The following is a 115,343-nucleotide window of genomic DNA, read 5'->3' as shown; positions in this document are numbered from 1 at the left end:
GCAGCTGGCATCGCACCTGGCTAACATTGGCGACGCCCGTACCCTGATTCTGCACCCCGCGTCGACCACCCACCAGCAGCTGACCGCTGAGCAGCTGGCAGCCGGTGGCGTGGGCGAAGACCTGATTCGTATTTCGGTGGGTCTGGAAGATGCCGTCGATATTATCTGGGACCTCGACCAGGCCCTGACCATCGCTTCTGGCCGCAACCACGCCGGTGAGGTCGTTGGTGTTGCTAGCGCTGATGAGCTTGTGGCCCGCCGCGAGGCTGCCGAAGCTGAGGCAGCTGCCCAGAAGCAGACGCTAGAGGCGGACGCCGCCGCACACGCTGCCGAGCGCGCAGCGCGTGAGGGGGCTGGGGCGTCCGCACCAACGTCCGCGCCTGCCAGCGAAATTCCCGCACCCAAGAAGGAGGCCTAAGCCGTGACTGAGATCCGTACCTGGGAAGGCCCCAGCGCGCCGGAGCGACTGAAGATTTTGCACGAGACCAAGTCCATTGCGATTGTGGGTATGTCTGACAAGATTTCGCGGTCTTCGTATTTTGTGGCGACGTATTTGCAGTCGTCGAGCCCCTACACCCTGTATTTTGTGAACCCGATTTTAGCGGCGAAGGGTAAAGAGGTGCTGGGGCAGAAAGTGTATGCGTCGCTGGCTGATCTGCCGGAGGCCCCTGATCTGGTGGAGATTTTCCGCCGCAACGAGGACCTGCCGGGTGTGGTGCAGGAGGCCATTGAGGTTGGCGCGAAGACGGTGTGGATGCAGCTGGGCTCCTGGAATGAGGAGGCTGCGCGCCTGGGTGAGGACGCCGGGCTGAACGTGGTGATGGACCGGTGCGTGAAGATTGAGCACGCCCGCTTCCACGGCGGCCTGCACCTGGCCGGGTTCGTGACGGGCGTGATTTCATCAAAGCGGCAGGTGCTGGCCTAGGGGCTTATTCATTAGGGGTTCCGCAGGCTCGCGCTCGCAGCCGACCCTCTCGCCTGGTTCGCTGGCTGGCTCGCAGGCTCACCAGATTCACACCGAGATTTATTTTCCTCGCGCGCTCGGAATCTCGGTGCTCATCACTAGCGATTCACGCCCCGCCTTGCGGCGGATTCCGTTCGCTCCTATGTGCTGACGCACCCGCTCACTTCATCCGAGCCAGCAGCTTCGCTGCGAGCCTGCTTCACCCCCTATGAACAAGCTTCTATGTACCATCTAAATCAGAAATGACCACCTACTAGGTGGTCATTTCTGCAGGAGTGGCGGGGCCTCAACCGTAATAAATGGTGCAGAAAAGTGGCTGAAATTGGACATATGCACAATTTCAGCAACCGATATGGTATGCATTACCCGCCTGTGTTTATATTGGGGGTAATACAATCATTACAAGGACTCCGGAGGCAGCTTTGGCCGAAGAATCAGTTAAATACCGTATTGGAATTGATGTGGGGGATCGCTCCGTTGGTCTAGCCGCTTTCGAATTTGATGACGCTGGCTTCCCGCTTCGCAAGCTAGCTATGGTGACCTACCGGCATGATGGCGGTCTTGACCCTACCCAGAACAAGAGCCCTAAGTCTCGTAAAGAAACTGCTGGCGTGGCTCGTCGTGTTCGGCGTATGCGTAGGCGACGCAAAGAGCGCTTGAAGAAGCTAGATACTATATTGCAGGTGTTGGGCTATCCTGTGCCTTCTGCAGAAGAACCCCAGACCTATGAGGCGTGGAAGTCTCGTGCCTTACTGACCACTGAAAAGATTGAGAATAGGGAAGAGCTGGCCAAACACCTTGTAAGAGCATTGAGGCATATTGCGCGCCATCGTGGCTGGCGTAATCCCTGGTGGCAGTTTGGTCAGCTCGACGCTGCTCCTGTTCCTTCTAAAACTATGCAGGAGAATTTGGAGCATGCTCGTCTGCTGTGGCCCGGCCAGGTAGATGATGACACGACAGTTGGTGAGCTTGGTGCGCTGGCTTCGGCTAAGGATGTTCTGCTCCGCCCCCGTACGAACAAGCGGGAAAACGGCCTTCACAAGCAGGCTGGAGTGAGGGCTGTCCTAGATAGCAAGGTGCGGCAGGAAGACTTGCTGGCTGAGGTCAAGAAAATGTGGAAGGTGCAGGAGCTCCCGCAAGAGCATTATTCTGAGCTTGCACATGCCCTCTTTGACCAGACTCGCCCCTATGTCCCTGCGGAAAATGTGGGTCGTGATCCTCTGCCAGGGCGGAACCATCTGCCGCGTGCACCTCGTGCATCGCTTGAGTTTACAGAGTTCAGAATCCGTCAGGCAGTTGCTAACCTGCGTGTTCGCGGTAAGGGCGGCAGCGTTGCACTAACGAGTGGTCAGCACATAGCTGCTGTTAATTACCTGATGAACTACGCAGAGTCAGAGCCTCCGACATGGGGAGATGTCGCGGATAAAATCGGGGTTGAGGCTACTCGTCTCATTGCTCCGGTGATTGATGACGTTCGACTGAACAAAGCGCCCTATAACCGCTCTACCTACGTGTTCACAAAGGCCCTGCCGAAGAGTTCTGAGGCAATGAAGTGGTGGAATACCGCTGATGTGTCTCTGCGCTCTCTGCTCATTATGTTCCTGAGCGACCCAACGGACGAGGCAACAGAAGCAGCTGATGCCTGCGGCCTGAGTGCAATTTTTGAGGGCTGGCCCGAAAAGGAACGTGAGAAGCTAGAGGGGCTTGATTTTGAGTCAGGTCGTGCAGCCTACAGCGTGCGCTCTCTCATTGACTTGAACGAGTACATGGAAGAGCACCAATCGGACCTCCATACTGCCCGTAAAGCGGTGTTTGGTGTTGATGATTCCTGGCAGCCTCCGCGTGAGAATTTACATGAGCCTACTGGGCAGCCTGCGGTTGACCGTGTGCTGACGATTGTTCGCCGTTTTGCGATGGCCTGTGAACGTAAGTGGGGTAGGCCAGACCGTATAGTTATCGAGCATGCCCGTACTGGCATGATGGGCCCAACCCAACGCTCTGAAGTGCTGCGCGAGATCCAGCGGAACCGCAATGAGAACGAGCGGATTAGAGGCGAGTTGCGTGCTGATAATATGAAAACTCCCACCCGTTTTGACGTCCGCCGCCACCGGATAGTGCAGAATCAGGGCTGCAAGTGCCTCTACTGTGGAGCAATGGTTACGACAGAGACAGCAGAGCTGGATCATATTGTCCCCCGCGCCGGTGGTGGTTCTTCCCGTGTTGACAACCTTGTTGCCGTTTGCCGCGGCTGTAATGCCGATAAGGGACGCACTCCTTTTGCAGTTTGGGCGTCTCAGACAAGCCGCTCAAATGTTTCTCTAGAGGGCGCTCTGGGCCGTTTATGGGAATTCGATAAGGTCGGGGTCTATAAAGGTGTCTCTGGTAGCAGACTAAAAAGACAGATCGAACGCCGTCTTCGTCAGTCAGAAGCAGATGAACCGATTGACGAACGTTCACTAGAATCAACAGCGTATTCTGCGGTTTCTATTCGGCACCGTCTTGAAGCCTACTTCAACACCAGCCAGGGTATAACCAGGGAGGACGACGGGTTTACACACGTAGACGTCTATAGTGGTTCACTGACCAGGGAGTCTCGTCGTGCAGGTGAAATTGATGAGCAGATTCTACTGCGTGGACAGCAAGATAAAAACCGCTTCGACGTTCGCCATCACGCTGTAGATGCTGCAGTGATGACTCTTCTGAACCCCTCTGTTGCTCGCACCTTGGCTCAGAGACAACTGCTCTATACCGAGTCGCGTTTGGGAAGTCGAGATACCGGTTGGAAGGAGTTTACTGGCCTTGAAGGTAAGTCTCGAGAACGTTTTGCTCTCTGGAAGAAACAGTGCATAGTTCTCGCTGATCTAATTGGTGAGGCTATTTCTGAAGATTCAATCCCCGTTATTAATCCCCTGCGCTTAACTCCCAAGAATGGGTCGGTACATAAGGACACCCTTGCGGCTCTCCACAGCAAGCTCTTGGGCGAGGCCTGGACAGCGGATGAAATTAACCGTGTTGTCGACCCTAACCTTTACCTTGAGCTGAACAAGCTACTGGGCAAGGGCAAGGAACTTGAAGAAGATACCCACCGCAGCCTTGAAGTAGATGGGCATCATCTGGGTGCTCAATCGGAAGTTAAGCTGTTCCCCGAGAAAGCTGCTTCAATTGTGGCTGGTACCGGTGCAGTAAAAATTGGTGATTCGCTACACCATGCTCGCTTATATGCCTGGCCCACAAAGAAAGGCTACGAGGTGGGTATGCTCCGTGTCTTTGGTGCTGAATTCCCCTGGCTTTTCAAGGAATACGGCACAACCGATGCTTTGACAGTTCCGATTCACCCTGGGTCTCAGTCGTATAGGGATATGAAGGATACTCTGCGGAAGAAAATCGAATCTGGTGACGCTAAGGAAATCGGCTGGATTACGCAAGGCGATGAGATTGAAATTCAGTTTGATTCTTACGCACATGAGCACGATGAGTTAGGTCGTTTTATTAACCTAATCCCAGAAACCCGTTGGCGTGTAGATGGCTTTTACGACAACGGACGGTTACGTCTACGTCCGATACTGCTTTCGTACGAGGAAATCCCTAGCGACTATTCTGTGGATGTTATTGGCACTGAAGCATCTCAGCTGATTCAGAAGGTACTTGAAAAAGGTGCCATCGTAACGGCTGGAAAGGTTCTTAGTGCTGAAGGTAGTAAAGTTCTGCGTCGAAATCACCTAGGTTCCCCCGTTTGGAAGAGCCGTGGGCAACAACCTAAGTCCTTAGATATTGAGCGACTAATTGCTGAGAAATTAGGGAGCTAAATTATGGACAGCAAGTGGCGCATTCTCGACTTGACTGGCTTTGAGGGTTTTCTCTCCTATGAGAGGGGGCGTATCAAGGTTGGCGAGCAGAGTGTGCCGCTTGCTGAGGTTGATTTCATCCTGGTGGGGCAGTCTTGCACGTGGGGATACGGTCTTGTTGCAGGTCTAGAGCGGTTTGATGTTGCCATGGCAGTGTGTGATTGGCGGAATCAGCCAATCTCGGTGCTCTATCACTGGTCTGAAAATACTAGAGTATTTGCTCGTCATGAGGCGCAGGCTCAACTAAGTTTGCCCAGACGGAAAAATGCCTGGATGCGCCTTATCAAGGCGAAAATTCAGGGGCAGGCCAATACGATTCGAGGTCATGCTCCAGAGGCAGCTTCTCGGCTAGATACTTTGGCGAAGAAAGTGCGTTCGGGTGACCCTTCTAATATTGAGGCGCAGGCAGCCCGTATTTACTGGGAGAGCTATCTTCCAGCTGCCAGGTTCTACCGTGATCCAAACGCCGATGATGTTGTAAACGGTTTACTGAACTATGGCTACACCATTCTCCGGGGCCGAGTCGTAACTCGAATTGTTGCTACCGGTCTATCGCCGACACTTTCACTCTTCCACCGCAATAGGAGTAACGTTTTTGCGCTCGCTGATGACTTAGTAGAGCCTTTTCGCCCGGTGGTTGATTGCATTGTTTTAGAGTTACTGGATGCGGGTGCTGCGGAGGTTGGGCGCCCTGAAAAAGCTAGGTTGGCCGCTGTGCTTGACGAAGTGAGCGATGGCGGGCAGATAACAGTTAGGACGTCGCTTGAGAGGCTGTGCCAGAACTTTGCGCTCTATGTAGAGGGCGAGCGGGAGAGCCTGCTTGTTCCTGTTTGGGGCATTAATCCGGTAGTAGTTGGGGCAGAGGATGGCTAAACCCGTGTGGCTGTTAGTGATGTTTGATTTACCGGTAAAAACGAAAGAACAAATGCGGCTTGCGAGCCAGTATCGGAATCTTCTAAAGGACCGGGGCTTTGACCGTATTCAGTTGAGTGTTTACTGCAAATATTATTTGAACGGTAATTCTACGGAGAAGGACTTGGGCATACTGAAGATGAACGTGCCTGCGGGTGGCCAAGTACGAGTTTTGAAGGTTTCGGATATGCAGTGGGCTTCGACCATCATGTTCTTGGGGCCGAAGAAGAAAAAGGTGGAGGCTCCGCCTGAGCAGCTGATGATTTTTTAGGAGTTAAAAACGTAGCCGCCATACCCTGGGGTATGGCGGCTGATAAATCGAACTTGTATTGCTACAAGTCTTGTTAGGAATTTTCACCTCTGAATCCTTAACTGTTACCTAGAGTAACAGAATTTTTGGCTGTCTACTAGAGATTTTCCCTAGTGGGGGTGTCTAGTGTTTTTGGTTTTTCTGCTGAAAAATCCAGAAATTTTCTGCTCTGACGTGGGTCTCTATACAGTTATTTAAGTCTAGCTGGGTTCAGAGGTGAAGGTTCCCAACCGGCACTTGGAGGGGCTAAGAGCATTCATAAGTCTAGCTGGGTTCAGAGGTGAAGGTTCCCAACTTTTACGCCTCCTACTACTACCGGGCAATAAGTCTAGCTGGGTTCAGAGGTGAAGGTTCCCAACAAGTCTTCACCGTATTCGACACCAACTGTAAGTCTAGCTGGGTTCAGAGGTGAAGGTTCCCAACAGGAGTGTGAGCATGGCAAAGATGCCTGTAAGTCTAGCTGGGTTCAGAGGTGAAGGTTCCCAACGGTAGACGATGTGTTTCATTTGTTGCCCTAAGTCTAGCTGGGTTCAGAGGTGAAGGTTCCCAACCTACAGCCTGGGATAACGTGGTGACCTTTAAGTCTAGCTGGGTTCAGAGGTGAAGGTTCCCAACTGGCAGATAGGTTTCCGGTAGGTGTGATGTAAGTCTAGCTGGGTTCAGAGGTGAAGTTTCCCAACATATACCAAGTTCACAGGTGTTGGTAAGTAAGTCTAGCTGGAGTTGAATCAATCTCCCGAATCCTTGAGGGTCTAGGGCAGTGTTTATTGGGAAGTTTGTGGCAACACAAGTGAAGTTAATCTATTATGGGTGTATATACCAAGTAAAAATATCTCAAATATTGCTATGATCAACTGAGAAACTCTCGTGCTGTTGAGAGGGACAGCAAAGGAGGATAGGCACATGGGCAAGAACAAAGGTGTCGACATGGCTCGTGAAGTTCGAAAGCTACTAGGAGCAATCTCGAAACTCATACGGGCTATTGCCGAGTTTCGGAACAACTAACTGCCTGAGGCGCATACGCCGGCCCACCTCCGTCCGCCCCGGCGTATACTAAACCCATGAAACTTATTGAGCCTCGCCCCGTGCCCCTCGGCGGGTTGCGGTCTATGACCGTGCGCCGCCTGCTGCCATCCCGCGACCGCCGCATGGTGGGCGCCTGGTGCTTCATCGACCACTACGGCCCCGACGACGTCGCCGTCACCGGCGGCATGCGTGTGGCTCCCCACCCTCACACCGGCCTGCAAACCGCCAGCTGGATCTTTACCGGCACCATCGAACACCGCGATTCCCTCGGCACCGTCGCCGACGTCCGCCCCGGCGAACTCAACCTCATGACCGCCGGCTACGGCATCAACCACTCCGAATACTCCACGCCAGACACCACCGTGTTGCATGGCATCCAACTCTGGATCGCCCTGCCCCACCAAGACATGAACACCGCCCCCGCCTTCGAAAACTTCGTGCCCGAGGCCCTCACCTTCGGCGGGCAGAGAGATGGGCAGGACGCGTCCGCCCCGGCTCCGGTGCAAGCCCGCGTCTTCCTGGGGGAGTTGGGCGTGACCGTCGACGGGCAGAGCCTCACTGGCTCGTCGCCCGTGACCACCTTCTCGCCCCTGCTGGGCGCTGAAATTATGGTGGGTGCTCCCGGATCTACCCCCGAGGCAGACAAGAACCCGGCAGATGACGCCCCGCGCCGCACCATCACCCTGACCCTCAACCCCGAGTACGAGCACGGTTTTGTGGTCGACACCGGCGCCCTCCTTATTAAGGGCCAGCAGGTATCCGCCGACGAAATGCTCTTTATCGAGCCCGGCACCACCGAACTCACCATCGAGGCAATCGGTGACACCCGCCTGATTCTGCTCGGTGGAGCCCCCTTCGGCGAGAAAATCGCTATCTGGTGGAACTTCATCGGCCGCTCCCACGAAGATATCGTCGAAGCCCGTGCCGCCTGGAATGCCCAGGCTGAGAGCTTCGAGGCCGTCACTGCTCCGGCGGGTGCGTCGGGCACCGAGATAGTCACCGGCGGGTCGCTTGCAGCGGGTCAGGACGCCGGCTCCGGCTATCCCCGCTTTGGCGGGGTGGTGCTGCTGCCCGGGGAATATGAAGAGAAGCCCCGCACATCGGTGGTTCCTGCTCCCGAGCTGCCCAATGCGCGTTTGAAGTTGCGCGGTGACTAAAAACCCTGATTCAGGGGTGCGGCCGGGTCATAGTTTCGTCATGAAACCGTGACCCGGCCGCTATCGTGTCGCACTTTATTTCGGTGGGTTCTGACAGCTCAGGTTACTCGCGGGTAACCCAAGGTGACCAGTATTAACAGGTGATTCTCGGGGTATTCTGGGTGTCTGTAGAGACGTGATATAGAGCAGAAAAATCAATTTTTTATAACGATTCGGTATACATCGTTACCAAATCGTTATAGGCTATTCAGAGTCCAATCAGCTTCCGAGGGAAGCAGGGGAGCCCACAAACCCCACGTACGGGCCACCCAGCAGTAGCAGCAACCCGGCTGCGAAATCTCAAGAAGAGACGAAAGGTACAACATTGCGTCGTTCACTCTCAGTAGGTGCGGTAGGCGTCATCCTGTCCGGCGCTGTTCTCGCAGCAGCAAACGCAGCCGTCAACGAAGCCCCGCAGACCACCCTAGACAACGGTGCAGCTGTTTCAGCCCCCCTGCTCAAGGCATTCGCCGTTGCAGGTGAGGGCAAGGTCGTAAGCTGGGGCGTTCCCGCTTACATCGTAGCTCCCGAAAAGCCCGTCGAGGCAACCCCCGTCATCGAAGAAGCTCCCGTTGAGGAAGCCCCCGTCGTTGAAGAGGCACCCGTAGAAGAAGCTCCGGTTGTTGAAGAAGCCCCCGTCGAAGCTCCTGCCGAAGAAGCTACCGTTGCTGTTCAGTCCGAGACCGTTGAGGTTGTAGAGGCAACTCCCGCTCCCGCACCTGTTGAAACCGTAGCTCCTGTAGCGACCCCGGCACCCGCAGCAACTACCGCCGCTCCCGCAGCAACCCCCACTCTTTCCACCGCCACCAACCAGGCTAAGCGCGACGCTGTTGTAGCAGCCGCCCTGGCCGCCGCAGCCGTCAACGCTCAGACCGACTGCACCATGCTGGCAACCAACTCCCTGCGCGCCGCAGGCATCAACTTCCACGGCTGGCCCATGGACTACATGTCATTGGGTACCGTAACCTCCAGCCCCCAGCCCGGCGACCTGGTTCTCTACCAGTCCAACGGTTTCGGCCAGCAGCACATCGCTGTTTACATTGGTAACGGCCAGGCTGTACACGGCGGCTGGAACGGCATGGGCACCTCCATCTTCTCGGTAAACCTGCCCACCGCGTCCGCACCGATCTTCGTATCACCCGCTGGCTACAACAGCTAAGCAGACCGCATTAGGCGTCTTTTCTTGAGAAAAGTCCCGCTCCCTCACCAGGGAGCGGGACTTTTTCAGTTCCTGGGGCTCTACGCTACAGAGTTCTAGCCCCGCATAGCCGCCCGGTAGAAGGAGGCCTTGAGCTCGCGCACGGCGGTCACCGACCAGATAGCGCTGGTAGAGCCAGCCCGGGCCTGCTGCAGGTAGGGCAGGTCGGCGGCGAGGGCCTGGTCAAACTGGGCTCGTAGGTCGTCGAGGGAGGCGATGGTCTGACCGCGGTGGGTGAAGGGGAAGACCCCGGACGCCCCTGCCCGCTCAAGCCCCTGGCGGTAGCGGGCCGCGCGGTCGGCGGCATAGTTGGCAATGCCGATCTGCCCCATAATGAAGCTATCCGAGAGCGCCCCACCTGCGGCGGCCTTGTACTGGTTGGAGATGTAGGGGACCATGCCCTCGTCGTAGCCCTTGTAGGCCAGCAGGTCGAAGGCCTGACGGCGGACGGTAATATCGCCGGGTGCCCCGGTAGAGGGGGTGTAGGCGCCGTAGGCGGGGTCGAAGAGGGGGATGGTGTAGTAGCTGTTGGCCGGTGCGGTGCCGATGGTGCTGATGCCGCGCCACTGGTAGCGGGATACCACCAGGCCCTGGGCGGTGAAGTCTTCCACCGTTGAGAGGGAGGCAGCTTCGTCCACGGTGATGGTGCTAAAGGTGTCGTCGGTGTGGCCGGTGGTGCCGCGCGGGGTCTGGCTCAGGCGGTTGAGTAGGACGGCGCGCTCTTCGGCCGGGCGGCGCAGGATAGCTTCTGCTTCGAGGGCATCGAGCAGGTAGAGGGTGTCGAGCTGCTGGCGCATGTAGGCAGAGAGGTCCTGCTTGGTGGCGAACTGCTCGGGACTGCCGTTGTGCAGGCGGTCGGCGACCGACGTCCAGTCGAAGTACTGGTTGAAGCCAACGATAGCTGAGGTGGGGCTGTCGGGGCCTTCGAAGATACCGCGGGCGATTGTTTCGGGGCCAAAGCCGTCGCGCAGGCCACCGCTGTTGGTGAGCAGGGTGTCGTCGATCAGGTGGGTCATCTCGTGGCCGTAGGTGGTCACACCGTTGGCAGAGATAGCCTTGCCTATGAAGTAGCGCATGCCGGTGCCCTCGGCCTGGGCGCTTGCCTGAGTGTAGGGTGCCCAGAGGTTGAGGGGCGCGAAGAAGTCGCTAATGGCCCCGGGACTGGTCTTGGGCAGCCAGGAGGCTGAGATGTTCTGGGGCTTGTAGCCCTGGAAGGTGTCAATCGCCAGGCGGTTGCCGGTGAGCTCGCCGGCGTGGGCGGGAGCCAGGCGGGTCCAGAGTTCCACAAAGGCGTTCTGCTCGGTTGCCCGGCGGTTGAGTTCGTCGATGAAGGCGGTCTTCTCAGCGGTGCTACTACCGGCGGTGGCGGGGTCTACATAGGTGTAGGTGTGACCGAAGGTAATAGAGGCCGGGGTGGTTGCAACATAGACCCCGTCGCTCTCCTGGGAGAGCAGGGGCAGAATAAAGCGCTGGGTGGCAGGGTTTGCCGCCAGCTCGCTGTAGAGCGGGGCGGCGGCGTCCGCAATGATGGCCCCGCTCTGCTCGCGCATCCAGGCGTCCAGGTCGCTGGTGCCCACCCGGTCGGCAATGAAGCTGGTGAGCTCCGGCAGGCGCACCACGGTGCGGTGGGCGGTGGGGGAGTTGTTGAAGGCCAGTACACTAGCCCGCCGGGAGCCGATATTGAGAATGTAGTCAATCGGGTCAACCCCGGTGATGCCGAACTGCTCAGGGTTGGCAATGAGGGCCTCGGCCACGTTCACGCCGCCCAGTTCGAAGGAGTAGAGCGACCGCAGGTAGGCTAGGCCCAGCAGGAACTGCTCCTTGCGCCCGCTGACCTTATTAGTAATCAGGGCTTCGCGCTCTTGGGGCGAAAGATGGGTGTAGAGGGGGTTTGCGGCAATCGCGGTGAGGGTGTTTTGGGCCAGGAGCTTTGAGACGTTGAACTGCTTCTCAAGGCCGGTAGCTTTGAGCACCTCGGGGCGTAGCTCGGCGCGGGCCTCTGCCTCGGTCACGGAGTTGAAAGGACGCCCGGTGCGGCGGGAAATCTCCAGCCGCTTGTTGGTGATGTCGGTAAAGCGAATAGTGGGTGAGAGTGAGTCGTAGACGGTCTGTGACTCGGTGAAGGAGATACTGCCCAGTTCTGCTGCCAGGGTGGCAAAAAGGTCGGTGGACGGCGTTGAGACGGCGTAGACGGGCACCACCGAGCTGGCAATGATGGTGGGGGCAGACCAGGCTGCACCGTGAATGAGGGTACGGCGATGGATGGGGGAGGAGGGCATAGAGAACTCTTTATGTGGTGTAGGGGGATGTGCGCGAGGTGAAAACGGCCCTGAGCGACAGCGGACGATCGGGCACAGGGTTCGCACCTCTTCTTTTTCTTTAAGAATACCGGTTGGCGGTGGCTAGGAGCAGGGGAGGTGTGCCGATGAGGCCCGTGGACAGGCGCGGATGTGCCCTTGGCTATATCTCTTATGTTTGCTCAAGAGTAACGTCATAAATACGTAACATTAATTCGCTGCCTTGCAGACTGCCGGTATAGGCTCTACGGACGCGCTTTTTCTTGATGTCGAAAGGAATCACCGTGGCAGGCTTTACCACTCGCGCCATTCACTCCGTGCACTCTAACGAAAAGCATGCCGTCGTACCCCCGATTTACACCGCCTCCACCTTCGGCCAGCCCACCGACGGCACAGAAGGCCCCTTCGAATACCAGCGCGGCGGTAACCCCACCCGCTCCAAGGCAGAAACCACTCTTGCCGCCCTTGAGGGTGCCGAGCACGCTTTCCTCTACGCCTCCGGCATGAGCGCCACCGCCGCAGCTATGGGAATTCTGGAACACGGCCAGACCCTGATCATGGGTATGCCTGTCTACGGCGGCAACTACCGCTTCGCTACCATCGAGCTCCCCAAGCGCGGCGTCACCCACGAACTGGTCTACGACCTCTCCACCCTCTCCGACGCCCACTTCGAGGGCAAGAACGTTGGCATGGTCTTTATTGAGACGCCCTCCAACCCCACCCTGCGCGTCACCGACATCAAGAAGGTCGCCGAGCTGACCCACCGCCACGGTGCTCTACTGGTCGTCGATAACACCGTCATGACCCCCTACCTGCAGAAGCCCCTCGACCTGGGTGCAGATATCGTGGTGCAGTCAGCCACCAAGTACCTGGCCGGCCACGGTGACCTGCTCGCGGGCGTCGCCACCACCAACGACGCAGAGTTGGCCGACAAGCTCTTCAAGGCCCAGCTGATCTCCGGCGGCGTGCTCTCACCCATCGACTCCTACCGTCTGCTGCAGAACGTCAAGACCCTAGCCCTGCGCATGGAGCGCCAGCAGGCCAACGCCGACGTCCTCATCGAGGCCGTCGCCGCCCACCCCGCCGTTGATACAGTTTACTTCCCCGGCTCCTACAGCGCCGAAGAAGCCAAGATCCAGACCGAACAGGCCACCGGTAGGGGCGCCCTCTTCTCCTTTATCATCAAAGAAGGCCACGACATCAAGGCCTTCCTCGACTCCCTCAAGGTCTTCACTTTCGCCGTCTCTCTCGGCGGTATCGAGTCTCTGGTCTGCCTGCCCACCACCATGACCCAGGGCGCCTACTCCCAAGAAGACCGCGACGACGCCGGCCTCACCACCCGCCTGGTGCGCGTAGCTGTCGGTATTGAAGATATTGATGACCTGCTGGAGGATATGACCTCTGCCCTGGATGCTGCCTAGGGCGGGGTAAAGATATGAAGGGTGGGCTTCTAGGATAGAAGCCCACCCTTCTGTGTAAGGGGTCAGCTTAGCGGTTTAGCGGCGAACCCTCGGGGTATCATCTTGATTGAGGTTTTCTCAGCTAGACCGTCGACTTGAACGCGGTCAAGTTCTTGCCCATTTGAGCGGTCGTAACGAATCATCTGGATTTCTTCGTCTTGGTTGTAAGAGAAGACGACGATATCGTCTTCCCTGAAAACAACCTGTGAGTTGGACAGTCCTTGTTTAGTTGCGGAGATGTCGAAGAGTTCTTTGGTGACGCCGGTGGCAACATCAGTCTCATAGATGGTATTCCCCAGGTACCAGGACAGTTTGCCATCTTTGATAGCTTCATTATCTATAGCTTGAGCATGTGCTACTCCAGTGCCGTCTTCATGGGTAAGAGGTAGGGGGTCCCCTTCTTCATCCGTCACAGGGACCGCTAAGAACTCTCTTGTTTCAAGGTCGAAGGTGAGCACATCGCCGTACTGGTAGCTACCGTATTCATTCTCTTCAGGCAGTGTACCCAGGGTAAATACTTTTCCGTCCCGGCAGTGCAAGTCGTTTGCAGGGGTATGGTAGTTAGGAAAATTAAGAACTAGTTTTTCTTTTTCTTCCTTCTCATCAATTGTGACAAGAATTTTTTCTTCAACTCCGTCATTTTTATAATGTCCAGTGGTCGGAGAAATCCCTACGATTGTTCCATCTGGGCAAATTCCTGAATCATAGTATGAACCCTCGGTTGGAAAGGAGATGACATCATCTCCCTTTCGCTGAATAATCTGAGTTGTATACCCCTGATTTTCCTGGGAACCAAAGCTGTAGAGACCTACGGTAGAGCCGTCGGGATGAAGATTGTAGCCGTACATCAAGTCAGATTTTTCAAGAGACCATTTTTCGAGTTTTTCATCGGTCAGCAGATAGTCTGCGGATTTATCAGCAAAGTGGATTCCTTCTTCTGTCCAGAAAACGCCACCGTTATCTAGCCCGTCCATCCTTATGCTTTCATAGGATCCATCAGCTTTAATGAGAGCAAGATAGCTGCGGTTAACGGGGGTCGAACCAACCACTTGGGGGCTGAGGTAGAGCGCGTATTCAACGTCCTCTAAATTATTCCCGGCAAGCTTTGCTTCAGGCCATCCGTCTAAAGTTGGGGGAGGGGTGCAGGCAGTAAGGAGGAAGGTAGCTGTGAGTGCGATAGGGCCTCTTTTTTTCATGGTAATCTCCTTACTTAGCACTTAGCGAGGGCTGAGAAGCTACCCAATTTATTGACAGCAAAGTTTGAGTTATAGGGGCGACCTAGTAAGTTCTCATTCGCCCAATCTGCGACAGAATTCTTGGTAGCCTGGTCAATTTTCACATTGAGCAAAACTGAGCCAGATGGTGCTGATACGCTATTTCGGTTGATTTTATGGCTCTGAGTATGTTCCCCCTTTTTTGCCGGGGGCTTCAATGATTTCTTCGGCTGAGAAGTACAGGCCGGTATGACCGTGGTCAAAACCGAGGGTACTTCCTGTGCAACAGCGTGCACGGTGGTGTTGTTAGCTTCTGCATAGGCAGAAAGGTCAGCCTGCATCTGTGTATAGGAGGTGCCGGGGTTCAGCTCTACAAGCTCGGCGATGGGATCGTCGCTGCTCGCTGAAGCGGTGGTAATCCCTGCGAAGGCCAGAGCGAGGGTTGCGGCAGTGGTGGTCGTCGTCTTGCCAAAGATAAACATATGAAACACCTCTCTTATAAGTATGCTTTGGTTTAGCCGGTGGTTCTAAATTTAGTAGTCCACTTCCTTTGGGACAAGGGCATTTGCTTGTTAAATGAGGCCACTTTGCTTTAGTGCAGTCCTGCTCAAAAGTGTTTTTCCCCTTATTTCTACTAGTGGGAGTGGATGCCTAAGCGGCGTTTCATTCCATCTCCAACCTCCCCTGAAAAATTTTCGTAATACTCGCGTAACAATAATTCTTTGTGGGGGCTTCACCTGTTATAAGCTCGCGTAGTTACCCAAAGTGTCACCACCGAAAGACAGGTACCATGACAGCAATCAATCGTCGTTCCGCTCTCGCCCTCACCGGCGCGTCCGCCCTCGCCCTGGCCCTGGCCGCCTGCGGCTCCTCATCCTCCACCACCTCCGGCTCATCCGCAGCTGCCGACAAGCTGCAGGCCATCAAGGACGCCGGCAAAATCCGCATCGGCTTCGAGGGCACCTTCGCCCCCTGGAACTACCACAACGAAGCTGGCGAACTTGTCGGTATGGAAAAGGAAATCGGCGACCTCATCGCCGCCGATCTGGGCGTCACCGCCGAATACACCGAAACCCCCTGGGATTCCCTGATCGCCGGTGTCGATGCTGACCGCTACGACATCGTCATCAACAACGTCTCACCCACCGAAGAGCGCAAGCAGAAGTACGACTTCTCCAACCCCTACGTCGCCTCAGAGGGCAAGGTCGCCGTCCTGCAAAACTCAGAACTGCAGACCATCGAAGACCTTGCAGGCGCCACCGCAGCCTCATCAGAGACCTCTAACTTCCGCACCCTGCTCGAAGAAGCAGGCGCCCAGATGACCATCGTTACCGGCTTCGACGAAGCCATCGAACAGGTACTCACCGGCCGCGTGGACGCCTGCGGTAACGACGCCGTCACCTTCGCCTACTACCAGGAGCAGCACCCCGACGCCCCCATCCGCCTGCTCGACGGTGTGCTCGGCGACGCCTCCGAATCAGCAATCCTGATGCCCAAGGGCGCCACCACCCTGCAGACCGCCATCAACGACTCCATCGCCAAGCACCTGGAGAACGGCGACTTCAAGGCCATCTACGAAAAGTACGTTGGCATCGACCTGAGCCCCAAGGCCTAACCCGGCCCCGGCAAGCCGAACCCCGGCGTCCGAACCGAAAGTAACCCGTAGAACACTATGGACCGCTACCTAGAACTCTGGGCACAATCCCTGCCCTCCCTGCTGCTGGCCACCGTGCAGGTGACCATCCCGCTGACCCTCATCTCCTTCGTCCTCGCGCTGGTGCTGGGTCTGCTGGCCACCGCCGCCCGCAACCTCAGCCGCTACAACCCGCTCAACTGGCTAGCCACAGCCTTCGTGTGGTTCTTCCGCGGCACCCCGCTTCTAGTGCAGCTCTTCCTGGTGTTCTACGGGCTACCCCGCGTCGGCATCACCCTCGACACCTGGCCCGCCGCCATCATCGCGCTGAGCCTCAACACCGGCGCCTACGTGGCCGAAACCTTCCGCTCAGCCTACGCCTCAATACCGCGCGGCCAGTTCGAGGCCGCCCGCACCCTCAACTTCACCAAGATGCAGACCCTGCGCCACGTCGTCATCCCGCAGGCTACCCGCATCGCCCTACCCCCGCTGGGTAACGACCTGATTGACCTGGTCAAGGGCACCTCCCTGGTATCGGTCATCTCTATGGTTGACCTTTTCCAGTCCGGCAAGCAGGTCGCCGCCCGCACCTTCGAGCCGCTGGCCATGTACCTTGAAGTAGCCGCCATCTACCTGGTCATCTTCACCCTTCTCTCCATCGCCCAGCGCGCCCTAGAGAAGCGCACCAGCCGTTACATAAGGACAGTCAATGCTTAGCCTGAAGAACCTCACCAAAAGCTTCGGCGAGAACACCATTCTGCGCGACATCTCCCTCGACCTCGACAACGGCGAAACCACGGTTATTCTCGGGCCCTCCGGTTCGGGTAAATCCACCCTGCTGCGCTGCCTGAACCTGCTCGAAACCCCCGAGTCCGGCGTCCTGACCATTGAGGGTGACTTGGTGGACTTCACCGCCGGGCTGACCGACGAGCAGGTACGAACCATCCGCAAGCACTCGGCCATGGTCTTCCAGAACTTCAACCTCTTCCCCCACTACACCGCCGAGCAGAACGTGGCCCTGGCCCCGGTGCTCAACGGCAAGATGGGTAAGGACGCCGCAGCCCAGCTCGCACGCGAACTCCTGGAGAAGGTGGGTTTGGGGCATAAGGCAGATGCCTACCCCGATAACCTCTCGGGCGGCCAGCAGCAGCGCGTCGCCATCGCCCGCGCCCTGGCTGTTGCCCCCGATTACTTACTCTTTGACGAGCCCACCTCTGCCCTTGACCCCGAGCTTGAAGCCGAGGTTATTCGAGTGCTCATCGACCTGGCCCGCGAAAAGCGCTCCCTGGTGGTTGTTACCCACAATATGGCCTTCGCCCGCCGGGTTGCCGACCGTATCGTCTTCCTCGACGGCGGCAGCGTTCTCTACAACGGCGCCCCCGAAGCCTTCTTCGACTCCGACAACGAACGCATCCAGCGCTTCCTGCAGATCTTCGAGATGACGGACTACCGCATCTAAGGAGCCGGGGCGCTAGAGGCGGCCCGCGCCGCGGAGCCGTCCGGCGCGCCGCAGAGCCGACTTCACCCCGTCCCTTCTCTCTTCGCCCCGAGATAATCACTAGGGTGAAGAGAAAAAGGGCGGGGTAATTTTTTAATACCAGAGGAGCTTAGAAGACTATCGGTAAATTGTTGAACGGTGACCAACATCGAGAGCAATAACTTGCATCTGCTGATCTTCAAATTTTACGAGTACTCGAAAATTTCCTACACGATAACGCCACAGGCCAACCTTGTCAGCTGTCAGCGCTTTTCCCCGGTCCCTCGGATTATCTAACTGAACTACCTGGTCAAGGTAAGTCTTAATTCTACGAATATCCGGCTTATCGAGCTTTCTAATCGATCGTTCAAACTCTTTTGCCAGTACTAATTGCCAGGCCACATTCAGACCCCGAGCTCATCCCACAATTCCTGGGCGGGGCGGGTCTCACGGCCGTCTGCCTCGAAGCGCACCAACGCCTGCTGTGCCCATACCTGTTCTTCCTGCTGTTCAAGATAATCAAGTACAGCAGAACGTACTAGCTCTTCGGTGCTCGTACCAAGAGCGGAGGAAAGACTCTGTAGCTGTGCCTCTTCAGTAGCTGTAAACTCAACATGCACGGTCATAGGTTTTCTCCTTACTGTGCTTTCCAGTATGGCAAACGGCTGTACTTTCAACAATAGGATATTGTTCTGGGCTTGCTTTCTGTGATGAAGAAGCTGGGAGTATTTTCAGGGATAAGCGCACGGTAAAGTTTTGCCCATGAACACCGCTTTTACTTTTTCAGTAGGTCTGGTACCTAGCCAGCAGGAACTGGTAGATCTCTATACCTCTGTTGGGTGGAGTGCTTACACCGACCACCCTGAAAACCTGGTGCCCATGTGCACCGGTAGTCTTTACCTGGCGGTGGCTCGTGAGGACGCTACGGGTCGACTTGCCGGGCTGGTACGGGCCGTCGGCGATGGGGTCAGCACTAGCTATATTCAAGACCTACTCATTAACCCGGACTCTCAGAAGTACGCCCTAGGCCCGCCCCTTACAATGGGCTCGGGCTGTTTCTTCGTCGATAACCCGCATTTCCTGGGTCAGCGGGGCGCCGGACACCCACCGGTCGCGTGAAGCCGGGCGGCGGCGTCCTAACCGCAAGCGAGGTCGGGGCACCTTGAGCTGAACCGGCTTCGGCAGCTGCCAGCGGCGCCACCGCGCCAAAATGCCCACGACCAGGCAGGTCACAATAGAAAGAGCCATGCCCAGCACCTGCCGGTCCCACAGCACCACGCACAAGGGCAACCTCACAAGCCCCCACAAAAGCCACCGTGGCATAGAGCGGGCTCCCGCCCAAAATTGCCGGAATACGGTTGACCATAATGCCGCGCAGAGCCCCACCGCCCAACAGACCGTTGGTGACAATAGTGGCAACATCAATCACGCGGAACCAGGTCTCTGGCTCAAAATTAAAAGGGGGTATTTACTCGGTCCACTCGCCGCCGGACACCAGGGGGTAGCGCTCGCGCAGCTGCGCCTGCTTGCTCACCGGTGGAATGTAGACCCAGGCGGTGACCTGCTCACCGGCGTCCGTTACCACCTCGGCCAGCACCCGGTTGTAGAGGTTGTCATCGTGCACAGGACGCGCGGGGTCGGTTCCCTCAAGCTCATCGAGGGACGCGGCAACGGCCTCCCAGTCGGCGGGGTCTACGAAAACCAGGGTGCCGCGCACTACCGGGGCGTCTTGCCCGGCGGCGTCGCTGCCGACCGGTGCGGACGCCGGGAGCAGGTAGGGGTAGGAGCCGTTCGTGACCAGCTCGTAGCCGGTAATAGTCGCGTCAGTGCGGTTAGAATCAGCCCCGCGGAACCAGCGATTATTACTCATGCCGGGGCGCAGGGTGCCGTAAACAAAAACGGGGTGGTGGGCTATCATGCCTCTATCGTACCCATGAGGTGCACTCAGAAAGTTAGGTGGCGCAGGCTCACAGCGAGCGCGAGCCTGCTTCACCTATTCGCTTACTTGAGCACCGTCGGCACGAACCGGCAGTAACCGTCGGTAATTGCCCCGTCTGATTCGCGCACGCCGAAGCCTACGGAGCGTCCGCCCACCACCCAGGCCCCGATGATGGGGTAGTTGGGTTCGCCGGCGTCCCCGGTGAAGTTGGGCGGCTGAACGTACTGCTGGTAGATGTACTCGTGGTCGGCGGCGGTTTCGGTCATGTAGCCGTCGGTGTGGGCAACCTGTACCCCGTGGGTTGGGGCGTTCACCACGATACCGTCGCCCTCTCGCCCAAAGATGGGTTTCTTGACCCAGTTGGTGAAGCCATGGTCGGGTGATAAGGACGCCGGCAGCAGCAGCGGGTGCCCTGGAAAGAGCTCCCAGAGGGCCACCATCAGTACCTTGTTGGAGAGGAACATCTTCCAGGCCGGTTCAAACCAGTTCTCCATGGCAGCGTAGCCGCCGTTGAAGAGGACCTGCCCGTAGGCGTCCTCAACCATGTCTTCCCAGGGGTAGAGCTTGAAGAGGTTGTGCACCTGCCGGTCGTGGTGATCGAGCCAGATGCGGCGGTCGGCGTCCCAGTAGAGGTCGTCGATGCGCATGATGTGGGTTTCCCAGCCTGCCATGTGCGCGGCGTGGGCTACGACCTTGAGGTTTTCAAGGTCCTCGCCGAGCTCGTCGATGTCTTCGTTCACGCAGGCCAGGTGCAGAACCGGGTGCTTGATGCGCTGGCGGATCTGGGCCCAGCGGGCAACGAAGGCGTTACCGAGGTCGTTCCACTCTTTGAAGCCGCGCAAATCCAGGCGCTGGTCGTTGAACCAGGTGGATTGGCTGACCGCCGCCTCCACCAGGCCGGTGGGGGTATCGGCGTTGTATTCCAGGATTTTGAGCGCGTGAGTCTCGGGGTTGTAGACAAAATCAAAGCGGCCGTAGAAGTCGTATTCGTGCCAGCGCCAGGAATCAATTGCCAGCTTCAGCGCAGCGTCACTCAGCCCCAGCTTGTACTTGAGGGGGCCGGCAATGATGTGGTCGATGGCCGCAACGCACATGCGGTGGGCTTCTTCGACCTGCTCCTGCAGCCAGAGGGCCTCGGCCACGGTGAACTCGTAGGCAGCAAACTCGTTCCAGTAGTGGTCGGTGTCGTCAGGGCCTTCGAGCGAATAGACCAGCCCCTCAGTGGCAATGGTCTGCTCCCAGTTATGGCGCCCCAGGGGGAAGGACAGTCGTCTCATCGGCCTTAGCCTCCCTTGATTCCGCCGCCGGTCTTCGACCCGCCGCCAAAGCCGCCACGACTCTTCTTGGTGGTGGTGTCTTTGTTAGCGTCCCGATTAAAACCGCCGTAGGAGTCCCCACTCTGGCTCGACTTCACCTGCGAGTTCTCCACAGTGTACGAGCTCTTAGACTCCCGGAAAGACTCCGCAAACCCGCCACCTTGCGAGGGCAGGTTACGGAAGATCGTGCCGTCAGACGGGCGGCTCTCCGAACCGCCTGCCACCTTCTCACCAACCTTGGGCAGGGTCGATGACGAAGAATAGGGTACCCAGTACGACCGTCCGGTCCCGCCTCCGCCGCCACTGCTGCTGGAACCTGCGCCGCTGCCGTCCTCACACTCGGAGTTCTCCAGGCGCTGCCCTGTGCCGGGGTCGTAGCAAATCTCGGCGTACTCCTTGGAGCTGCCACTGATTTGGGAACTGGTGGAGGAACGTCCGCCCTGCTTCTGCGACGACGAGGACGAACCACCCACCAGGGGCGCCACACGGGCAGGGGTAGCGTGGTTGGTGGCGCCAATACCGATAATGGCTGCCCCGCCCGCAAGCAGGGCAAGCACGGTCTTGGTCGTGCGTGAGAACCTGGGCATAGAATCTCCCGATGGTAGGTGAGTGCGTTCCCTCCCATTTTATGTCGGGTAGGCGCTCACCTGCGCAGGGGGGCGGGGCGGGCAGGCGGACGCGGACGCGCGAGGCATCTCAGGTGCCTTTAGCGGGTTGCCAGCACCTGGGCGATAGCTTCGAGAGCTTCCTCGTTCTGCAGGGATGAGGTATCGCCCAGGGCCCGGCCCTGGTAGAGCTCCCCGAGTAGGCGGCGGGTGATCTTGCCGGAGCGGGTCTTAGGAATATCAGCTACCGCGATGACGTCCTTGGGCTTTGCAATCGGCCCAATCTCGTGGCGGATATACTCGGTCAGCGCTTTCTTGAGCTCTTCGGCGCTTAGGGCGCGGCCGGCCTCAGAGAGGGTCACATAGGCAACCGCCTGGTGGCCGGTCAGCTCGTCCTCCACCGGGCAGACCCCGGCCTCTACCACAGCCTCATGGGTGACCAGGGCAGACTCAATCTCAATGGTCGACAGGCGGTGGCCCGAAATGTTAATAACATCGTCTATGCGGCCCAGAATGTAGACATCACCCTCCTCATCGACCTTGGCGCCGTCACCGGCCAGGAACCAGCCGCGCTCGCCGTAGTGGCGCCAGTAGGAATCGAGGTAGCGCTGGGGGTTGCCCCAGACCGTGCGGGCCATGGACGGGCCAATCTTATCGACCACAATGAAGCCCTGCAGGCCGGGCTCAACCTCGGCCCCGTGCTCATCGACCACGCGGGTTGAGATCCCCGGAACCGCCCGTGTCGCACAGCCGGGCTTGGACGCCGTGTGGGGGGTGCCGTCCGCGAAGGTGCCAGCGGGCGCGAACTGGGGGTCGTGCGGACGCGGTGAGCACACGGTCGAGCCGGTTTCGGACTGCCACCAGGTATCGATAAAGGACGCGGTGCCCCCGCCCACATGCGTGCGCAGCCACCGCCAGGCCTCAGGGTTGATGGACTCACCCACAGACCCCAGCAGGCGCACCGACGAGAGGTCGTACTTGCCGGCGGGCGGGCCGTCGGGGAAGGCACCCATGAGGGAACGAATCAGGGTGGGGGCGGTGTAATAGTTGGTGACCCCGTAGCGTTCAATCACCTCGAAGTGGCGCTCGAAGGTAGGGGTGTTGGGGGTGCCCTCGTAGATCACCTCGGTGACGCCGTTGAGCAGCGGCCCGTAGATTTCGTAGGTGTGGGCGGTCACCCAGGCCAGGTCGGCGGTACACCAGTGAACGGTGTTCTCGACCTTGGCGGGGTCGTTGACGGTAGCTAGCTCGTCCACGCGGCGCTGGCCCTGCTCGTCCTCAACCTCGGGGAGCAGGTCAAAGAGCAGGGCGTGGGTGTAGGCAACCTGGGTCAGGTAGCCCGCGGACGTGTGCACCAGGCCCTTGGGCTTACCCGTGGTGCCGGAGGTGTAGATGATAAAGAGCGGGGTTTCAGCGTCAAAGAGCTGGTAATCGTGGGTGTCGGGCAGGTCGTCGACCAGGTCGTGGTACCAGACGTCGCGGCCCTCGGTCCAGGGCACAGTGGCGTGGGCTTCGGGGGTGCCCGCGGTGCGGTCAACCACAATAACGTGCTCGATATTGTTCTCACCCGAGCAGGCTTCGTCGGCGGTGGCCTTAACCGGGACCACGGTGCCGCGGCGGTTCTGCCCGTCAGTGGTAATGAGCACCTTAGCGCCGGTATCTTCCACGCGAAACTTCAGGGCCTCAGCCGAGAAACCGCCGAAGACCAGGGAATGAATCGCGCCAATGCGGGCGCAGGCTAGGGTGAAGATGATGGTTTCGGGAATCACCGGCAGGTAAATGACCACGCGGTCGCCCTTGCCGATGCCCAGCTTCTCCAGGCCGTGGGCTGCCTTAGCGATCCGGCGCTGCAGCTCGGTATAGGTAATGGCCTCGCGGTCACCGGGTTCACCCTCAAAGTAGAGGGCCACCTTATCGCCCTTACCCGCTTCAACGTGCCGGTCTACGCAGTTGTAGGCAACGTTCAGCTCGCCGCCCTCGAACCACTTAATCTCGGGCACAGTGAACTGCTCGATACCCTCATCATCGAGGCCCAGGCTCTGCGGCTTGGCGAAGGTGTGAGGGTTAGCTTCGTCGAAGAGCTCACCCCAGGTCAGGCGGGCCTTGGCCTGGTCAGTCCAGAACCGGATTCGGGCCTCATCTGTGATGAGCGCCGGGTTGGGTGTGGGGTTGAAAGGGTCGGTGTACACAAAGTCGGCAGGTGCGCCCAAGGGTATCTCCCATCGGTAGCTGGCTGTAGCACCGGCGCCGAACTCGAATCAGTAACCCTTCGATTAACAGTCGAATGAAATTGAGCCTGCGACCCCTTGACCCCCAGTCAAGTGCCCCTACCCCTTCGGGGCGGGTAGCTGATGCGTCAGTAGGTTCAGGTTGTCGGCGTGGTTGCTGCGATCGTCGTAGAGCCAGGTCTCTCGTATCGCTCGTGATGGACAAAATCTCTTTCAGGGTAAGCACCTGCGGGCTGCTGTTACTAAACCGTGACGCCCCTTAACGTTTATGACGCCGCGTGACGCGCGTCCGTCCGCCTGCGTCCGCCGCCCCCGAATGTAACCGAAACCTTTATCTGCGCGTTCAAAGAACATGCATATGAAGGTTTTGACGACATTCGCCAAGAGCACGCCACATTACCGAACCCCGGCATTGACTAAAAGAACGCGTAAATTTTCCGGGTGATGCACGATGTCCTCCCACTGCACCCTAATGACCCGGTACCCGAGTTTCTCAAGGTCACGGTGGCGTCTTTTCTCAGCGCGGATAGCTGCCCCAGGGTCGCCGTAGGTGCCATCATATTTAACGTAACCGTCGACTTCTAAGATGAGTTTGAGCTCTTCCCACAGAAAGTCGGGGCGGTAGTAAGAACTCCCCATCCAAATGGTGGCCTGTTCCTTGGGCGGGGTGAACCCCCACATCGCAATTCGATAGCGGGTCACCGTTTCTGCAGGCGATTCTGAGCGTTCGCTCATGAGACGACTGACCTCACGCGCGTTTCTGACCCCTTTGCAACGTAAACCCGTGATGCTACTGGTGAAATCAGAGGCTGCGATGAGCCCTTGGTTGAGAAAAAAGTCCACGATACACAGGGCATCAAGTATGGGCAGAGTCAGCGCACAGTCGACTGCTGTTTGTAGGGGAGGAGTGACAAAAGCTCCTTGATGGAAGACAGCAGATGAGCACTCTGTCTCTCGGGCACGGCTGACATGGACTTTTCGGGTAGAGCGGACGGTCTCCGTTGGATGGCTGACCCAAATCTTGCGGGGGAGCCGCAGCAGAGGCGCTGCCCACCAGAGTGCTGCAGATACATGACTGAGCACGAAGTCTGATCTGGTTTTGAGAAACCCTACGTGTTGGGCGATGCAGCGGGCGCGGGCGTCCCAGCTGTTCCAGGTGGAGGTCTTGATGTAGGCTCCGTGGCAGATGCGACGAAGGGTTCCGCCCTGGCAGGCCCTGGTGATGCTTGATGATGATTGCCCAAGGTGGCGGAGCTCAGCGGAGGTTTTTACGTCGGTAAAGAATTGTTCCATGCCATGAATGTCTCGGAAGATTTCGTCCATGACAAGGGGCTATACATAAATTGTGGATAACTCGGGGTATTTTGTGCGGGTCTGTGCCTTTATGGGTGTGTATGACGTCGGAGCGGCTGTTTTCCACAGGGGAGCTTCACCAGTGCTGTAGGTAGCCAAAAGCTTCATCTGCGCGTTCAAAGAACATGCAGATGAAGCTTTCGGTTACATTCGAGGACGGGGCGTGCCTGAACTTCAGCCCGGCGCGTCCGCCCGCCCTTTCTTCTAGTTGCTGGGGAACCGGGCCTTGACCCAGCGTTCGAACACACCCAGCAGGGCGTTGGTGATTTTACCCAGGATAGCCAGCAGGACGATGGCCAGCAGTAGGCGGTCGGTGCGGCCGTTGTTCTGGGAGTCGGTGAGCAGGAAGCCCAGGCCCATCGAAGCACCGAGCAGTTCGGCGGCGACCAGGAAGAGCCATGCCTGCGCCAGGGCCAGCCTCAGACCCGAGACCACAGCGGGCAGAACGGCAGGTAGCTGCACGGTGGTAAAGAGGTTGATACCGCGGACGCCGAAGGTTCGGGCAGCCTCAACCAGCTTGGGGTCCACGTGGGCTAGAGCCGCCGAAACCGTGGTATAGACCGGGAAGAAGGCACCGATAGCGATGAGGGCGACTTTGGAGTTCTCACCAATACCGATCCAGAGCAACAGCAGGGGCACCCAGGCTAGCGACGGTACAGCGCGCAGGGCCCCGATGGTGGGAGCGGCGAGCACCTGGGCCCAGCGGGAGAGCCCTACCCAGGCTCCGAGCACCAGCCCGAGGATAGCCCCGATGCTGAAGCCCAGAACCACGCGCTGGGTCGAAATAGCAACGTGCAGGCCGAGCTGATCGCGTCCTGCCAGATCAAGGGCGGCAGCAACCACCTTCGAGGGGGCAGGCAGCTGCACCGCACTAAAGACCCCGGCGGTGCTCAGGTACTGCCAGAGCGCCAGAAGAACCAAGGGAAGCAGGGCACCGAGCCAGGGTACCCAGCGGCGGGTGAGCAGGGGTCGGCGGGGTACCTTCGCGGACGCCGGTGTTTCGGTGCGCGCCAGGCGGCGGTGGGTTGCCGGTTGGGTGGTGAGAGCAGGGGTAACTGACATGATTACTCAGCCACCAGGGTTGAAACGCGGGCGGGGTCGGCCTTCTGGGCAAAGGTGTCGTTGACGATGCTGCCCAGGGCGGTGTCTACTTCGCCCTGTGAGGCAACATCGCCGGATTCAACCAGGTAGGGGCCGACCTTTTCAAGCACGGCGAGCTGCTTGTCGCCGGGTACGTTATCGATGTCAAGGTAGGTGCGGTCCCAGACAACCTGGGCGGTTTCAAGCTCAATTCCGGAGCCGTCCGCCAGGATCTGTACGGCCTCTTGCTCGTTGGCGAGTGCCCAGTCGCGGGCGTATTCGTAGATATCAACGATGGCCTGGGCGGCTTCGGGGTCGCTCTCGATGAACTCCTCGGTGGCGTTCAAGAAGCCGTAGGTGTTGAAGTCAACGTTGCGGTAGAAGAGGGTGTTGCCGTCCTCAATTTCGGCGCTGGCCATGATAGGGTCAAGGCCGCTCCAGGCGTCTACGGTGCCCTGGTTGAGGGCGGTGCGGCCGTCGGCGTGCTGGAGCTGCTCGATGGTGACCTCATCGGGCGATACACCTGCTTCTTCAAGAGCTTGGAGCAGGAAGAAGTAGGGGTCGGTGCCCTTGGTGACGGCTACCTTTTTACCGGCCAGGTCTTTCACCGATGAGATACCGGTGTCGGTGCGGGTCACCAGAGCGGACCACTCGGGCTGGGAGTAGAGATCAATCACCTGAATGGGGGAGCCGTTGGAACGAGCCAGCAGGGCAGCTGAGCCCGCGGTGGAACCCACATCAATGGCGCCAGAACGCAGAGCCTCATTCGCCTTATTTGATCCAGCGGACTGTACCCACTCGACGTCCTTACTCTGCTCTTCCAGGGCGGTCTCAAGCCACCCCTTTTCCTTGATAATCAGGGAGAGTGGGTTGTAGGTGGCGTAGTCGATGGTGACGGTGGTGTTGCCCGCTGCGGCAGAAGTGTCGGCGGTAGAAGCGTTTTCCCCTGCTAGGCACCCGGTCAGTAGTAGGGTGCCGGTTGCGAGCAGGGCAGAGGTAGTGGTGAGACGAGAAATGAGTGACATGTGTGTTCCTAGTGTTCTTCAACGCCGAGTTCGGCCAAAAGTTCTTTACGCAGGGTGGCAAGCGCCGGGTTGCCGCGGTCGCGCGGGCGGTGATCGGGCACCTCAACAATGCGGGCAATCGTCGCGGGCGCGGCGGGGTCCGGCTTACCCAGCACAATCACCCGGTCTGAGAGGTAGAGTGCTTCTTCCACGTCGTGGGTGACCAGCAGGACGGTGGCCGGGTCGTGGGCATGAATATCGAGCAGCAGGTCCTGCATGTTGATGCGAGTCAGGGCATCGAGAGCGCCGAAGGGCTCATCGAGCAGAAGGATGCCGGGGTTCCGTGCCAGTGCCCGGGCCAGGGATGCGCGCTGAGCCATGCCACCGGAAATCTCACGGGGGCGGTGCTGGGCGTAGTCTGCCAACCCCACAACGTCCAGAAGGCGGGCAACCTGCTCGCGGGCAACGTCCTTGGGGGTGCCCTTGGGCAGACCCAGCGCCACGTTCTTCTCAACGGTGCGCCAGGGCAGTAGGCGCGGTTCCTGGAAGCCGATAGCTACACGGGAATCGAGACCCCGTACCGGGCTACCGTCGATGGTAACGGTACCGGCGGTCGCAGCCCCCAGACCGGCAGCAGCCCGCAGCAGGGTTGATTTGCCGCAGCCCGAGGAACCAATAATCGAGATAATCTCACCCGGGTAGGCGGTAAAAGAAACGTTTTTAAGGACGGTGCGGGTCTCCCCGCGCTCGCCGATGAAGGTCTTGCCGACGGCATTGAAGTCGATTTCGCAGGCGGTGAGGGTGGTGGGGGTGCCTTCTAGCGTGGGTGCGCTCATGCTTTCTCCATCGTCTCTTGGCGTTAGCACCGACCCCTGGGGTAGGGAGGTTGCTGCGACGTCGTGGAGCCAAGTCTCTCGGTCGCTCTGGATGGTTAACGCTTTCAACGCTAGGGGCGTTTGGTGGAACTGGGCAAGAGTATGACGCGGTATTTCGGCCGGTTACGAGTGTGACGCTGTGGGTTGATCTGACCGGAACCCGCAGACGTCCGTAACAGAGCTCAACACGCGCCACAATGTGAAACGTAGCCCGAGATGCTTGCACCTGGGCGGGCTGGGCGGGCTACACTAAATCTCAAGATCAAGAGTCCCAACGTCAAGCTCTGGCTAGTTGGGCGGCAACCCTCTCCCGTAGCGGGGTGCCCCAGATGAGGATCAGGCAGTAATGCAAGTACGGCGCAACCAGGCGCCACCTCCGCGAAGGCTCGGCGCCTTTTACTTTGGGTAAGGACGCCAGTGGCAGCACGGGCGCGGAGGGCCAAGCACCACCTGTGAAAGGGCCCGGTTCATGACCGAGAAGAAGCGCATCGTCGTCAACGCCTTCGATATGACCACCACCAGCCACCAGAGCTTTGGCCTGTGGCGTCACCCCCGCAACCGCGCGGATGAGTACAACACCATCAAGTACTGGACCGACCTGGCTAAGGTCTGCGAGAAGGGCCTCTTTGATGCGGTCTTCATTGCGGATGTGGTCGGTGTTTACGATGTCTACAAGGATTCAGTAGCTCCCGTGCTGAAGGACGGCGCCCAGGTTCCTGTGGGTGACCCCTTCCTGCAGATTTCTGCTATGGCTGCTGTCACCGAGCACCTGGGCTTTGGCGTTACCGCTGCCGTGACCTACAACCAGCCCTACACCCTGGCCCGCTCCTACTCCACCCTGGATCATCTGACCGGTGGCCGCGTGGGCTTCAACGTGGTGACCTCCTACCTGCAGTCTGCTGCTGAGAACCAGGGTCTGCCCGGTCAGATTGAGCACGATGAGCGGTACGAGATTGCCGAAGAGTTCCTCGACGTCTGCTACAAGCTGTGGGAAGGCTCCTGGGAGGACGGCTCTGTGCCCCGCGACCGTGAAAACGGTATCTTCGCTGACCCCTCTAAGGTTCACCCTATCCTGCACAAGGGCAAGTACTTCCAGGTACCCGGCATCGCCCTGACCGAGCCTTCACCCCAGCGCACCCCGGTGATTTTCCAGGCCGGTGCGTCCTCCCGCGGCCAGGCTTTCTCAGGCCAGCACGCCGAGGCTATCTTCATCACCGCCCTGCGCCCCCACCTGACTAAGGTGCTGACCGAGCGCATCCGCAACGAGGCTGAAAAGGCCGGCCGCAAGCGTGATGACGTGAAGATTCTGGCTATGCTCTCCGTTGTTGTGGACGAGACCGACGAGAAGGCTCAGGCCAAGTACGCCGAGTACCTCAAGTACCAGAACGTTGAGGCATCCCAGGGCATCATCGGCGGCTGGAGCGGTCTTGACCTGGATCAGTTCGATGAGGACGAGGCCCTTAAGTACGTTGAGACCGAGTCGATCCAGTCCTTCCTGACCCCCTTCACCCTGCAGGATAAGGAGAAGGAGTGGACCCGCAAGGACATCGCCGAGCACTGCGCCACCGGTGGCATGGGTGCGGTTCTGGTGGGTTCACCCCAGACCGTTGCCGATGAGCTGGAGAAGTGGATTGATGAGGGCGGCCTGGACGGCATTAACCTTGCCTACCATGTGTCCCCCGGCTCCTTCGAGGACTTCGTCGAGTTCGTTGTTCCCGAGCTGCAGAAGCGCGGCCGCTACCGCACCGCCTATGAGGGCTCCACCCTGCGCGAGAGCCTCTTCGGTGAGGGCAACAAGTACGTGGACGAGCGCCACCCGGCTGCCAAGTACCGCGGCGCCTACGCGGGCAAGCCCTCCGTTGCCGACACCCCGGCCCGTGACTTCCTCAAGCTAGCGATTGAGAACGCCGAGAAGGCTGAGGCCGCAGGCCACTAGTTCTTCTGAGATAAGGACGCCGCCCCGCGCCTTCCTGCCATCGGGCAGGGGAGTGCGGGGCGGCGTCCTTATCTTCTTTATGCTGTGCCGACGGTTAGAGCAGGGCGCTCCACAGGCGGCAGAGGTTCTCGGCAATCTTCTGGTGGGCAGGGCGGTTGACCCACTCGTCGTAGCGCAGACGCTTACAGCGGGAGATGTAATCCCGGGCAACCTCTTCGAGCTCCTGCACCATGGGCTTACCCACGATAAAGGTGGAAACCTCAAAGTTGAGGGCGAATGAGCGGGGGTCCATGTTGGAGGAACCGATGAAGGTGATTTCGTCGTCCACAATCATGAACTTGGAGTGCAGTACGGTGGGGCCGGGGTACTGCTGAATCTTCACACCCGAACGAAGCAGCTGCTCGTAGTAGGAGCGCTGGCCCATAATTGGCAGGAACTGGTCACCCTTTTCGCAGACAATCAGGGTCACGTTGATACCTGAGAGGGACATATTGGTGAGCGCCTGCAGCAGGGTTTCTTCGGGTACGAAGTAGGGGGAGCAGATGATGATACGTTCTTCTGCGTTGTAAATCAGGTGGTTGATCAGGCGCAGGTTGTTTTCGGTTTCGAAACCGGGGCCAGAAGGCACGATTTGGGCGAGCGGACGCTGGCCCTCCTGCCCTGCCTCGTCGTGGGCTTCGATGTCGGCGTCAATTTCGTCGAGTAGGAGTTCCTTGGTCTCGGCATACCAGTCAGAGACGAACACCGCGTTGAGCTCGTGCACCACGGGGCCGGTGCAGAAGAAGGAGAGGTCCTTCCATTCCAGACCCTTTTTGATGTTGCCCTTGAGGTTATAGGTGCGGTCGATGGCGTTCTGGGAGCCGGAGAAGGCAATCTCGCCGTCAATGACCACAATCTTGCGGTGGTTGCGCAGGTCGGGGCGCTGCCACTGGCCCTTCCAGGGCTTGAGGGGGAGCATGAGCCGCCAGGGCACCCCGGCTTCGTTGAGCTTGCGCTGAAGTTCCCGCCAGCGGGGGTACTTGCGGGAGCCGATATGGTCGATGAGCACATGCACCGCAACCCCGCGCTGGTGGGCCCGCACCAGGGCATCCCAGAGGGGCTCGGTGGTTGAATCGAGGGCGGTGATGTAGAACTCGAAGTGAACGTACTTCTTAGCCTGGTCGATTCTCTCGGCAATTTCCTGTAGGGCCACATTGTTATCGTGCCGCAGTTCAAAGTCGTTACCGCCAATTAGCGGTAGGGCACCGAGCTTGTAGTTGAGGTTAGCTGCCACCCGCGCAGGCTCAGAGAGCACCGGGTCGCCCAGCACCGCGTCGTCCCCCTGAATCGCTTCTTTAATGATCTGATTCATGCTGCGCTGGCGACTGCGGCGGTGCCTGGGCACCAGGTTGGAGCCAAACACCAAGAAGGCGAAGAGACCCACAAAGGGGATAAAGAAAATCGCCATTAGCCAGCCGAGCGCCACCACCGGTTTGCGGTTATAGGGCAGCCAGAAAATCACGGTCAGACGAATCAGCAAGTCAATCACCAGCAGGGTAATTGAAGCCCACTGCGGGAGGCTCAGCAAGTCAATTAGGGGAGGAAGGCCTAGGTTCACCTTTCCCATTTTACCGGGGCAGCCAGCTTCGCGGGGCTACACGTCCAAATCTGTACCAGCCCCTGCAATAGACTGGTGGTGTGAAAAACCCGAGAAGTCTGCGCGCCAGCAGCGCCGCGAGCGAACCCACACCGCGATTCACGAGGCCGCGCTCAAACTTGTGCTTGAGAAGGGCCTCAAAGCCACCACTACCGACGAAATCGCTGAAGCCGCCGGGGTCAGCCCCCGCACCCTCTTCAACTACTTCGCGGGCAAAGAGGACGCTGTGCTGGGCCTGCGCGCCCCCGTCATCACCGATGACATCCTGCAGCGCGATGATGCCCGCCAGGATCTCTACATCTTTGAGCGCGTCGCCCACCTGATGCTCGACATTATGGTCGCGTCGGTTGACAGCCCCACCTACCCGCAGGTGCGTCCCCTAGTGCAGGAATACCCGGAGCTGCGCTACCGCCTGAAAACCCACCATATCGAGTGTGAAAAGACCCTGGCTGACCTGCTGCGCACCGTCAACTGGGTGGAGTTCAGTGCGAGCGGCCGCCGCGGCCCCTGGCCCTACCTGCCCGAGAACGAGGCGGACGCGGGCACCTCAGAACCCCGCCTGCGTGCAGCCCTCTGTATCACCTCGGCCCTGCTCCGCTACCTGGACTACACCCGCGGCGTCCCCGAGGGTGAAGAACGCGATGAGGTAATCCGCGAGGCCGTACAGACCTTCCGCCACCTGCTGCGCGAAGACTAGTTGCGGCACGCCCGTCATGCGGCGTCACGGGTAGACTCAGCAGGGCTCCACAGGGGTAAAGTGGCTAATGGGCGCCCCGCGCCTAAAATTTGGAACAAAGGAGTAGACCATGAAGATTCTTCTGCCAACATCCATCACCCTCGACCAGAGTGCCCTCGGCACAGAACCCGGCGACGAGCTAGTCAGCTACGACCCGGCCGTCAACATCGCCCCCGAACACCACGACGCCGATGTGCTCGTAGCCTGGGGCAACACCAACGACCAGCTCAAGGACGCCGCAGCCCACCTCCAGCAGGTAGAGCTAGTTCAGGCCCTGCTGGCTGGGCCCGATCAGGCACGGGCCGCGGGCTTCCGCCCCGAGGCCGTCATCGCCTCCGGTAGCGGCCTGCACTCAAAGACCGTTGCCGAACACACCCTGGCCTTGGCCCTGAACTTTGTACGCTTCCTACCCACCCTGGCAGAGCACCAGGCACAGAAGAACTGGGCGACCGAACTAGGCGGCCCCCAGGAACTGCACCCGGCCAATCAGGTCACCACCCTGCTCGGCGCCAAGGTCACCATCTGGGGCTTTGGCTCTATCGGCCAGGCCACCGCCCGCCTCTTCGATGCCTTCGGGGCCGATGTCACCGGCATTGCCCGCTCAGCAGGTGAACGTGCGGGCTTCCCCGTGGTCGCCACCGATGACATCGACTCGGTCCTAGAAACCACCGACATTCTGGTCATGATCCTGCCCAACTCCGAGGAAACCAAGAACTCCCTCGACACCGCCCGCTTGGCCAAGCTACCCCAGCGCGCCTACGTCATCAACGTCGGCCGCGGCCCCACCGTCAACGAGGCAGACCTCATCGAAGCCCTCAACTCGGGCAGCATTGCTGGCGCCGCTGTCGACGTTGTAGTCGAAGAACCCCTGCCAGCCAGCGACCCCCTGTGGGACGCCAAGAACATCGTCATCACCCCCCACTCAGCGGGCGGCCGCCCGGTAGAGCCCGAAGCCCTCATCAAGCAGAACCTGCAGGCCCTGCGCGATGCCCGCGCGGGCAAGGACGCCGACTGGCGCAACAAGATGAACTAGGTGTATTAGGTACACAAAAGGAGCTCCACCATAATCTGGTGGAGCTCCTTTTAGTTGCCTTTAGCTGACGACGTGGCCGGTTTCGTCCAGCAGCTTGGCGCGCAGTTCGCGGCGCTCAGCCTGGGCGTCCGGGTCGGGCAGCGGAACAGCGGCCAGCAGGCGCTGGGTGTAGACCTCGCGGGGATGGCGCAGAATCTGCTCGCGCGGCCCCTGCTCTACGATCTCGCCACGGCGCATCACCGCGATACGGTCGGCCAGGGCGTCGATGACTGCCAGGTCGTGGGTAACGAAGAGGCAGGCGAAGCCCATTTCTTCCTGGAGTTCCTGGAAGAGCTCAAGCACGCGGGCCTGCACCGATACGTCCAGAGCCGAGGTGGGCTCGTCCGCGATGAGTAGCTTGGGCTTGAGGGAGAGGGCGCGGGCGATACCGACGCGCTGCTTCTGGCCGCCGGAGAGCTCATGCGGGTAGCGGTTGCGGTAGGAGCGGGGTAGCTCTACACGATCCAGGAGCTCCTCGATACGCTTCTGCAGCTCGGCTCCCTTGGCGACGCCGGCAAGCATCATGGGCTCACCGATGGATTCGCCGATGGGCAGGCGGGGGTTGAGAGAGGATGAGGGGTCCTGGAAGACCATGCCTACGTGCTTGCGTACTTCGGCCAGGTCCTTGCGGCTGGGCTTGCGCATATCAATGCCGCAGACGTTCAGTTCACCTTCGGCGACCTGTAGGAAGCCTACGGTGGCGCGGCCGATGGTGGACTTACCGGAGCCCGATTCACCCACAAGACCCAGTACCTCACCGGCACGGATTTCGAGGTTGGCGCCGGTGACAGCGCGGAAGGGGCCTACGCGACCTTGCTTGGGGTATTCGAGGGCCACGTCCTTGAGGGAGAGAATGACCTTGCCGGTGCGCTGGGGGGCAACCTGTTCCAGCAGGGCGGTGGCCGGACGCTGGTGCTCGGCTGCGTCGTCAATGGCGGCATTCACGTCGATTTCGTCGCCACCCAGGTGGAGTACGGCGCCGAGTAGGGCCTGGGTGTACTCGTGCTGGGGGTTGTTGAAGACCTCGTGGATTTCTCCGGTTTCAACGATCTGGCCGCGGCGCATCACAGCGACGCGGTCGGCCAGGTCGGCGACTACACCCATGTCGTGGGTAATGAGGATAATAGCTGAGTTGAGCTTCTTCTGCAGGTTGCGCATGAGCTCAAGAATTTCAGCCTGAACGGTCACATCGAGTGCTGTCGTGGGCTCATCGGCAATGAGCAGCTTGGGGTTGGTCGAAAGCGACTGGGCGATCATGGCGCGCTGGCGCTGACCACCCGACATCTGGTGGGGGTAGGAGTTGAAAGCCTTGATGGGGTCGGGCATTTCGACCATCTCAAGCATTTTGATGGCTTCTTCTTTGGCCTCCGCCGGTGAGATGTTCTTGTGCAGGCGCAGGGTCTCAACAATCTGGTCGCCTACGGTCATGACCGGGTTCATGGCGGTCATAGGTTCCTGGAAGATCACGGCGACTTCTTCACCGCGCACACCGAGCAGCTCGGTGTTGGACAGGCCAACGAGTTCGCGGCCGTTGAGCTTAACAGAGCCGGTTACGCGGGCGTTCTTGGGCAGCAGCCCAATCATACCCATGGACGAAACTGACTTACCTGAGCCGGATTCACCCACAATGGCGAGGACTTCACCGGCATGCACCTCGTAGTTGAGGTTCATGGCGGCGGGAACCCAGGTGCGTTCGACGCCGAAGTCAACGCTGAGGTCGCGGACCTCGAGGACCGGCTGGGCGCCGGTTGGCTGAGTGGTTGGTGTATTCACTGGTTTTCCCAACTCTTGGTTGTTTCTGTAGAGGTTAGTGGGGTAGAGCTGTCTCATCTGAGAGAATCAAGAGACTATGAAGTCTCAGTATTTGCAGAACCCTCCGGTGACCTTTCACGTGAAAACCGCCCCCTTCTATACCTGGTGCGCTGTGCTGGTTGCAGCGAGCGTGCTGGTGGCCTTGGCGGTCAGCGGTGGCTTATCAGACCTGCTGACCGGTGGCTGGGGCATTCTCTGGATGGCCTACACGGTGTGGTACGTGCTGGGCCGCTCTCGGCTGGTGGTGGGCGCTGATGAGCTCACCATCTATAACCCCTTTGTGACGCATACGGTCAATTATGCGGCCCTCATCGATGTTTCAACTAAGTACCATCTGACCCTGGTGACTCCCACCAAGCGCTTTCAGGCTTTTGGTCTGCCGTCAAGCGGGATGGTGGCGTCCCTTTCTACCCACCGTCAGGACCTTGAGCGTTTGCCCGCTATCACTTACGGTGCGGAGCGCTCTATCCGGGCTTCGGACCTGCCGAATTCAGCGGCGGGGGCCGTTGCCCTGGTGGTGCGCGGCTACTGGCAGGAGCTGGTTGAGGACGCTGCCCTGGAGGGGGTCTCGCCCCGGCAGGAATCGCGGGTGGACGCCGTCGGGGCGGCTATCTTCGTCCTTCTGCTTCTAGCAGCAGTAGCGGGTCTGGCTTTCTAGGCTCGGGGTAAGCCGGGAGGTTCTGCCTTCTCTATTCGGTTATTAATGAGGCGGTGAGTGCTGGTGTGCTCACCGCCTCAAGCGATGAGAGCTACTTGTTCTGGGGTGAGCCCGCCGGGCCGTCCAGATCCTGATCAAGAGAATCTGAGGTGCGGGTGCTGTGCGGGGTTTCTACCTCTGAGGCAAGTGAGGCGTGCACGGTAGCGGTGCTCGCTCCAGCGGCTGCTGCCGGGGCGGCTACGGAACCGTCGATACCCACGCCGTTTTCGGCTGAGTGGGCGGTGCGCTTGGTTGCCTTCTTGGGGTTGAACTTCTTCTGGCGGGGGTCAAAGGCGTCGCGCAGGCCATCGCCCACAAAGTTGACGGCCAGTGAAATCACCAGGATGAAGAGACCGGGGAACCAGAAGAGCCAGGGGCGGGTAGAGAAGGCTGACTGGTTAGCTGAAATCAGCGAACCCAGCGACCAGTCGGGGGCCTTAATACCGAAGCCCAGGTAAGAGAGCGCGGTCTCGGTCAGAATAGCGGAGCTCATCATCAGTGACACGTTCACGGTGACCACGCCGATGGCGTTGGGCAGGATGTGCTTGAAGATGATGCGCAGATCCGAGGCACCTGCCAGGCGGGCGGCATCCACGAATTCGCGTTCACGCAGCGAAAGGAACTCGGCGCGCACCAGACGGGCCAGAGATGACCAGAAGAGCAGACCCACGACCACACCGAACATGATGGTGTTCCAGATGCCGTGGAAGTAGCTGCCGGCCAGCTTACCGAGCACGGCGGTCAGCAGCATCAGGGGGATGATGATGACCATGTCGGTAAAGCGCATGATGACGGCTTCAATCCAGCCGCGGTAGTAGCCTGCCAGACCACCGAAGAGCACACCGAGGAAACCGGCGATGCTGGTAATCAGGATGACCACCAGGAAGGTGTTCTGCACACCGCGCATGGTCATGGCGAAGAGGTCGCGACCGGTGGCGTCCTGGCCGAACCAGTGCTGGGCGTTGGGGGCTGCACCGTTCACGATGGGGTTCATCTCGGTGTAGTTGTACTTCCACCAGCCCGGGATGGGGCCCACGCCGATGGAGGTGATGGCCAGCAGGAGCACGGCGACCAGGATAGCCAGCGAGATGACCGCACCGGTGTTCTGGCGGAAGCGCTTGCGCACAATCTGGCCCTGGGTTTTACCCACGGACTCTTGAGCGCGGATATCGATGTTGGTTTCGATGGAGCGTAGTGCGGTGGTCTCGGTGGTGGGCTCCTTAGCGGGCCCTGAGCTGAGGTTCTTGTCGTTGGTGCTCATTATGCTTTCACCCTCACACGCGGGTCGAGGGCTGAGTAGAGAAGGTCAGCCACAAGGTTGAAGACGAGCGCCAGGATGCCGGTCAGCAGGAAGACGCCCATGACGGGGTTGGGGTCGGTGTGAGCCAGTGAGTCGAGGAAGAGGGTACCCATGCCCTTGAAGGCGAAGATGCGCTCGGTGATCGCTGCGCCACCGATGATGCCGCCGATGTCCATGGCGATGATGGTTGCCAGGGGGATCAGGGCGTTGCGGAAGGCGTGCTTCATGACGACGGAGCGCTCTGAGACACCTTTGGCGCGGGCGGTGCGGATATAGTCCTGGTTCATGATTTCGAGCATGGACGCACGCGAGTAGCGTGAGTAGGAGGCCAGCGAAATCAGGGTCAGGGCGATGGTGGGGAGCAGGATGTGGGTGAGTGTATCTGTGTTCAGAATCCAGAAGTCACCCTGCAGGTTGGGGGTAGAAGCGTTGGCGGTGGGGATAGGGCGGCCCTTGATACGGCTGTTGCTGATGTAGGCGGGCCAGGCCTGCATGAAGCGGTCGGCGATAATCAGCAAGGCCATAACCAGGCCGGTGAGCATACCGACGCGGGCGCCCTGGCCCTTGTCGTAGCCACCCCAAACGAGACCGACGACCCAGCCCAGAGCCATGAAGGCTAGGGTGATGAGGACGACCATGAGCATGGTGGCCAGGTCGAGCAGGTCCTGCAGGGGGAAGTAGGCAGCTAGGCCAGCGACGACCATGGTTAGACCTGCACCCAGGGCCCGGCGGTTACGCAGGCCGGAGACCAGGATGGTGAAAATGATGGCGGCGCCCAGGCCCAGGGGGAGCATGAAGGGGATGCCCAGGAAGGGAGTGAGGAACCACTTGGTGGTGGAAACGAAGACGATAGCGCCCGCGGTGATGACGAAGCCCAACAGGCCCATCAGGTAGCGGGTCTTCTGCTTGCCGAAGGAGGCGGAGTACCAGAAGAGGCCTGCCAGCACCGATATGAGCAGGGTCGTGGGTATGGTGACCACCGGGTTGCGGAGGAAGTCGTTGAAGCCGATAGCCACGAATTCCTTGAGCAGAACTGCAACCCAGAAGGAGGGCAGGGAGAAGAAGAGGAAGCTGGCGAAGGTCACGGTGTAGTCCAGGCCTGAGTACTGGCGCAGGGCTGAGATGATACCCAGGCTGACGCCGATCAGGATGGAGAGTACGGTGGCTGCTACAACCAGGGTGAGGGTCTGGTAGACAGCGTTGGAGAGAAGCTGGGTAACGGGGGTGCCTGCCAGGTTCTGGCCAAAGTCGCACTTACCTGCGAAGCAGCCGAGCACACCGCCGAGCCACTTGAAGTAGCGCAGGGGGGCAGGGACATCGAGATCGAGGGCATCGATGCGCTGGGCAATCAGTGCTTCTTTGTTGGGGGAAGTCGAGGTACGTAGTTCTTCGAGGGGGTCACCCGCGATAGCTACGAGGTTGTAGATGAGGAACGATGCACCGAAGAGAATGAACACTGCGGTGAGCAGGCGCCTCACGGAGTACATGAGCATGATGAATCCTGATGGGGTAGGGGAGTACACCCTGGGAATAGGAGGGTGCTCTCAAAACAGCCAGAGGCGCGGGCGCTCGTGAGCGTCCGCGCCGTAGGGCAGTTACAGATTGTTAGTTGCCATCTGTAGCGTGACTAGAGCATAACTGTACTTACTCTGCGATGTCCCACTCTTCGATGTTCCAGGTCAGGGGCTGCTGACCGGGCTTGGGCTCTACACCGGTGATGGTGTCTGAAACCGAGGTAACAGCGATGGACTGGAAGAGGGGCAGACCGTAGCCGTCCTTGAAGATTTCGCCGTCTGCCTGCATCTTCAGTTCTTCGATGCGGGCGGTGTCGGTGGTGGTCATGATTTCATCGGCTGCTGCGTCAACGGTTGCGTTGGAGTAGCCGGTGAAGTTGGAGGATGAACCGGTCTTGAAGATCTGGCCCAGTGAGGAGTTACCTACACCTGAGGAAACCCAGCCGAAGATGGACGCCTCGTAGTCACCACCGGGAAGAAGTGATGACCACTGCTCGCTACCGGCGTCAACAACCACGAAGCCTGCCTTCTCAGCGGATTCCTTGATCATCTGGAAGGAGTTGATGCGGTTGGAATTCTTGTTGTTGTAGAGGATTCGGATGGTGGGGGTCTGGCCACCCAGCAGTTCCTTAGCCTTCTCGATGTTGGCGTCCATGTCGTCTGAGGGGTACTCAGAGGAGTTGTTGGACTTAACGGTCTTGGCGTAGTTCTCAGCGTCGGAGGCTACGTAGAGCTGGGAGTTCAGAACCTCAGCGTTGGCGTCCATGGGCTTGATCAGCTTGTCGACGATGTCCTGGCGGGGAACGGTCAGCAGGAAGGCCTTGCGGACGTTCTCGTCAGCAAAGGGTGAGCCTTCCTTGACGTTCAGGTCGAGGTGGTCGTAAGCCTGGTCAGGCTGAGTTTCGGTGACAACGCCGCTCAGAGCTTCAAGCTGTGAGACGGTGTCGATGGAGGCCTGGGGGGCAACAGCGTTGACTTCGCCGTTCTGCAGAGCCTGAATCTGGGTGGCAACGTCGCCCTGAACCTTGAGCACAACCTCACCGATGGCGGGCTTCTTGTCGCCCTGGTAGTTGGGGTTGGCGGTCAGGGTCACTGACTGGTTCTCTTCAACGGCGGTGACCAGATAGGGGCCGTTGCCCACGGTCAGGGCTTCGTTGGAGGGGAGGGTGGTGGTGTTGTAGCCGGTGTTCCAAGCGTCTGCAATCTTGCGCAGGTTCTCGTTCTCTTCACCGGGGGTTGCGGTCTCGATGGTCTCAATGAGCTCATCTTCGGTCATGCCGGCCAGCTCAGCGACAACGTGGGCGGGCTTGTCGATGTCGTAAGCGATTTCCCAGTCAGCGAAAGCCTTGGGGTAGGTGAAGGAGATGGAGCGGCCGTCTTCGCTCACAACGGGGACCTCTGCGCCGCCGAGGCCAGTGGTTTCACCTGCGAAGTCGAAGTAGGTGAGTTCGCCGTCTTCGCTGTCGAAGTGACCGGACTGGGTAGCCCATGCCAGGAGCAGGTCACCCTTGTCGATGTCGTTGCCATCTGACCACTTCTGGTCGTCATTGACTTTGTAGTCAACCTTGATGCCTTCGCCCTCTTCAGTCATGGAGTAGGTACCGAACCACTCGTTGTGGCGGATGTCGAAGGTATTGGTGATGGTGTAGAAGCCACGGTTGGTCATCTGATTGATGATGCCGTTGGTGTCTGAGTTACCTTCAGCGGTGCCTACGTTCAGTGAGGAGAAAACGTTGGTGATAGCAATTGAAACTGACTTGTCTGATGCAGCTGCGTCGGTGCCTGAGGTGCTGGAGGCGCCGGTGTCGGAGCTGGCGCAGGCTGAGAGAGCCAGGGCAGCTACAGCTGAGAGGCCGAGAGCTGAGGAAATGCGGGTCTTGCGCATTAGTGTCTCCTTGCTGAAAAGGGGAAATGTATGTTGTGGTCCGCGATCTTCACCCTGTGTGTGCGGGGCGGCGCAAGCCTCCCCAACTCTTGGGTGTGGTGAATCACATGATGTGTAATGTATATACTAGGCTATTTTTGGGAAGCTGCGCCACAAAAAACCCTGTTTACATGTAAAACTCTTCAGAAAATGTAAAAAATACGTTACAGCGTCTTTTTAGCTCATGAATTTGGCGCAGCGTTTCTTCTTTTGCTATCGCTCGATGGGGCGCACCATGCGCACGTGCTCGATACCCGCTTCAAGGTAGGGCTCCCCCACAACCTCAAAGCCTGCCGCCCCGTAGTAGCTCCCCGCCAGGTAGGCCTGGGCGCTAATAGAGATACGTTCGGCCTCAGTATTCTCTTCAATCCAGGTCAATGCCTCATCTAGTAGGCTGCGGCCCAAGCCGGTGCCGCGGGCGTCCGGGTGTACCGCCACCCGCCCCAACGTCCAGGCGCCGGGCTCTGCCGGGTGGGCCTCGTCAGAGAAGGTAGCCAAATCAAAAAGCCGCAGGTAGGCCAGCACCTCACCGCGCTCATTGGCATGGAAGAAGTGCAGGGCCTGCCGGTCTGCCCGGTCAATCTCGTTCTCTTCGGTAATCTTCTGGCCCACCACAAAGACCAGCCCGCGCAGCAGGTAAATCTCGTTGAGTTCATCAAGAGTCAGGTCATAAAAGGATTTCACGGTAAACATACAGTCATTCTAAAACCCGTTGAACTGCGCTTATTACCGGGCAGTAACTATGAGATTTGTTTAAAGGCATAGAAAGCCGCCCCGCACTGTCCGGAAGGACGATGCGGGGCGGCACACCGGGGCTGCGGCGGGATTACTTGGTGGTAACCTTCAGCAGCTCAGAGCCGGGCTGGACGGCGCCGGTAGCGCCCTCAACCTCAGCGAAGCGGTTGGTGTTGGTGACCAGAACGGGGGTTACCAGGGAGTAGCCGGCGTTCTTAATGATCTCGGGGTCGAAGGTCAGCAGGATATCGCCGGGGGCAACGCGCTGGCCCTTTTCAACCTTCACGTCGAAGCCTTCGCCGTTCAGGTTGACGGTGTCGATACCCACGTGAATGAGCAGTTCTACACCGTTGTCGAGCTTCAGGCCTACGGCGTGGCCGGAGGGCATGGTGACGGAGACCTTACCGGCGGCGGGGGCTACCACGGTGTTGCCGGTGGGGACGATAGCCGCGCCCTTGCCGAGCTTTTCGGCGGCAAAGATGGGGTCGGGGGTCTCGGACAGGGGAACTGCCTGGCCTTCCATGGGGGATGCCATGGTCAGGACGGTGCCTGCTGCGGGTGCTGCTGCCTCTTCAGCTGCCCAGGGGGCGGCGTCCTGCTTTTCAGCAACTGCAACGGGGGCTGCGGCTGCGGTGGCGGCAGCAACTTCGGTGCGCTTTTCAGCAGCGCCGGGGGTGGTTGCCTCAGCGGCTGACTCGCCAATGCCGGTTTCTGCAACGGCTGCAGCCTTGGCGGCAGCTTCAGCCTTCTGATCCTTAGATTCGTAGCCGAAGATCAGTACACCTGCCATAGCGCCGAAGAAGGCGATGGCCAGACCAATCACGTAGAGGTACCAGGGCTGCATTGCGGGGATAGAAATCAGCGAGGTGAAGGCGAAGGCGTAGGACTTAACACCCAGGGCTGAGATGGTGGCACCACCGATGATGGCGGGGACCAGAATCAGGGGGAAGACGCGCTTGTAGCGCAGGACGATACCGTAGAGGGAGGGCTCGGAGATACCACCGAGCAGACCCGAGGCAGCCGCACCGACAGCGGTCTGGCGCAGTTCCTTGTTGCGGCGAGCCACGATAGCAACACCGGTGACAACGCCGAAGACAGCGAAGTTGTAGGCGCCCATGGGGGACTGGATGAAGTCTACGCCGTCGGTCTGCAGGTTGTTAATCATGACGGCGTTCAGGGGCCAGTGCAGACCCAGGGGAACCATGAAGAGGTAGAGACCTGCGATGAGGCCACCGACCAGCCAGGGGGCGATTTCGTTGACGCCGCCGATGAAGTCAGAGATAGCCAGAGCGAACTTGATGCCGATGGGGCCAATGAGGAAGGCTGTTAGAGGCACCAGAATCATGACGGAGAGCATGGGCACGAAGACCATGTGCAGCATAGTGGGGATGACCTTCTTCAAGAAGCGCTCCAGAGGAGCCAGCAGGGCTGCTGCGAAGAGGGGCGGGAAGATCTGGCCAGTGTAGTTCATGACGTACAAGGGCAGGTCAAGACCCAGGAAGGGGACGCGGACGACGCCGTCTACGGCGATGTCTGCAAAGCCCTGGAAGGTGCCGGTCATGAGGGCTGCGGGGATAGCCGCGCCGACCCACATGTTAGCGCCAAGGCGCTTGGCGGCGGTTGCACCCAGCATGATGGGCATGAACTGCAGGACTGACAGGGAGGCTGCCAGCATGATGAACCAGAAGGGGAAGGCTGCGCGCCACTCGTTGAGCATGGCGGCTGCGGCATCGGCATCAGCCAGGCGGGGGCCGTTGACGATATCGATGTTAACGACCTGGCCGGTGAGGTCGGTGTACTGACCGAAGTAGCCCAGCTGCTGCAGGAAGACGATCAGGGTCAGGATCATGGAGGTGCCCAGCAGCGCCCAGAGGATGGGGCGGAAGGAGTCTGAGAGCACGTCGAAGACGCGGGTTAGGGCGCCGGCCTTCTTCTCGTCGGTGGCTACAGCGCCCTTGGAGGAGTTTTCGCCCACGGAGCCCATACCGGGCAGCTTGAGCATTTCGTTGTAGACGGATTCGACCTTGTCGCCGAGGACGACCTGGGTCTGGCCGGACTGCTCGATGATGGAGAGCACGCCGGGGATGTTTTCGATCTTAGTGCGGTCTACAGCGCTGTTGGACTTGGGGGTCACGCGCAGGCGGGTGGCGCAGTGGGTAAAGTGCGAAATGTTCTCGGGGCCGCCCAGGCCTTCGAGAATCTTTTCGCCCATCTGTGGGTTGTTCACGGGTGGAACCTTACTGGTGTGTGCGGACTGCTAGCTGGTTCTTAAGACGAAAAGACCCGAGTTGCCTATCGAACCGTGTGCCCTGATGCGGGTAGACGGGTGCTCATGGAAGCGGCGTGGGTGCGGGTGCACCGGTGCCGTATGAGTTGATAGCAACTCAGGTCTTGCCTGCTGAACCAGTAACAATCCTGATGATTGACTACATAGAGTGTGGGGTGTGAACCCCGTTCGTGGTCAAGCGTACTCCCAGATGTTAGCCCTGCGCAAGTACCTGGGGGTGTTTGGCTCGCAACCAGGCGGTGTGCAGGCGCAGGTTGATTTCGATAGCCAGGCAGCCCAGGGCAGCTGAGCCTAGAGTGGCTAGCAAGTATGCCCCGGTGGGAATGGTGAACTGATGGTACCAGAGCGAGGGGGGGAGTAGGAGTACCAGGGCCAGGCCGGCGTACATGGCTGCCACAATAGCCAGGCGGACGCCGCGCACGGGCCGCACGACCGTGGTGATGTTGTAGATACCCATGAGCACAAGGGCAATAAAGGTGGCGGTCTGAATTTCTGACCTAGTTACCCCGGCGAGAGCGTGCCCGTAGCCGTTGACGAAGACCAGTACCGCCGTAATGATGACGGCCGCCGGTAGGGCATAGTGCAGGGCCCTGCCTAAGAAGCCGCTGACGTAGCGGCGGGTGTTGGGCAGCATGGTCAGGAAGAAGGCGGGGCCACCCACAATGAGCAGGTCGGCGGTGGAGTACTGACGTGGTAGGAAGGGGAACTTCCAGCAGAGTACACCCAGAGTCAGGCCTAACAGAATAGCGAGGGCGGTCTTGGTGAGGAAGAGGTTGGTGACCCGCTCGATATTGGCAATAATCTTTCGTCCCTCCGCCAGCACGCCGGGCAGGCGGTCAAAGCGGCCATCGAGGAGCACTAGGCGGGAGACTGCCTTGGTGGCTGGGGCGGCGTTACCCATGGCAATGCCTAAATCTGCGTGTTTGAGGGCTAGGGCGTCATTGATACCGTCACCGGTCATCGCTACCACGTGGCCAGCTTCGCGCAGACCCAGCACCATGTTCTTCTTCTGCTCTGGTGAAACGCGGCCAAAGACGGCGTGGGTGCGGGCAGCGTCTACCAGCTCAGGGCCGCTCTCGGGCAGGGTTGAGGCATCGACCGCACCGGCTGAGACGTCCATACCGGCGGCTTGAGCTGCGGCCGCTACCGTGCGGGGGTTATCGCCAGAGAAGACCTTTAGGTCGATACCCTGGCTTCTGAAGTAGGCCAGGGTCTCGGGGGCCTCGGATCGTACCTGCTCCCGGAAAATCACCAGAACCTGGGGCTCAAGACCGGTAGGAACCCGGGTGGCTACCTTGCCGGAAGGCTCGCGCAGTAGGGCGGGGGCGTGGGCCAGCACCAGCACACGCAGCCCGCTTTCTGCCAGCTCACCGGCCAGGTCGCGGGCAGCAGAGTCCTTGGGTAAAAGCGCCTCGGGGGCACCGAGTAGCCAGGCACCGGTGCCAGTGAACTCTACGCCGCTAAAGCGCAGGGCAGATGAGAAGGGCAGGACGCCGGTAGCAGCCGGGGTGCTGGCACCGGCAGGGGCTGCGGCGTCCGCTGCCTCAGCAAAGGGCTCTTTCAGGCCAGCCGCGGTGGGGTTAGCGTTCTGGTCGGCCCCTAACCAGCCCAGGGCGGCAGCCCAGCCGTCCTTAACCCGGGAATCGGCGGCAGCGTCCTGATGCCCGGCCTCCCCCCAGAGCACCTGCCCGGTCAGGGAGCGAACCGAATCAAAGCGCACCCCGCCCTCGGTCAGGGTACCGGTCTTATCGAAGCAGACGGTGTCGACGCGGGCCAGCACCTCAACGGCGGGCTGCTCCTGAATCAGCACCTCGGTGCGGGCCAGCTTGACCGATGCCACGGCAAAGGAAATGGTGGTCATCAGGGCCAGGCCCTGGGGAATCATGGAGGCGACCGACGAGACAGAGGTAATCAGGGCATCGCGCCAGGTACCGGAATCAAGGGCCAGCTGCCAGCCGCCAGCGGCCTGCATCTGCCCGTTCAGCACAATTGCGATGATGGGAACCAGGGCCCAGGTAATCCAGGTGACCACCCGTTCCATACCCGCCCGGAGCTCCGAATGGATGGTGGTGAACTGGCGGGCTTCGGCCGTAATCTTCGCGGCGCGGGAGGTAGGCCCCACCGCCGTCAGCTGCACCTTGCCCGACCCACCAATCACGGAGGAAGCCGACAGGACGCCGTCCCCCGGCACCTTGCCCACAGGGTCGTTTTCGCCGGTCAGCAGGGACTCATCAAGGTCCAGCCCATCGCTGGTGAGCACCACTGCATCAGCAGGCACCTGATCCCCGCGCCTGAGCAGAACCACATCATCGAGGACCAGCTCATCGAGGGCAACCGGCACTAGCTTGCCATCGCGCAGGGCGGTAGCCGGGTCGCGGCGTAGCAGGGCTATGCGGTCGAGCTGGCGCTTGGCCGAGAACTCCTGGGTAAAACCGATGACGACGTTGGCAATAGCAGCCAAAAGGAAAAGGGTATCGAGCCAGGAACCCACCAGAATCACCGCCAGCCCGCAGAGGCCCAGCACCAGGTTAAACATGGTGAAAAGATGGGTGCGAATAATGGTGGCGGTGGAGCGGGAGGTCGCATTATTCTGCGTGTTGACCAGCCCAGCGGTTTGGCGCTCAGCGACCTGCTCGCTGGTGAGCCCACCGGCCTCTAGAACGCTATCTGGTGGGGTGCTCACATTCACGCGGTGGGTAGGCGCGGCGTGAGACATAGAAAGCTCCTAGGGGCGTCGAACGGGGTGAAGGTAGTACCTAGTCTAGTGGCAGAGGGGTAGAGGCACGTCCGCCTTGAGGATGAAAACTACCTTACCCCCGGGCAGGGAGCACTAAGAGTCTCCCCGTTGCCGGGTGGGTCAGCACCTCAATGGGGTGGCCGTAGATCTCGCTGAGTCGCTCGGTGGTGCAGACCTGCTGCGGGCGTCCTTGCGCCACCACCTGCCCCTTAGCAAGAAGCACCAGTCGGTCAGCATAAGAGGCCGCAACATCGAGATCGTGAAGGACTACCACCACAGCCGCCCCCTGCTGGGCATAGGCGCGGGCGCGGGTGAGGGTCTGCTCCTGGTGCATAATATCGAGGGCTGCGGTGGGCTCATCGAGCAGGAGCAGGGGAGTGCGCTGGGCAAAGACCCGGGCCAGGTGGGTGCGGCCGGCTTCGCCACCCGAGAGGGTGCGGACGTCCCTGCCCGCCAGGTGCCCGGTATCGGTGTCGGCAAGGGCGGCGGCGACAATCTCGTGATCCTGCTGGGCCTGCTCGGTACCCCGCCAGGGAGCCCTGCCCATCTGAACTACCTGCTGCACGGTGTAGGAGAAAGCTACCGAGGTATGCTGCAACAGCATGGCCCGGGTGCGGGCCAGCTCTACCGGCCGGTAGTCTGCCAGCGGGCGTCCGCCCAGGGTAACCTGACCCGAGCTGGGGGCGGCATCCCCTGCCAGCAGGGACAGCAGGGTCGATTTTCCCGCCCCGTTGGGGCCGATAAGAGCTAGAACCTCACCGGGGGCAACCTCAAGCGAGACGTCGTGCAGAATCTGCCGCCCGTTCACCCGGTAGCTGACCGAATCGGCGACGAGTAAAGGTGAGGTCACAGGGCCCCCTTGGTTAGGGTTCGGCGGAGCAGAACAAAGAAAGTGGGGCCACCCACTAGGGCGGTGAAGATGCCGATGGGCAGGTCGGCGAAGCTCACCAGGGTGCGGGCGGCGAGGTCGGAGGCCGCAATGAGCAGGGCACCGCCCAGGGCCGAGGTAGGCAGGAGCACCCGGTTGGAGGGCCCCACCACCATGCGCAGCAGATGCGGCACAATCAGACCCACAAAAGCGATAATGCCCGCGTAGGAGACCGCGGCCCCGGTGAGCAGGGCGGTGCAGACGATGGCTGCCAGGCGCAGGCGCTCTACATGAACACCCGAGTGGGCAGCAGCCCGATCACCCAGGGCGAGAAGGTTGAGTTGCCGGGCCAAGAGAAAGCTACCGATAATACCGAGACCCACAATCGGGGCACTGGTAGCTACCGCCGCCCAGGTCGCCCCGTTCAGGGAGCCCATCTGCCAGAAGATAATCTGGTCGCGGCTGGCGTCGTCGGCGATAAAGACCATCAGGGCAATCAGGGCGTTAGCTACGGCGGTTACGGCAATGCCGGTCAGAATCATCGACAGTACCTCTGCCCGCCCGCCGGAGCGGGAGAAGAGATAGACCAGGGCGGTGGTGGCTAGTGCACAGGCGAAAGCGCAGAGGGGCACGGTGAACATACCCAGGGCGTTTAGGCCCAGCACAATAGCCCCGCAGGCCCCCACCGCAGCACCGGCTGAAATGCCGATGACGCCCGGCTCAGCCAGCGGGTTGCCAAAGACCGCCTGCATCAGGGCGCCGGACGCCCCCAAGGCGGCACCTACCAGCAGCCCCAGCAGAATGCGGGGTAGGCGGATATTCCAGAGGGTGGCGTCTGCCAGCTGCATGGAAGGGTCGGCGGACGCCAGCCCCAGGTTACGCAGAATACCGGCGGCAACCTGGGGGAGGGGAATCTCAAACTGGCCCAGACTTGCTGAGACCAGCACCGTGCCGATGAGAAGCAGGGGGAGCGCGGTGAAGACAGTAATGAGAGTAGAAGAGCGTGCCTGCACAAGAACCTACTGCTGGGTGTAGATAGCGGTAGCTAGTGACAGTAGTACCGCTGCACTGTTGGGCCCGAATGAGAGAATCTGACCGTCAGCCATATCGACCACGCGCTGGTTGGCCCCGGCGGTCGTTTCAGCCACCCCGGGGCGGGCGAAGAAGGCCTCGATACCGCCGGTAGACTCCACCCCGCCGGTCATGGTGAGGATCAGGTCGGGGTTAGCCCGCGAGAGCGCTTCAGCGTTAGCGGGCACGGTGCCCGACGCCCCGCCTTCACTGGCCACATCGCGCCCGCCCAGGGCAGTAATCAGCTCATCGGCCCCCGAGCCGTCACCCAGGATAAAGAAGATACCGGCAGTACCCCGAACGTAGAGGAAGGCCATACCCACCGTATGCGCCGAATCCTGCGGGGCAACCTCGGCAATGGTAGCTAGCGCCGAATCAATCTCAGCCTGCACCCGGGCACCCAGCTGGGTGCCGGCGTCCGGAACTCCCAGAGCCTGCGCAACCGCCTCAATCTGCGGCACTACCTGGCTCAAGGAACGCGAGGGGTCAAAATGCACCACGGTCACTCCGGCGGAGCGCAGCTGCTCGGTAATTTCGAGGGGGCCGTTGGTGGTGTCCATGAGCACCACGGTAGGGGCGAGAGAAAGAACCGCCTCAGCTGAAATATCGTGGCCGTTCTGGGTGACCAGGGGCAGGTCTGCCAGGGTCGTTTCGGTCGAAGACGTGACCCGTCCCACCAGGTTGTCACCCAGCCCCAAAGCGACGACGGTCTGGGCCAGGGTGCCGTACATATCCAGGGCCAGAATACGGTCGGCGCTGGTCACGGTCACCTCGGTACCCTGAAAATCAGTGACGGTTACCGGCAGCTGCGGGGCCTGCGGATTCTCAATTGGCAGCACGTCGGGCACGGACGCCGCCGTGGCTAGACCTGTCAGGCTCTTGGGGTTCTCTACAGCATTGGCTTTGAGATAGTCCTCGGCCTGCTGCAGGGCGGTGCGGTGCACCTGCTCACGGCTGAGGGAGTTATTCCCTCCAGAAGTGTTTGTGGGACCGGTGGTCTGAAACGTATCGGAGGTTGTTGAGGGAACACTGGCGGGGGATTGGTACAGCGTTTTCGAGGGGTTGAAAACAAAGTAGTTAGCTAGATATACAATAACTACAATTATATAGATTGTAGATAAAAAAATAATGAACCTAGTTGAGGTTTTCAATTTGAATTTCACCGGGTAGATTGTCTTCTGTTACTATATTTCGTACAAACATTATTTTGTTGTCTTGAGCTAGGCTTCCGTTCTCCTCAAAAGGAATTTCTCTGTATATTCCAGCAGTAACTCCTGTTATATAGTAATCTTTTTCTAGTGGAGGGTTAAGGCCACTATATGTCAGGTAGAGAAGGTATTTGTTGCCTTGGTTTAGTAAACTTTCGCTTTCCATTTCAATAAATTGTCTAACTCTGATTTTCTGCGGCCCCCTACCCTTTATGTAGTTCAATACATTGCATTCGTGAATTATGAATGTTTCATCAATGTTTGGTATGTCCTGAACTTGAAAACTTCTGTTCAATTCAACAACAGCAACTGTATCGCTATCTTGTTCAATTTCAATTTCAGATTCGTATATGGATACGCGTGAGTAATGCGTATGGAGATCTCTTCTTGAGGGGTGAAGGATATTTTTAATAATCTTGAGCATGGCAGATAAATATTCTGTATAACGATTTTTTTTTTGCAATCAATTTATTTGGAGTGTAAATTGCTTGAAATTTAGCTGTTTCTTTATTGATAGAAATTCATGTCAATTATATGTATAGTTTTCTGAGACCTGCCTTGTCATCATTTGTTGGGGTAAAGGTATTGTGTCTGAGAAATGCATGTGAAGCTGATGTGTACATTATTGCATTTTGTAATTTTGAATGCCCAAGCCCCAGTAGGTGCCCTATTTCGTGCATAGTTACAACACGTAGATTTAAACCATTCATGGAGTTGCAGTAGGCCTCGTTCATATGTATTGATCCACTTTTTATAATATTGCTACGAAATCCTGTTCTCCAAGTGGCACGGGCCTCCCAGCCAGTTTTGCCAAAATTTCCATGTGATGCAGTAAATCTGCTTCCACCTGGGTGAATGTCTGCATGAACTGTTATATGAGTATTTAGGCAGTATGAGATTCCAGCAGTTATTGCTGCAAGCCTATATTTTTCATTCATGTTAACAAGTTCAATTTTTAAATATTTACCTTCTTGTTTTGCGCCATGTAATGAGTATGCTTTGGCTATGTTTTGGGTTAATAGTATGGCAGTAGAAGCTAGTAATATAGATTTCATGAAAACTCTTCGATTTGTCATCTATAACACTCCTTATGTGAATACTAATTAGTGCTTTTGGAGATTGAGTATATAAAATTATATTTTTAAAAACCAGTAAATGGGTTAGATTATTTTTATGCCTTGATTAATTGTATATTAATTTTGTCTATATGGGTAAGGGTTTATGTAGTCGAGCTGGGCGCAGGTCTGCATGTTGTTGGCCTGCGCCCATTTTTATATAATATTCAATCTATTTATTTAGGGCAGGAGAGAATGACTCGCTTAGGTATTGGAGATCCGACGGCGGGCTACCACCACAGCACCGGCAGCCAGCAGGGCGGCACCCAGGGCAACCAAGGCACCCACCGAAGCACCGGTGTTCGCCAGCTTGCCGCTCTGGGCAGCTGCACGGGCAGACTCAGCCTTCCGCTCTGCCTCAGCGTTCAGGGCATCGCAGTTAGCGCCATTCTGAGAGACATACTGGGTCTTCTCAATGGTCTGAGAAGCACCGGTGACGGTCTTTGAACCCAGGGTGCCGGTGAAGCTAATGGGGTCAAGGGCTTCACCCGCCTGGTAGAAGCCAGCGAAGGCAGCTTTGCCCTCAGCAGTTAGGGCGGCAGAAGCACTGCTGACGCTAATGCTGGATCCGTTAACAGTCAGGCCAGCCAAATCGACATTGGCGAAGGGCACCTCACCGTGGTGGGTTGTCTGCCCCTTCATGTCATTAGAACTTACGGTCAGGTAGAGGGTGCCGGTAGAACCGTTGATCTCAAGGCGGGGGTTAGCCATCAGAGTGTTCAAGGTGCCGCCGTGGCCGGTGAAACGGACAGAGCCCTCGAAAGCCACAGAGACCTTGCCGTTAGCGTAGGTGCCTGTACCTTTGGACCAGCCAAAGGCCTGGTTAGCGTAGGTGACGCCGTTCAGTTCCCAGCCACCCTTAGCGATACCGCCACCAATGTAGTTACGGAAGGAAGAACGCACACCCCAGTCGAAAGTAGCAGCTGAGACGGTCCCGTCAGCCTGGGTAGTGGTTGCACCGGCAACAGTCTCAGTGACGGTCACCGGCACGCACTGGGGTGCCTTAGCCGGGTCGGTAGAGGGCTGGGCTGAAGGTACGACGGTCGGCTGGGTAGAGGGGGCTACCGTCGGTTCCGCAGAAGGCTGAGCTGAGGGGGCCACGGTCGGCTGGGTGGTAGGCTCGGCGGACGGGCTCGGCGCAGGAGACTCACTCGGGGCCGGAGCCGGAGTCTCGCTGGGAGCCGGGGCCGGTGCGTCCTCAACCACGGGGGCAGCAACCCGCAGGTAGAGGGGGTCAAACTCCAGACCCTCAGCGTAGCGGGACCCAAAAATGGTCGCCGCGTGCCCGGTGGCGTAGGTGGTCACACCGCTCAGGAGCAGATTACCCTCGGTATCGGTGGTCAGGGCGCTCGCATCGAAGCTGGCGATGGGCTGGTCGGTAATTTCGCCGGTGTTGGTCGAGGTTCCGGTGGCGTAGATGTATCCGTTTGCACCGTCGGTAACCATACGGAAGCTGTGCAGGTTGATATTGAGCACCCCGCCGTGGGCGACCAGAGAGAAGCTACCTGGCACGGTAATGGAGTAGCCGGTCTCGGTCTTCTGGGCGGTGGCACCGGCAAAGACGAAGTTATTGCCTTCAAGACTGGTCTGATCACCGGGGGTAACAGCGTTCTGGGCGATCAGGTAGTTGAGGAAGGAATCCTTGATACCCCAGGTGACGGTGCCCGCTGCGTTGGTGACGCCGTCGGCAGTGGGCTCAGGCGTGGGGGTAGGAGCGGGGGTTTCTGCGGGCTTCTCGGTGAGGGTGGCTGAGAAGGTCAGGGGGGAGAGAGTCTCACCTGCCTTGTAGAAACCGGCGAAGGCGGCTGCGCCATCGGCGGTGAGGGTAACGGGGGCATCGGTGGCTGATACGGTGCCGTTGGCGAAAGTGACGCCTGAAAGGTCTACGGTTGCGAAGTTAACATTGCTGGCATCGATATCGGGGGAGCCGTTGTAGCCCTTGGACTTCATATCAGCTACCAGGGTGCCCTGGTTGCCGTTGACAACCAGCTTGAGGTTGGCGTAGATGATATCAAGTTCACCCTTGTGGGCGGTGAAGTGGATAGTTCCGGGGTAGGAGATAGTGCCGTTTGTACCGGTGAACTCGCCCTCGGCCCCCTGCCAGGAGAAGGCGGAGCCGTTGAAGCTGGGGCCACCGGTTACCTCGACGCTGCCACCAGCAAAAGCGCCGGTGACGTAGCGGATGAAGGAGTCCTTGAGCGACCAGGTCAGCTGGGCATTGCTGGCGACGTGAGTTGCGGACGCGGCAGCGACGGTGCTGCTGGTGGCATCTGCGGCGTCCGCTACGGACACGGTGGCTAGGGTCATGCCTGACAGGGTGAGTGCGGCGGTGGCTAGGAGGGCGCAGGAGCGCCGGGCGCTGTGCTGGGGAGACATTGGCATCCTCTGAAATCTATGTGGTGTAGGGTGGGCACATTACGTAACATGCCAAGCCTTATTAAATTTAAGGGCATGCCTAAACTAGCATTAAGGGGAACCTAATAAAAATAGATTACAAAGGCTTGACTTAATTGTTTCTTGGTGACAGTCTGTCAATAAATATTCCCCTGCGACCCTTCACCAAGGAGTAACCTGATGACACTCACCCTTGCCGATATCGAGCGTCCTACCTTCTCAGCACGTCTTAAGGCAGAAACCGCTGCTCGCCACGAGCAGGCAGAACACTCCAGCTTCATGGCCGACCTGATGGGCGGCAAACTCGACGTGGATGCCTACCGTATGTTGCTGACCCAGTACGTTTACATCTACGAGGCTCTCGAAGAAGTGGCTGCTGGTTTTCGCGCCAACTCCAACCCCATCACCGCCCCCTTCGTACTAGAGGGGCTTGATCGTCTTGCTTCCATTAAGTCTGACCTTACTGAACTGGGCGGCCCCACCAGTAACCAGTCCTTACCGGCAACCGCTGACTATGCCGCGGCTATCCGGGCGACAGCGTCCGCCCCCGAACGCTTCTTGGCTCACCACTACCTGCGCTACCTGGGTGACCTGTCGGGTGGGCAGGCCGTGGCTGCCCTGGTCGCCCGGCACTACGGTGTGCCTGCTGAAGCTCTGAGCATGTACCGGTTTGAGGCGCTCCCGAAGCCCAAGGTTTTCAAGGACTCCTACCGGGGTCTGCTCGATAGCGCTCCGCTGACGGACGCCCAGCGCGCCGCCCTGGTTGATGAGGCCCTGGCTGGTTTCGACCATAATTCCCGTGTGTTTGCCCAGCTGGGTGAGAGCCTAGCCCCGTAGGAGGGGCCTCTATGCTGTGTGCAGGTTTCTTGGGCTGTGTGCAGGGTTTTCTCTGCACACGCACCAAGAACCCTGCACAGGGTTAAGAAAGAAGGACGCTCCCCGGGCCGGTAACTGCCAAGCTAGAGCGCGCGACTTACCCACAGGTCTGGGCGCTATATGACCTGTTTGTGAACCACAAGGGGCTGCGATGTTCACACCCCTTGCAAGAGGTAGACGGGCTCGGTGACACTGCCCTTATGAATGATGTTGCAGAGATTTACCAACAGGTGCGCTGCCTTAAGGATTTACAAGATATCGGTGTAAGCCCCTCTGCGGCTTCGACCCGTTTTAGGTCTGGTGACTACACCAAAATCAAGCAGGGGATCTATATCGAGACCTCTACATGGAACCAGTGGGGCACTCGCCAGAGATGCATAGCCCACCACGCTGCGCATATCAAAACGGTGCCGAGCGGGGTTCTGAGCCACCAGTCGGCTGCGCTTTGGTTAGGAGCTCCGCTCCTAACCCTACCTCGCAAGGTGCATATGAGTTTTGCGTCGGCTTCTGTACAGCACCGCCCTTCAGTAACAGCGCATCGCGGACGCACGGACGTAGTTCGCGAGGCTCAGCTGGTAGTAGGGGCTTCTGTTGCTGCCCCGGGTCAAACTCTGTGCGATGTGGCCCTATCTCTACCTCGTGTTGAGGCGCTGGTGATTGGTGATTATTTTCTGCGGCAGGGTGTTATATCTGTAGCGTCGGCATGTGCTGCTCTGACTGAGGCGGGTGGAGCTGCGCTTGCCGTGGGGCAGAGACTGAGCGGTTTAGCAGATTCTCCGGCTGAGACGATCGCGCGCGACCTTATCTATGAGTGGAATCTGCCTCTACCTCAGGAGCAGTTCGAGGTATTCACCCACTATGGCCGTGTCTACCGTGCTGACTTCGCTTGGCCTGAGCTGGGGGTCATTCTTGAGGTCGATGGTGAGGTGAAGTATTCGGGAGTCTATGGCCGCGCTGACGACGTAGTTCAGGCGGAACATCGACGGCATCGCGAATTAGAGATGGCTGGCTGGAAGGTGGTGCGTACGCGCTGGAAGGAGTTGATGTCGCACCCTGCTACTCTCCGGCAACGGCTGTGGGAGGCCGGCGTCCGGTGAGTCAGATTGGAGGTGTGCAGGGTTCTTGGGCTGTGTGCAGGGTTTTCTCTGCACACAGCCCAAGAACCCTGTACAGGCTAAGACAAAAGGACGCCGCCACGCACCTGCCTGCCCGAAGGCAGGGGAGGGGCGCGGCGGCGTCCTTACACCGTGTAGCTAGCGACTAGCTGGGGGCAACCTCACCGAAGTGGCGGGCCAGGGTGCCCTCGTGAGCTTCGCGCAGCTCGTCCATGTCGATAGCGACCTCACCCTGAATATCCAGGGCATTAGAGGCTGCATCGACCACGCCGATACGGGCGAAGGGGTAGTCGCGGGCGGTGCACATGTCCTTGAAGCGCACTTCCTCGGAGCGGGGCACGGAGACAACCACGCGGCCCAGGGACTCAGAGAAGAGCAGGGTGAAGAGGTCGATACCGTCACGCTCAGCAACCTCACCCAGGCCAACGCGGGCACCGACGCCAAAGCGCAGGCAGCCCTCAACCAGGGCAGCAGCCAGGCCACCGGCAGAGACGTCGTGGGCAGCGTCAATCATGCCGTCGCGGCTCATGTTCACCAGCATGTCGCCCAGCAGTTTCTCGGCAGCAAGGTCAACCTTGGGAGGCAGGCCGCCCAAGTGACCCTTGAAACGAGCCCACTCGGAGCCGTCCAGCTCGTCGCGAGTGGTACCCAGCAGGTAGAGGGCCTGGCCGTCATGCTCAGGAGCCCAGCCGGAGGGGGTGCGGCGGGTGACGTCGTCCATCACGCCCATCATGGCAACCACGGGGGTGGGGTTAATGGCCTTGCCGCCGGTCTGGTTGTAGAGGGAGACGTTACCGCCGGTCACGGGTACGCCCAGTTCCATACAGCCGTCGGCGATACCGCGCACGGCCTCAGCGAACTGCCACATGATGTCCGGATCCTCGGGGGAACCGAAGTTCAGGCAGTCAGAGACAGCCACGGGGCGGGCGCCTACGGTAGCCACGTTGCGGTAGGCCTCAGCCAGGGACGCCTTCGCACCCTCATAGGGGTCGAGCTTAGTGAAGCGGGGGTTAGAGTCGGTCGCCAGGGCAACACCCAGGCCGGTCTCTTCGTCCACACGAATCACGCCGGAGTCATCGGGCATAGACAGGGCGGTGTTGCCCTGAACGTAGCGGTCGTACTGGTTAGTAATCCAGGACTTGGAGCACATGTTGGGGGCAGCCATAAACGCCTTGATAGCCTCGCCCAGCTCAGCGCCGGTGGGGCGGGCGTCGTCCGCGTTAGAACCGGTGAACTTGTCGGCCTGCAGGGCGTCCTGCCACTCGGGGCGGGCGTAAGGACGCTCGTAGGTGGGGCCGTCGTGGGCGACGGTCTTGGGGTCAACGTCCACGATAATCTCGCCCTGCCACTCGATGGTCAGGCGGCCGGAACCGGTCACCTCACCTAGAATGGAGTACTCGACGTCCCACTTCTTCATGATGTCTTCGAAGCGGCTCAGGTTCTCGGGGGTCACAACCGCCATCATGCGCTCCTGGGACTCAGACATGAGAATCTCGCCCGGGGTCAGGGTGGGGTCGCGCAGCAGAACCTTCGTCAGGTCAACGTGCATACCGCCGTCGCCGTTGGAGGCCAGCTCGGAGGTGGCGCAGGAGATGCCCGCAGCACCGAGATCCTGGATACCCTCAACGATGGAGTTCTTGAAGAGCTCCAGGCAGCACTCAATCAGCACCTTCTCAGCGAAGGGGTCGCCCACCTGCACGGCAGGGCGCTTGGATGGCTTGGTGTCGTCGAAGGACTCCGAAGCTAGAACTGAAGCGCCGCCAATACCGTCGCCACCGGTGCGGGCGCCGAAGAGGATGACCTTGTTGCCGGTACCCGAGGCGTTTGCGGTGCGGATGTCCTCGTGGCGCATAATGCCCACAGCCAGGGCGTTGACCAGGGGGTTGGCCTGGTAGCACTCGTCAAACTCAACTTCGCCGCCGATATTGGGCAGGCCCAGGGAATTGCCGTAGCCACCCACACCGGAGACAACGCCGGGCAGGACGCGGGCGGTGTCGGGGTGGTCAATGGCACCGAAACGTAGGGGATCCATGACGGCCACAGGGCGGGCACCCATCGAGATAATGTCACGCACGATACCGCCCACACCGGTCGCTGCACCCTGGTAGGGCTCAACATAGGAGGGGTGGTTGTGGGACTCAATCTTAAAGGTCACAGCCCAGCCGTTGCCGATGTTGGTCACACCGGCGTTCTCGCCGATACCAACCATGAGATCCTTCTTCATCTCGTCGGTGACCTTGGCACCGAACTGCTTGAGGTGCACCTTGGAAGACTTGTAGGAGCAGTGCTCTGACCACATGACCGAGTACATAGCCAGCTCGGCTGCGGTGGGGCGGCGGCCGAGAATCTTCTTGATGTCCTCGAACTCGTTTTCCTTCAGACCCAGCTCAGCCCAGGGCATCTCGGTGTCGGGAGTGGCAGCGGCGTGCTCAACGGTGTCGAGATTAAACTTCTTGTCGCTCAAAATTCTTATTCCTTATGCGAGGCGTTTAGGCCGAAACCAGCTGGTTGAGTACGGAGGTGAAGACGCCCAGACCGTCCGCGCCGCCGCGCAGACCCACGGTGCCAAAACCTGAGGATGAGGGGCCGAAGCCAGGTTCGACGGCGTGCTCGGGGTGGGGCATGAGGCCCACGACGTTGCCGCGCTCGTTGGCGATGCCGGCGATGTTGTTGCGGGAGCCGTTAGGGTTAACGTCCACGTAGCGGAACACCACGCGTCCTTCAGCCTCAAGAGCCTCAAGGGTCTTGGTGTCGGCAACGTACTGACCGTCCTGGTTCTTGAGGGGCACCACGATGTTCTGGCCCGCTTCGAAGTCGCCGGTCCAGGCAGTCTGGTTGGTCTCAACGCGCAGGGTCTGATCGCGGCAGATGAACTTGCGGTGATCGTTCTTAATCATGGAGCCGGGCAGCAGGTGGGTTTCGGTCAGAATCTGGAAACCGTTGCAGATGCCGAGCACCGGCAGGGGAGCGGAACCTGAGGTGCCAGCTGCGCTAGCTGCCTCAACGACCTTGCGCATGACCGGGGCCTTAGCGGCGATAGCGCCTGCGCGCAGGTAGTCACCATACGAAAAACCGCCGGGCACAATCACAGCGTCTACATCGTGCAGAGCTGCTTCATCGTGCCACAGCGGTACGGGGGTGCCACCGGCTAGGCGGACGGCGCGGGAGGCATCGCGGTCGTCCAGGGTGCCGGGGAAGGTGATGACGCCAACGCGCACATCGGCCAGGGCAGGGTTGGGAGTGGTCTGGGAGAAGTCGCCCACCAGGGGCACTTCGGTTGCTGCGAGGGATTCTGCCACGTCTTTTAGTCCTCCAGAGCTTCGACGTTGACGACGTCTTCAATCACGGGGTTAGACAGCAGCTCTTCAGCTGCCTGGCGGGCCTGCGCGAGTAGTTCTTCGGTGACTTCACCATCGACGGTCAGTTCAAAACGCTTACCCTGACGAACATCGGTGAAGTTGTTCAGACCGATACGGGGAAGCTCGTGAGCGATAGCCTTGCCCTGGGGGTCGAGGATTTCGGGCTTGAGCATAACGTCAACAACAATACGGGCCATGAATGGGCACTCCTTGGGTGCTGGAATCTATATAGAGCCGGGTTCTATTTTACCGGGTTAGGGCACTGCGTGGGTCAAAGTGAAACGGAGGGGCGCGGGGCTTTTCTACGGCGTCTGGTTGTGGCAAGCGTGCGCTATATCGCTGAGCGTGCGGCTGCTGGGTGCACGCTCAGCGATATGACGCACGCTCGCCCGGCTGGAGCGCTTGAGCCCTGCCCGTCTTCGGCATGAGCCGTGAATCAGTCGAACAGGCCAAGGAAATGGTCTACAACCAGGGCCTCTACAACCTCTTCCTGGCAATCATTGCCGCCGCCGGCGTCCTAGCCTATTTCGCCGGTGCCCCCGCCGTGGGACTAGCCCTCATGCTCGCCGGTACCGGGTCAATGCTGGCTGCCGCGGCCGTCCTCTTCATCACCTCCCCCGACAAGCGTTCCGCTGCCATGAAACAGGGTGCCTTCCCGCTGCTTGCCGTCACCTTGCTCGCTCTGAGCGCAGCCCTTTAACAAAAGTCGTCCACAGGCGTAGAACTGGTTAAACAGCTTTCGAAAGGAAAAATCATGACACAAGCACGTGAAATCCGTCTTGCCTCCCGCCCCAGCGGCTGGCCCACCGCCGAGAACTTTAAGTTCGCAACCGTCACCCTGCCCGACCTGACCGACGGCCAGGTGCGTGTTCGCAACGAGTTCATCTCGGTTGACCCCTACATGCGCGGACGCATGAACGACGCCAAGAGCTACATAGCCCCCTACGGCCTGGGCGAACGCATCACCGGCGGGGCCGTCGGACGCGTTGTTGAATCGCACGATGAAAGCCTGCCCGTAGGCACCCTCGTATCGCACCAGCAGGGCTGGGCAGACTACGCCCAGGGCGCCGCTCGCGAGTTTACCGCCCTGCCGGAACTACCTGCCGGGGCGCCGTCCTCGCTCTACCTGGGCATGCTGGGCATGACGGCAATGACCGCCTACGCAGGCCTGACCCGTATTGCCCACCTAAAAGAAGGCGACGTCGTGTTCGTCTCTGGCGCAGCGGGCGCCGTGGGCACCGCCGTCGGGCAGATCGCCCGCCTACTCGGCGCCTCCCGCGTTGTTGGCAGCGCTGGCTCGGTTGAGAAGGTTGAGCTGCTGACCAGCAAATATGGCTACGATGCAGCCCTCAATTACAAGGACGCCCCGGTGCGGCAGGCCCTGCCCGAGTTGGTACCGGACGGCGTCGACGTCTACTTCGACAACGTCGGCGGCGATCACCTCGAAGCTGCTCTCGATGTGATGAACCGCGGTGGCCGTCTTGCCCTGTGCGGCGCAATTTCCTCCTACAACACCGGCGAAACTACCCCCGGCCCCGACAATATAGTCAATATGGTCAAGCAGGGTCTGACCATGCAGGGCTTCACCCTGGGGGAGTACCTGGACGTTGTACCCGAGTTCCGCGAAAAGATGGGCCGCTGGTTTGCCGAGGGCAAGATAGTCTATGACGAAACTGTCTACGAAGGTCTGGACTCCACTATCGAAGCCTTTATTGACATGATGAAGGGCGCTAACACCGGCAAGATGGTGGTGAAGCTCTAGACGCTGCCCAAGCCATGCCCTGGCACCACTCGCTCTAAAAGGGGACCGCAAAACCTCAAAGGGACCGCATACTATGCGGTCCCTTCGAAGTTCTCAGGTCCCCTTGGTGATGGGGCGGGGGCGAGAGAAGTGTGACTACTCGGCAGGCAGGTAGCCCAGTTCGCGGGCCAGGTCAGCCGTCATCTCGTTGTTCTCAATCTCAGGCTCCTGCTGCTCATAGGGCGAAATGCCGGGGGCAGAAGACCGGGCCTGGAACTTCATGGTCATCAGATCGTTCGGTGCGGTCAGCTTACCGATAGTGCCGTCACGGTTCACATCAATCTGCTGGGCGGTGGTTTCTACGACGCCGTCCTGGTCAAAGTCGATACCCTGGTGGGCTTTCCAGTAGCGGGTGCCGTAGTGAATGGAGAAGCCGCGGGCAGCGTTGCCGGCCCCCTTAGACTCAACCACTGCGGCCTCATCAATGGTCATACCCGCACGGGTGGAGTAACCGTAGTAGACCGACCCGTCGGTGCGGCGCACACCTTCCAGCTGGTACTTGTAGTTCATGATGCTGGTGTAGTTGGGCTTGTAATTTGTGCCGTCGGTGCCGCCGTGGTGCAGGCCCAGGTTGTGGCCGAGCTCGTGGATGAAGGTACCCACGCGGATAGCGCTACTTGCCTTACCCCAGTGGGTGGGGCCTACGGTCACCATGAAGGTGCGGCCAGGGTAGTAGCCTGAGCCAGAAGACCCTCTGGTGCCGTAGTAGTCGCCCCAGATCATGTAGTGGAAGACGCCTGCACGTGCCGGGTCGGAGTTAGTGCCCCGCAGGGTGCTCACATCGCCCAGGCCGGTGAAGCCCTGGTGGGGGATCTCGTTGCCGCCGCCCAGGTCGTAGGCGGGGTAGATGCTGCCGGCGTCCAGGTGGATGGTGATGCCGGTGGTGCCGTTGGGGTTCCAGATGGGCATGTCGGCGAAGGTCTGGACGATGGTGCCCAGCTCAGCTTCGCTGGCGAGTAGGCCGGGCATGTAGTCCATCTCAACGAAGAGGTCTTTGCGGTAGGGGTCTGCGCCCATGGCAGCGAAGTCGATGTCGATGACGCCGTCGTTGTTGTAGTCGTAGCCCTTAGTCTCCCAAGTATCCAGGAGCTTATCGCCATCTGTATCCAGGGTAACAGCAGACGCCATAGGGGCACTCAGGCCAGTAAAGGCCAGGGTAGCCACCGCCAGGGTGGCAAGTTTGCGGGAAAAACGCATGGATGTGTCCGTTTCTGTGATGTGTGGTTTAAGGAGGATTCTAAGGCATAGACCCGCCCTCGCCACCCAACGACTGGCCTTTCTACCCCCAGCAGTCTCTCCATGCGGACAAATCTACCCCGCACAGGTAAAAGTGAACTCCACCCCCCCCGCAGATCAAGAGAAGTTTACCTGTACAGTATGGTTAGGTGATGAAACGCATGAGCTCAAATCTGTCCCTTAGAGGCCCACTCGATTTCTTACTCCAATCACACCGCACTTTTAACTAGAGAGAGAACTATGCCTATTCGCTTCCGCCGCCTCCTGGCTCTCCCCGTTCTACCCGTGCTCGCACTGGGTATGAACTCCGCCACCGCGGCCCCCGCCCCCGTCTACGGATCCACTGGCGGCCCCGGTACTTACACCGAACAGAATATTGGCTCCACCTATGTAGGTGGTGCAGCCTCCTATCGCATCCCCGCCCTGGCAGACCTGGGCGATGGCATCGTCCTGGCAGCCTGGGACGGCCGCCCTGGCAGCGCAGCAGACGCCCCTAATCCCAACTCCATCGTGCTCCGCCGTTCCACCGACTACGGCACCACCTGGAGCGACTACACCCACATCAAGAAGGGCCACCTGGGCGACGCCACCACCCAGAAATACGGCTACTCCGACCCCTCCTTTGTCGTAGATTCTGTCACCGGCGCTGTTTACGCCTTCTTCGTCTACTCCAAGGACCAGGGCTGGCACTACAGCCAGTACGGCAACGACATTACCAAGGACCGCACTATCACCGGTGCCGTTGTGGTCGAATCCAAGGACAAGGGCCTGACCTGGAGCGAACCCCGCGATATCACCCCCATCGTCAAGCCCGGTACCAGCAAAACCTCACCCAAGGCCGGTGACGTCAAAGCCGTCTTCGCCACCTCCGGCGAAGGTATCCAGATGAAGTACGGTCAGTACGCAGGCCGTCTGGTCCAGCAGTTCGTGGGCAAGGTCCGCACCGCCGACGGCAAAGAGGTCGTCCAGGCATATTCCGTCTACTCCGACGACCACGGCGTCACCTGGAAGCGGGGTGACTTCGTGGGTGCCTCCATGGACGAAAACAAGACCGTAGAACTCTCCGACGGCCGCCTCATGCTCAACTCCCGTGACTCCGCTAACTCCGGTTATCGCAAGGTCGCCATCAGCTCCGACGGCGGTCAAACTTGGGGCCCCATCACCCTGGACACCGAGCTTCCCGACCCCACCAATAACGCAGCTATTACCCGTATGTACCCCAAGGCGCCTTATGGCAGCGCGGACGCTAAGAAGCTCATCTTCACCAACTCCAACAACAACGCCAACTACAACCGCGTCAACCTATCCGCCCGTGTCTCCTGCGATGACGGCCAGACCTGGCCCGGCCTGCGCCAGATCAAGTCCGGCTTTGGCGCCTATTCCTCCACCACAGCCCTCTCCAACGGCAAATTCGGTGTGCTCTATGAAGCTAGCTACGGCAACGACATGCGCTACGGCACCTTCGACGAAGCCTGGCTGAACGTGGTCTGCGCCCCCATGAACGTTGACAAGCTCACTGTAGCTGCCGGCCAGACTGCCTCCGTACCCGTCACCATCACCAACCAGGAGGCCCAGGCCGTCACTGGCACCATCACCCTAGCAGATACAGGTTCCTTCACCGGTGCCACCAGCGAAAAAATCACCCTAGACGCCGGCCAAACCCGCACCGTCAAGGTCAACCTGACCGCCGCCGCAACCGCCAGCACCGGCAAAGTGGATGCCGTATTTACCGCTGAGAACGGCAAGCAGTCCCGCTTCACCTTCCCTGTAGAAGTAGGAGCCAGCACCACTGTCTTCGGCGCAACCGTCCACAGCGCCTCCGCCCCCGCCCGGGATATCGCAACCAGCCCCTACACCGTCGGCGAAAAGATCACCTACACCTTCTCCGTCACCAACACCGCTGACGAAGCCGTATCCGTGGTCCCCACCGCAGGCAACTTTGACGCAGCAGGCTACCTGCCTACCAGCACCCCCAATTGCCGCTACCTCAACCTGGCGGCCAAGGGCACCTACACCTGCTCCACCGCAACCCGCACCGTCACCCAGGAGGACATCGACCGTGGCTACTTCACCCCCGAGATGACCTTCACCGTGACCTCCCGCGCCAATGATGCCCGCACCACCACCGTCACCCACACCGGCGAGAAGATCCTGCTCAAGCCTGCCCGCCAGGCCCCCAGCATCACCGTCACCGGTAGGGTAGGCACCGCTGCCGCAGGGTACGCCGTGGGCGACACTGTGGGCTACACCTTCCGTGTCACCAGTACCTCCCCCTACGTCACCACCGTGACCCCGGTATCCGGTAGCTTTGACCGTGGCTTCATGCCCACCAGCGCCCCTAACTGCCGCTGGCGCAACCTGCCCGCTAACGACGCCTACAACTGCACCACTGCCCAACACCTGGTCACCGCAGAAGACTTGGCCCGCGGCTACTTTATCCCTACCGCAACCTTCTCCGTGGTGGATAATGAAACCGGCGCCAAGACCGAGGTAACCTACACCGGTGACCAGGTAGCCCTGTCCCGCCGCTAAAGGTCCTGACCGGTGACTGTCCTCCCTGCCAGGCCTGCTGCGCTGCGACCCTGGCTCAGGCACACATAGCTAGATAAAAACCGCCCGGCCTGCCCCCTGCACAGGGGAGGGGCCGGGCGGTTTGTATGTTTGTGGTCTTGAGGTTGGGGGTGCCTATTCTGTCTCGGTCTGGCCCAGGTGCCGGTCTAGTTCTGCCAGGAGCCGCTGGCGCAAGAGGACGGACCGTTCTGCAAAGCCCCGTTGCTGACGCACATATTCGGCTTTCCCCTGGGGGGTTTCAATGGCAACCGGCTCGTAGCCCCAGTCCCTTAGATCGTAGGGGGCGGCTTTCATATCGAGTTCGCGCACGTCCCAGGCCAGTTCGAAGCAGTCCATGACCAGGTGTGAGGGCACCAGGGGCAGGAGCTTATAGGCCCACTTGTAGATATCCATATTGGCGTGCAGGCAGGCTGGCTGCTCCAGGTTGCGCTGCTGCTCACGCGTGGGCTGTAGCTCGTTCATGGGCACGGCCTGGGGCATGAAGAACCGGAAGGCATCGAAGTGGGAGCATCTGATTTTATGGCTCTCAACCACCCTGTCGGTGCCCTCTGCCCCCAGGCGCAGTTCTAGGTAGTCGTGGCGGATTTTATTCTCCACCGACTTATAGGCCATAGCCCACTCGTGCAGGCCAAAACAGCCAAAGAAACCGGGCTTGGCCGCAGTTTTGCCCAGGATTATCCGCGCAAAATCAATGGCTGAGGCGCGGGCCTCAGCAAACTTTTCGGTATCGACAAGGACGCTGGTACCCGCCTGCGCTGCCGCGGCGGCTTCGGCAGGTGGCAGGCCTGCCTCTTCTAGCTCCTGCAGGGTAGCGGCCCGGTAGAACTTCCAGTCTGCTCGCTCACCGGCGTCCTGCAGAATGACCCCCGCACCGGGGTGCCAGCGCATAAACTGCCCGGGTTTGAGGGTGTAGTAGGTGAAGAGGAAGTCTTCAACGGGGTGGGCTTGGCCGCGTTCGCGGCGTCGTGCGAAGGGTAGGGCGTAGCGGCCGGAGTGTTCTTCATGGGCGCGCGCGAGTGCGCGCCAATCGTCCGGGGCGAGGAGGGTGAGGGGCATGGGGTCTATTCTAACGGCCCTTCATCCCGCGCTAGAAAAACATCCCTTTCTTTCCCTGCCACCTCAGATAAGTCAAGGACGAAAGAGAAAGGAGAGCACGGAGCAAAAACAATATGCAACATCAAGTCTTCAGAAGAAGGGTTATTTATAAGGGGTAGGTATGCCAGACCCACAGTGACTGTGGGTCTGGCATACCTTATAGATAATAATCTTTAAGTTTCATGCTTCACAGAAAGGACTGTTGCTAAAGTTGTAGAAACTCCGGTGACTGTTACGAGAATAAGGATGATGTACTTGTTAAAGGCAGTCGGATCAATAAAATACCATACCCCATAGAACAAAAGTGGAAGAGCAGATAATAAAGATATCCAGCGTAGTATATTTTTCATTTTATATTTTCCTTGATGGGCTACTGGTAAGATTTTATCTACCGAGGTGTGCACCAGACGGCTGTGTTGTGAGCCCGATGAATATTAATTCCTCGCTGGTTCCAGTTGCAAATTAAAGATGCGGCCGAGACAACCGCGAAAGCTGCTGCAAATCCACCTGCCACTACTGCTCCTACACCAGTTACCGAGGTAATGAATACTGCTACGGTAGAAATTGCTGCACCGCCAGCGAGTAGTGCTGAGAGTCTGTATGAGTTTATGTTATTTAACCAGAGCGTCTGACCCCACCAGTGGAAGATAACGCCACCGCCAGCTGACTGAATTTCATTTCCAGTAGCCTTCGCATGCTGGGGGAGATTGGATAGCGCTTCGCGGCGTTCTTGATTGGATTTGGTGAGAATCTGCTGCAAAATCGCCTTATCTGCGGGGGAAAGATTTGAATCGCTCCTGATTGAGAAATCTCCCATCAGCCCAGTGGTAACATGTCGGTCGTAGCGGTTAATTTGTTCGTCTGAGATGTCGGTAAGGCGAGTGTCGGTCGTTGTTGCGATTGTGCTGGTGGATTCTACCGCATTAGCGCTTGTGAATCCCCCCCCGGATAGTAGACCCGCGAGAATCAGCGTGGTTGCCAGGGTTTTCTGAGTGGTTGTAGCTTTCATAGCCTACTCCTTTAGTGCTTGACCAGCCGGTTGGCTGAATTTGGGGGTAAAGAAGATGTGATGTACAGCAATACTATATTGGTCTACATACTCCCGACAAGTCTTTGGGTGAAAAATATAGAAATTTTTTACACGCCCTTGAAATGGGAAAAGCCGGCCCTCGGGCCAGCAGCACTGCGCTGCCAGCCCGGGGCCCGAGCGTCCTCGCGGACGAACCTAGTTACCCCTGTGGTGGGGGCGGTTATTCCTCATGGGTAGTAAAGCGTACTACCCATATGACAAGAGTACAGGCGGTTAAAGTGATGCTTAGTAGGCCAAATTGAAGAGCGAGAACTCCTGCACCGATGTAAGCTTCGCTGTTAGTGTGTGCGACAAATGCGCACATAGTTGTGAAAATATATGCAATAAAGCATAGAACTACTAGAGTTTTCGGTATTTTACTCAGTTTAAATAATTTTATCATGAGGGATCGCCGGAGCCTTCGTAGTGTGGTCGCCCAAATGTTCTTACCGCCCAGTAATAAACATTCGATTCATTAAGGCAGCTTATATTTTTGCTAGAATGTGGTGAATATAGAAAATTGCATATAGAGCGCATTGAGCTATAGAAGTTGTTGTCACACTCTGCGCGTGATCGCCTAAAATTATACTGTGCGGAATAGCAGTAGTCATGAGTGTTACACGCTGGGAGAAATGTTTGTTTGTATGATGACCAGGATCGGGGATCTGAGCATCCATTGGGAACGTAGTTTGATGCTGGGGTAAGGCTATTTTCTTCTAGTATGTAATTTTGTGTGAAAAACTCTTCAAAATTTTTTACCTCTTGACTGGTATACCCTGCATGGGAGGCTGCTTCAATAAACTTGGAGTATGAATATGGGTCAGGAAAGCCTGAAATGCGAGACGGACTGGAGAATTGAGGTTCTTTGGTGAACGCAACAGCGCTAGAAGGTGCAGGTGTGGTTAGGGCAAATGTTATTGCTAATAGGGCAGTTGCTGTAATATTTCTTACTCTGTGCATTGGTATACTCCTTTAGTGCTTGACCAGCCGGTTGGCTGAATTTGGGGGTAAAGAAGATGTGATGTACAGCAATACTATATTGGTCTACATACTCCCGACAAGTCTTTGGGTGAAAAATATAGAAATTTTTTACACGCCCTTGAAATGGGAAAAGCCGGCCCTCGGGCCAGCAGCACTGCGCTGCCAGCCCGGGGTCGGGCGTCCTCGCGGACGAACCTAGTTCACAACCTAGCGGCCGGTACCACCGTACACGGTAGCCTCACCCTCGGCGTCCAAATCAAAAGCTGAGTGCACAGCGCGCACAGCCTCATCAAGCTTCTCAATATCGGTGATAACCGAAATGCGGATCTCAGAGGTAGAAATCATCTCGATGTTGATGCCGGCGGTGCTCAGTGCATCAAAGAACTTAAAGGACACACCGGGGTTAGACTTCATACCCGCACCCACCAGTGACAGCTTACCGATGGACTCGTTGTACTGGACCTCTTCAAAGCCCAGCTCAGCCTTCTTAGCTTCAAGCGCAGCCAGAGCGGCAGCGCCCTGATCCTGGGGCAGAGTGAAGGAGATATCGGTGACGTCGGGGCGGTCGGTTGAGACGTTCTGAACAATCATGTCGAGGTTCACGTTGGTCTCATTGAGAATACCGAACACCTTGGCCGCGGAGCCGGGCACATCGGGCACACCAATAACGGTGACCTTAGCCTGGCTACGGTCGTGGGCGACGCCCGAGACGAGGGGCTGTTCCAAGGGAATCTCCTTCAAATTAGTTTCCATACCCTCATTGTCGGGGATAACGAGAGTGCCTTCAAGCTCTGAAAACGAAGAGCGAACATGCAGCTTCAGGTTGAAACGGCGCGCGTACTCCACCGAACGCAGGTGCAGAATCTTGGCGCCGTTAGCGGCCATCTCAAGCATTTCTTCGCTCGTGACGGTATCGAGCTTGTGGGCGGACGGCACGATACGCGGGTCAGCAGTGAATACACCATCAACGTCTGAGTAAATCTCACAGACGTCAGCACCTAGCGCAGCTGCCAGAGCAACCGCGGTGGTGTCTGAGCCGCCACGACCCAAGGTAGTGATGTCGCGAGTCTGGCGATTCATACCCTGGAAACCCGCGACAACGGCGACGTAGCCTTCATCAAGGGCAGAACGAATACGCTCGGGGTTGACCTCAACCAGGCGGGCAGAACCGTGCACACCGTCGGTAATCATGCCGGCCTGGGAGCCGGTGAAGGACTGGGCACGGCCGCCCATGCTGTTAATAGCCAGGGCCAGAACGGACATAGAAATCCGTTCGCCGGCGCTCAGCAGCATATCGAGTTCACGCGAGGGGCCGGCGTTGGGGGTTACTTCAGCCGCAAGGTCGAGCAGTTCATCGGTGGTATCCCCCATTGCTGAGACCACCACGACGACCTCGTTGCCAGCCTTCTGCGTGTCCACAATACGGCGAGCTACACGCTTAATACCCTCGGCGTCAGAAACCGAGGACCCACCGAACTTTTGGACAATCAGGCTCATTGAAACTTCTCCAGTACAAAGGTGTTGAAGGTGCCGGGCATTTTCCGGCCTAAAACTATCGTAGGGGTGGGCGTCGCACTTGGACGATTTTTGCTCAAATGACGGGAATATAACGTGTATGACGGTAGATTACGCAAGAGCTTTAGCCTATAAAAATGTGGCTCCTCTAGGTATGAGGAGCCACGTTTTATGCCAGAAAGACACTGAACTACTTGCTATGTGTTACTAGGGGCGATGATCGGTTGGCATTCCAGCGGAAGAGACCCAGTAGGGCCGTTAGGCCGGCTACTACTGCCAAGATGTTTGTGGTGAGGTAAAGGTAGTCCGATACTGCATACAGCTGTGATACTGATGTCTGGCTAATTACCCAGGCACAACCCAAGAGCACGATAAAAGCAAGAAGTAGCCCCGTTATGCTTTGGATATAGTTGCTGGCAGTTGTAACTGCCAGAGCCAGTACGATGCCTGCTGTTAAGCCCGGTAGTCCCAAGGGTAGAGAAAGAAGGGCAGCTATAGAAATAGAGCTAGCAATCGCTGGGAGTAAAGCGGGGGTGTGCTCTTGAACAAATTGCGTGGTGGCAAGGCAGAGAGAAAGCAGGGTAAAGATATGAGTCAGGTTAAGAGCCTGGCTCCAGAAAACACTCTGCTGAGAGAAAAGTTGATCGTAATGATAATGAGGGGGTGGTGCGGAGGCTACGAGTAGGCTGTAGACAGCGTTCTGTAGAAAAATAAGCCCTAGAGTGATGATAAAAATTATGGCTATTTCCACAGGGCGAGAAACCTGGGAAGTGCCGCGGTCTTTTGTGCCGGATAGAGCTAAAGCAACAAGGCTTAACAGTAAGGATATAAGGCTCATGCTGACAATTATCAGGTCAACATGACGGGTTGGACCGCTGTAGAAAATGAACTGAGTTATGGTTGCAAGTGCTAATGAAATTGGTATTAAAACGAGTCGGATGCGCATTGTGCCTCCTTCCGATTGCATGATTTTTAACGCCTACAGATAATGAGCTTGGGGTCGCAAACATCGCGTGGGTCGAGGTAGTCACGCCAGTTTTCACAAACGACCGAAGGCTGGGACGTGCCAGCAGGGAGCGCACAGGGAATAGGATGTGGAAAGGCCTGTGCCGATGGGGTGAGGCCGATGAGGGAAAGAGAGCCGGCTAGAAACGCTAGGCTAATGATTTTTTTAGACATGTCTATATTTTTCCACAGATAAAAGTGATGTTCAATACTTTTTGTGGTTTGATAGATGTCCTCTGGGTGCGACTAGGTCCAGGGGTTCACATAGGTCTTACCCGGAATCGGCGGAATCTCGGGGGCAACCGTACGCAGCGGGGTCTTCTTGAGCTCTTCCAGCTTGGCCTCGTAGGCATCCCGTAACTCCCCGCCATCCTGCCCATCGGTAGGGGAGGGGGTGGCGGCGTCCTCGCTATCAAGATCATCGAACATGGAACCAGACCAGCGAGCCCGCGGGCCCTTAGCTGCCTGCTCCGCCGCGGCCTGCTGCTCCTTGGCTTCGGTCTCTGCCTCAAGGGCGGCCTCAAAATCTTCGGCGGGGTCGGCGGCCTCGGCGCGGGTGCCCTCACTGATAATGCGGCGGCCCTCAAGGGCACGGCCCAGGGTGATTTCGTCGGCGTATTCCAGGTCGCCACCCACCGGCAGACCCGACGCCAGGCGCGACACGCGAATACCGATGGGCACCAGCAGGCGCGAGAGGTAGGTGGCAGTAGCCTCACCCTCAAGGTTGGGATCCATGGCGAGAATCAGCTCGGTGATGCGCTCATCCGACAGACGGGCCACCAGCTCACGGATGCGCAACTGCTCCGGCCCGATACCGGCCATAGGGTTAATGGACCCGCCCAGCACATGGTAGCGGCCGGTAAAAGAGCGGGTGCGCTCAACGGCCACCACGTCCTTGGATTCCTCCACCACGCAGAGCACCGCCGGGTCGCGCTGCTCGTCGCGGCAGATAGCGCAGAGCTTGGTTTCAGAGACGTTGCCGCAGATCTCGCAGAAGCTCACGGTCTTTTTCACACGCGCGATGGCATCGGTGAGATTGGCCATCTCAGAGCTTTCCGCATTCAAAATGTAGAAGGCGATACGCTGGGCTGACTTGGGGCCCACACCGGGCAACCTACCCAGCTCGTCGATCAGGTTCTGGACGGCACTTTCGTACACAAAAACTCCTTACTAGACCTGATGAAGGGGCTGTTCATCAATGACTTTGCCGCCCAAAATCTTTTCAACGGCCCGCTGGCCAATCAGCACGGACGACTCAAGGGCGGCGTCGTCATCGCTGGGGGTGAAGTCCTCGGGAGCTTCCACCGGAGTGGGGGCCTTGGCCTGCTGGACGGCCCGCTGGCCGGCCGCAATCTGGGCGGCGTGGCGCTCTCGGAAGGAGAGCTTCTTACCGTCGGGCTGTTGAGTGGTAACCTGCTCGGCGGCTGTCTGCGGGGCACGAGCGGCAGCAGGTGCCGGTGTCTGAGCGGTTGACTGAACAGCTGGTTGAGCCGGGGCTTCCTGCGAAGACTCTGCCTTAAGGTAGCCGACCCCGGCGACGTACTCGGGCTCGTCCTCGGGGGCATCGTCAAAGTACCCACCGTCGTAGTCCGCGTACTCGTAGGCTACCGGGGCTTGGTTGGAGGCTGGTGTCTGGCTCGGGGCCTGAGCCGGTGCATGTTCCTGCTGTTGAGCCTGGGGCGCGGCGCTGCTCTCGCCCTTGGCCTCTTCTTGGAGGGCGGCGTTGTCGGCGTCCTTATGCCCCTGCTCGGCCAGGCCCTCACTCGTGGGGACGGGTTCAAGAGAAACCGCGTGCGGGCTATCCTCGTGGGGTACCTGGGAGGTGGGATCGGCGTCCTCTGGCTCCTGGGCGGTGTCGCGCGCCAGGGCAATATTCTGCTGTTCCTGGGGGCCGCGGGAGGGGTGCTGGGCCTTGGCGATCTCAACGGGGTTGGCCTCACCCTCAATCACGCGCAGACGCGGGGCTGATGGAGCTTGCGCCTCGGGGACCTCGGCCGCATCGCCACTGGGGATAGCTGCTACCGACCAGGAGGTGACGGGGTTGTTCCAGTCATCGGGGCTCCAGGATGGAGGCTCCGGTGAGCGGGGCTGGCCGTGCGCTGCCCATGCCTGGTCGCCACCGCGCGGGCCCTCAGCGACATCGGCAGCGGGCTGCCTGCTCGCAGCCTGGGGCGCGGGAGCCTGAGACGCGGGGGCGGGGTTTCCGTTTGATGGGCCTGCCCCACCGGGGCCGCCGGGACGTCCGCCACTAGGGCGCCCACCGCCGGAGGTATCGCCGCCGTCACCGGGCTTCTTAATTTCGCCGCGCAACTGTACCTGCAGACCCAGAACCTGGAAGAGGGCCTGCTGAAGCTGGGGCAGGTACTCCTTGACGGCCTTAAGTACGGGTAGCTCGGCCCGCAGGAAGAGGGCCCCGTTTTCAAACTTGGACGGCTCACACAGGGCAAACTGGGCCCGGGCAAAGGGGGCAGGCACCTTGGCCACTACATCGGCCCAGGAGTTCGCCACCATATCGACCGTGTTTTCACCGGGCACCGGACGCGCTGGGCTCTGAGGCGCGGACGCCTGCTGCCCGGCCTGGACGGGCTGGGCGCTCTGAGGAGATTGGGCAGACTGCTGGGGCCCACCGAGTGGCGGAACACCCCGGCCTGCTAGCGGGGCACCGCTCAAGGGAGCGCCCGCTAAAGGAGCCCCAGCCAAAGGGGCACCGGACGTACCGGGCGTACCGGCTAGAGGCGCGCCGCCCGACTGGGCAGGAGCCTGAGTTTGCTGAACGGGCTGTCTAGGCTGGTCTTGACGTTGGGGCTGAGCTTGCTGCTGAGACTGAGCCTGCTGAGCAGGGGCTTGACTTTCGACGCCACCCTGCTGGGCTAGCTGCTGCCGGGCGCGCGCCAGGGGGCTGGCTGCGTCCGCACCGGTGCCGGTGGAACCCTCCTGTCCAGAACCGCCACCGGTGGGTGCAGGGAACTGACCCGAGGCCAGCCTGCGCTCAAGCCGATCCAGGCGGGCCGCTAGGTTGCCAACCCCCTGCTCCCCGGCAGCCAGCAGAATACGGGCGCACAGAAGTTCCAGGTGAAGCTGGGGGTTCATAGCCCCGCTCATCTCATTGAGAGCCTCGTTGGTGACGTCCGCCGCCCGCGACAGCTCCGCTGAACCCAGCTGCTCAGCCTGAGCCCTCATACGGTCGAGCTGGTCAGCGGCTAGGCCGCGCAGAATCGAACCCGCCGAATCGGGCACGGCCTTCACGATAATGAGGTCGCGGAAGCGTTCGAGTAGGTCCTCGACAAAGCGGCGGGGATCCTGACCGGTCTGAATCACCCTATCGACCGAGGCGAAAACCTCGGCGGCAGAACTAGAAGCAAAAGCATCGACAACCTCGTCGAGCAGCTCACCGTGGGTAAAGCCCAGCAGGGCAACGGCCAGGTCGTAGGAGATGCCCTGCTCATCAGAGGCACCGGCCATGAGCTGGTCAAGGATAGAGAGCGAGTCACGCACCGAACCGCCACCGGCGCGAACCACCAGCGGCAGCACACCATCGGCAACCTTAACACCCTCTTCGGAGCAGAGCTTAGCCAGGTAGTCCCCCAGAATCTGCGGGGGCACTAGGCGGAAGGGGTAGTGGTGGGTACGCGACCGAATAGTGCCCAGTACCTTGTTGGGCTCGGTGGTCGCAAAAATAAACTTAATGTGCGCCGGGGGCTCTTCCACGATCTTGAGCAGGGCGTTGAAGCCCTCGCGGGTGACCATGTGCGCCTCGTCGATAATGAAAATCTTGTAGCGGTCGCGCACCGGCGCAAAAGTAGCGCGTTCACGCAGGTCACGGGCGTGGTCCACACCGCCGTGGCTGGCGGCGTCCATCTCAATCACATCGAGGGAACCGCCGCCGTCGCGGGAAAGCTCCTTGCAGGACTCGCACACACCACAGGGAGTAGGCGTAGGGCCCTGGGCACAGTTGAGGCAGCGCGCCAAAATACGCGCCGACGTGGTCTTGCCACACCCGCGCGGCCCCGAGAACAGGTAGGCGTGGTTCACCCTGTTCTTCTCAAGGGCAGTCATGAGAGGTTCGGTGACATGCTCCTGCCCAATGACGTCGGCAAACGACTCAGGGCGATAACGGCGATACAGCGCAGTGCTCACAATAAACCTTCGGTTGAGTGCAGAAAAACTGAGCCCGGCCCAGGGAGAAAAGCAGAGAGAAAAAATCAGGCGCTCGCCGCCCCGGGTGTGCTGATTAACAGTGTAGTGGGGGTGGCTGACGTTTTAAGAACCGTGCGCGAAAGGCTTAAGCTGCTCCCGGCGTCCGCCCCGCTTTGTTCCAGTAGGGACCAGATTCCTCCCGAAATCCCTAACGCCCACACATACTATTGTGACTTTTCTGGTCCCTGGTGGGGGAGGGGGTAGAAATTGGGCAAAATAAAGACCCCCTACGCACCCGTCAGAGCCCAGATACCCTTGCTGCCTTCCGGCCCTGGGGGAGTTTTCCAAGATGACGCCACGTAAGGGGCTCCAACAACTGTACCCTAAGCCGCCACGAAAAACAAAGGGCGGGTAAAGCTGCTTTGCAGGCTCCGGCTATGTTTTGTGTGTCCCCGGTTTAGCGGTGCGGACGCCACGCCCCGCACGCACCCCCGATTTGCGCGGACGCCCGAGCATGGGGTATGATCGTATCTGTCCGCTTTCGTGAAGCTATGCAAATAGCTAAGCAACAGCCTGGAGGATTCGCCTAGCGGCCTATGGCGCACGCCTGGAACGCGTGTTGGGTTCACGCCCTCGGGGGTTCAAATCCCCCATCCTCCGCTGAAGCCGGTTTCATCGCCCACTTGATGAAACCGGCTTTTTCTATGCCCAGATTCTTTTGTATAGCCAGAATTTTGAGCAGTTTGCTGGAGATGTAGGCAGGCGCCCCGCACTCGCAGCGAAGCTGCTGGCTCGGCGGCTGGCGTGAATCGCTGGTGATGAGCACCGAGATTCCGAGCGCGCGAGGAAAATAAATCTCGGTGCGAATCTGGCGAGCTTGCGAGCTAGCTAGCGAACCAGGCGAGAGGGTCGGCAGCGAGCGCGAGTGCGGGGTGCCTTCTCTTGGCTAGTTCTCCAGTTCTAGCCCTGCACCCCGCGAGACAGCTTAGTCCAGTTGTACCAGCCGTAGACCGAGTTGGCGATAAAGCCCAGGTACATGGCCATAATGGCTATGTTGCCGCCGCCTTCTACGGTTGACCACAGGTAGATCTGTACGGCGTTCAGTACCAGCCAGCCGATCCACTGTTCGCGGAAGCGGTAGACCATCAGCACCTGCGAAATCAGGGCAATCACGGTGGTGAAGGCGTCAACGTAGGGCTGGTTGGATCCCCAACCGTTCAGTAGCACCCCGTAGCCCCACGATGCTGCGGCCAGGAGCGCCAGTACGCCCGCGATAGCGGGCAGGGTTAGGCGGCGGGTCTGCACATCAAGTGCGGTGCCCTCGGCGGCACTAGCCAGGGCGTACGCCCCGCCCCCACCGGCGTCCGCACCCCTAGTTCCGGTACCGCTGGTCACGGCGCGGCTGCCGGTACGCTGCCCAGCCCCGTCAAAGGAAGCCCCGCTCAACTCGGGCCGGGTCTTGGCTGCCCGCATGTTCTTGCGCCACATGTAGAGGCCCCAGAACTGGGTGAGCACATAGAAGGCGGCAATAGTAATTTCGCCGATGAAGTAGGCCTGGTAGGCCAGAATCAGGTAGGGCACGTTCTGCACGATGCCGAAGAAGTAGTTCGACAGGCGCCCCTTGCCCACCAGAATCACGCAGACCATGCCCGCAAAGGCCGTGATGAAGCTCAGCCAGCCCTCAAAGGCTACGGTACTGACCACGACCTGCAGCAGAATCAGGGCCGGGAAGAAGACCTTCTCAAAGGGGGTGTAGCTGGTGAAGAGGTCGGTGTAGGTGGCCTTGGCAAGGCGGGCCAGGGGGTTGGCCGGTGCCTGGCCGGTGGTGGGTGCGCTCATGATGAATCTTTCGGGTGACGGGGGTAGGGGTTAGGGGAGGAGGCGTTCGATAGCGGCCTTGGCTTGCTCGTAGCGCTCGGCGTAGTCCGCGCCATTAAGTAGGATCAGGCGGTCAAGGAGGCCGGCTGCCTCAACTTCGGCCAGCATGATGCGGGAAATCTCGCCGAGGTAGTCATCGGAGTTATTGGTCTGGGAGCGGAAGCCGTCGAGGGTGTAGCCGGAGGCCCCCACCGGCGGGATAAAGAGAATCAGATCCCAGCGGGCCTTGGCAATCAGGGAATCAGCCAGGGGTAGCAGCTTGGCGTAGTCGCTCTCGCTCAGTTCGCTGGCGGGGTCGGCTGCGCTCATGGCGGCGTAGGCCTTGGTGACCATGGCGTCGGTGTCCATGAGGGTGAGCCCCCGGTTGCCGGGGTTGTCGATGGTTTCGCGGTTGAGGTTGAACTGGCCGGTCAGCACGTTCTGGTAGTCCAACAGGTCATAATCCTCATCGCGGATATTGGCCTCGACCTGGTAGACCCGCGCGTACTCGTAGGAGTAGGGGGCGTTATAGAGCTTGCCGAGATCCTCTACCAGGGTGGTTTTGCCGCCCGAGGCAGCCCCCATGACCAGGACGTTGCGGGTAAAGAAACGGCGGAAGGGCGGGGCGATAAGGTCCCAGTGGGCCAGCGGGTTTTCCCGGATGTCCGGTTCGGACGCCGGCAGCTGGCAGGGTGCCAGGCGGGCGGTAGGCTGCCCACCGGCGTCCTGATTTCCTGCCTGAAACCGGGAGATGTGCTCTTCGTCGAGCAGGTAGAGGCGGCGCTCAGCGCCCGCTGCCACGTGGGTAGCCCAGAAGCCATCCAGAGCTTGAGCCCAGGCTTCGGGGCTGATGAGATCGGTTTCATCGAGGGAATCAACAATGACGAGGGGGTCGTTCTTAAAGTGCTCAGACACATAGCGGTAGCGCTTGGTGTGCTTCATGCCCGCCTGCTCACCGGCGTCCTGCTGGGAACCGGCGACAATTACCAGGGTGCCGCCGGGGTTCTCTTTCTTAGCGCGCAGAATCTGGTCGATATGGCCGCGGTGCAGGGGAGCGAAGCTGCCCACCACAAGCCCCACGTGGGAGCCGGTGAGCTGTTTTTTGTAAAGCATGGTGTCCTTGGGCTGGGGCGGGCCGGTAGCCTGCGCATAGCCACGATTAAACACCCGAAGCACCACCAAAGCAAATAAGGTCAGTGTGACTCTAAGTAATAGAGTGTCACGAATATGACCGACGGCACTTTAGGGTTCTGGCGCGGCGCTTCTCGCTGCGACTCTGTCGGGTACTAGCCGCTTCTCGGCGTACAATAGAGCGCATGATTTTCAAAGGAGTCGGCGATACCCGCCCCTACCCAGACCACGGGCTCACTCAGCGCACCTGGGGCTCCATCGCCCCCTCCCAAGTCCGGCTAGACCGCCTCATCACCACCCAGAAAAACCTCAACCTCGAAACCCTCCTGGCCGAAGACTCCACCTTCTATGGGGACCTCTTCCCCCACGTCGTCCACTACCGGGGCGAACTCTACCTTGAAGACGGCGTCCACCGTGCCCTGCGTACCGCCCTGCAACGCCGCGCCGTCATGTATGCCCGCGTGCTCGACCTGGATGCCCTAGCCCCCTCGCTTCTGGGGACGGGACATTAGGACGCTGCGACCAGGTGCAGCTCCGGGGTGCCGTCCAGACGTACGGGGCGTCCGCTCTCATCAAAACGAGCCCCCAGGCCCATCTGAATAAAGCGAATGGTGCTCTCAATGTGGCGCTCGCGGGCTTCAATGCTGCTGGCCTCGTCGGTGCGGTCGGCGCTCGATGAGAGGGAGCCATGCACCAGCTGAGCCAGCTCACGGATATCATTCTCGGGCAGGTAGCCACGCTCAATCGCCGCAGAAAGAATCCCCGCCAGGACCATCTGCAGTTCACGCACATGGTCACCCAGCTTGGCAAAAGCCTCGGGGGAGAGGACTGACCGCATAGCGGGGCCGGGGGGCATGTGGCGGCGGGAAAGGTCTTCAATCTGTAGGCGCACGTAGACAGCCAGCTGGTCGATGGGGTTCTCAACCCCTGCCAGGGCCTCACGGAGTTCGGTGAGGAAGCGCTCGGTCTCATCGAGGGCGTAGGCAATGAGAAGTTCACCCATGTCAGCAAAGTAGTTGTACACCGCGGTGCGGCCGATGCCAGCGGTTTTGGCCACGTGGGTCATGGTGAGTCCGGGCAGGCCGCGCTCGTAGAGTAGGCGACCGAAAGAGTCGAGGATGGCGCGTTTGGTGTTCTCGCGTTGAGCGGCATTGGTGGCGGCAGTAATTCGAGGCATAATGACACCCTATCGCTATCTGTCACTAAAACCTATTTTTTGCCACAAAACCCAGCAAACTGTCAGCAAAACCTTCTACCAACTCACCCGCGGACGCCCCCTGCTCCCCATCGCACACCCGGCGGCTCGTGCGACGCCGCCCAAAAGTCGGTAAGCTAGTAGGCGCCCAGGTGGCAGGTGGGCACCTTTCAAACCGATACTCAACCCAGGGGATAACTGTGTCTACACCCACCAGCAGCTCACCGGCGTCCGCCCAGCCCACCACCGCCGATACCGGCTTTGCCCGCCCCACCCGCACCTACTACGACCTGCTACTGGCAGCCACCTGCGTGGTCTTTATTCTCTCTAATATCGGGGCTACCAAGGGCGTCACCTTCGGGTCAATCATCACCGACGGCGGTTTCTTCCTCTTCCCCCTGGCTTACGTGCTGGGCGATGTGGTCAGCGAAATTTACGGCTTTAAACTAGCTCGCCGCGCCATTATCACCAGCTTCGTTGCCGCTGCTGCTGCCGCCGCTAGCTTCTGGGTACTCATTGCCTTGCCCGCCGCCGACTTCTACGAGGGGCAGGCCGCCCTTGAAACTGTCCTTGGCCCCGTGCCCCAGATTCTGGCAGGCTCCCTGCTGGGCTTCCTGGCGGGCCAGCTACTGAACTCCTGGGTGCTAGTGAAGCTCAAGGCAGCAACCGGCGGCCGCCATCTCTGGGGTCGACTCATGGGCTCCACCCTGGTCGGCGAGCTAGCTGACACCCTCATCTTCTGCACTATCGCCGCCCCCATTATTGGAATTACAACTTTCGGTGACTTCCTCAACTACGTCATCGTGGGCTACATCTACAAGTGCGCCGTTGAGTTCCTCCTGCTGCCCATCACCTACCCCGTTATCGGCTGGTTCAAGCGCAAGGAGCCTACCTACAGCCCTGCCCGCTAAAGCGAGTGCTGCGCACAGCCCGCCAAATGCCCTGCACCTGCCACCAAGAGGGTGATGTGTCTCTCACTGCATAATGGTGAGCCCTGAAGACCGGTTTTCCATCAGAAAACTTGTGTAAACTTTCGGTTCATTGCATACACCATACTCTCTTGAAAGGGAGGGCGCCCGTGGCATCAACCACCACCGGCCAGCAGGAGGGCGGCAACCTCAGCCGCGCCCTCTCCCACGGCCAGCTCACCATGATTGCGCTCGGCCTCGCCGTGGGCACCGGCCTCTTTTTGGGCTCCGGCGCAGCTATCTCTATTGCGGGCCCGGCCGTCATCGTCTCCTACGCCATCGGCTCACTGATCGCCGCTATTATCGGCGCCTGCGCCGGTGAAATGGCCGTGCGCTACCCCGTGCGCGGCGGCTTCGGCACCATCGCCGGTAAATTCCTCAGCCCCTACGCGGGCTACCTGACCCGCTGGGCCTACTGGATGACCACCGTAACCTTAGCCGGTGCCGAGGTTGTAGCTGTCGGCGCCTACATGGCCTACTGGTACCCCAACGTACCCCTCTGGATCTGGGTACTCATCGCGGGCGGCGCGATCTTCGTGCTCAACCTGACCAGCGTCAAGTCCTTCGGCGTGGTGGAATTTTTCCTGTCCTCTATCAAGGTGAGTGCGGTCGTCCTCTTCATCATCTTCGGCCTTGCCCTGGTCTTCTTCGGCCTGCCCGGCCAGGACGCCACCGGCGTCTCCAACCTCACCGCCCACGGCGGCTTCATGCCCAACGGTCTCTCCTCTATCTGGATTGCCCTTGCCGTGGTCATGTTCTCCTTCGGCGGTATCGAGCTCATCTCCATCTCCGCAGCAGAAGCTAAGGACCCGGTACGTTCCGTGCGCTCCTCAGCGAAGGCTATGATGTGGCGCCTGGCTACCTTCTACGTACTCTCCCTCTTCATCGTGGTCGCCATCATCCCCTGGACCAGCGCTGCCGCCCTGGGCAAGGACATCGAAGGCTCCCCCTTCGTTATGGTCTTCACCGAACTGGGCACTCCCTACATTGGCGGTATCACCAACTTCATCCTCATGACCGCAGCCCTGTCCGGCGCCAACGCCGCCCTCTACGCGGCAACCCGCCTGCTGCACGCCCTGGGGCACGAGGGTATGGCCCCCAAGGTTCTTGCACGCACCAGCTCCTCAGGTATTCCCAACCTGGCGCTGACCGTCTCATCCCTGGGTGCTGTGGTCGCCATGATCATGGCTATCTCGGGTGTGGGCGGAATCTTCGGCTACATGATGGCCCTGGTCACCGTCTGCGTGCTGGTAGTCTGGTCCATGATTCTGCTGTCCTACATGGCCTACAAGAAGGTTGAAGGCGACGCCTCCCCCTTCCGTGTCTTCGGCGGCTCAGCTACCGCAGCGGTTGGCCTGATCGGCGTCATCGCCACCTTCATCGCCATGTTCTTCGCCGGTGGCTCCATGCTCCCCTCCATCTTCGTGGGTCTGGGCTTCTTCGGTCTGATTACCATCATCTACTTCGCCGGTGTCCACAAGAACATCAGCACCTCAGATGACGCCTTCGACGAGGTTCGCGCCGTCACCACCCAGGTGCCCGTCGTCGACGGCACCAAACAGCGCTAAAATCAGTGGCAGGTCTACACAAGGACGCCGGTAGCCCGCCCCCCAGCCTCACGGCAGGGGAGCCGCGCACCGGCGTCCGCGCATTAACACCGCTACCGCACACCACGTATTCTCACAGTAAGGCTTACCGTGGCACACACACCTTCGCAGGGGCAGGCTCAGGCGCCCACCCTCAAACGCTCACTGACGCACGGGCAGATGACCATGATCGTGCTGGGCTCAGCCCTGGGCACCGGCCTCTTCCTGGGCTCATCTGGCGCGATTGCTCTGGCGGGCCCGGCCGTCATTCTTTCCTACGCTATCGGTTCGCTGGTAGCTGCCATCATCGCCGCCTCCACGGGCGAAATGGCCGTGCGCTACCCCGTGCGCGGTGGTTTTGGCTCCATCGCCGGGCGCTACCTGGGGCCCTACGCCGGCTACCTGACCCGCTGGGCCTACTGGACCGTCACCGCTATCATCACCGGTATCGAGCTGGTCGCCGTGGGCACCTACCTACAGTACTGGTGGCCTAACCTGCCCCTGTGGGCCGGTATCGTTTTGTTCGGTGCCGTGATTATTCTGCTGAACATTCGCTCGGTGAAGTACTTTGGTACCATGGAGTTCTTCCTGTCCTCCATCAAGGTCATCGCCCTGCTGCTCTTCGTGCTGGTGGGCCTGGCCCTGGTCTTTGTGGGCTTCCCCGGTCATGAGGCCACCGGCATCACCAACCTGACCAACGACGGCGGCTTCATGCCCACCGGCTTCCACGGCATCTGGCTCTCACTGGCCGTGGTCATGTTCTCCTTCGGCGGCATCGAAATGCTCTCCATTTCAGCGGCTGAAGCCAAGGACCCGGTGCGCTCGGTACGGGCCTCTACCAAGGCCAATATGTGGCGTCTGGCGACAATCTACGTGATCTCTATGTTCATCGTCGTTTCGATTATTCCTTGGCAGTCAGCCGCCCAGCTGGACGGCTCCGTTGAGGCCTCGCCTTTCGTGCTGGTCTTCTCAGAAATCGGCGTGCCAGCCATTGCCTCCATCACCAACTTCATCATCCTGGTTGCTGCTCTGTCTGCCGCCAACGCTAACCTCTACGCGGGCACCCGCCTGCTGCACTCCCTGGCCAGTGAGAAAATGGCACCTGCGCCCCTGGCTCGGGTGAGCGGCAGCGGTATTCCGGTGCTGGCCATGTGGGCCTCAACCTCGGGCGTGGTGCTGGCCATTCTGCTGGCTCTCTTCCTGCCCGGCCAGGCCTTTGGGCTCATGATGACCCTGACCATGGTCTGCGCCCTCACCGTCTGGGTACTGATTCTACTGGCTTACATCGCCTTCAAGGGGGGCGAGGGCAACTCTTCGGCCTTCCGTATGTGGGGAGGACAATCCACCGCCGGCCTGGGCATCTTCCTGCTGCTGGCAATCTGGGCTGCCCTCTTCGCCCGCACCGGTAACGCCGCCCCCGCGACCATGGGCATCGCCTACTTCCTGATTCTGACCATGATTTACTTCGGTGTGGTCAAGCGCGTGCATACCGGGCACGAGGACGCCTTCGCCGAGGCGGACGCCGCCGTGGCAGGTTATCGGGGGAAGCAGGGCTAGATATGGCCAGGACTTACACTGTTGAGGTTCCCCTGCGCTGGGGCGACATGGACGCTTACGGCCACGTCAACAACGTGACCATGATGCAGGTGCTCGAAGAAGCCCGCGTTGCCCTCTTCGGGCCGCCTCCCTCGTCCGGCGAACCTGCGCCGGTCGCGGGGGAGGGCGCAAGGAGCCAGCTGACTGAGAGCCAGCCAGGGCGGGCGTCCGCGCAGCTTCCCCTTTTTGAAAGCCTGCCTGCCGGCACCCAGGCCCTGGTTGCTGAAAACCATGTTAAGTACCGCAGCCCCCTGGCCTACCGTGGAGTGCCGGTGCGGGTGCAGATGCAGGTTAGTAAGGTGACGGCAGCTTCGCTGGTTGTGGGCTACGAACTGTACGACCCGGTGACCGGCGTTCACTGCGTTTCAGCCAGCACCACCCTGGCCTTCTTCAATGTTGAGACTGGCTCCCTGGTGCGCCTGAGCACCGAGCAACGGGAGCAACTGGCGGCCTAGATTGTAGAGGCCCTTTAAAAAGTGCACGTGCCCTCCAGTTTTGGCAGGGTACGTGCACTTTTTATATGGCGCTTAAGCTTTTAGGCTGCGAGGACGCGGTTGAGCTTGTTGAAAGAGGACTTCCAGCCAGCTACCGACATTTCGTGCATGGCAGGGCCGAGAGGGCCCTGGGTGATGGTGACGCGGGTGGTGTTCTCGTCAATCTTCTCGAAGGCGGTGTGGTTGAGGAAGTAAGAACCGGCTTCCATGCCGTGGGCCTCAGCCAGCTTCTCACTGATAGCCTCATAGCCCTCATTCAGCTCACCGGGCACCAGCTTGTGGGGGGCGGATGCCCCTAGGCGAATAAGAGGGGCGGACGCCGCAGCACCCCTTTCTGCCCTGGGGCAGGGAGGTGGGGTGCGGCGTCCTGAGCTTTATAGTGTAGGGGAAATTTTAGGGCAGGAGTTCCGCTAACTCTGCGTAGCTTGAGAAGGTGTAGGTTGGCTGCAACTGGCTGGGGCTAGGTGCTCCACTCGGGTTGTACCAGGCTGTATCTATGCCAGCGTTGATGCCACCTTGAATATCGGCCGTGAGGCTATCACCAATCATGAGAGCCTGCGACGGAGAAAAAGCCGTAATAAGCTCCGATACCCGGTGATAAAAGGCGGGCTCTGGCTTTTGGGTTCCCATCTGTTCCGAGATAAAGACCTTTTTGAAATACGGGCCAATGGGGGAGCGGCGAAGCCGGTTTTCCTGAATGTAAGTAATGCCGTTGGTTGCGGCATAAATCTCGTAGCCACGGTCGGCGAGGGTAGCAAGAAGCTGCTCAGCTCCAGGGAAGGTGTGCCCCTGCATGCCTATCATTTCCTGGTAGCGAAGAGCTAGAGCTGCCCCGTCTTCATTGCGCCCCAACTCGGTAAACGTGCGAGAAAAACGGGTGTTGACGAGTTCCGCCTTGGTCAGCAGACCTTTCTCAAGATCTTTCCACATCTGCTGGTTGATGGTACGGTATACGGTTTTAGCTTCGGCTACGTCTGCCACCTGCATCGACTCCATGAACTGGGTGAGAGCGACGTCTTCAGCAGCAGAGAAGTCAAGCAGGGTGTGGTCGAGGTCGAAGAGCAGGAATTTATACTTCACGGTTGAGATTCCCCTTTCATGGGGAATCTCCCCTGGGTGTAGTGGTGGTGCTGGTGTTCTGGGTTTTATGCCTGCTTGAGCAGCTCGGCTAGTTTGTCGAAGGAACCCTGCCAGGAGGCCAGGGTCTGCTTGTGCACACCGGCGGGCAGGGGGCCTTGCGTCAGCTTGAGCACGGTGCCTTCGCCGACACCGTCCTCAGTTACCGCGGTGCCTGCCTCAAACTCAAGGCGCAGACCAATCAGGGTGTCTGAGGGCTGGCCGGACGGGGTGGGCAGGGCCTCCCGGTACTCGATGGTGTGGGGCTCCGCCAGGGTCACAAACCGCATGTACATGGGGGCCTGGAACTTAGCCTGGTCCTTGTGGCGCATGACGAACTGCTTGCGGCCGCCAATGACCGGTTCCAGGGTCAGGGTGTTGGGAATTATTTTCCAGTCGGCAGGGCCAAACCACTTGATAAAGAGCGTGGGGTTGGTGAAAGCCTCAAAGACCTGCTGCGGGGCTGCCGCAAACTCGTGGCGGTAGGTGAGGGTTTCCTCGGGCTTGAGGTCGTCAATCTTAAAGTCGTTCATGCTCTTACTTTTCGTCGCTGGTGGTCTTAGTGGTCTCAGCCTGCTCAGCTGCCCGGCGGGCCTCGGCCTCAGCCTTTGCTTTCATGTTGGCCTCCCATCGGGCCTGAGCAGCTGCTGCTCGCTCGGCGTCCTTGGCGGCCTTGCGGGCGGCAGCTTCTTCCTGGGCCCTTTGCTGGGCAACCTTCTTGGCGTAGTACTTACCCAGGAACTCGTCGCGGTAGTCAAAATATTCCCCGGAGTCGATGGCGGCGCGGGCGTCGTCCACCATCTTCACAATAAAACGCTCATTGTGAATCGAGGCCAGGGTTGCTGAGAGGCGCTCGTCGGCCTTGAAGAGGTGGTGCAGGTAGGCGCGGGTGTAGTGGGTGCAGGTGTAGCAGTCGCAGCCCTCGAAGATGGGGGAGAAGTCGGTGCGGTAGCGGGCGTTGGTTAGGTTGAAGCGGCCATCGGGGGTGTAGACGGCGGCGTTGCGGGCCACGCGGGTGGGGGAGACACAGTCGAAGGTATCAACACCGTTTTCGATGCCGGTGAAGATGTCGTCGGGCTCCGAAATGCCCAGCAGGTGGCGGGGCTTGTTCTCGGGCAGCTCCTCGTTGCACCAGCGCACAATAGTGCCCAGGTTTTCCTTTTCGAGTGCCCCGCCTAGGCCAAAACCGTCAAAGGGCATAGCGCCCAGGTCGCGGCAGGCCTTGCGGCGCAAATCCTCATACTGGGCTCCCTGAATCACACCAAAGAGGGCCTGGTAAGGTTTGCCTACCCGCTCTGCGGTCAGGCGCTGGTGCTCAGCAATACAGCGCAGGGCCCACAGGCGGGTGCGCTCCAGGGCCTCCTGCTGGTAGGCGCGGGAGTTATAGAGGGTGGTGAGCTCATCGAAGGCAAACATGATGTCAGCGCCAATCTGGTGCTGCACCTGCATGGATACCTCGGGGGTGAAACGGTGAATATCGCCGTTGATGTGGGACTTAAAATTGACCCCGTCATCGTCCACGTGGGCCATACGTTCCTTGCCGGCGGCCACGTCGTCGTCGCCGATGGGGCGGCCGTCCGCGCCGGTAGCTCCGGCCACGGTGCCCATATCAATGACCTTCTTGAAACCCGAGCCCAGGCTCATGACCTGGAAGCCCCCGGAGTCGGTGAAGGTGGGGCCATCCCAGTTCATGAACTTGCCCAGACCACCTGCGGCGTCGAGGACGTCCGGCCCCGGCTGCAGGTAAAGGTGGTAGGCGTTGGCCAGCAGGGCCTGGGCGCCCAAATCTTTCATAGCCTCGGGCAGCACAGCCTTGACGGTTGCCTTGGTACCCACCGGGGTGAAGGCGGGGGTGGCAATATCGCCGTGCGGGGTGTGAATGACGCCGGTGCGCCCCTGGAAGGCGCCGCCGTTGGCGTCCACCTGCTTGCCGGTGGGCTGGGCGGTATCGGTCAGACGCTTGCCCAGTTCAAAAGAAAAAGTAGGATCAGAAAATTCGGTATTGAGCACGGGCTTAAGTCTACCGGGTGAGTAGGGGCGGACGCTGTGGCCCGGCTGCTTGAGGGCAAACGAAAGCTTCATAGGTGTGCAGGAAGCACATACCTATGAAGCTTTCGGCGACATTCGGTGCGAGTGTGGGGTGCGAGCTTAGTCGTCGGAGACGGTGACGGTCACAGGGATGTTGCCGCGGGTGGCGTTGGAGTAGGGGCAGACCTGGTGGGCTGTGTCAGCCAGGGCCTGGGCTTCGTCCTGGGGCAGGTTGGGAATGATAACTTCAAGCTCAACAGCCAGGCCAAAGCCTTCCCCCTGCTTGCCGATGGAGACCTTAGCGCCAACGGAGGAGCCTTCAACGTTCTTCTTCTGCATGCGGGCAACCATCTGCAGGGCAGAGTGGAAGCAGGCTGCGTAGCCGGAGGCAAAGAGCTGCTCGGGGTTCAGGCCCTTGCCGGACCCGCCCATTTCAACGGGAATGGCGAGGTCGGCGTCAAAAGCGCCGTCAACGGTGCGGACGTGGCCGTTGCGGCCTTCGCCGGTGGCCAGGGCTTCGGTGGTGTAGAGGGGTTCCATGGGGTTTCCTTTCGGTTCTGTCTCTATAGATAAGATTACACAATTAAATTGTGCACAATCTAATTGTTAACTAGGAGCTTGCCCACAACCTATACTGGGTGGAATGAACCAAGACAGCAGCCTCGCCCTCGAAAACCAGCTCTGCTTCTCCCTCTACCGCTCCAGCCGGGCCGTCACCCGCGCCTACCAGCAGCACCTGGGGGAGTTGGGGCTCACCTACCCCCAGTACCTGGTCATGCTGGTCATGTGGGAGAACCCCGACGGTCTCGGCATGAAAGAGCTGGCTGCCCGCCTCGATCTCGACAGCGGCACCCTGACCCCGCTCATCAAACGCCTGATTGACCACGGCCTGCTTACCAAAACCCGCGACGCCCGCGACGAGCGCCGCACCCTCATCAGCCTCACCCCTGCCGGGCAGGAGTTGAGAGGACGCGCGGCGTCCGTCCCCGGGGCCATCTACGCTGCCTGCGCGGTCGAGGGCCTCGACATTATGGCCCTCAAGGCCGAACTCGACGCCCTGGCCGAGCACCTGGCCGAAGGCTAGGGCAGCCCGCCCTAGAAAACCCGCGCCGCCGCTTCTAGCACCATCCAGGCCTGGAGCTGGGTCGAAAGATCAACCGGCTGGGCAGGCTTGAGCACCTCAGAAATATGCCGGGTGACATCGGGTGAAAAGAGGGCAACAGCCTCACCGCGGATCTCGGTCGGGTCGATACCGAGCTCGTTCATGGGCAGGTCGGGGTCGAACTCGCGGCGTCCGTCCCACAATAGCTCGGCGGTGGCAAGGACGAAATCCCGCGCCTGCTCCCGCACGCCCTGCGGCAGGGCAGTGTGAACGGCAACCTCGGCAAGGTAGCGCACCAAAATACCGGTAAAAAGCCCGCCGTCCCCACCGCCCTGGGTCGCTAGAACCCGCAGGGTTTCTGCCTCTGACACCTCAAAATCACGGCCAAACTCCCGGTCAATACCGGCCAGAACCTCGGCGATATGCTCAGCCGGGTCAACCGTCAGCAGCTCAGACTTACCGGCATCAAGCACCGCCAGATAGGCCGCGAGAACCGGCCCCTGGTTATAGGTGTAGAGACCGCGCTCCACCGAGGAAATCTCGGCGCGAGCCCCGCGCCCGGACACCTTGACCCCGTCCAGGTAGAGGCCGCGCTCGGCATCAAAAAGGTTGGCATACAGCCAGTTCAGCAGAGCAGCCGCCTCGTCATGCAGGTGGACCCGCGCGAGAGCCAGGGCAATGGGAGCGGTTGCCGGGGTGTTCTTAAAGTCGTGGTCCTTCGACCAGAAGGCACCCCCACCCACCTCAGCAGTGCAGGCAGCTGCCAGCTCCCGATACAGCCGGGTGGCGGCGTCCTGGGCCGCAGAATCCCCGTTGCCCTCCACCGCGAGCGCCAGCCGGTTGAGGCGCTCGCAGGCTAGGGTCAGCCAGGCCATGTCGTCGTAGAAGGAGTTGGGGTAGGAGCCGAGGTTGCGCACTTGGATGCCGCGTAGCACCGCGCGGGCCTGGCGCAGGGACGCTTGTGCCTGGTTCTGCCCGTCGGGTGTGGTGAGGTGGCGGAAGCCTGCATCGACCAGGTTATCGAGTAGGTGGGCCTGCCACCAGTAGTGCCATTCGCCGCGCCGCTGGCTGCGGCGGCGGGTGTCGGGGTGCAGGGTGCGTCCTAGTAGAGTGCCGGGGAGGCCTGCGACCCGGTGCCCGAAGAGTCGTGTCACAGAGTAGGCGGCGGTACCTGCCCGCTGCCCTAGCGCCTGGCGGTGCTCGGCGGTGAGCGCTGCGAGCTGGTCGGGTGAGTGCTGCAGGTGCTTGGGGTGCATGGAGTTTCTTTCTTTGGCGCGTCGGTGGGCGGTGGTCTGGGCCGGTTTTAGTCTACCGGCTTGGTCGGCTAGTGCGTCTGCGCCGAATGTGCCTCTTATTCCCGAGCGGGTGGGCTTACTCCCGACATTCGGGAAAAGGCGTCACATTCGGCGGCTAGGGGCAGAACCTTCGACGAGTCGTAGCCTCCGCCCGCTCTGCACCGTCACGGTCTTCCCGGTGAAGGGGTGGGGGAAGGTCAGCGACCTGGCCAGCAGCTGGAGGGGTAGGGCGGGCTCGTCCTCGGCGATGGGCAGGACGGCCGGGTAGACCACGTCCCCCACAATCGGCGCCCCGGCTGCCGCCAGGTGCACCCGCAGCTGGTGGGTCTTGCCGGTATGCGGCTCTAAAAGATAGTGGGCCAGGGGTGTGCCCGCCTGCGGCAGGGGCAGGGTCGGGTTCGCCTCAGAGACAGCGGGTAGGACGCCGCTCGCCACCTCAAACACCGTCAGGCAAGTAATACGCGACTGGGCATTGAGCCCCTCAAAGGACGCCCCGGAGCGGCGGCGCTCGCGCCGCTCAGCCTTGGTCTCCACCGGCAGGGGGCCGGTGTCACCGGGCAGGAGCTCAATGCCGGTATGGGCTACCTGCATAGCCCCGTGCTGGTTATCAATGCGCGAGCGCACCGTCAGGCTCTCACCCACCCCCAGCCTGGCGATAGGGGCCGCAACAGCCTCGTAGGTCTTGGTCGGTTCGCGCCGCTGGAACATGGTTTGAAAGGGGGCCCGGGCCTCGGGGGTCTTGGCAAAGAGAACCACCCCGGCGGTTGCCCTATCCAGGCGGTGAATCGGAATCAGATCGGGGTTGTTCTCCCGCACCCGCAGCTGGGTCAGGGCAGTATGTGCGACAAAGGAGCCATTCGGGGTGGTGGGCAGGAAGTGGGGCTTATCAATGGCCAGTACCCACTCGTCCTCGTAGAGCACCGGCATATCAAAGGGCACGGGTTTTTCAACCCCCAGTTCCCGGTAGTACCAGATCTTTTGCCCCGTCAACGGTGCATCGGGGGCAACCGCCTGCCCGTCGGCGTCCTTGACCTCATCGCGCTCAAAGCGGGAGGTAAAGAGGGAGCGCTCGTGGGGGTAGAATCGGGCCACCAGGTAGTCCAGCACCGTGCTTGCGCCAAGGGTATCGTTCTCGGGGTTGCCTGCGTCTGGCAGCACAAAGGCGACAGCGTCAATCCCGTTGCGCTGGGGCAGGGGCTTGGGGGCAAGGTGGCGGTTGATTCGGCGCATGGGCTCTATTATCGCAGAGCCCTAGCCAGCCATCAGCTCTCGCACCACCCGGTAGCTGGCCTCAAAGGCGGGCAGGGGCAGGAACTCGCAGTTGGAGTGGAAGTTGTGCGCCCCGGTGAAGAAGTTGGGGGTGTAGATTCCCCGGGTGGAGAGATAAGAGCCGTCGGTTCCCCCGCGCATGGCCAGGTTGATGGGCTCGATACCCAGCCGGGCAAAGGCGGAGCGCAGGCGCTCGGACGCCACAGCGTTGGTGCTGGTTTTTGCGTCCTCAAGGTTGCTGTAGATATCTGAGATATCCAGCTGCACGGACGCCCGCGGGTTGGCTTCTGCCGTCCGCTCAGCTAGGTCGCGCAGGAAGTCCTTTTTTGCCTCGTAGCCGGCTCGGTCGTGGTCGCGGATGCTGACATCGACAGTTGCGGTGGCCTGGTTGCCCGCCATCCCGTTGACCCAGAGGTAACCCTCGCGCCCCTCGGTGTGCTCGGGGGTCTGGGTGCGGTCGAGGGCCGCTACAAAGTCGTGGGCCACCAGAATCGGGTTGACCAGGTTGCCCTTGGAATTCATGGGGTGGGCGGTCACGCCCTCAACGTGCAGACGGGCGTGCCCGGCATTGAAGGTAGCCTCAACCAGTTCGCCCAGTTCGCAGCAGTCCAGGGTGTAGGCGTAGTCGACGGGGAAGCGTGCCAGGTCCATGGTGCGTACGCCCAGCAGGCCGATTTCTTCATCCGGCACAAAGGAGAGGTAGATGTCGGGATGGGCGGACGCACCCGCCCCATCCGCCTGCCCCTGGGCATCTGCCTGCCCGGCGGCGTCCGCGTCCGCAGCTAAGAGCCGCACGGCTGCTTCCATGACCGAGGCGACCCCGGCCTTGTCGTCCGCTCCCAGCACACTGGTGCCGTCGGTGACGATGATGCGCTGGCCCGTGTAGCGGGTGATTTCGGGGTGCTCGGCCTCGCGCAGCCAGATGTTGAGGTCGGTGTTCAGGCAGATATCCCCGCCGGTGTAATCGACGACGCGGGCATGAACATCGGGGGAGAGGTTGACGTCCACCGTATCGAGGTGGGTGCAGAAGCCGATGGCGGGGGCTTCGGTGCCCGCGGGCAGAGTGGAGGGAATACGGGCGGTCAGCACGCAGGTGTCGCTCAGGTGCACCTCCTGCGCGCCAGCTTTACGTAGTTCGGCTTCAAGCAGGCGGGCCAGCTCCCATTGGCCCTGGCTGGTGGGCACGGTCGTAGCTGAGGCGTCCGACTGGCTAGAGATCGCCGAGTAGCGCAGAAAACGGGCGGCCAGGGCCTCTTGCACATCTGCATCTGGGGTGTAGGCGGGAGTAAATGTGGTGGTGGTCATGGTGAGTAGTTTACTCCCCGCATGCTCTACCCAAGATATAAAAAATAAGAAAGAATAAATAAGAATAAGAAAGTATAAGAAAGGTGCGGGAAACGTATGGCTAACCCCTTCACGCCGACCTTTGGCGTTACCCCTCCTCTGCTGGTTGGGCGGGGTCTTTAGCCCGGTAGCTCCTGGCAGCCGGGACAGCGGAAGCTAATGCGGTCGGTATCTTCCTCGCGGGCGTACAGGTGGCCCGCTGCGTAGCGGTCGGCGCCGGTGCCGGTTTCTGAGAGGTCTTCCTTGACGATGGTTTCCCCGCAGCGGTAGCAGGGGCGACCCGCCCGCCCGTAGCACCAGAGCGGCTCGGCACTGGTGCGGGTGACCCGGTGCGGACGCCCGCGGTTAGCATCCAGCAGCAGGCGGGCAATTGAGACCACGGCAGCTATATCGGGCACCGCCCCCACCGGGGTGCGCGGGTCAAGACCCGCGAGAAAACAGGTCTCAGCCCGGTAGATGGTGCCGATACCGGCCAGGTTCTTCTGGTCGAGCAGGGCTACCCCTAAGGGACGTTCCAGCCGGGCGGCAAGGTTAGCTACCGCCTGCTCAACCGACCAGTCGGGGCCGAGTAGGTCGGGGCCCAGGTAGGATAGGCGGTCAGTTTCTTGGCTGGTGGGGAAAACCTCAAGTAGCCCCAGGGTAAAGCCCACGGCTTCGACCGGGTGGCTGCCAGGCACTACTTGCCCGTCGCTATCAAGCCTTGCATTAGCCTGAATCAGAGCCCGCACCTGATTGGCCGGGCGCCGCCATTTTTCCCGTGCGCCGTTGGCATCTAGCCCGTAGAGGTGCCAGATACCATCCATCTTGAGGTGGGAGTGCACGGTCATCTCACCGATACGCAGTAGAATATGTTTACCCCGGGCCAGGGCCCCGTGAATAGGCTGACCCGCTAGGTTGACGTCGGCAACCTGGGGGTAGCGGAAATCTGTAGCGTGGGCTGTTCTACTGGCAAGGGCGCGGTGGAGTGAGCGGGCCTGCCGCCATACGGTATCGCCTTCAGGCACTGCTAAGCACCCCTCCGTGTTATCAAAATGTGACCTGTCTAATATGACTTATCTATGACGTCCTGCGCGCCCCTCTGCTCACAGTGTAGACCAGAAATGCCACAAAACTTGCGTGCCACCTGCATAAAGGGTGTATGGTCGTTTTACGTCACGCTTCACCGTTGAAGTTTATGGCCCAGCACTAACTTAATACAAAGGGCAGGCTCATGCGATGTTGCTAGAGTAGGCCCTAACTCCTTAGGCGGTCTCCCAGCCGCCTCTCCCCTAGATGGAGGTCAGAACAATGAATCTGCTCTTTACCGCGCTCATGGTTGTTATGGTCATGATGCTTGTGATGTCTCTCGGTGCTTTCTACGTGCACCTTACCCGCAGCGTCCGCGCCTTCCGCGCTGGTTACGAGGGCATGGAGTACAACCTCACCGCCTAATCGACACAGAGACCACTAGCCGCCCAGAACCTTCCTGCCCCACGCAAGGGAGGTTCTGCTGTTTTAGGAATAGTCCTTCCGCATACGCAGGCCGCGCGGGGTGGCATAGAAACCTGCGGCCAGCAGGGCCCTGCGCAGGGTGAGGACGGGGTGCTCGCCGTCTTCTCCCGCTACGTCCGGCTGGTGGGGAGTAGGAGGTAGGGGGCCCGGCGTGCTGAGCACATCCACCCCGCCTGCGGTTTCGATGACGATTTTGTCGGCTACTCCGGCGCGCACCAGCTGGCCGATGAGGGGCGCGGACGCCTCCACCCGGTCGGTTTGGTCGGTGAAGGGCAGTAGGGTCTTGCCGCCGCGTTCCAGGTAGAGGGTCAGCTCCCCGTCAACCAGGATGACGACGGCCCCGGCCTTACGCCCCGGCTTGTGTTTGATGGGGGTGCGGCTGCTATCCCACGCTACGGGGGTAGGCCAGGGCAGGGCAGCCCCGTAGGGGTTGGCCGGGTCGGTGGCAGCGAGCAGGGTGACCGAGTAGCGGGTGCGCCGCACCGGGGTATAGGCGGACGCGCTGGGCGCGGCGTCATGCCCCTCGTCAGCCCCGGTGGTGTCGTCCGCCGCCCGGAGCCTATCGACGGTGGCGGAGGTCGAGAACTGGGCGGCGCCCAGGCCCTCAATGAAGTAGCCGCGGCGGGCCAGACCCTTTTCTTCGGCGGTAGACAGCACCCGGTAGACACCGGCGAAGCCGCCGGGGGTGTCCTCAACGGCCACGGCCCCGCGGGTGAGGACCCCATAGCGGTCCATGAGCAGTTCGGCGCGGGCGGCAGCTGCCACGGTGGTGTCGAGCGGTTCGGCCTCGATACGGGCCCAGCGGCCGCCATCGATGGGGGCGACCTGGGCAGATACCGCCGGGGCCCGGCCCATGCCTACCCCCAGGCGGGAGGCAGAGAGACGGGAGGCACCCCGGCGCATTCCCACGGAACGGGCCCGTGGGGCGGGGGCAGCAACCTTGTGGGCCGACGCCCCGCCCGAGATCAGGGCCCGCACCGGGGCAAAGGTATCGCCGGTGACCAGCCCGGCCCAGACCAGGTTCCAGAGGGCGGTTGAAATCTCCTGGGCACTCGGGGGCGTGTTGCCCAGCGAGGTGGCCAGGGCAGTGAGCTGGGTCTGAATCTGGCTGAAGAAGAGCCCGCCGGTTAGTAGCTCGTAGAGGGTGTTTTCAAGGGCGCCCAGGGCGGCGAGCGCCTCAGCTCGTTCCACCTTATCGGGCAGGGTCAGGGCTGCGCTTTCCCCCAGGTGCAGGGCGACCCAGCCGTCGTCCCCGGCGAGCTGCCCGGCGCCCGTCCAGAGCACATCCCCGGCGCTCATGGCTGAGTCGAGCAGGGCGGGAGTGTAGTCGCTGATTCGGGCCTTGAGAATGAGCGGTTCCAGGGCTGAGGCGGGTACCCGCGCCCCGGCGAGCTGGTCGATTACGGTGAGTAGGCCGTCGTAGCCGCTGAGCATGGCGGTCTCATCCCGGCGGACGTTGACGGGTTGGGCCGGTGCCCCGAAGGTACCGGGGGCGGCGGTGGTTTCGGTGACCTGCCATGAGCCCACATGCTGCCAGGGCGGCAGGAAGCGGGCGTAGGTGCCGGGGGTAACGGGTTCGACGTCGGCGCGTAGGGCGGCCAGGGAGCGGGAGCGGAGGGTGCGTAGGACAGAGGCATCCACCCACTCGGTTCCGGCCAGGTAGGTGGGGTCGGTGGAGCCGGTGCGGGCGGTGGCCAGCTCGGCGCGGAGTTCTTCGGGCAGGAACTCGCCGGAGATAACCCGCCGGTCTGCTGCCAGGGTGCGCAGGGCAGTATCGACCACCGAGACGCCTAGGGAGAGGGCGGCAGCTGCCTGGGCAGCGGTAAAGGGGGCGTGGGTGCGGGCGTAGCGGGCGACCAGGTCAACCAGGGGAGCCTCGACCGGTTCCAGGAAGGCCAGGGGGACCCCGATGGGCAGGGGAACGCCCAGGGCGTCGCGCAGACGGGCGGCATCCTCAATGGCGGCGTAGAGTTCCCGCCCGTGCAGGCGGAAGCGCAGGGCCCGCCCGGCTTTCACCAGGGCCTCAAGGTAGTCGGTGGCTTCAGCTTCGGTGAGGACGCGCTCGCCCGGCTGACCTGCCTCGGCCTCGGGGGCGCTGGCGTCCTGCTCCAGGAGCACCCGCAGGCGCTGGGCAGCCTCGGCAGCAGTGAGCGGGCCGAGCAGGCGCAGCAGGTCGGCCGCTCCTTCGACCCCGCGCAGGCGGTAGCCCGTAGCGGTGCGCTGCAAGCGGGCCTCGGTGGAACGGATGACCTCAACATCGAGCAACTCGCGCAGCTCGTCCTTACCCAGCAGCTCAGCCAGCAGGGCAGGGTCAAGGGCCAGGGCAGCGGCGCGGCGCTCGGCTAAGGGAGAATCCCCGTCGTAGAGGAACTGGGCCACATAGCCAAAGAGCAGGGTGCGGGCAAAGGGGGAGGGAGCTTCGGTTTCCACCTCGCTGATGCGCACCTTTTTGGCCTCGAGGTCCTTGTGCAGGGCGGTCAGGGCCGGTAGGTCGTAGACGTCCTGCAGGCACTCACGGGCGGTTTCCAGCAGCAGGGGGAAGGTGGGGTACTTGCGGGCTACATCCAGCAGCTGGGCGGAGCGCTGGCGCTGCTGCCACAGGGGAGTGCGGCGGCCCGGGTCCTTGCGTGGTAGCAGCAGGGCGCGGGCAGCGTTCTCGCGGAAGCGGGAGGCAAAGAGGGCAGAGTTACCCACCCGCTCGGTCACGATGTCTTCGAGCTCGGCCGGGTCAAAGATGAAGAGGTCAGCCCCGGGTGGTTCGGCCTCCATAGCGGGGATGCGCAGCACGATACCGTCATCGGCAGCCATGGCAGAGGCGTTAACCCCGTAGCGTTCCTCAGCCCGGGCGCCGACGGCCAGGGCCCAGGGGGAGTGAACGGGCATGCCCAGGGGCGAGTGCAGAATCAGACGCCAATCCCCCAGCTCATCGCGGAAGCGCTCGACCAGCAGGTGCTTCTCGCTGGGCACCTGGCCGGTCGCCTCTGCCTGCTCGGCTACATAGGCCAGCAGGTTATCGGCGGCCCACTCATCTAGGCCAAGGCCGCGCAGGCGGGCATGGGCGGAACCGGCGTCCTTACTGTTCTCAAGGGCCAGCTCCCGGGTAAAGGCACCCAGAGCACGACCCAGATCCACCGGGCGGCCCGGCGAATCCCCGTGCCAGAAGGGCAGGCGCCCGGGCACGCCGGGGGCAGGGGTCACCGTCACCCGGTCGTGGGTGATGTCCTCAATCCGCCAGGACGAAGCCCCCAGGGCAATGACGTCCCCGGCCCGGGACTCATAGACCATCTCCTCATCCAGCTCACCCACCCGCTTGGGGGCCTTGGAATCCTCAGCACCGGCAATGAAGACCGGGAAGAGGCCGCGGTCAGGAATCGTACCGCCGGAGGTCACCGCCAGGCGCTGGGCCCCGGGGCGGCCCTCAATCGTCCCGGCGTCCCGGTCCCAGACAATGCGGGGGCGTAACTCGGCAAACTCGTCCGAGGGGTACTTACCGGCCAGTAGATCCAGGGTTGCCTCAAAGGCTGCCCGGGGCAGGGTGGCAAAGGGGGCCGTTGCCCGCAGGGCCTCGAACCAAGCCTCCACGCTAATGGGGCCCAGGGCGCAGGCAGCTACAGTCTGCTGGGCCAAAATATCCAGGGGGTTAGCGGGGATAGCTAGGGGCTCAATCTTCCCCGCCAGCATGCGCTGCACGGTCACTGTGGCGTTCAGCAGGTCGCCCCGGTGCTTGGGGTAGAGGTAGCCGCGCGAGACCTCCCCCACCTGGTGCCCGGCACGGCCCACCCGCTGTAGGCCAGAGGCCACCGAGTGCGGCGCTTCCACCTGAATCACCAGGTCCACATGGCCCATATCAATACCCAGTTCCAGGGAGCTGGTGGCCACCACGCACCGCAGCTGCCCCGACTTCAGGGCCTCCTCAATCAGAGTGCGCTGGTCCTTGGATACCGACCCATGGTGGGCCCGCGCCAGCACCGGCGGAGCACCGGGAGCCGTCGCCGAGCCCCCCATCATCTGGGCAGGGGGTTGAATCGAAAGGGGTAAGGACGCCCCCGCCCCCGGCAGGCGCTCATCGTCGGCTTCCAGCCGGGCCGGGGCGTCCTTGGCCAGGGCCTCAGCCAGCACATCGGCCAGGGCCTTCGGCTCCCCACCGGTAGAAGCGTAGGTGCGGGCACCGGTGGAGGCGCTCGCGGTCACCTCCCCCAACTCCCCGCGGGCCTCAAGACGGCCCAGGTAAATCTCATTCAGCCGGGCGGTCAGTTTCTCCGCCAGCCCGCGCGAGTTAGCAAAGACAATGGTGGAGCGATTGGCCTCCACCAGGTCCACGATGCGCTCTTCCACGTGCGGCCAGATGGAGGCCTGGTAGCCGTTGAGATTCGGGGTTTCGCCCCCACCCGGGGCGGACGCCGCCCCCGACACCTCTTCAATGGTCAAGCTAGGCTGTGCTTGGGGGCAGGGCTCTGTTTCCTCACCGGGGAAAACACCCACAGCGTCCCACAGGGCCTGCTCGGCACTTGCCTGCACAGTGCTTACCTGCACAGTGCTTACCTGCGCAGCGCCTGCCTGCTCACTGCCCACCCGACTACCGGGTGTGCGCGCAGGCAGGGGCTGGTCAAAGTAGTCAGATGAGGGCTCGTCTGGCAGGGAGCCCAGGGCAGGGCCCGCCACCGGGCGGATGCCCAGGGCCTCGGCCACGGTTACCCCCTGAGGCAGGGATTCCGCCAGCCGCACGGACGCCTCCGGCCGGGCTCCGGCGTCCGCTAGGGTATCACTATGAACAGCACCGTCGTCGAAGGAACGGTTCTCGAACTCGGCGGCATCCAGGGAGCGAATCTTGGCGCGGGTACGATCGGCCAGTTTATCCAGGTAGGGGCTTGAGTCGCTGCCTGCCCCGGCCGGCATACCGTCTACCTGCTGTTCTTGGCCCCCGAAGTCCTTGCCTGCCTCGCCGTAGGCGTTGGGGCCGCCCAGAGCTGTCATATCGGGCACCGGCACCGAGAGGGTTAGCTCCCACTCCTTGGCCGAGGGCGGGCGCACAATTTGCACCGGTACGCTGCCCCCCAAAAAGCGGGCGACGGTTTCAACCGGTTCCACGGTCGCCGATAGTCCCACACGCTGGGCCGGGGTCTCAAGAATCTGGTCCAGGCGTTCTAGGGTCACTGCCAGGTGGGCGCCACGCTTAGTGCCAGCAACCGCGTGCACCTCATCGATAATGACCGTGTGCACCTTGGTCAGGGTTGAGCGGGCCTTAGAGGTCAGCATCAAAAAGAGGGATTCAGGGGTGGTGATCAGAATATCCGGCGGATTAGAAATCAGCTGGCGGCGTTCCTTAGCCGGGGTATCACCGCTGCGCACACCCACCCGAACCTGTGGAGGCTCTACCCCCAGCTGCCGGGCTGTCTGTGCAATACCGATTAGGGGCGCGCGCAGGTTGCGCTCAACGTCCACACCCAGGGCTTTGAGGGGGGAAATATAGAGAACGCGGGTACCCCCGCCCCCTGCCTGCTGCGCCTGCCCGCCACCGGCGTCCGACCCCTCATCATTAGCGGCCCCGAGGTCCCCGCCCCCGTGATTCTCAAAGTGCAGGCGGTCCAGGGCCCACAGAAAGGCCGAAAGGGTTTTACCCGACCCAGTCGGCGCCACAATCAGGGCATGATGGCCCGCCGAAATTGCCTCCCAGGCTCCAGCCTGGGCAGCGGTAGGCGCAGAAAAAGCCCCCTCAAACCAGCGGCGGGTGGGGGCCGAGAAAAAACTCAGGGCACGGGAGGTAACGGGTTCAGCCATAGTCCCCATTATCCCCTTAAAAACAAACGAGCCGGGCACACCGGGCAACCTGGAAGGCAGCCCGGCGCACCCGGCCTTGAGAGCACGGACGCCCGCCGCTTAGCTAAGGGGTAGCCCCCACCGCGCCCACCGAAAGCTGGGCTACAGAGGTATTAGAGCAGGCTTCCGCCGCAAAGTTCAGCACCAGAGCTTGGGAAGCCCCAGGAGCCTGCACCGAGTAGCCCGCAGCAGAAACACTCTGGCAGGCATCCCCGTAGAGCTGGGCCCGGGTCTCACGCAAGGTAGCGGTCAGGGAGTCACCGGGGGCAAGCACGCCACCCGAGGACGACCACTCGGTAGCATTTGCAGCAGCCGCACCCACCTGCTGGCCGGCGGCGTTCACGTAGTGCACAGCGGGGTAGCCGCTCATGGTGCAGTTTGCATCCCCGGTATTGGTAAAGGTCAGAGTGATATAGCGCGAACCCGCTGCGCCACCGCCCTGAGCCACCGCAGCCTCAATATAGAGCTGGTCGTAATCACAAACAGCAACACCAGCTGCCGAACTGGCGAACTGGCTACCGCCCGTGGCAGGGTTCGGGGCGCTCGCGGTGGGTTCTACAGTGATGACGGTGCCGGTGGGCACCGGTTCCGGGTCAGCGGAGGTGCTGGGGGCCGGGGTGACCTCTTGCACGGTGGGCGTGCGGGTGGTTGCCGTGGGGGTGGGGGCGGTGCTCGTGGCCGAGACCGTCGGTGAGGGGGTCACCGGTGCGGATGAGGTCGTGGCGGCCGGGCTGCTGAGGGGGCTCTCTGCTGTGGTAGTGCTACCGCAGGCAGTGAGTAGGGCCAGCAGACCCAGGGCTGTGAGGGGGAGAAGGGGGATACGTGCTTTCATGCAGCCTACATTCCGGGCTGCAGGGTGACGCGTGCCCCGTCCATTCCCTCGGTGTATTCGGTCTGGCAGCTCAGGCGGGAGCACTCGTTAGCGATATCGTCGATCATGTCGAGCAGGTCTTCCTCTGCCTCTTCACGGGGCAGGGTGGCCTCGATGTGCTCGGGGTCGATGAAAGCGTGGCAGGTTGCGCAAGAGGCGTTACCACCGCAGGTTGCTAGCACGGGGAAGCCTGCTGCGAGGACGGCCTCAAGCATGGTCTGGTGGGGTTCCCAGGTGACGTCCTTGGTGGTGCCGTTTTCGTCAGTGACCGTGATGTTTACGCTCATGTGTTCTCCGTGTGCTGGGCAGCTATGAGGCTGCGGGTCTAGGGTCCGTCCCTATTTTATGGGGGCAGATGCGCCTATCCCCGCTTTTTGTGGTTAAAACTACGGTGAGCGGACGCCTGCTACCAGCTTGGTAACGGGGTGTTACGCTGGGAGGTAGCTGGGGAGGGCAAGAAAAAACCGGCCTCCCGAAGGAGGCCGGTCTTTATCAGTGGTGCGCCCGAAGGGATTCGAACCCCCAACCTTCTGATCCGTAGTCAGATGCTCTATCCGTTGAGCTACAGGCGCATCATGCGTTGACTGACTTCATCAGCCCGTCGCGGCAACAGGTAATACATTACGCAGGTTTGCGTGGCTGTGCAAATTGAAAATGCGTGACCCTGCTCTCAAAACTGCGGTGGATAGGGTGAAAACCGCTTAAATACGCGGAAAAAGAGGGGGTAAAGAAAGCTGAAAAAGTTTGACCGGGCCCGTATTCTGTTGGCCAGATCACAGGTCAAGAGGACTGTAACGAAATATTTACGTACTAATGAGGACAAACCGGGGCGAGCTATGTACTCTGGAAACACACGATGAAGTGAAAGTGCACCGCACGACGCGTTTATTCATTGACATGGGTGGCGCGTTTTTCTGTTTCCACCCGTCTGCGGGCTAGTGGCAGAGCGGGGCACACGAACCTGAACAACACAGTGGAGTGTTTCAGGTCAACGATTTATAAGGGGAAGCGTCAGATGACTGACATTTCAATCGACAACGTAACCGCACAGGCACCCACCACTCACGCAGAGCTGCTGCAGTGGGTTGCTGATATTGCCCAGATGACCCAGCCTGAGCGTATCTACTGGGCCGACGGCTCACAGGAAGAATACGACCGTCTGGCCGGTGAACTGGTCGAGGCCGGTACTTTCCGCAAGCTCAGCGACCACGAGTTCCCGAACTCCTACATTGCCTTCTCAGACCCCGACGACGTGGCTCGTGTAGAAGAGCGCACCTTTATCTGCTCAGCCACCGAAGAGGGAGCTGGCCCCACCAACAACTGGCGTGATCCTGCCGAGATGAAGGCCACCCTGACCAAGCTTTTCACCGGGTCTATGCGCGGACGCACTATGTACGTCATTCCTTTCGTCATGGGCTCACTTGATGCCACCAACCCCAAGTTCGGTGTTGAAATCACCGACTCAGCCTACGTGGTGACCTCCATGCGTATCATGGCAACCATCGGTGCCGATGTATTGAAGAAGATGACCGAGACCGAGGCCTTCTTCGTCAAGGCCCTGCATTCGGTCGGTGCCCCCCTCGATGCTGGACAGACGGACGTCCCCTGGCCCTGTAACCCTGAAAAGTACATTGTGCAGTTCCCCGAGGACCGCGAAATCTGGTCCTTCGGCTCCGGCTACGGCGGTAACGCGCTGCTGGGTAAGAAGTGCTACGCCCTGCGTATCGCCTCAGCTATCGGACACGACGAGGGCTGGATGGCCGAGCACATGCTGGTGCTCAAGATGACCAACCCCGAGGGTGAGAGCAAGTACATCTCGGCAGCCTTCCCCTCAGCCTGCGGCAAGACCAACTTCGCCATGATGGACCCCACCATTGACGGCTGGAAGGCTGAAATGGTCGGCGACGACATCGCCTGGATCGAATTCCGCGACGGCAAGCCCTTCGTGGTCAACCCCGAGGCAGGCCTCTTCGGCGTAGCCCCGGGCACCGGCTGGTCCACCAACCCCAACGCCATGCGCGCCATTGCCAAGGGCAACACCATCTTCACTAACGTGGCCCTCACCGACGATAACTCTGTCTGGTGGGAGGGCAAGACCGACGAGGTGCCCGAGCACCTGGTTGACTGGCAGGGCAATGACTGGACGCCTGAATCTGGCCGTCCTGCTGCCCACCCCAACTCCCGCTTCTGCACCCCCATCTCCCAGGCCGATATGCTGGCTGAAGAGTACTACGCACCGGACGGCGTGCCCCTCTCGGCCATCATCTTCGGTGGCCGCCGCAAGACCACCGTGCCGCTAGTCGCTGAAGCCTCCAGCTGGGAGCAGGGCGTCTTCCGCGGTGTGACTCTCTCGTCCGAGACCACCGCCGCCGCCAAGGGCGCTGTGGGCGTGGTCCGCCGCGACCCCATGGCCATGCTGCCCTTCATCGGCTACAACGCCGGTGACTACATCCAGCACTGGATTGACCTGGGCAAGAAGCATGGCGAAGAGAACATGCCCAAGATTTACTACGTCAATTGGTTCCGCCGGACCCCCGACGGTGGCTTCGCCTGGCCCGGCTTTGGAGAGAACTCCCGCGTGGTCAAGTGGATCTTTGACCGCCTGGACAGCAAGGCCGACGGCCAAGAAACCTTCCTCGGCGTGGTGCCCGGCAAGAGCGACCTCGACCTCACCGGCCTCGAGATCAGCGACACCGAACTCACCGCTGCCCTGGCCGTTAACAAGGACGAGTGGGCCCAGGAACTGCCTGGAATCGACGAATGGCTGGCCTTCCTCGGCGACAAGGTACCCGCTGAAATTCACGCCCAGCGCGATGCCCTAGCCGCTGAACTGAACTAGGGAGCGTGCCCCCGCAGGCTGCGGCGGGCGTCCTTGTTCCCGAACGTAAAATAGCGATACGGTTATGGAGGTGACCTGTGCGAAAAACTTTTCGTACAGGTCACCTCCTTATCGTGTAGGCAGATAGGCGGCCGGCCCCAAAGAGTGGACGTAAAGCCGACTTAATATTCTGTAGAATGCTTAAGAATGGCTGAATTTTGTGTAGCCCTGCTGTGCTTCCCCCACAAAGCTCATCGACTAGCCACCGGCCTACTACAGAGCTTTTTGCACGGCGTCCCGGGCGCATCACTCGCATGTTGGAAGGAAAGAACAGAGTGGGAAATCTGCTGAGTGTCAAGAACCTCACCAAGAACCACGAGCACCTTCGTGCCCTCAAGGGTGTGAATCTAGAGGTAGCTGCCGGTGAGATCGTAGGTCTTCTCGGCGAAAACGGTGCAGGAAAGTCAACCTTCCTGTCGATTCTGGGCGGCTGGGACCGCCCCGGTGGTGGCACCATCACCCTGGACGGCGAAAAGTACGCCCCCCACACCCCCGAAGAAGCTCTTGAAGCTGGTGTCGGGTCAATCCGCCAGAAGTTCAAGGTAGACACCGAACTCACCGTTGCCCAGGCTATCTTCCGCTCTACCGAGCACGCTAATGACGATGAAGAATCCCTGGTCGCCCGTGCCCAGGAACTGATTTCAGAGATCGGCCTGGCGGTAGACCCCCGCGCCAAGATGGGCGACCTGGTCCGCGCCGAGCAGGCCCTGGTTGAGGTTGTACGCATGGAAGCCGAGAACACCCGCCTGGTGCTCATGGACGAAGTCGCCGCAACCTTCAACGACTACGAGATTTACCAGTTGCACGAGGTGACCCGTAAGCTGGCCGCCGAGGGCCGCGCGATTATCTACATCACCCACCGTATCGACGAGATTCGCTCCCTGGCCAACCGCGCCGTCATCCTCTCTGAGGGCACCATCAACACCGAAATTAACCCCGGTACGATGACCGCCGAAGAAATCGCCTTTAAGATGTTCAACCGCGAAATCGAGATGGGCGGACGTCCCGACGAGTTTGCTGGTGAGGACGCCAAACTGGTGATTGAGAACCTGACTAGCGCCAAGGGCTCTCTCAACAACGTTACCTTCTCGGTAGACCGCGGTGAAATCTTCGGCCTGACCGGCCTGCGCCGCTCAGGCATCAACGAGGTCGCGGCGGCCCTGGTTGGTGTGGATGAGACCGCCAAGTTCGGCACCCTCAAGATTAACGGTGAGGACGCCACCATCAGCTCTCCCGAGGACTCGGTTGCTCACGGTATCGGCTACCTGTCAGATAATGATGATGAGCTGGGCCTGGCCAACGAGCGTTCTATCGCTAAGACCCTGATGGAAAACGCCGGCCTCAAAGAAAGCCCGGAGGGCTTCCTTCATGAGATCTCTGCCCTGCGTGAGGTAGCTGAGCAGATCCAGAAGCTGCGTATCAAGACCACCAACATTCAGGGCGAAGTTGGCAAGCTCTCGGGCGGTGACCAGCAGAAGGTCGCCCTGGCCCGCTGGATGACCACCGACTGCGAGATTTTGATTCTCAACCACCCCACCCGCGGCATCGACGTGAGCGCCAAGAGCGAGATTTACAAGATGCTGACCGAGCTGACCGAGAAGGGTACCTCTATCATCCTAATCGGTTCAGACATGTCTGAGCTCATTGGCCTGTGCAACCGCATCGCCGTAATGCGTTCGGGCAAACTGGTCTCAATCCAGCAGAACAAGGCCGCAACCGAAGACACCCTCATGGGTGAGGCCCTGGGTGAAGACCTGGTCTAACCGCCCACCGGCGTCCTAACGCTACAAAGAACCCCGGCAAGTTACCTGCCGGGGTTCTTGAGCTGTGAGGCTTTGAGAGACTGCCTCTACCTGTGACTTACAGGGAGATGCGGCCTGAGATGGCGTTCAGCTTGTGACGAGCCAGAGCCAGGTTAGCGGTATTGCGGTCCAGCACCAGGTAGACGAAGAGGCCTGAGGTCTCTGAAGCGTTCAGAACGTTGATCAGGTGGTACTGGGAAGACAGGGTGATCATGATGTCTTCGATGTTGCCGTTCAGGCCCAGGTCGTTCATGGTCTTGAGCTTGGCACGTACTACGTTGGAGTTACCAGCTGCAGCAACGGTCAGGTCGAAGCCGGGTGAACCGCCGGAGGCCAGAGCCATGCCGGAGGAGATGTCAACGAGAGCTGCACCGGTTGCGCCTTCAATGGATAGGAGTTCCTGGATGGAGGTATCAAGCTGTGACAAGATAGTTCCTTATGTCTAGTTCTGCACCGGCACGCTACGGGGGAGTGGCCGGTAAAGAGACGGTGGGTGCGGTCAGCGTGACCCTTGTCTTCAGCTAGTGTGTGATGACTGGGTGTGTGCGCCCGCGAGTGTTTACAGTATAAATACTACTCTCACCCGACCCCTAACTGCTACAAGTGAGTGGGCAGGTATGCCGTGTGAAACTCCTTGCAGATAAGGGCACTGTGCTTGTCAGTGATGCAAAGGCGGGGAAAATTAAGACCTCCAGGTAGACAAAGGTTGAACCGTGAACCTTTTTGGCTGTACCGTGAGAGAGAAAGCTTCGCCCTCGCCCATACGATTCAAGGAGTTGGCCCGTGCATCTTACCGCATTTTCTGACGTGTCGCTGCGCGTCCTGATGCTGCTATCGGGTCTCGACGGTGAGCAGATATCTACCCAGAAAATCGCTGAGGGTGTGGGTACCCCTTACAACCATGTGACGAAGGCAGTGGCCTTTTTGGCCAACATGGGCCTGGTAGAGTCTACCCGCGGACGCACCGGCGGGGTGCGCCTGTCAGAGGCCGGTGCCCGCGCCACGGTAGGGCAGGTACTTCGTGCCTCTGAAGGCGATATTCCCATGGTGGAGTGCGAGGGCAGCGCGAACGAATGCCCCATGCGCCATTCCTGTTCCCTGAAAAAAATTCTGGCAAACGCCCGCGAAGAATTCTTCAAAATGCTTGACCCGGTGGTTATTTCTGAGCTGCCCAACGAGAAGCAGATGGGCCCGGTGTTCCTAGAGCTGGGGCTTGGCCCCCTGGCTCAGACAAAAAAGCTGCCCCAGGCGTCCTTTGCCTCATAAGCCAAAACAGTGCCGCTTCCGTGTGCGATACGCAGGGCGGTTCTTTTTTCTCCCAAAACTAGCATTCAGTATGCTAAATTGATGGTGGTTTAACAACACTCTGTCACCAAGGAGGAGCCGTGCTCTCAGCCAAGTCCCGCCCCGTCATCGAGGCAACCCTGCCCGTGATCGCCGAGCGTATCAACGACATCACCCCCGACTTCTACCAGCGCATGTTTGCTGCTCGCCCCGACCTGCTTGACGGTATGTTCTCCCGTTCATCCCAGCTCGAAGGCACCCAGCCCAAGGCATTAGCAGGCTCCATCGCGGTCTTTGCCTCCTACATTCTGGCCAACCCCGACAAGTACCCCGACGAGGTACTCTCCCGCGTTGCCCACAAGCACGCCTCTCTGGGCCTGCGCGAAGAGGAATACCCCACCGTCTACAAGTACCTCTTCGAGGCTATCGCCGCTAACCTGGGGGATATCCTGACCCCCGAGATCGCAGAAGCCTGGACCGAGGTCTACTGGCTCATGGCCGACGCCCTCATCAAGCTTGAAAAGGGCCTCTACGCCTCCCAGGCCAACGACGTCATGTTCGCCCCCTTCCGCCTGGTAGAGCGCAAAGAAACCGGCGAGAACGTGCTCGACCTTACCTTTGAGCCCGCTAACGCCGTCGCCATGACCGACGCCATTGCCGGCCAGTACGTTTCTATCGTCACCAAGGCTAAGGACGGCCTGCGCCAGGCCCGCCAGTTCACCCTGCTGCCCGCCGAGAAGAACCAGCGCCGCGTCGCCATCAAGCTCGATACCGCCGGCGAAATGACCCCCATCCTGCACGAGCTACAGGCCGGCGCTATCGTTGAGGTCTCAAACCCCTACGGCGACGTCACCCTGGGCGGCTTCGGCGACGACGACTCCCAGCCCCTCTACCTCTTCTCAGCCGGTATCGGCGTCACCCCCATGATTGCCTTCCTCTCAGAGTTGGCCGCAACCGGCTCCAAGCGCGAGGTCGTTGTTGTACATGCCGACCGCTCCTTCGCCACCTGGCCCCTGCGCGATGAGATGACCGCCTACGTTGAGATGCTCGAGAACGGCCGCCTGATCTCATTCATCGAGGCGGACGGCGAGGGCGACTTCGAGGGGCGCGTCAACGTGGCTGAGCTGAACGTTCCCGCTAACGCCTCTGCCTACCTGTGCGGCCCCCTGGGCTTCATGCAGGGCGTCCGCTCCCAGCTAGTTGAGGCTGGCCTGCCCGGTACTAACATCCAGTACGAGATTTTCGGCCCCGACCAGTGGATGCTGCACGACCAGGCCCGCGCCTCCTAAGCTGACCTAAGGACAGATACAGAGGACGCCCGCCCCACCTTCCTTGCCATGTGGCAGGAAAGCGGGGTGGGCGTCCTCATTTTTACCTTTTGTACCGCATCCTGCTCACTTTAAGCCTGAAAAGTAGGCAGGAGCTGGTACAAAGCAGGTGTGCTTAGCCCTCGCGCACGATCTTGAGAATCTGATCGCGCACGCGCTCCATGGTGGCCTGGTCGGGGGCCTCAAGGTTCAGGCGCAGGAAGGGCTCGGTGTTGGAGGGGCGCAGGTTAGCCCACCAGCCCTCGGTCTTGTGCTCGAAGGTGGTACCGTCCATGTCGGATACCTCAACGGTATCGCCGAAGTACTCGGCAACGCGGGCGATAGCACCGGCCTTGTCTTCCAGCTCAGAGTTGATTTCGCCGGAGGGGACGTAGGGGGAGTAGGCAGCGCCCAGCTTGGAGAGGGGCTGCTCGCCCTCGCCCAGAGTAGCCAGAACGTGCATGGCAGCCAGCATGCCGGTGTCGGCGTTGAAGAAGTCCTTGAAGTAGTAGTGAGCGGAGTGCTCGCCACCGAAAACGCCAGACTCTTCAGCCATAACAGCCTTGATGAAGGAGTGGCCCACGCGGGTCTTGATAGCGCGGCCGCCCAGCTTCTCAACCAGCTCAGGAACAGCCTTGGAGGTAATCAGGTTGTAGATGATCACGGGCTCGTCGTTGCCTTCAGCCTTGGCGCGGGCAATCTCGCGCTCAGCTACCAGGGCGGTAATAGCGGACGGAGTAACGGGCTCACCCTTCTCATCGATGACGAAGCAGCGGTCGGCGTCACCGTCGAAAGCCAGGCCAATATCTGCACCATGCTCAACAACAGCCTTCTGCAGGTCTACCAGGTTGGCAGGTTCCAGGGGGTTGGCGGGGTGGTTGGGGAAGGTGCCGTCCAGCTCGAAGTAGAGGGGCACGATTTCCAGGGGCAGGCCGGGCAGGATTGCGTCGCCCAGCACAGCGGGGGTGGTCATGCCGCCCATGCCGTTACCGGCGTCCACAACAACCTTGAGGGGGCGGATGCCCGAGAGATCAACCAGGTTGCGCAGGTACTCTGAGTAGGCCTTGAGCACGTCCTTCTCAGAAACAGAGCCGGGGTTCTCAACGGAGGGAATTTCACCTTCGTCCAGGTACTTCTGGGCCAGGTCACGAATATCAAAGAGACCGGACTCTGATGACAGGGGAACGGCGCCCGCCTTAGACATCTTCATGCCGTTGTACTCGGCAGGGTTGTGGGAGGCGGTGAAGGTGACACCGGCAGCGTTCTCAACGCCACAGGCGAAGTAGAGTTCGTCGGTAGAGATCAAGCCGATGTTGATGACGTTGGCGCCGCGGGCAGTAGCACCCTCAGCGAAAGCGGCCATGAACTCGGGGCCTGAGGGGCGCATGTCGGCACCCACCAGAACGTCCTGGCCAGCCAGACCGAGAACGTCTACGAAAGCTGCGCCGGTTGCGCGGACGGTCTCGGCGGTGATGGTTTCGCCCACGATGCCGCGAACATCGTAAGCCTTAAAAGATGCGGTTAAATCAATAGTATTCACGAGAGTAAGTCTAATTGCCCTGTGACCTGTTTAGACAGTATCCAGACAGATTTCCTATGTGATTTATGGCGATAAACACCAGGTTTCTGCGCCACAAACTGCGCACTGGGCAGGGGCGAACATGGTTTGATGGTGCCTATGGGTGAACTTTTTTCTTTAGATAATCCAATTCAGAACTACGCCTGGGGCTCTTACGAGACACTGGCCCTCATGCGCGGCGTCCCTGCCCCCACCGAACAGCCGGAAGCTGAGCTGTGGGTGGGTGCGCACTCGTCCGCCCCCTCCGTAGCTCACGTGGACGGCGGTGCCTTCCCGCTCGATGCCCTGGTCGGCGAGCAGCCTGCCCGCTTCCTCAACCCGCAGCGTAGCAGCGACACCTTCCCCTTCCTCTTCAAGATTCTTGCTATTGAATCTCCCCTGTCAATTCAGGTGCACCCCACCGACGAGCAGGCCCAGGCTGGTTTTGACGACGAAAACGCCCGCGGCATCGCCCTTGACGACCCGGCGCGTAACTACAAGGACCGGTTCTCTAAGCCTGAAACCGTCATCGCCCTCTCTGATATGCGCATCCTAACCGGCGTGCGCGAGTTCACAGAACTGCGCGCTATTGCCGAGCACTTCTCCCTGCCCTGGCTCACCGGGGCCCTGGGCGCGGCCAAGACCGCCAAGGAGCTACTGACCGTTATTATCCGTATGCCGCAGGACGCCGCAGCGGCAGCTGTGGAGCAGACCGTCGCGTCCGCGCGTGCCTGGGTAGCCAAGAACGGTGAAGTTCCCGGTAGTGAATCAACCGCCGCTGGTGTTGCCGAGCTGGTCACCCTGATTGATAGCAAGTACCCCGGCGACCGCGGCCTGCTGGTGGCCCTGGTCATGAACCTGGTCTACCTTGCCCCCGGCGACTCTGCCTACACCCCCGATGGCCAGGTGCACGCCTACGTCTCGGGTACCGCTATTGAGCTGATGAACCCCTCAGATAACGTCATGCGTGCCGGTCTTACCCCCAAGCACATCGATGAGGAGGAGCTCATCAAGATTCTGGGTGAGGGCCAGGGCGCACCTACTGTCCAGCGCCCTACCCCCACCAGCGAGAAGGCCGCCGAGTATTCCATGTGGGACGAGCGCCTCTCAGTCACCCACCTGGTCGTTGAAGAGGGCGAAACCATTACTCTGCCCCTATCCGGTGTAGCTACCGCCCTGTGTGCGGGAGGCACCGTTGTGGTCAGCGACGAGGTCAAGACCTTCACCCTGACCGGTACCCAGTCGGTCATGTATGTGGGCGAACCCACCGAGGTGACCGTCACCGGCGCCGGCGAACTCTACATCGCAGCCCAGCGCTAAGAGCGGCGGACGCTACCGCGCGGCTTTTTCTTTGTTGCCTAGGCCACGTGTGCGGCGAGAACTTGGGTAAAGTAGAAGGGACGAAAAAGCCCGCCCCGCTCCACACTCTGGGGGAGCGGGGCTACAAGTCCCACAAGGAAACTCCGTGAAAATTATTCTGACCGTCACCGGCCTTGACCACGAAGGCATCATCGCTGGCGTCACCACCAAGCTGGCTGAGCGCAAGGTCAATATCGAAAACGTCTCCCAGACCCTCATGCAGGGCTACTTCACCATGATCTTGCAGGGTAGCTTCGACGATTCTGCCCAGTCGATTACCGACCTGCAAGAGGCTATGAAGCCGGTGGAAGAAGAGCAGCGCGTGCAGATTCGTATTCAGTCTGACGCCATCTTCCAGGCCATGCACACCCTCTAGGAGTTACCGACTATGTTTAGCGACCGTTCCGGTAACATTCTTGAGACCCTGCAGATGATCAATGAAGATAAGCTTGATATCCGCACGGTCACCATGGGCATCTCTCTACTGGACTGCGCCGACTCTGATGGCGCGGTAGCCCGCCAGAAGATTTACGACAAGATTACCTCCCGTGCAGCCCGCCTGGTTGAAGTAGCTGAGGGTATTGAGGCTGAACTCGGCATTCCCATTATCAATAAGCGTATTTCGGTGACCCCGATTGCCCTGGTAGCGGGTGCCTCAAACGACGAGGACTACGTGGAGTTCGCCAAGACCCTGGACGCCGCCGCTAAGGCTGTGGGGGTTAACTTCATTGGTGGCTTCACCGCCCTGGTGGATAAGGGCGCTACCCCGGCTGACGAGAAGCTCATGCGCTCTATTCCACGTGCCCTGAACGAAACCGATGTGGTCTGTGCATCGGTGAACATCGGCTCATCTCGTGCCGGTATCAACATGACCGCCGTGCGCACCATGGGCGAGGTTATCCGCGAAACCGCTGAGGGCTCTGCTGAGGCCCACGGCTTTGGCTGCTCCAAGCTGGTGGTTTTTGCCAACGCTGTTTCTGACAACCCCTTCATGGCAGGTGCCTTCCACGGGGTGCAGGAGGCCGACACCGTTATCTCGGTGGGCGTCTCTGGCCCCGGCGTAGTTAAGCGTGCCCTCGAGAAGGTGCGCGGGGCGTCCTTCGACGACTGCGCTGAAGCCATTAAGAAGGCAGCCTTCAAGATTACCCGCATGGGTCAGCTGGTGGGCACCCTGGCCGCTGAGCGCCTGGGCGTGGAGTTCGGCATCGTCGACCTTTCCCTGGCTCCCACCGCCGAGGTGGGCGACTCAGTAGCCCACGTGCTCGAAGAGATGGGGCTTGAATCGGTGGGTACCCACGGCACCGTCGCTGCCCTGGCCCTGCTCAATGACGCGGTGAAGAAGGGCGGGCTCATGGCCTGCTCGCACGTGGGTGGCCTCTCGGGCTCCTTCATCCCGATTTCTGAGGATATCGGCATGATTGAAGCTGCAGCCGCCGGCAAGATTACCCTCGATAAGCTCGAAGCTATGACCGCGATTTGTTCCGTGGGCCTGGATATGGTGGCGGTTCCCGGCGATACCTCGGCCGCGACTATTTCGGCCATGATTGCCGACGAAGCCGCGATTGGCGTCATGAACCACAAGACTACCGCTGTGCGCGTCATTCCGGCGATCGGTCTGGAGGTCGGTGAGATGGTGGAGTTTGGTGGCCTGCTGGGCCGCGCCCCTGTCATGCCCGCCCACCCCGAGTCGGCTGAGGTCTTTGTGGCCCGTGGCGGCCGCATCCCCTCCCCGGTGCACGGCTTCCGCAACTAACCCCCCGCCCCCACAAGGGGACCTGATTTTCAAAAAGGGACCGCATACTATGCAGTCCCTTTTTGGTTTTGCGGTCCCCTTGCAGGCCGTGGGTCGTGGGCTGCGAGCTACGGAACCGGGCGCGGACGCGGGGTGAGCGGCACCGTCACGTAGGGCAGGAACCAGCCGATGAGGGGCCCCACGGTAAAGGCGATGAGCAGGGCACAGGAGGCCCCGAACCCCACCAGCCCCACCACGAGCAGGGGCAGGCGCAGGGCAAGTTTTCCTGCGCGTAGCTGCTGCGGGGGCCCTAGGTGGGCGAGCGGACGGGGAGCGGACGGGGCCATGGGGGTGCTTTCTGGCAAGGGAAGGGCAGGGGGGCTAGGCAATGAAGCTGGTCATCATGGCTTCGAAGGCCAGGCGGGCACCGGCGTTGGTACGGATGCGGCGGCGGGTGGTAGCTACCGTATCGAGGTGGGCTAGGGTGCGGTTGGGGCTGGTGCGCTCGGCGTAGGCGTAGATGTCATCGGTTAGGTGGGCGTTGATGATGTCTGCCCCGGTGGAGAGCTGCACGGTCAGCACATCGCGGAAGACGGTTTGAATGTCGGCTAAGAACCGGTCGAGGGTGTCGGTTTGAATGCGCTTGGCGCGGCGTTTTTGGTCTTCTTCGAGCTGGCGCACCTGGGCTCGGTGGGTGGGGGAGAGCTTCTCGCCGTCCTCATAGCCCAGGGCTGTGAGCAGGGCGGAACGCTCGGCTTCGTTGCGGGTTTCGGCGTCCGTTTCGGCTTCCGCTTCGGCGATGGTGATGAGGTCGTCGGCGGCCTCCATGGCAGCGGCAATGGAACGCAGGGTGATGGGCATCTGTACCACTGTGCTGCGGCGTTTGCGGGCTTCGGGGTCGGTGGCTAGCTTGTGGGCTACCTCTAGATTGCCCTGGGACAGGCGGGCAACAAAGTCTGCCTGGTGGGGCTCTAGGTTCTCCCCGCGGGCCTGCGCGTCGGCAAGAAGCCGGGCGGCGACGTCCGCCACCGAGGGCAGGCGTAGCTTGACCGGGCGGCAGCGGGAGCGGATGGTCACCAGGACGTCGGCGGGCGAGGGGGCGGTGAGCAGCCAGATGGTGTAGGGCGGGGGCTCTTCAATAGCTTTGAGTAGCACGTTGGAGGTGCGCTCGGGCATGCGGTCGGCGTCCTCAATGAGCATGACGCGCCAGCGCCCGACCGCCGGGCGGTCCTGGGCCTTGACCACGAAGTCACGGGCTTCGTCGATGGTGATGGTGGTTTTTTCGGTGGCGAAGTGTAGGAAGTCGGCGTGGGAGCCACTGAGCACCGTCTGGCAGGAGCGGCAGTGCCCGCAGCCCCGGGCGGCCGGGTCGGGCTGGTCGCAGAGCAGGGCGGCGGCGAAGGCCAGGGCAGCGGTGGAGCGGCCTGCCCCGGGAGGGCCGGTGAAGAGCCAGGCGTGGGTTGGTTTGTCGTCGGTAGCGGCGCGGGTGAGCTGGGCGCGCACGTCGAGCTGGCCGGTGAGGGAGTCAAAGACGCTCATGCGATACTCCCCAGGGCTGCTGCTAGCACGTCCTTGTGGACGTCCTCGATGGGGCGGGCACCGTCAATGCGGGCGTACCGCTCGGGGTTGGCGTCGGCTAGCTGCTGGAATGTGGCGTGTAGGGTGCGGTGGAAGGTGTCATCTGCTGATTCCATGCGGTCGGCGGCGCCCCGGGTGCCTGTGCGGGAACGTCCTTCGGCCAAGGGCACATCGAGCAGAATGGTGGTGTCGGGCAGCAGGTTAGAGGTAGCCCAGCGGCTGAGATCTACTACGGTGCCGATGCCCAGGCCCCGGCCGGCCCCCTGGTAGGCAGCTGATGAATCGATGTAGCGGTCGCAGAGCACCACCTGCCCGGCTTCAAGGGCGGGGCGAATCTTCTGGTGGGCGTGGGCCGCGCGGGAGGCGGCAAACATCAGGGCTTCGGTGTGGGGGTCAATCTCACCGTTGCCGTGTTCAAGAACCAGGGCGCGGAGTTTCTCACCGACATCGGTTCCGCCGGGTTCGCGGGTGACCAGCACCGAGTAGCCGCGCTGGGTTAGGGCGTCGGCCAGGAGTTTAATCTGGGTGGTTTTGCCCGAGCCGTCCCCGCCTTCAAAGGCGATAAAGGTTCCAGGGTAGGGGCGGGCTGCGCTGCTCGCGTCCGCCGGGAGGGTGCGGACGCCCGGGTCGGCTTCTGGGGTGTAGATAAGTGCTTGGGTCACGGGTATAAGCCTATCAAGAGGTTTACCCATAAGAATTTTGGTAGGTTTGCGCTTGCTATGATTCTCTTGCCTGGTTCGCTTCGCCCACAAGGCAATGCAAGCGTGCTTAACCAATCTGTTGGAAAGAATTCTTTAGTAACGGCTCCGCATAGAACAAAGAGCTATTGACTTCAAAACTCTATCTGTAGTATTGTTTTAGGCATGAGAGACGCAGGTCTCAATGTAAATATATTAAATACCGATAGAAGGGTTCGATGTCATGTTTTTCTCTAGGAGAAAGTTTGGGGTGGCGTTCCCATTGCTGCCCTGAGCTCAACTGTATTTTGCAGGGGCAGCTTTTGCTGAAGGGCAGTGGGAATCTAGTATTTCAGGTGCTCTTCCTGGTTTTACCTCCCGAGCATGGCAGGATAATGCGTCAGACTCCAGTAATACCGTTACCTATTTTCAGGGATGTTCCCTCCGTTACAGTAATCTAAAATCCATTGATTTGGTCTTGTGGGATAAAATGGGTCTCTTTCCGGACTATAGATTTGGAGGAGTTAATCAGAATTGCGGCACTTATAATTTTGACCGGATGACAAGGCCGAATGAATATTATTTCAAAGTTGAACGACTGAATGACCAGTATGTTAGTAACTACTATCTAGATGTATCCTATGTGAAGCAGTCGTATTAGAATGAACTATGATTTCTGTAGAAAATCTTAGCTACTCTCGGCAACGGCGCCGGGTGCTTCATAACCTTAGCTTCACGCTAGCACCCGGCGCTACCGCTCTGCTCGGCCACAACGGGGCAGGGAAGAGCACACTCTTCTCACTCATAGCAACAGCCCTTAAACCCGCCCAAGGCACCATTAGCCTCAACCTTGGGCACCAAGAACTCGATAGTAGCCAGCAGTCCAAGCGCTACCGCAAACATATAGCCCTGGTGCCCCAGCACTATAACCCGGTACCTGGGCTCACAGTAGAAGAACATATCCGCTACGTTAGCTGGTTAGCATCAAACTCGGCCCTAGAGATGAACTCCCTAGCCCAAGAAGCTCTTGTGGCCACTCACCTGACAGAACTAGCAAACAGAAAAGCCACGGAACTCTCAGGTGGTGAGACCCAACGTCTGGCTATCGCAGGTGCTCTTGCTACCGGCGCTACAGTTCTACTCCTTGATGAACCCACCGCAGGCCTTGACCCCTCCCATAAGGACGGGATTAACCGGCTAATCTCTAGCATCGGGCAGGAGCGCATTGTCCTGGTGGCTACTCATGATCTCTACCAGCTTGACGAAATCTACCAGAACGTTCTTGCTTTGAGCCAGGGGCATCTGCAATTCTCGGGCAGTACCGCTGCCTTTCTCAAACCCTTTCAGGGCAGCCCGCAAGAGCAAGCCCTTGCAGCCTTTAATCACTTCATGGACCGGTAAACCATGCGGCCTATTTCCTTACGACTCTTCACAAGTCATCTGGCTTTTAAACTGCTTCCTGCTGCCTTGATTCTCAATGCCCTCTACATCCTGGTCTACAGTAACTCTGCCACCATTGTGGGTAATGCTGAATCTGCTGCCGGGCAGGCTTCGCTCCTACTCATCTTTTCAGCTGGCCTGACCTGCATGGCCTCCTGCTGGACCGGGGTTCAGCTGCGCCGTACTGAGCTAATCCATATGACGGCAGCGCGACCGAGCTGGCAGGTGATGGGGCTATGGCTGGCTCCTTCTTTTCTTGGTGGAGCGGCAGCCCAGGTGGCTGGGGTTTTAGGTTTGCTTGCCTTTTCAGGAGCGCTACCAAACACTCGATTTTCGTTGATTCTTTTGGCACAGTGCGCGGCTCTACTCGTTCATCTTGCCCTGGGCTACTGGCTGGGTAAATTGTTGCGCCCGGCTCTTGCCTACCCCCTAGCCCTGCTGGCAAGCTACCTCTGGTTAGCTTTTACCTGGACGCTGCCCATTACTTTCGTACGCTATCTTGCGGGCCCGGCTATGGTGATGTGCTGCTCGCCTGTAGAACATATAGACCCGGCTGCCCCCGTTGCGCTCATTGTTTTTTCTGTAGTAGTTGGTGGCAGTTTTCTGGCCTTAGCTATTTGGCAGGGCGGACGCCGACTTATCAAGGTTGGATTAGCTATGGCAGCTCTTGCAGTGGGTGGGGGCGCTGGCTATACCGTGGCTGGTCACCTGGGCCCGGTCGCGACCTCTTATCTCGCTGACGGTGAGCTTGCCTGCGCCGCTCAGGAGCCGGAGGTCTGCGTGGGGAAGGTATCTTTGGCAAGGGGCGACTTACGGGAGCAGATTTCATCTGAC

The 115,343-nt window shown here is 60.2% G+C and carries 96 protein-coding genes, 2 tRNA genes, 1 other RNA gene, 1 CRISPR repeat array and 2 riboswitches (2 of these 102 only partly in view); of the genes, 38 read left to right on the top strand and 61 right to left on the bottom strand.

All coding sequences use genetic code 11. The features are described 5' to 3' along the window. The 7 genes from QM007_RS10180 to QM007_RS10150 form a co-directional block, all read left to right on the top strand. On the top strand, positions 1–418 hold the 3' portion of the coding sequence (locus tag QM007_RS10180) for an O-acetylhomoserine aminocarboxypropyltransferase/cysteine synthase family protein (RefSeq protein WP_283489852.1). The gene continues 1,097 nt to the left of window position 1, outside the view; the window shows 418 of its 1,515 coding nt (coding positions 1,098–1,515); its start codon lies off the left edge, out of view; the stop codon is at positions 416–418. A gap of 3 nt (positions 419–421) precedes the next feature. Next, positions 422–925, top strand: a complete 504-nt coding sequence (locus tag QM007_RS10175) for a CoA-binding protein (protein ID WP_135012911.1) — start codon at positions 422–424, stop codon at positions 923–925. A 461-nt stretch (positions 926–1,386) separates the two neighbouring features. Then, entirely contained in the window at positions 1,387–4,770 is a 3,384-nt protein-coding gene (gene cas9, locus QM007_RS10170; protein WP_283489851.1) for a type II CRISPR RNA-guided endonuclease Cas9, read from the top strand. A gap of 3 nt (positions 4,771–4,773) precedes the next feature. Further along, positions 4,774–5,682, top strand: a complete 909-nt coding sequence (gene cas1 / locus QM007_RS10165) for a type II CRISPR-associated endonuclease Cas1 (RefSeq protein ID WP_283489850.1) — start codon at positions 4,774–4,776, stop codon at positions 5,680–5,682. After that, positions 5,675–5,992, top strand: coding sequence for a CRISPR-associated endonuclease Cas2 (gene cas2 / locus QM007_RS10160; protein ID WP_283489849.1), 318 nt, complete (start codon positions 5,675–5,677; stop codon positions 5,990–5,992). The genes cas1 and cas2 overlap by 8 nt, the downstream gene beginning before the upstream one ends. Before the next feature lie 234 nt (positions 5,993–6,226). After that, positions 6,227–6,711: a CRISPR direct-repeat array (repeat unit 36 nt; unit sequence TAAGTCTAGCTGGGTTCAGAGGTGAAGGTTCCCAAC). Positions 6,712–7,092: 381 nt separating this feature from the next. Beyond that, on the top strand, positions 7,093–8,214 hold the full coding sequence (locus QM007_RS10155) for a pirin family protein (RefSeq protein ID WP_283489848.1): 1,122 nt from the start codon (positions 7,093–7,095) through the stop codon (positions 8,212–8,214). Positions 8,215–8,578: 364 nt separating this feature from the next. Then, positions 8,579–9,412, top strand: a complete 834-nt coding sequence (locus tag QM007_RS10150) for an NlpC/P60 family protein (RefSeq protein ID WP_283489847.1) — start codon at positions 8,579–8,581, stop codon at positions 9,410–9,412. A 95-nt stretch (positions 9,413–9,507) separates the two neighbouring features. Here QM007_RS10150 and QM007_RS10145 read toward each other — a convergent pair whose 3' ends face one another. Continuing rightward, positions 9,508–11,730, bottom strand: a complete 2,223-nt coding sequence (locus QM007_RS10145) for a ZmpA/ZmpB/ZmpC family metallo-endopeptidase (protein ID WP_283489846.1) — start codon at positions 11,728–11,730, stop codon at positions 9,508–9,510. A 302-nt stretch (positions 11,731–12,032) separates the two neighbouring features. On the opposite strand from QM007_RS10145, the gene QM007_RS10140 reads away from it, so the two are divergent. Then, positions 12,033–13,169, top strand: coding sequence for a trans-sulfuration enzyme family protein (locus tag QM007_RS10140; protein ID WP_283489845.1), 1,137 nt, complete (start codon positions 12,033–12,035; stop codon positions 13,167–13,169). A gap of 62 nt (positions 13,170–13,231) precedes the next feature. Here QM007_RS10140 and QM007_RS10135 read toward each other — a convergent pair whose 3' ends face one another. Together QM007_RS10135 and QM007_RS10130 are read right to left on the bottom strand one after the other, a co-directional pair. Beyond that, the gene (locus QM007_RS10135) at positions 13,232–14,404 is read right to left on the bottom strand and encodes a YycP family beta-propeller protein (protein WP_283489844.1); all 1,173 of its coding nucleotides are present in this window, start codon (positions 14,402–14,404) and stop codon (positions 13,232–13,234) included. Positions 14,405–14,418: 14 nt separating this feature from the next. Beyond that, positions 14,419–14,904, bottom strand: coding sequence for a hypothetical protein (locus QM007_RS10130; RefSeq protein WP_283489843.1), 486 nt, complete (start codon positions 14,902–14,904; stop codon positions 14,419–14,421). A gap of 308 nt (positions 14,905–15,212) precedes the next feature. On the opposite strand from QM007_RS10130, the gene QM007_RS10125 reads away from it, so the two are divergent. The 3 genes from QM007_RS10125 to QM007_RS10115 are packed head-to-tail and all read left to right on the top strand — an operon-like array spanning position 15,213 to position 17,514. Then, on the top strand, positions 15,213–16,037 hold the full coding sequence (locus QM007_RS10125) for a transporter substrate-binding domain-containing protein (protein WP_283489842.1): 825 nt from the start codon (positions 15,213–15,215) through the stop codon (positions 16,035–16,037). A 57-nt stretch (positions 16,038–16,094) separates the two neighbouring features. Continuing rightward, on the top strand, positions 16,095–16,772 hold the full coding sequence (locus QM007_RS10120) for an amino acid ABC transporter permease (protein ID WP_185173617.1): 678 nt from the start codon (positions 16,095–16,097) through the stop codon (positions 16,770–16,772). Continuing rightward, positions 16,765–17,514, top strand: coding sequence for an amino acid ABC transporter ATP-binding protein (locus QM007_RS10115; RefSeq protein WP_283489841.1), 750 nt, complete (start codon positions 16,765–16,767; stop codon positions 17,512–17,514). Before QM007_RS10120 ends, QM007_RS10115 begins: the two co-directional genes overlap by 8 nt. Positions 17,515–17,670: 156 nt before the next feature. Here the strand turns inward: QM007_RS10115 and QM007_RS10110 are convergent, their stop codons facing one another. Both QM007_RS10110 and QM007_RS10105 read right to left on the bottom strand, forming a co-directional pair. Next, positions 17,671–17,934, bottom strand: a complete 264-nt coding sequence (locus tag QM007_RS10110) for a type II toxin-antitoxin system RelE family toxin (protein WP_283489840.1) — start codon at positions 17,932–17,934, stop codon at positions 17,671–17,673. Positions 17,935–17,936: 2 nt separating this feature from the next. After that, positions 17,937–18,158: a DUF6290 family protein gene (locus QM007_RS10105; protein WP_283489839.1), complete on the bottom strand. Its 222-nt coding sequence runs from the start codon at positions 18,156–18,158 to the stop codon at positions 17,937–17,939. A 136-nt stretch (positions 18,159–18,294) separates the two neighbouring features. On the opposite strand from QM007_RS10105, the gene QM007_RS10100 reads away from it, so the two are divergent. Then, entirely contained in the window at positions 18,295–18,651 is a 357-nt protein-coding gene (locus QM007_RS10100) for a hypothetical protein (protein ID WP_283489838.1), read from the top strand. Here QM007_RS10100 and QM007_RS10095 read toward each other — a convergent pair. The 9 genes from QM007_RS10095 to QM007_RS10055 form a co-directional block, all read right to left on the bottom strand. Further along, positions 18,569–18,898: a hypothetical protein gene (locus QM007_RS10095; protein ID WP_283491026.1), complete on the bottom strand. Its 330-nt coding sequence runs from the start codon at positions 18,896–18,898 to the stop codon at positions 18,569–18,571. The two genes, QM007_RS10100 and QM007_RS10095, sit on opposite strands and share 83 nt — an antisense overlap. 102 nt (positions 18,899–19,000) lie before the next feature. Next, on the bottom strand, positions 19,001–19,450 hold the full coding sequence (locus tag QM007_RS10090; RefSeq protein ID WP_283489837.1) for a gamma-glutamylcyclotransferase family protein: 450 nt from the start codon (positions 19,448–19,450) through the stop codon (positions 19,001–19,003). An 83-nt stretch (positions 19,451–19,533) separates the two neighbouring features. Continuing rightward, entirely contained in the window at positions 19,534–20,748 is a 1,215-nt protein-coding gene (locus QM007_RS10085) for a glutathionylspermidine synthase family protein (protein ID WP_283489836.1), read from the bottom strand. 5 nt (positions 20,749–20,753) lie between these two features. Beyond that, positions 20,754–21,374 (bottom strand): hypothetical protein, encoded by a 621-nt coding sequence (locus tag QM007_RS10080; protein WP_283489835.1) that lies wholly within the window; start codon positions 21,372–21,374, stop codon positions 20,754–20,756. 119 nt (positions 21,375–21,493) lie between these two features. Further along, entirely contained in the window at positions 21,494–23,602 is a 2,109-nt protein-coding gene (locus tag QM007_RS10075) for an AMP-binding protein (protein WP_283489834.1), read from the bottom strand. Positions 23,603–24,016: 414 nt separating this feature from the next. Next, positions 24,017–24,943, bottom strand: coding sequence for a type IV toxin-antitoxin system AbiEi family antitoxin domain-containing protein (locus QM007_RS10070; RefSeq protein WP_283489833.1), 927 nt, complete (start codon positions 24,941–24,943; stop codon positions 24,017–24,019). 234 nt (positions 24,944–25,177) lie between these two features. Next, positions 25,178–26,035: an ABC transporter permease gene (locus QM007_RS10065; RefSeq protein ID WP_283489832.1), complete on the bottom strand. Its 858-nt coding sequence runs from the start codon at positions 26,033–26,035 to the stop codon at positions 25,178–25,180. Between the two features lie 2 nt (positions 26,036–26,037). Next, positions 26,038–27,078 (bottom strand): aliphatic sulfonate ABC transporter substrate-binding protein, encoded by a 1,041-nt coding sequence (locus QM007_RS10060; RefSeq protein ID WP_283489831.1) that lies wholly within the window; start codon positions 27,076–27,078, stop codon positions 26,038–26,040. 8 nt (positions 27,079–27,086) lie between these two features. Next, positions 27,087–27,893 carry an ABC transporter ATP-binding protein gene (locus tag QM007_RS10055; protein ID WP_283489830.1) on the bottom strand — a complete coding sequence of 269 codons (807 nt, stop codon included), beginning with the start codon at positions 27,891–27,893 and terminating at the stop codon, positions 27,087–27,089. A 4-nt stretch (positions 27,894–27,897) separates the two neighbouring features. After that, positions 27,898–27,991: riboswitch (SAM riboswitch) on the bottom strand. Positions 27,992–28,192: 201 nt separating this feature from the next. Further along, positions 28,193–28,293: riboswitch (SAM riboswitch) on the top strand. Positions 28,294–28,401: 108 nt separating this feature from the next. Between QM007_RS10055 and QM007_RS10050 the strand changes: the two genes are divergently transcribed. Further along, positions 28,402–29,868, top strand: a complete 1,467-nt coding sequence (locus QM007_RS10050) for an LLM class flavin-dependent oxidoreductase (protein WP_283489829.1) — start codon at positions 28,402–28,404, stop codon at positions 29,866–29,868. 94 nt (positions 29,869–29,962) lie between these two features. Here QM007_RS10050 and cls read toward each other — a convergent pair whose 3' ends face one another. Next, on the bottom strand, positions 29,963–31,474 hold the full coding sequence (gene cls / locus QM007_RS10045) for a cardiolipin synthase (protein WP_502949058.1): 1,512 nt from the start codon (positions 31,472–31,474) through the stop codon (positions 29,963–29,965). Between the two features lie 151 nt (positions 31,475–31,625). Here cls and QM007_RS10040 point away from each other — a divergent pair, with 151 nt between their 5' ends. Next, positions 31,626–32,201 carry a TetR/AcrR family transcriptional regulator gene (locus QM007_RS10040; RefSeq protein WP_502949057.1) on the top strand — a complete coding sequence of 192 codons (576 nt, stop codon included), beginning with the start codon at positions 31,626–31,628 and terminating at the stop codon, positions 32,199–32,201. Between the two features lie 109 nt (positions 32,202–32,310). Next, a complete protein-coding gene (locus QM007_RS10035; RefSeq protein ID WP_283489827.1) occupies positions 32,311–33,273 on the top strand; it encodes an NAD(P)-dependent oxidoreductase in 963 nt (320 codons plus the stop codon). 60 nt (positions 33,274–33,333) lie between these two features. Here the strand turns inward: QM007_RS10035 and QM007_RS10030 are convergent, their stop codons facing one another. Next, positions 33,334–35,085, bottom strand: a complete 1,752-nt coding sequence (locus tag QM007_RS10030; protein WP_283489826.1) for an ABC transporter ATP-binding protein — start codon at positions 35,083–35,085, stop codon at positions 33,334–33,336. Between the two features lie 106 nt (positions 35,086–35,191). Between QM007_RS10030 and QM007_RS10025 the strand changes: the two genes are divergently transcribed. After that, positions 35,192–35,782 (top strand): hypothetical protein, encoded by a 591-nt coding sequence (locus tag QM007_RS10025; protein ID WP_283489825.1) that lies wholly within the window; start codon positions 35,192–35,194, stop codon positions 35,780–35,782. A 91-nt stretch (positions 35,783–35,873) separates the two neighbouring features. Here QM007_RS10025 and QM007_RS10020 read toward each other — a convergent pair whose 3' ends face one another. The 12 genes from QM007_RS10020 to QM007_RS09965 form a co-directional block, all read right to left on the bottom strand. Then, complete coding sequence (locus QM007_RS10020) at positions 35,874–37,082, bottom strand: ABC transporter permease (RefSeq protein ID WP_283489824.1); 1,209 nt, start codon at positions 37,080–37,082, stop codon at positions 35,874–35,876. Next, entirely contained in the window at positions 37,082–38,614 is a 1,533-nt protein-coding gene (locus QM007_RS10015) for an ABC transporter permease (protein ID WP_283489823.1), read from the bottom strand. The genes QM007_RS10020 and QM007_RS10015 overlap by 1 nt, the downstream gene beginning before the upstream one ends. 151 nt (positions 38,615–38,765) lie before the next feature. Then, a complete protein-coding gene (locus tag QM007_RS10010; protein WP_283489822.1) occupies positions 38,766–40,520 on the bottom strand; it encodes an ABC transporter family substrate-binding protein in 1,755 nt (584 codons plus the stop codon). A 252-nt stretch (positions 40,521–40,772) separates the two neighbouring features. Further along, positions 40,773–41,252, bottom strand: a complete 480-nt coding sequence (locus tag QM007_RS10005; protein ID WP_283489821.1) for a GNAT family N-acetyltransferase — start codon at positions 41,250–41,252, stop codon at positions 40,773–40,775. A gap of 133 nt (positions 41,253–41,385) precedes the next feature. Continuing rightward, positions 41,386–43,521: a glucose PTS transporter subunit IIA gene (locus QM007_RS10000; protein ID WP_283489820.1), complete on the bottom strand. Its 2,136-nt coding sequence runs from the start codon at positions 43,519–43,521 to the stop codon at positions 41,386–41,388. Positions 43,522–43,774: 253 nt separating this feature from the next. Further along, the gene (locus QM007_RS09995) at positions 43,775–46,297 is read right to left on the bottom strand and encodes an HAD-IC family P-type ATPase (protein WP_283489819.1); all 2,523 of its coding nucleotides are present in this window, start codon (positions 46,295–46,297) and stop codon (positions 43,775–43,777) included. Positions 46,298–46,391: 94 nt separating this feature from the next. Next, on the bottom strand, positions 46,392–47,168 hold the full coding sequence (locus tag QM007_RS09990) for a heme ABC transporter ATP-binding protein (RefSeq protein ID WP_283489818.1): 777 nt from the start codon (positions 47,166–47,168) through the stop codon (positions 46,392–46,394). After that, a complete protein-coding gene (locus tag QM007_RS09985; RefSeq protein ID WP_502949107.1) occupies positions 47,165–48,175 on the bottom strand; it encodes a FecCD family ABC transporter permease in 1,011 nt (336 codons plus the stop codon). The genes QM007_RS09990 and QM007_RS09985 overlap by 4 nt, the downstream gene beginning before the upstream one ends. A gap of 30 nt (positions 48,176–48,205) precedes the next feature. Beyond that, positions 48,206–49,201: a heme/hemin ABC transporter substrate-binding protein gene (locus QM007_RS09980; protein ID WP_283489816.1), complete on the bottom strand. Its 996-nt coding sequence runs from the start codon at positions 49,199–49,201 to the stop codon at positions 48,206–48,208. Between the two features lie 190 nt (positions 49,202–49,391). Continuing rightward, positions 49,392–49,889, bottom strand: a complete 498-nt coding sequence (locus QM007_RS09975; RefSeq protein WP_283489815.1) for a hypothetical protein — start codon at positions 49,887–49,889, stop codon at positions 49,392–49,394. 106 nt (positions 49,890–49,995) lie between these two features. Further along, positions 49,996–50,520 (bottom strand): matrixin family metalloprotease, encoded by a 525-nt coding sequence (locus QM007_RS09970; protein WP_283489814.1) that lies wholly within the window; start codon positions 50,518–50,520, stop codon positions 49,996–49,998. Between the two features lie 264 nt (positions 50,521–50,784). Then, a complete protein-coding gene (locus QM007_RS09965) occupies positions 50,785–52,956 on the bottom strand; it encodes an HtaA domain-containing protein (protein WP_283489813.1) in 2,172 nt (723 codons plus the stop codon). Between the two features lie 198 nt (positions 52,957–53,154). Here QM007_RS09965 and QM007_RS09960 point away from each other — a divergent pair, with 198 nt between their 5' ends. Further along, positions 53,155–53,811, top strand: coding sequence for a biliverdin-producing heme oxygenase (locus QM007_RS09960; RefSeq protein WP_283489812.1), 657 nt, complete (start codon positions 53,155–53,157; stop codon positions 53,809–53,811). 239 nt (positions 53,812–54,050) lie between these two features. Then, a complete protein-coding gene (locus QM007_RS09955; protein WP_283489811.1) occupies positions 54,051–54,947 on the top strand; it encodes a hypothetical protein in 897 nt (298 codons plus the stop codon). A 163-nt stretch (positions 54,948–55,110) separates the two neighbouring features. Here the strand turns inward: QM007_RS09955 and purL are convergent, their stop codons facing one another. The 3 genes from purL to purS are packed head-to-tail and all read right to left on the bottom strand — an operon-like array spanning position 55,111 to position 58,521. Then, positions 55,111–57,429 carry a phosphoribosylformylglycinamidine synthase subunit PurL gene (gene purL, locus QM007_RS09950; RefSeq protein ID WP_283489810.1) on the bottom strand — a complete coding sequence of 773 codons (2,319 nt, stop codon included), beginning with the start codon at positions 57,427–57,429 and terminating at the stop codon, positions 55,111–55,113. Positions 57,430–57,454: 25 nt separating this feature from the next. Further along, positions 57,455–58,264: a phosphoribosylformylglycinamidine synthase subunit PurQ gene (gene purQ, locus QM007_RS09945; RefSeq protein ID WP_283489809.1), complete on the bottom strand. Its 810-nt coding sequence runs from the start codon at positions 58,262–58,264 to the stop codon at positions 57,455–57,457. A gap of 5 nt (positions 58,265–58,269) precedes the next feature. Continuing rightward, positions 58,270–58,521, bottom strand: coding sequence for a phosphoribosylformylglycinamidine synthase subunit PurS (gene purS, locus QM007_RS09940; protein ID WP_135013794.1), 252 nt, complete (start codon positions 58,519–58,521; stop codon positions 58,270–58,272). A 227-nt stretch (positions 58,522–58,748) separates the two neighbouring features. Between purS and QM007_RS09935 the strand changes: the two genes are divergently transcribed. Next, a complete protein-coding gene (locus QM007_RS09935; RefSeq protein WP_283489808.1) occupies positions 58,749–59,024 on the top strand; it encodes a DUF1304 family protein in 276 nt (91 codons plus the stop codon). A 54-nt stretch (positions 59,025–59,078) separates the two neighbouring features. Then, the gene (locus QM007_RS09930; RefSeq protein ID WP_283489807.1) at positions 59,079–60,086 is read left to right on the top strand and encodes an NADP-dependent oxidoreductase; all 1,008 of its coding nucleotides are present in this window, start codon (positions 59,079–59,081) and stop codon (positions 60,084–60,086) included. 135 nt (positions 60,087–60,221) lie between these two features. Here the strand turns inward: QM007_RS09930 and QM007_RS09925 are convergent, their stop codons facing one another. After that, complete coding sequence (locus QM007_RS09925; RefSeq protein WP_283489806.1) at positions 60,222–61,322, bottom strand: zinc metalloprotease; 1,101 nt, start codon at positions 61,320–61,322, stop codon at positions 60,222–60,224. A gap of 279 nt (positions 61,323–61,601) precedes the next feature. Here QM007_RS09925 and QM007_RS09920 point away from each other — a divergent pair, with 279 nt between their 5' ends. Next, on the top strand, positions 61,602–63,893 hold the full coding sequence (locus QM007_RS09920) for an exo-alpha-sialidase (RefSeq protein WP_283489805.1): 2,292 nt from the start codon (positions 61,602–61,604) through the stop codon (positions 63,891–63,893). A gap of 153 nt (positions 63,894–64,046) precedes the next feature. Here QM007_RS09920 and QM007_RS09915 read toward each other — a convergent pair whose 3' ends face one another. The 8 genes from QM007_RS09915 to ffs form a co-directional block, all read right to left on the bottom strand. Further along, positions 64,047–64,988 (bottom strand): 3-methyladenine DNA glycosylase, encoded by a 942-nt coding sequence (locus QM007_RS09915; RefSeq protein ID WP_283489804.1) that lies wholly within the window; start codon positions 64,986–64,988, stop codon positions 64,047–64,049. A 427-nt stretch (positions 64,989–65,415) separates the two neighbouring features. Further along, complete coding sequence (locus tag QM007_RS09910; protein WP_283489803.1) at positions 65,416–66,036, bottom strand: hypothetical protein; 621 nt, start codon at positions 66,034–66,036, stop codon at positions 65,416–65,418. Positions 66,037–66,495: 459 nt separating this feature from the next. After that, a complete protein-coding gene (locus QM007_RS11185; protein ID WP_502949056.1) occupies positions 66,496–67,056 on the bottom strand; it encodes a phospholipase A2 in 561 nt (186 codons plus the stop codon). Between the two features lie 228 nt (positions 67,057–67,284). Beyond that, positions 67,285–68,574: an aspartate kinase gene (locus QM007_RS09905; protein ID WP_283489802.1), complete on the bottom strand. Its 1,290-nt coding sequence runs from the start codon at positions 68,572–68,574 to the stop codon at positions 67,285–67,287. Positions 68,575–68,782: 208 nt separating this feature from the next. Then, a complete protein-coding gene (locus QM007_RS09900) occupies positions 68,783–69,538 on the bottom strand; it encodes a hypothetical protein (protein WP_283489801.1) in 756 nt (251 codons plus the stop codon). A 305-nt stretch (positions 69,539–69,843) separates the two neighbouring features. Then, entirely contained in the window at positions 69,844–70,755 is a 912-nt protein-coding gene (gene recR, locus QM007_RS09895; protein ID WP_283489800.1) for a recombination mediator RecR, read from the bottom strand. 12 nt (positions 70,756–70,767) lie between these two features. Further along, positions 70,768–73,734 carry a DNA polymerase III subunit gamma and tau gene (locus QM007_RS09890; RefSeq protein WP_283489799.1) on the bottom strand — a complete coding sequence of 989 codons (2,967 nt, stop codon included), beginning with the start codon at positions 73,732–73,734 and terminating at the stop codon, positions 70,768–70,770. A 275-nt stretch (positions 73,735–74,009) separates the two neighbouring features. After that, positions 74,010–74,106, bottom strand: an RNA gene (gene ffs / locus QM007_RS09885) — signal recognition particle sRNA small type. Positions 74,107–74,309: 203 nt separating this feature from the next. Here ffs and QM007_RS09880 point away from each other — a divergent pair. After that, positions 74,310–74,394, top strand: a tRNA-Ser gene (locus QM007_RS09880). 300 nt (positions 74,395–74,694) lie between these two features. Here the strand turns inward: QM007_RS09880 and pnuC are convergent. Both pnuC and QM007_RS09870 read right to left on the bottom strand, forming a co-directional pair. Beyond that, positions 74,695–75,573, bottom strand: a complete 879-nt coding sequence (pnuC, locus tag QM007_RS09875; RefSeq protein WP_283489798.1) for a nicotinamide riboside transporter PnuC — start codon at positions 75,571–75,573, stop codon at positions 74,695–74,697. Between the two features lie 30 nt (positions 75,574–75,603). Continuing rightward, positions 75,604–76,704: an AAA family ATPase gene (locus QM007_RS09870; protein ID WP_283489797.1), complete on the bottom strand. Its 1,101-nt coding sequence runs from the start codon at positions 76,702–76,704 to the stop codon at positions 75,604–75,606. A 203-nt stretch (positions 76,705–76,907) separates the two neighbouring features. Here QM007_RS09870 and QM007_RS09865 point away from each other — a divergent pair, with 203 nt between their 5' ends. Next, on the top strand, positions 76,908–77,234 hold the full coding sequence (locus QM007_RS09865) for a type II toxin-antitoxin system VapB family antitoxin (RefSeq protein ID WP_283489796.1): 327 nt from the start codon (positions 76,908–76,910) through the stop codon (positions 77,232–77,234). Here the strand turns inward: QM007_RS09865 and QM007_RS09860 are convergent. Beyond that, positions 77,231–77,899, bottom strand: a complete 669-nt coding sequence (locus tag QM007_RS09860) for a TetR/AcrR family transcriptional regulator (protein WP_237205834.1) — start codon at positions 77,897–77,899, stop codon at positions 77,231–77,233. The two genes, QM007_RS09865 and QM007_RS09860, sit on opposite strands and share 4 nt — an antisense overlap. A gap of 218 nt (positions 77,900–78,117) precedes the next feature. On the opposite strand from QM007_RS09860, the gene QM007_RS09855 reads away from it, so the two are divergent. The 4 genes from QM007_RS09855 (at position 78,118) to QM007_RS09840 (ending at position 82,522) form a co-directional block, all read left to right on the top strand. Next, positions 78,118–78,828, top strand: a complete 711-nt coding sequence (locus QM007_RS09855) for a queuosine precursor transporter (RefSeq protein ID WP_283489795.1) — start codon at positions 78,118–78,120, stop codon at positions 78,826–78,828. Between the two features lie 239 nt (positions 78,829–79,067). Further along, positions 79,068–80,453 carry an amino acid permease gene (locus QM007_RS09850; RefSeq protein ID WP_502949106.1) on the top strand — a complete coding sequence of 462 codons (1,386 nt, stop codon included), beginning with the start codon at positions 79,068–79,070 and terminating at the stop codon, positions 80,451–80,453. Between the two features lie 129 nt (positions 80,454–80,582). Further along, positions 80,583–82,028 carry an amino acid permease gene (locus QM007_RS09845; RefSeq protein WP_283489793.1) on the top strand — a complete coding sequence of 482 codons (1,446 nt, stop codon included), beginning with the start codon at positions 80,583–80,585 and terminating at the stop codon, positions 82,026–82,028. Positions 82,029–82,030: 2 nt separating this feature from the next. Further along, on the top strand, positions 82,031–82,522 hold the full coding sequence (locus tag QM007_RS09840; RefSeq protein ID WP_283489792.1) for an acyl-CoA thioesterase: 492 nt from the start codon (positions 82,031–82,033) through the stop codon (positions 82,520–82,522). An 80-nt stretch (positions 82,523–82,602) separates the two neighbouring features. Here QM007_RS09840 and QM007_RS09835 read toward each other — a convergent pair whose 3' ends face one another. From QM007_RS09835 to QM007_RS09815, 5 genes are all read right to left on the bottom strand, one after another. Further along, positions 82,603–82,833, bottom strand: coding sequence for a hypothetical protein (locus tag QM007_RS09835; protein ID WP_283489791.1), 231 nt, complete (start codon positions 82,831–82,833; stop codon positions 82,603–82,605). Positions 82,834–82,954: 121 nt separating this feature from the next. Then, complete coding sequence (locus QM007_RS09830) at positions 82,955–83,641, bottom strand: YjjG family noncanonical pyrimidine nucleotidase (RefSeq protein WP_283489790.1); 687 nt, start codon at positions 83,639–83,641, stop codon at positions 82,955–82,957. A gap of 65 nt (positions 83,642–83,706) precedes the next feature. Further along, a complete protein-coding gene (locus QM007_RS09825) occupies positions 83,707–84,210 on the bottom strand; it encodes an SRPBCC family protein (RefSeq protein WP_283489789.1) in 504 nt (167 codons plus the stop codon). 4 nt (positions 84,211–84,214) lie between these two features. Beyond that, positions 84,215–85,759 (bottom strand): tRNA guanosine(34) transglycosylase Tgt, encoded by a 1,545-nt coding sequence (gene tgt, locus QM007_RS09820; RefSeq protein WP_283489788.1) that lies wholly within the window; start codon positions 85,757–85,759, stop codon positions 84,215–84,217. Between the two features lie 66 nt (positions 85,760–85,825). Continuing rightward, positions 85,826–86,245 carry an organic hydroperoxide resistance protein gene (locus QM007_RS09815; RefSeq protein WP_283489787.1) on the bottom strand — a complete coding sequence of 140 codons (420 nt, stop codon included), beginning with the start codon at positions 86,243–86,245 and terminating at the stop codon, positions 85,826–85,828. Between the two features lie 103 nt (positions 86,246–86,348). Between QM007_RS09815 and QM007_RS09810 the strand changes: the two genes are divergently transcribed. Next, a complete protein-coding gene (locus QM007_RS09810; RefSeq protein WP_283489786.1) occupies positions 86,349–86,789 on the top strand; it encodes a MarR family winged helix-turn-helix transcriptional regulator in 441 nt (146 codons plus the stop codon). An 11-nt stretch (positions 86,790–86,800) separates the two neighbouring features. Here the strand turns inward: QM007_RS09810 and QM007_RS09805 are convergent, their stop codons facing one another. From QM007_RS09805 to QM007_RS09790, 4 genes are all read right to left on the bottom strand, one after another. Beyond that, positions 86,801–88,063 (bottom strand): glycoside hydrolase family 76 protein, encoded by a 1,263-nt coding sequence (locus QM007_RS09805; protein WP_283489785.1) that lies wholly within the window; start codon positions 88,061–88,063, stop codon positions 86,801–86,803. Between the two features lie 141 nt (positions 88,064–88,204). Beyond that, the gene (locus QM007_RS09800) at positions 88,205–89,332 is read right to left on the bottom strand and encodes a pseudouridine synthase (RefSeq protein WP_283489784.1); all 1,128 of its coding nucleotides are present in this window, start codon (positions 89,330–89,332) and stop codon (positions 88,205–88,207) included. Positions 89,333–89,353: 21 nt separating this feature from the next. Further along, entirely contained in the window at positions 89,354–90,676 is a 1,323-nt protein-coding gene (locus QM007_RS09795) for a peptidase T (protein WP_283489783.1), read from the bottom strand. A 158-nt stretch (positions 90,677–90,834) separates the two neighbouring features. Beyond that, the gene (locus QM007_RS09790; protein ID WP_283489782.1) at positions 90,835–91,719 is read right to left on the bottom strand and encodes a DNA-formamidopyrimidine glycosylase family protein; all 885 of its coding nucleotides are present in this window, start codon (positions 91,717–91,719) and stop codon (positions 90,835–90,837) included. Positions 91,720–92,002: 283 nt separating this feature from the next. Between QM007_RS09790 and QM007_RS09785 the strand changes: the two genes are divergently transcribed. Then, complete coding sequence (locus QM007_RS09785; protein WP_283489781.1) at positions 92,003–92,146, top strand: hypothetical protein; 144 nt, start codon at positions 92,003–92,005, stop codon at positions 92,144–92,146. Positions 92,147–92,209: 63 nt separating this feature from the next. Here QM007_RS09785 and QM007_RS09780 read toward each other — a convergent pair whose 3' ends face one another. From QM007_RS09780 to QM007_RS09765, 4 genes are all read right to left on the bottom strand, one after another. Then, the gene (locus QM007_RS09780) at positions 92,210–97,984 is read right to left on the bottom strand and encodes an Lhr family helicase (protein ID WP_283489780.1); all 5,775 of its coding nucleotides are present in this window, start codon (positions 97,982–97,984) and stop codon (positions 92,210–92,212) included. Between the two features lie 103 nt (positions 97,985–98,087). Continuing rightward, positions 98,088–98,855: a DUF4232 domain-containing protein gene (locus QM007_RS09775; protein WP_283489779.1), complete on the bottom strand. Its 768-nt coding sequence runs from the start codon at positions 98,853–98,855 to the stop codon at positions 98,088–98,090. Positions 98,856–98,860: 5 nt separating this feature from the next. Then, positions 98,861–99,181 carry a 2Fe-2S iron-sulfur cluster-binding protein gene (locus tag QM007_RS09770; protein WP_283489778.1) on the bottom strand — a complete coding sequence of 107 codons (321 nt, stop codon included), beginning with the start codon at positions 99,179–99,181 and terminating at the stop codon, positions 98,861–98,863. A gap of 209 nt (positions 99,182–99,390) precedes the next feature. Further along, positions 99,391–99,466: transfer RNA gene (locus QM007_RS09765), tRNA-Arg, on the bottom strand. A gap of 443 nt (positions 99,467–99,909) precedes the next feature. On the opposite strand from QM007_RS09765, the gene QM007_RS09760 reads away from it, so the two are divergent. Together QM007_RS09760 and QM007_RS09755 are read left to right on the top strand one after the other, a co-directional pair. After that, positions 99,910–101,733, top strand: coding sequence for a phosphoenolpyruvate carboxykinase (GTP) (locus tag QM007_RS09760; RefSeq protein ID WP_283489777.1), 1,824 nt, complete (start codon positions 99,910–99,912; stop codon positions 101,731–101,733). Between the two features lie 314 nt (positions 101,734–102,047). Beyond that, on the top strand, positions 102,048–103,535 hold the full coding sequence (locus QM007_RS09755; RefSeq protein WP_283489776.1) for a sugar ABC transporter ATP-binding protein: 1,488 nt from the start codon (positions 102,048–102,050) through the stop codon (positions 103,533–103,535). A gap of 97 nt (positions 103,536–103,632) precedes the next feature. Here QM007_RS09755 and QM007_RS09750 read toward each other — a convergent pair whose 3' ends face one another. Beyond that, positions 103,633–104,001, bottom strand: a complete 369-nt coding sequence (locus tag QM007_RS09750; RefSeq protein ID WP_135013333.1) for a hypothetical protein — start codon at positions 103,999–104,001, stop codon at positions 103,633–103,635. A gap of 356 nt (positions 104,002–104,357) precedes the next feature. Here QM007_RS09750 and QM007_RS09745 point away from each other — a divergent pair, with 356 nt between their 5' ends. Both QM007_RS09745 and QM007_RS09740 read left to right on the top strand, forming a co-directional pair. Next, complete coding sequence (locus QM007_RS09745; protein WP_283489775.1) at positions 104,358–104,840, top strand: RrF2 family transcriptional regulator; 483 nt, start codon at positions 104,358–104,360, stop codon at positions 104,838–104,840. Between the two features lie 119 nt (positions 104,841–104,959). Further along, positions 104,960–106,147 (top strand): globin domain-containing protein, encoded by a 1,188-nt coding sequence (locus QM007_RS09740; protein WP_283489774.1) that lies wholly within the window; start codon positions 104,960–104,962, stop codon positions 106,145–106,147. A 154-nt stretch (positions 106,148–106,301) separates the two neighbouring features. On the opposite strand, the gene QM007_RS09735 is transcribed toward QM007_RS09740, so the two are convergent. Beyond that, positions 106,302–107,705, bottom strand: coding sequence for a phosphomannomutase/phosphoglucomutase (locus QM007_RS09735; protein ID WP_283489773.1), 1,404 nt, complete (start codon positions 107,703–107,705; stop codon positions 106,302–106,304). A gap of 138 nt (positions 107,706–107,843) precedes the next feature. On the opposite strand from QM007_RS09735, the gene manA reads away from it, so the two are divergent. The 3 genes from manA (at position 107,844) to QM007_RS09720 (ending at position 110,835) form a co-directional block, all read left to right on the top strand. After that, positions 107,844–109,043 carry a mannose-6-phosphate isomerase, class I gene (manA, locus tag QM007_RS09730; RefSeq protein WP_283489772.1) on the top strand — a complete coding sequence of 400 codons (1,200 nt, stop codon included), beginning with the start codon at positions 107,844–107,846 and terminating at the stop codon, positions 109,041–109,043. Between the two features lie 145 nt (positions 109,044–109,188). Next, complete coding sequence (locus tag QM007_RS09725; RefSeq protein WP_237222984.1) at positions 109,189–109,458, top strand: ACT domain-containing protein; 270 nt, start codon at positions 109,189–109,191, stop codon at positions 109,456–109,458. Between the two features lie 12 nt (positions 109,459–109,470). Then, positions 109,471–110,835: a PFL family protein gene (locus tag QM007_RS09720; RefSeq protein ID WP_283489771.1), complete on the top strand. Its 1,365-nt coding sequence runs from the start codon at positions 109,471–109,473 to the stop codon at positions 110,833–110,835. 107 nt (positions 110,836–110,942) lie between these two features. On the opposite strand, the gene QM007_RS09715 is transcribed toward QM007_RS09720, so the two are convergent. Genes QM007_RS09715 through tmk form a run of 3 tightly spaced genes read right to left on the bottom strand, consistent with a single transcriptional unit; the run spans position 110,943 to position 113,054 of the window. Continuing rightward, positions 110,943–111,161, bottom strand: coding sequence for a hypothetical protein (locus QM007_RS09715; RefSeq protein ID WP_283489770.1), 219 nt, complete (start codon positions 111,159–111,161; stop codon positions 110,943–110,945). 34 nt (positions 111,162–111,195) lie between these two features. Next, positions 111,196–112,353, bottom strand: coding sequence for a DNA polymerase III subunit delta' (locus tag QM007_RS09710; protein WP_283489769.1), 1,158 nt, complete (start codon positions 112,351–112,353; stop codon positions 111,196–111,198). Further along, a complete protein-coding gene (gene tmk, locus QM007_RS09705; RefSeq protein WP_283489768.1) occupies positions 112,350–113,054 on the bottom strand; it encodes a dTMP kinase in 705 nt (234 codons plus the stop codon). The genes QM007_RS09710 and tmk overlap by 4 nt, the downstream gene beginning before the upstream one ends. Before the next feature lie 729 nt (positions 113,055–113,783). Between tmk and QM007_RS09700 the strand changes: the two genes are divergently transcribed. Then, a complete protein-coding gene (locus QM007_RS09700; protein ID WP_283489767.1) occupies positions 113,784–114,470 on the top strand; it encodes an ABC transporter ATP-binding protein in 687 nt (228 codons plus the stop codon). Between the two features lie 3 nt (positions 114,471–114,473). Beyond that, positions 114,474–115,343 carry the 5' portion of a hypothetical protein gene (locus QM007_RS09695; RefSeq protein WP_283489766.1) on the top strand. It continues 366 nt past the right edge of the window, so only the first 870 of its 1,236 coding nucleotides appear in the window; the start codon lies at positions 114,474–114,476; its stop codon lies beyond the right edge, outside the window.

Source organism: Rothia sp. SD9660Na (assembly GCF_030064065.1).
Lineage (GTDB): Bacteria > Actinomycetota > Actinomycetes > Actinomycetales > Micrococcaceae > Rothia.
This window is presented reverse-complemented; position numbering and strand designations above follow the sequence as displayed.

Excerpts from the sequence above, each read along its gene's own strand:
- cas1 (WP_283489850.1), top strand. The coding sequence starts at position 4,774 with ATGGACAGCAAGTGGCGCATTCTCGACTTGACTGGCTTTGAGGGTTTT.
- cas2 (WP_283489849.1), top strand. The coding sequence starts at position 5,675 with ATGGCTAAACCCGTGTGGCTGTTAGTGATGTTTGATTTACCGGTAAAA.
- QM007_RS10155 (WP_283489848.1), top strand. The coding sequence starts at position 7,093 with ATGAAACTTATTGAGCCTCGCCCCGTGCCCCTCGGCGGGTTGCGGTCT.
- QM007_RS10145 (WP_283489846.1), bottom strand. The coding sequence starts at position 11,730 with ATGCCCTCCTCCCCCATCCATCGCCGTACCCTCATTCACGGTGCAGCC.
- QM007_RS10135 (WP_283489844.1), bottom strand. The coding sequence starts at position 14,404 with ATGAAAAAAAGAGGCCCTATCGCACTCACAGCTACCTTCCTCCTTACT.
- QM007_RS10130 (WP_283489843.1), bottom strand. The coding sequence starts at position 14,904 with ATGTTTATCTTTGGCAAGACGACGACCACCACTGCCGCAACCCTCGCT.
- QM007_RS10125 (WP_283489842.1), top strand. The coding sequence starts at position 15,213 with ATGACAGCAATCAATCGTCGTTCCGCTCTCGCCCTCACCGGCGCGTCC.
- QM007_RS10120 (WP_185173617.1), top strand. The coding sequence starts at position 16,095 with ATGGACCGCTACCTAGAACTCTGGGCACAATCCCTGCCCTCCCTGCTG.
- QM007_RS10115 (WP_283489841.1), top strand. The coding sequence starts at position 16,765 with ATGCTTAGCCTGAAGAACCTCACCAAAAGCTTCGGCGAGAACACCATT.
- QM007_RS10105 (WP_283489839.1), bottom strand. The coding sequence starts at position 18,158 with ATGACCGTGCATGTTGAGTTTACAGCTACTGAAGAGGCACAGCTACAG.
- QM007_RS10100 (WP_283489838.1), top strand. The coding sequence starts at position 18,295 with ATGAACACCGCTTTTACTTTTTCAGTAGGTCTGGTACCTAGCCAGCAG.
- QM007_RS10095 (WP_283491026.1), bottom strand. The coding sequence starts at position 18,898 with ATGGTCAACCGTATTCCGGCAATTTTGGGCGGGAGCCCGCTCTATGCC.
- QM007_RS10090 (WP_283489837.1), bottom strand. The coding sequence starts at position 19,450 with ATGATAGCCCACCACCCCGTTTTTGTTTACGGCACCCTGCGCCCCGGC.
- QM007_RS10085 (WP_283489836.1), bottom strand. The coding sequence starts at position 20,748 with ATGAGACGACTGTCCTTCCCCCTGGGGCGCCATAACTGGGAGCAGACC.
- QM007_RS10080 (WP_283489835.1), bottom strand. The coding sequence starts at position 21,374 with ATGCCCAGGTTCTCACGCACGACCAAGACCGTGCTTGCCCTGCTTGCG.
- QM007_RS10070 (WP_283489833.1), bottom strand. The coding sequence starts at position 24,943 with ATGGACGAAATCTTCCGAGACATTCATGGCATGGAACAATTCTTTACC.
- QM007_RS10065 (WP_283489832.1), bottom strand. The coding sequence starts at position 26,035 with ATGTCAGTTACCCCTGCTCTCACCACCCAACCGGCAACCCACCGCCGC.
- QM007_RS10060 (WP_283489831.1), bottom strand. The coding sequence starts at position 27,078 with ATGTCACTCATTTCTCGTCTCACCACTACCTCTGCCCTGCTCGCAACC.
- QM007_RS10055 (WP_283489830.1), bottom strand. The coding sequence starts at position 27,893 with ATGAGCGCACCCACGCTAGAAGGCACCCCCACCACCCTCACCGCCTGC.
- QM007_RS10050 (WP_283489829.1), top strand. The coding sequence starts at position 28,402 with ATGACCGAGAAGAAGCGCATCGTCGTCAACGCCTTCGATATGACCACC.
- cls (WP_502949058.1), bottom strand. The coding sequence starts at position 31,474 with ATGGGAAAGGTGAACCTAGGCCTTCCTCCCCTAATTGACTTGCTGAGC.
- QM007_RS10035 (WP_283489827.1), top strand. The coding sequence starts at position 32,311 with ATGAAGATTCTTCTGCCAACATCCATCACCCTCGACCAGAGTGCCCTC.
- QM007_RS10020 (WP_283489824.1), bottom strand. The coding sequence starts at position 37,082 with ATGAGCACCAACGACAAGAACCTCAGCTCAGGGCCCGCTAAGGAGCCC.
- QM007_RS10015 (WP_283489823.1), bottom strand. The coding sequence starts at position 38,614 with ATGCTCATGTACTCCGTGAGGCGCCTGCTCACCGCAGTGTTCATTCTC.
- QM007_RS10010 (WP_283489822.1), bottom strand. The coding sequence starts at position 40,520 with ATGCGCAAGACCCGCATTTCCTCAGCTCTCGGCCTCTCAGCTGTAGCT.
- QM007_RS10005 (WP_283489821.1), bottom strand. The coding sequence starts at position 41,252 with ATGTTTACCGTGAAATCCTTTTATGACCTGACTCTTGATGAACTCAAC.
- QM007_RS09995 (WP_283489819.1), bottom strand. The coding sequence starts at position 46,297 with ATGTCTCACGCCGCGCCTACCCACCGCGTGAATGTGAGCACCCCACCA.
- QM007_RS09975 (WP_283489815.1), bottom strand. The coding sequence starts at position 49,889 with ATGCTCAAGATTATTAAAAATATCCTTCACCCCTCAAGAAGAGATCTC.
- QM007_RS09970 (WP_283489814.1), bottom strand. The coding sequence starts at position 50,520 with ATGAAATCTATATTACTAGCTTCTACTGCCATACTATTAACCCAAAAC.
- QM007_RS09965 (WP_283489813.1), bottom strand. The coding sequence starts at position 52,956 with ATGTCTCCCCAGCACAGCGCCCGGCGCTCCTGCGCCCTCCTAGCCACC.
- QM007_RS09960 (WP_283489812.1), top strand. The coding sequence starts at position 53,155 with ATGACACTCACCCTTGCCGATATCGAGCGTCCTACCTTCTCAGCACGT.
- QM007_RS09955 (WP_283489811.1), top strand. The coding sequence starts at position 54,051 with ATGAATGATGTTGCAGAGATTTACCAACAGGTGCGCTGCCTTAAGGAT.
- purS (WP_135013794.1), bottom strand. The coding sequence starts at position 58,521 with ATGGCCCGTATTGTTGTTGACGTTATGCTCAAGCCCGAAATCCTCGAC.
- QM007_RS09935 (WP_283489808.1), top strand. The coding sequence starts at position 58,749 with ATGAGCCGTGAATCAGTCGAACAGGCCAAGGAAATGGTCTACAACCAG.
- QM007_RS09930 (WP_283489807.1), top strand. The coding sequence starts at position 59,079 with ATGACACAAGCACGTGAAATCCGTCTTGCCTCCCGCCCCAGCGGCTGG.
- QM007_RS09925 (WP_283489806.1), bottom strand. The coding sequence starts at position 61,322 with ATGCGTTTTTCCCGCAAACTTGCCACCCTGGCGGTGGCTACCCTGGCC.
- QM007_RS09920 (WP_283489805.1), top strand. The coding sequence starts at position 61,602 with ATGCCTATTCGCTTCCGCCGCCTCCTGGCTCTCCCCGTTCTACCCGTG.
- QM007_RS09915 (WP_283489804.1), bottom strand. The coding sequence starts at position 64,988 with ATGCCCCTCACCCTCCTCGCCCCGGACGATTGGCGCGCACTCGCGCGC.
- QM007_RS09910 (WP_283489803.1), bottom strand. The coding sequence starts at position 66,036 with ATGAAAGCTACAACCACTCAGAAAACCCTGGCAACCACGCTGATTCTC.
- QM007_RS11185 (WP_502949056.1), bottom strand. The coding sequence starts at position 67,056 with ATGCACAGAGTAAGAAATATTACAGCAACTGCCCTATTAGCAATAACA.
- QM007_RS09905 (WP_283489802.1), bottom strand. The coding sequence starts at position 68,574 with ATGAGCCTGATTGTCCAAAAGTTCGGTGGGTCCTCGGTTTCTGACGCC.
- QM007_RS09900 (WP_283489801.1), bottom strand. The coding sequence starts at position 69,538 with ATGCGCATCCGACTCGTTTTAATACCAATTTCATTAGCACTTGCAACC.
- pnuC (WP_283489798.1), bottom strand. The coding sequence starts at position 75,573 with ATGAGCGCACCCACCACCGGCCAGGCACCGGCCAACCCCCTGGCCCGC.
- QM007_RS09870 (WP_283489797.1), bottom strand. The coding sequence starts at position 76,704 with ATGCTTTACAAAAAACAGCTCACCGGCTCCCACGTGGGGCTTGTGGTG.
- QM007_RS09865 (WP_283489796.1), top strand. The coding sequence starts at position 76,908 with ATGATTTTCAAAGGAGTCGGCGATACCCGCCCCTACCCAGACCACGGG.
- QM007_RS09860 (WP_237205834.1), bottom strand. The coding sequence starts at position 77,899 with ATGCCTCGAATTACTGCCGCCACCAATGCCGCTCAACGCGAGAACACC.
- QM007_RS09850 (WP_502949106.1), top strand. The coding sequence starts at position 79,068 with ATGATTGCGCTCGGCCTCGCCGTGGGCACCGGCCTCTTTTTGGGCTCC.
- QM007_RS09840 (WP_283489792.1), top strand. The coding sequence starts at position 82,031 with ATGGCCAGGACTTACACTGTTGAGGTTCCCCTGCGCTGGGGCGACATG.
- QM007_RS09825 (WP_283489789.1), bottom strand. The coding sequence starts at position 84,210 with ATGAACGACTTTAAGATTGACGACCTCAAGCCCGAGGAAACCCTCACC.
- tgt (WP_283489788.1), bottom strand. The coding sequence starts at position 85,759 with ATGAAGCTTTCGTTTGCCCTCAAGCAGCCGGGCCACAGCGTCCGCCCC.
- QM007_RS09815 (WP_283489787.1), bottom strand. The coding sequence starts at position 86,245 with ATGGAACCCCTCTACACCACCGAAGCCCTGGCCACCGGCGAAGGCCGC.
- QM007_RS09810 (WP_283489786.1), top strand. The coding sequence starts at position 86,349 with ATGAACCAAGACAGCAGCCTCGCCCTCGAAAACCAGCTCTGCTTCTCC.
- QM007_RS09805 (WP_283489785.1), bottom strand. The coding sequence starts at position 88,063 with ATGCACCCCAAGCACCTGCAGCACTCACCCGACCAGCTCGCAGCGCTC.
- QM007_RS09800 (WP_283489784.1), bottom strand. The coding sequence starts at position 89,332 with ATGCGCCGAATCAACCGCCACCTTGCCCCCAAGCCCCTGCCCCAGCGC.
- QM007_RS09795 (WP_283489783.1), bottom strand. The coding sequence starts at position 90,676 with ATGACCACCACCACATTTACTCCCGCCTACACCCCAGATGCAGATGTG.
- QM007_RS09785 (WP_283489781.1), top strand. The coding sequence starts at position 92,003 with ATGAATCTGCTCTTTACCGCGCTCATGGTTGTTATGGTCATGATGCTT.
- QM007_RS09780 (WP_283489780.1), bottom strand. The coding sequence starts at position 97,984 with ATGGCTGAACCCGTTACCTCCCGTGCCCTGAGTTTTTTCTCGGCCCCC.
- QM007_RS09775 (WP_283489779.1), bottom strand. The coding sequence starts at position 98,855 with ATGAAAGCACGTATCCCCCTTCTCCCCCTCACAGCCCTGGGTCTGCTG.
- QM007_RS09770 (WP_283489778.1), bottom strand. The coding sequence starts at position 99,181 with ATGAGCGTAAACATCACGGTCACTGACGAAAACGGCACCACCAAGGAC.
- QM007_RS09760 (WP_283489777.1), top strand. The coding sequence starts at position 99,910 with ATGACTGACATTTCAATCGACAACGTAACCGCACAGGCACCCACCACT.
- manA (WP_283489772.1), top strand. The coding sequence starts at position 107,844 with ATGGGTGAACTTTTTTCTTTAGATAATCCAATTCAGAACTACGCCTGG.
- QM007_RS09720 (WP_283489771.1), top strand. The coding sequence starts at position 109,471 with ATGTTTAGCGACCGTTCCGGTAACATTCTTGAGACCCTGCAGATGATC.
- QM007_RS09715 (WP_283489770.1), bottom strand. The coding sequence starts at position 111,161 with ATGGCCCCGTCCGCTCCCCGTCCGCTCGCCCACCTAGGGCCCCCGCAG.
- QM007_RS09710 (WP_283489769.1), bottom strand. The coding sequence starts at position 112,353 with ATGAGCGTCTTTGACTCCCTCACCGGCCAGCTCGACGTGCGCGCCCAG.